Source organism: Erwinia sp. GW821-FHT03D09 (assembly GCF_059420805.1).
Genome location: NZ_JBWKUK010000003.1, coordinates 115,344 through 230,686, shown reverse-complemented (window position 1 = coordinate 230,686; position 115,343 = coordinate 115,344). Strand labels below are relative to the sequence as shown.

The 115,343-nt window shown below is 54.5% G+C and carries 99 protein-coding genes, 1 tRNA gene and 2 pseudogenes (2 of these 102 cut by a window edge); 50 read left to right on the top strand and 52 right to left on the bottom strand.

All coding sequences use genetic code 11. The features are described 5' to 3' along the window. From AC07U6_RS04270 to AC07U6_RS04250, 5 genes are all read right to left on the bottom strand, one after another. On the bottom strand, nt 1-650 hold the 5' portion of the coding sequence (locus AC07U6_RS04270; RefSeq protein ID WP_494763126.1) for a glycosyltransferase family 2 protein. Its footprint begins 316 nt before the window's first position; the window shows 650 of its 966 coding nt (coding positions 1-650); the start codon lies at nt 648-650; its stop codon lies beyond the left edge, outside the window. Nucleotides 651-704: 54 nt separating this feature from the next. Continuing rightward, nucleotides 705-1,700 (bottom strand): glycosyltransferase family 4 protein, encoded by a 996-nt coding sequence (locus tag AC07U6_RS04265; RefSeq protein ID WP_494763127.1) that lies wholly within the window; start codon nt 1,698-1,700, stop codon nt 705-707. A gap of 135 nt (nt 1,701-1,835) precedes the next feature. Further along, on the bottom strand, nt 1,836-4,004 hold the full coding sequence (locus tag AC07U6_RS04260; RefSeq protein ID WP_494763128.1) for a polysaccharide biosynthesis tyrosine autokinase: 2,169 nt from the start codon (nt 4,002-4,004) through the stop codon (nt 1,836-1,838). A 17-nt stretch (nt 4,005-4,021) separates the two neighbouring features. After that, nucleotides 4,022-4,456 carry an arsenate reductase/protein-tyrosine-phosphatase family protein gene (locus AC07U6_RS04255; RefSeq protein ID WP_494763129.1) on the bottom strand — a complete coding sequence of 145 codons (435 nt, stop codon included), beginning with the start codon at nt 4,454-4,456 and terminating at the stop codon, nt 4,022-4,024. A gap of 2 nt (nt 4,457-4,458) precedes the next feature. Further along, complete coding sequence (locus AC07U6_RS04250; protein ID WP_200545963.1) at nt 4,459-5,595, bottom strand: polysaccharide export protein; 1,137 nt, start codon at nt 5,593-5,595, stop codon at nt 4,459-4,461. 1,702 nt (nt 5,596-7,297) lie between these two features. Here AC07U6_RS04250 and AC07U6_RS04245 point away from each other — a divergent pair. From AC07U6_RS04245 to AC07U6_RS04230, 4 genes are all read left to right on the top strand, one after another. After that, nucleotides 7,298-7,705, top strand: coding sequence for a GNAT family N-acetyltransferase (locus tag AC07U6_RS04245; protein WP_494763130.1), 408 nt, complete (start codon nt 7,298-7,300; stop codon nt 7,703-7,705). A 222-nt stretch (nt 7,706-7,927) separates the two neighbouring features. Then, nucleotides 7,928-8,191, top strand: coding sequence for a trimeric intracellular cation channel family protein (locus AC07U6_RS04240; RefSeq protein WP_494763131.1), 264 nt, complete (start codon nt 7,928-7,930; stop codon nt 8,189-8,191). 96 nt (nt 8,192-8,287) lie between these two features. Then, the gene (locus tag AC07U6_RS04235) at nt 8,288-8,458 is read left to right on the top strand and encodes a TRIC cation channel family protein (RefSeq protein WP_494764519.1); all 171 of its coding nucleotides are present in this window, start codon (nt 8,288-8,290) and stop codon (nt 8,456-8,458) included. Nucleotides 8,459-8,581: 123 nt separating this feature from the next. Continuing rightward, nucleotides 8,582-8,830, top strand: a complete 249-nt coding sequence (locus tag AC07U6_RS04230) for a hypothetical protein (RefSeq protein WP_494763132.1) — start codon at nt 8,582-8,584, stop codon at nt 8,828-8,830. Between the two features lie 40 nt (nt 8,831-8,870). On the opposite strand, the gene apbC is transcribed toward AC07U6_RS04230, so the two are convergent. Beyond that, the gene (gene apbC / locus AC07U6_RS04225) at nt 8,871-9,971 is read right to left on the bottom strand and encodes an iron-sulfur cluster carrier protein ApbC (protein WP_494763133.1); all 1,101 of its coding nucleotides are present in this window, start codon (nt 9,969-9,971) and stop codon (nt 8,871-8,873) included. Nucleotides 9,972-10,154: 183 nt separating this feature from the next. Here apbC and metG point away from each other — a divergent pair, with 183 nt between their 5' ends. From metG to AC07U6_RS04190, 7 genes and pseudogenes are all read left to right on the top strand, one after another. Then, nucleotides 10,155-12,188, top strand: coding sequence for a methionine--tRNA ligase (gene metG / locus AC07U6_RS04220; RefSeq protein WP_494763134.1), 2,034 nt, complete (start codon nt 10,155-10,157; stop codon nt 12,186-12,188). A gap of 124 nt (nt 12,189-12,312) precedes the next feature. Then, a complete protein-coding gene (locus AC07U6_RS04215) occupies nt 12,313-12,708 on the top strand; it encodes a CidA/LrgA family protein (protein ID WP_494763135.1) in 396 nt (131 codons plus the stop codon). Then, nucleotides 12,701-13,393 (top strand): CidB/LrgB family autolysis modulator, encoded by a 693-nt coding sequence (locus AC07U6_RS04210; protein WP_494763136.1) that lies wholly within the window; start codon nt 12,701-12,703, stop codon nt 13,391-13,393. Before AC07U6_RS04215 ends, AC07U6_RS04210 begins: the two co-directional genes overlap by 8 nt. A gap of 127 nt (nt 13,394-13,520) precedes the next feature. Continuing rightward, nucleotides 13,521-14,411, top strand: coding sequence for a cytidine deaminase (cdd, locus tag AC07U6_RS04205; protein ID WP_494763137.1), 891 nt, complete (start codon nt 13,521-13,523; stop codon nt 14,409-14,411). 127 nt (nt 14,412-14,538) lie between these two features. Next, complete coding sequence (locus tag AC07U6_RS04200; RefSeq protein WP_494763138.1) at nt 14,539-16,236, top strand: NAD-dependent malic enzyme; 1,698 nt, start codon at nt 14,539-14,541, stop codon at nt 16,234-16,236. A 138-nt stretch (nt 16,237-16,374) separates the two neighbouring features. Continuing rightward, nucleotides 16,375-17,091 (top strand): outer membrane permeability protein SanA, encoded by a 717-nt coding sequence (gene sanA, locus AC07U6_RS04195; RefSeq protein ID WP_105591356.1) that lies wholly within the window; start codon nt 16,375-16,377, stop codon nt 17,089-17,091. A gap of 11 nt (nt 17,092-17,102) precedes the next feature. Next, a pseudogene (locus AC07U6_RS04190) lies at nt 17,103-17,738 on the top strand (DMT family transporter). Between the two features lie 130 nt (nt 17,739-17,868). On the opposite strand, the gene mglC reads toward AC07U6_RS04190, so the two are convergent. From mglC to AC07U6_RS04155, 7 genes are all read right to left on the bottom strand, one after another. Then, nucleotides 17,869-18,879, bottom strand: coding sequence for a galactose/methyl galactoside ABC transporter permease MglC (mglC, locus tag AC07U6_RS04185; protein WP_494763139.1), 1,011 nt, complete (start codon nt 18,877-18,879; stop codon nt 17,869-17,871). A 19-nt stretch (nt 18,880-18,898) separates the two neighbouring features. Next, the gene (gene mglA / locus AC07U6_RS04180) at nt 18,899-20,419 is read right to left on the bottom strand and encodes a galactose/methyl galactoside ABC transporter ATP-binding protein MglA (RefSeq protein ID WP_494763140.1); all 1,521 of its coding nucleotides are present in this window, start codon (nt 20,417-20,419) and stop codon (nt 18,899-18,901) included. A gap of 73 nt (nt 20,420-20,492) precedes the next feature. Then, nucleotides 20,493-21,488 carry a galactose/glucose ABC transporter substrate-binding protein MglB gene (gene mglB, locus AC07U6_RS04175; protein WP_494763141.1) on the bottom strand — a complete coding sequence of 332 codons (996 nt, stop codon included), beginning with the start codon at nt 21,486-21,488 and terminating at the stop codon, nt 20,493-20,495. A 304-nt stretch (nt 21,489-21,792) separates the two neighbouring features. After that, nucleotides 21,793-22,833, bottom strand: a complete 1,041-nt coding sequence (gene galS / locus AC07U6_RS04170) for an HTH-type transcriptional regulator GalS (RefSeq protein WP_494763142.1) — start codon at nt 22,831-22,833, stop codon at nt 21,793-21,795. Nucleotides 22,834-22,969: 136 nt separating this feature from the next. Continuing rightward, nucleotides 22,970-24,148 carry a DUF418 domain-containing protein YeiB gene (yeiB, locus tag AC07U6_RS04165; RefSeq protein WP_494763143.1) on the bottom strand — a complete coding sequence of 393 codons (1,179 nt, stop codon included), beginning with the start codon at nt 24,146-24,148 and terminating at the stop codon, nt 22,970-22,972. A 104-nt stretch (nt 24,149-24,252) separates the two neighbouring features. After that, on the bottom strand, nt 24,253-24,918 hold the full coding sequence (folE, locus tag AC07U6_RS04160) for a GTP cyclohydrolase I FolE (protein ID WP_314420644.1): 666 nt from the start codon (nt 24,916-24,918) through the stop codon (nt 24,253-24,255). A 125-nt stretch (nt 24,919-25,043) separates the two neighbouring features. Next, on the bottom strand, nt 25,044-26,180 hold the full coding sequence (locus AC07U6_RS04155) for a YbfB/YjiJ family MFS transporter (protein WP_494763144.1): 1,137 nt from the start codon (nt 26,178-26,180) through the stop codon (nt 25,044-25,046). A 100-nt stretch (nt 26,181-26,280) separates the two neighbouring features. Between AC07U6_RS04155 and ptrR the strand changes: the two genes are divergently transcribed. From ptrR to fghA, 3 genes are all read left to right on the top strand, one after another. After that, the gene (gene ptrR / locus AC07U6_RS04150; RefSeq protein ID WP_494763145.1) at nt 26,281-27,159 is read left to right on the top strand and encodes a putrescine utilization regulator PtrR; all 879 of its coding nucleotides are present in this window, start codon (nt 26,281-26,283) and stop codon (nt 27,157-27,159) included. 84 nt (nt 27,160-27,243) lie between these two features. Beyond that, nucleotides 27,244-28,368, top strand: a complete 1,125-nt coding sequence (locus AC07U6_RS04145) for an S-(hydroxymethyl)glutathione dehydrogenase/class III alcohol dehydrogenase (protein ID WP_494763146.1) — start codon at nt 27,244-27,246, stop codon at nt 28,366-28,368. A gap of 88 nt (nt 28,369-28,456) precedes the next feature. After that, on the top strand, nt 28,457-29,299 hold the full coding sequence (gene fghA, locus AC07U6_RS04140; RefSeq protein ID WP_494763147.1) for an S-formylglutathione hydrolase: 843 nt from the start codon (nt 28,457-28,459) through the stop codon (nt 29,297-29,299). A gap of 46 nt (nt 29,300-29,345) precedes the next feature. On the opposite strand, the gene cirA is transcribed toward fghA, so the two are convergent. The 5 genes from cirA to yieE all read right to left on the bottom strand — a co-directional run bounded on the left by cirA (nt 29,346) and on the right by yieE (nt 36,063). Then, nucleotides 29,346-31,328, bottom strand: coding sequence for a catecholate siderophore receptor CirA (gene cirA, locus AC07U6_RS04135; RefSeq protein ID WP_494763148.1), 1,983 nt, complete (start codon nt 31,326-31,328; stop codon nt 29,346-29,348). Between the two features lie 176 nt (nt 31,329-31,504). Beyond that, nucleotides 31,505-32,290 carry an ABC transporter ATP-binding protein gene (locus tag AC07U6_RS04130; protein WP_494763149.1) on the bottom strand — a complete coding sequence of 262 codons (786 nt, stop codon included), beginning with the start codon at nt 32,288-32,290 and terminating at the stop codon, nt 31,505-31,507. Then, nucleotides 32,290-33,372: a FecCD family ABC transporter permease gene (locus AC07U6_RS04125; protein ID WP_494763150.1), complete on the bottom strand. Its 1,083-nt coding sequence runs from the start codon at nt 33,370-33,372 to the stop codon at nt 32,290-32,292. Before AC07U6_RS04125 ends, AC07U6_RS04130 begins: the two co-directional genes overlap by 1 nt. A 176-nt stretch (nt 33,373-33,548) precedes the next feature. Further along, nucleotides 33,549-35,015, bottom strand: coding sequence for an amino acid permease (locus AC07U6_RS04120; RefSeq protein ID WP_494763151.1), 1,467 nt, complete (start codon nt 35,013-35,015; stop codon nt 33,549-33,551). A 181-nt stretch (nt 35,016-35,196) separates the two neighbouring features. Continuing rightward, entirely contained in the window at nt 35,197-36,063 is an 867-nt protein-coding gene (gene yieE, locus AC07U6_RS04115) for a DNA-binding transcriptional regulator YeiE (RefSeq protein WP_494763152.1), read from the bottom strand. A 164-nt stretch (nt 36,064-36,227) separates the two neighbouring features. Here yieE and AC07U6_RS04110 point away from each other — a divergent pair, with 164 nt between their 5' ends. After that, nucleotides 36,228-37,283, top strand: a complete 1,056-nt coding sequence (locus AC07U6_RS04110) for a YeiH family putative sulfate export transporter (protein ID WP_494763153.1) — start codon at nt 36,228-36,230, stop codon at nt 37,281-37,283. Between the two features lie 61 nt (nt 37,284-37,344). Then, complete coding sequence (gene nfo / locus AC07U6_RS04105) at nt 37,345-38,187, top strand: deoxyribonuclease IV (protein WP_494763154.1); 843 nt, start codon at nt 37,345-37,347, stop codon at nt 38,185-38,187. An 86-nt stretch (nt 38,188-38,273) separates the two neighbouring features. Here the strand turns inward: nfo and fruA are convergent, their stop codons facing one another. The 4 genes from fruA to AC07U6_RS04085 form a co-directional block, all read right to left on the bottom strand. Continuing rightward, entirely contained in the window at nt 38,274-39,962 is a 1,689-nt protein-coding gene (gene fruA / locus AC07U6_RS04100; protein ID WP_494763155.1) for a PTS fructose transporter subunit IIBC, read from the bottom strand. Between the two features lie 16 nt (nt 39,963-39,978). Beyond that, nucleotides 39,979-40,920 (bottom strand): 1-phosphofructokinase, encoded by a 942-nt coding sequence (gene fruK / locus AC07U6_RS04095; RefSeq protein ID WP_494763156.1) that lies wholly within the window; start codon nt 40,918-40,920, stop codon nt 39,979-39,981. Beyond that, nucleotides 40,917-42,050: a fused PTS fructose transporter subunit IIA/HPr protein gene (gene fruB, locus AC07U6_RS04090; RefSeq protein WP_494763157.1), complete on the bottom strand. Its 1,134-nt coding sequence runs from the start codon at nt 42,048-42,050 to the stop codon at nt 40,917-40,919. Before fruB ends, fruK begins: the two co-directional genes overlap by 4 nt. 374 nt (nt 42,051-42,424) lie before the next feature. Continuing rightward, nucleotides 42,425-42,679, bottom strand: coding sequence for a YkgJ family cysteine cluster protein (locus AC07U6_RS04085; RefSeq protein ID WP_200546206.1), 255 nt, complete (start codon nt 42,677-42,679; stop codon nt 42,425-42,427). Between the two features lie 532 nt (nt 42,680-43,211). Here AC07U6_RS04085 and AC07U6_RS04080 point away from each other — a divergent pair. The 11 genes and pseudogenes from AC07U6_RS04080 (at nt 43,212) to yejF (ending at nt 55,328) form a co-directional block, all read left to right on the top strand. After that, nucleotides 43,212-43,861, top strand: a pseudogene (locus AC07U6_RS04080) (hypothetical protein). Between the two features lie 2 nt (nt 43,862-43,863). After that, nucleotides 43,864-44,265, top strand: coding sequence for a DUF1240 domain-containing protein (locus tag AC07U6_RS04075; protein WP_494764787.1), 402 nt, complete (start codon nt 43,864-43,866; stop codon nt 44,263-44,265). Between the two features lie 145 nt (nt 44,266-44,410). Continuing rightward, complete coding sequence (gene yeiP, locus AC07U6_RS04070) at nt 44,411-44,983, top strand: elongation factor P-like protein YeiP (RefSeq protein ID WP_105591333.1); 573 nt, start codon at nt 44,411-44,413, stop codon at nt 44,981-44,983. An 83-nt stretch (nt 44,984-45,066) separates the two neighbouring features. Continuing rightward, complete coding sequence (locus tag AC07U6_RS04065) at nt 45,067-46,050, top strand: CobW family GTP-binding protein (protein ID WP_494764521.1); 984 nt, start codon at nt 45,067-45,069, stop codon at nt 46,048-46,050. A 37-nt stretch (nt 46,051-46,087) separates the two neighbouring features. Next, on the top strand, nt 46,088-46,795 hold the full coding sequence (locus tag AC07U6_RS04060) for a phosphatase PAP2 family protein (protein ID WP_494763158.1): 708 nt from the start codon (nt 46,088-46,090) through the stop codon (nt 46,793-46,795). A 522-nt stretch (nt 46,796-47,317) separates the two neighbouring features. Further along, on the top strand, nt 47,318-47,890 hold the full coding sequence (mepS, locus tag AC07U6_RS04055; RefSeq protein WP_494763159.1) for a bifunctional murein DD-endopeptidase/murein LD-carboxypeptidase: 573 nt from the start codon (nt 47,318-47,320) through the stop codon (nt 47,888-47,890). A 212-nt stretch (nt 47,891-48,102) separates the two neighbouring features. Continuing rightward, nucleotides 48,103-49,695 carry a cyclic di-GMP phosphodiesterase gene (locus tag AC07U6_RS04050; RefSeq protein ID WP_494763160.1) on the top strand — a complete coding sequence of 531 codons (1,593 nt, stop codon included), beginning with the start codon at nt 48,103-48,105 and terminating at the stop codon, nt 49,693-49,695. Nucleotides 49,696-49,806: 111 nt separating this feature from the next. Then, nucleotides 49,807-51,615, top strand: a complete 1,809-nt coding sequence (locus tag AC07U6_RS04045) for an extracellular solute-binding protein (protein ID WP_494763161.1) — start codon at nt 49,807-49,809, stop codon at nt 51,613-51,615. Nucleotides 51,616-51,626: 11 nt separating this feature from the next. Continuing rightward, nucleotides 51,627-52,718 carry a microcin C ABC transporter permease YejB gene (locus AC07U6_RS04040; RefSeq protein ID WP_494763162.1) on the top strand — a complete coding sequence of 364 codons (1,092 nt, stop codon included), beginning with the start codon at nt 51,627-51,629 and terminating at the stop codon, nt 52,716-52,718. Further along, a complete protein-coding gene (locus AC07U6_RS04035) occupies nt 52,718-53,743 on the top strand; it encodes a microcin C ABC transporter permease (protein ID WP_494763163.1) in 1,026 nt (341 codons plus the stop codon). Before AC07U6_RS04040 ends, AC07U6_RS04035 begins: the two co-directional genes overlap by 1 nt. Nucleotide 53,744: 1 nt before the next feature. Beyond that, the gene (gene yejF, locus AC07U6_RS04030) at nt 53,745-55,328 is read left to right on the top strand and encodes a microcin C ABC transporter ATP-binding protein YejF (RefSeq protein ID WP_494763164.1); all 1,584 of its coding nucleotides are present in this window, start codon (nt 53,745-53,747) and stop codon (nt 55,326-55,328) included. 151 nt (nt 55,329-55,479) lie between these two features. Here the strand turns inward: yejF and AC07U6_RS04025 are convergent, their stop codons facing one another. From AC07U6_RS04025 to rsuA, 3 genes are all read right to left on the bottom strand, one after another. Continuing rightward, nucleotides 55,480-55,827 (bottom strand): YejG family protein, encoded by a 348-nt coding sequence (locus AC07U6_RS04025; protein WP_494763165.1) that lies wholly within the window; start codon nt 55,825-55,827, stop codon nt 55,480-55,482. A gap of 482 nt (nt 55,828-56,309) precedes the next feature. Beyond that, a complete protein-coding gene (locus tag AC07U6_RS04020) occupies nt 56,310-57,509 on the bottom strand; it encodes a Bcr/CflA family multidrug efflux MFS transporter (RefSeq protein WP_494763166.1) in 1,200 nt (399 codons plus the stop codon). Between the two features lie 27 nt (nt 57,510-57,536). Next, the gene (gene rsuA, locus AC07U6_RS04015; RefSeq protein WP_494763167.1) at nt 57,537-58,241 is read right to left on the bottom strand and encodes a 16S rRNA pseudouridine(516) synthase RsuA; all 705 of its coding nucleotides are present in this window, start codon (nt 58,239-58,241) and stop codon (nt 57,537-57,539) included. A gap of 186 nt (nt 58,242-58,427) precedes the next feature. Between rsuA and radD the strand changes: the two genes are divergently transcribed. Beyond that, a complete protein-coding gene (gene radD, locus AC07U6_RS04010; RefSeq protein WP_494763168.1) occupies nt 58,428-60,182 on the top strand; it encodes a DNA repair helicase RadD in 1,755 nt (584 codons plus the stop codon). A gap of 126 nt (nt 60,183-60,308) precedes the next feature. After that, nucleotides 60,309-60,593, top strand: coding sequence for a 50S ribosomal protein L25 (gene rplY / locus AC07U6_RS04005; protein WP_494763169.1), 285 nt, complete (start codon nt 60,309-60,311; stop codon nt 60,591-60,593). A gap of 97 nt (nt 60,594-60,690) precedes the next feature. Here rplY and yejK read toward each other — a convergent pair whose 3' ends face one another. Continuing rightward, nucleotides 60,691-61,695, bottom strand: coding sequence for a nucleoid-associated protein YejK (gene yejK, locus AC07U6_RS04000; protein ID WP_494763170.1), 1,005 nt, complete (start codon nt 61,693-61,695; stop codon nt 60,691-60,693). A 160-nt stretch (nt 61,696-61,855) separates the two neighbouring features. On the opposite strand from yejK, the gene AC07U6_RS03995 reads away from it, so the two are divergent. From AC07U6_RS03995 to AC07U6_RS03985, 3 genes are all read left to right on the top strand, one after another. After that, the gene (locus AC07U6_RS03995) at nt 61,856-62,083 is read left to right on the top strand and encodes a YejL family protein (protein ID WP_200561271.1); all 228 of its coding nucleotides are present in this window, start codon (nt 61,856-61,858) and stop codon (nt 62,081-62,083) included. 21 nt (nt 62,084-62,104) lie between these two features. Further along, on the top strand, nt 62,105-63,865 hold the full coding sequence (gene yejM, locus AC07U6_RS03990; protein ID WP_494763171.1) for an LPS biosynthesis-modulating metalloenzyme YejM: 1,761 nt from the start codon (nt 62,105-62,107) through the stop codon (nt 63,863-63,865). A 76-nt stretch (nt 63,866-63,941) separates the two neighbouring features. Then, nucleotides 63,942-64,018, top strand: a tRNA-Pro gene (locus tag AC07U6_RS03985). Nucleotides 64,019-64,571: 553 nt separating this feature from the next. Here AC07U6_RS03985 and AC07U6_RS03980 read toward each other — a convergent pair. Continuing rightward, a complete protein-coding gene (locus AC07U6_RS03980) occupies nt 64,572-64,988 on the bottom strand; it encodes a hypothetical protein (protein ID WP_494763172.1) in 417 nt (138 codons plus the stop codon). 316 nt (nt 64,989-65,304) lie between these two features. Further along, nucleotides 65,305-66,336 carry a Mal regulon transcriptional regulator MalI gene (gene malI / locus AC07U6_RS03975; protein WP_494763173.1) on the bottom strand — a complete coding sequence of 344 codons (1,032 nt, stop codon included), beginning with the start codon at nt 66,334-66,336 and terminating at the stop codon, nt 65,305-65,307. A 259-nt stretch (nt 66,337-66,595) separates the two neighbouring features. Here malI and malX point away from each other — a divergent pair, with 259 nt between their 5' ends. From malX to AC07U6_RS03955, 4 genes are all read left to right on the top strand, one after another. Beyond that, complete coding sequence (malX, locus tag AC07U6_RS03970; RefSeq protein WP_494763174.1) at nt 66,596-68,212, top strand: maltose/glucose-specific PTS transporter subunit IIBC; 1,617 nt, start codon at nt 66,596-66,598, stop codon at nt 68,210-68,212. Between the two features lie 57 nt (nt 68,213-68,269). Beyond that, on the top strand, nt 68,270-69,496 hold the full coding sequence (locus tag AC07U6_RS03965) for a MalY/PatB family protein (protein ID WP_494763175.1): 1,227 nt from the start codon (nt 68,270-68,272) through the stop codon (nt 69,494-69,496). A 190-nt stretch (nt 69,497-69,686) separates the two neighbouring features. Next, on the top strand, nt 69,687-69,893 hold the full coding sequence (locus tag AC07U6_RS03960) for a hypothetical protein (RefSeq protein ID WP_494763176.1): 207 nt from the start codon (nt 69,687-69,689) through the stop codon (nt 69,891-69,893). A 75-nt stretch (nt 69,894-69,968) separates the two neighbouring features. After that, on the top strand, nt 69,969-70,700 hold the full coding sequence (locus AC07U6_RS03955) for a 4'-phosphopantetheinyl transferase family protein (protein ID WP_494763177.1): 732 nt from the start codon (nt 69,969-69,971) through the stop codon (nt 70,698-70,700). Between the two features lies 1 nt (nt 70,701). Here AC07U6_RS03955 and AC07U6_RS03950 read toward each other — a convergent pair whose 3' ends face one another. Beyond that, complete coding sequence (locus tag AC07U6_RS03950) at nt 70,702-70,872, bottom strand: hypothetical protein (protein ID WP_494763178.1); 171 nt, start codon at nt 70,870-70,872, stop codon at nt 70,702-70,704. 202 nt (nt 70,873-71,074) lie between these two features. Between AC07U6_RS03950 and AC07U6_RS03945 the strand changes: the two genes are divergently transcribed. The 6 genes from AC07U6_RS03945 to AC07U6_RS03920 all read left to right on the top strand — a co-directional run bounded on the left by AC07U6_RS03945 (nt 71,075) and on the right by AC07U6_RS03920 (nt 76,465). Further along, complete coding sequence (locus AC07U6_RS03945) at nt 71,075-72,076, top strand: MsnO8 family LLM class oxidoreductase (protein ID WP_494763179.1); 1,002 nt, start codon at nt 71,075-71,077, stop codon at nt 72,074-72,076. 13 nt (nt 72,077-72,089) lie between these two features. Beyond that, the gene (locus tag AC07U6_RS03940; RefSeq protein WP_494763180.1) at nt 72,090-73,220 is read left to right on the top strand and encodes an amidohydrolase; all 1,131 of its coding nucleotides are present in this window, start codon (nt 72,090-72,092) and stop codon (nt 73,218-73,220) included. Between the two features lie 70 nt (nt 73,221-73,290). Beyond that, complete coding sequence (locus AC07U6_RS03935) at nt 73,291-74,232, top strand: ABC transporter substrate-binding protein (protein WP_494763181.1); 942 nt, start codon at nt 73,291-73,293, stop codon at nt 74,230-74,232. Nucleotides 74,233-74,242: 10 nt separating this feature from the next. Beyond that, a complete protein-coding gene (locus AC07U6_RS03930; protein WP_494763182.1) occupies nt 74,243-74,767 on the top strand; it encodes a GNAT family N-acetyltransferase in 525 nt (174 codons plus the stop codon). After that, on the top strand, nt 74,754-75,668 hold the full coding sequence (locus AC07U6_RS03925; RefSeq protein WP_494763183.1) for an amino acid ABC transporter permease: 915 nt from the start codon (nt 74,754-74,756) through the stop codon (nt 75,666-75,668). Before AC07U6_RS03930 ends, AC07U6_RS03925 begins: the two co-directional genes overlap by 14 nt. A 2-nt stretch (nt 75,669-75,670) precedes the next feature. After that, on the top strand, nt 75,671-76,465 hold the full coding sequence (locus AC07U6_RS03920) for an amino acid ABC transporter ATP-binding protein (RefSeq protein WP_205066245.1): 795 nt from the start codon (nt 75,671-75,673) through the stop codon (nt 76,463-76,465). 193 nt (nt 76,466-76,658) lie between these two features. Here the strand turns inward: AC07U6_RS03920 and AC07U6_RS03915 are convergent, their stop codons facing one another. The 4 genes from AC07U6_RS03915 to ompC form a co-directional block, all read right to left on the bottom strand. Beyond that, nucleotides 76,659-78,311, bottom strand: coding sequence for a multidrug ABC transporter permease/ATP-binding protein (locus tag AC07U6_RS03915; RefSeq protein ID WP_494763184.1), 1,653 nt, complete (start codon nt 78,309-78,311; stop codon nt 76,659-76,661). A gap of 106 nt (nt 78,312-78,417) precedes the next feature. Then, nucleotides 78,418-79,059, bottom strand: coding sequence for a DNA oxidative demethylase AlkB (gene alkB / locus AC07U6_RS03910; protein WP_494763185.1), 642 nt, complete (start codon nt 79,057-79,059; stop codon nt 78,418-78,420). A gap of 9 nt (nt 79,060-79,068) precedes the next feature. After that, the gene (apbE, locus tag AC07U6_RS03905) at nt 79,069-80,127 is read right to left on the bottom strand and encodes an FAD:protein FMN transferase ApbE (protein ID WP_494763186.1); all 1,059 of its coding nucleotides are present in this window, start codon (nt 80,125-80,127) and stop codon (nt 79,069-79,071) included. 945 nt (nt 80,128-81,072) lie between these two features. Continuing rightward, entirely contained in the window at nt 81,073-82,176 is a 1,104-nt protein-coding gene (ompC, locus tag AC07U6_RS03900; RefSeq protein ID WP_494763187.1) for a porin OmpC, read from the bottom strand. An 853-nt stretch (nt 82,177-83,029) separates the two neighbouring features. Here ompC and AC07U6_RS03895 point away from each other — a divergent pair. Genes AC07U6_RS03895 through rcsB form a run of 3 tightly spaced genes read left to right on the top strand, consistent with a single transcriptional unit; the run spans nt 83,030 to nt 87,513 of the window. Further along, entirely contained in the window at nt 83,030-84,184 is a 1,155-nt protein-coding gene (locus AC07U6_RS03895; protein ID WP_494763188.1) for an MFS transporter, read from the top strand. A 13-nt stretch (nt 84,185-84,197) separates the two neighbouring features. Then, nucleotides 84,198-86,861 carry a phosphotransferase RcsD gene (gene rcsD / locus AC07U6_RS03890; protein WP_494763189.1) on the top strand — a complete coding sequence of 888 codons (2,664 nt, stop codon included), beginning with the start codon at nt 84,198-84,200 and terminating at the stop codon, nt 86,859-86,861. 1 nt (nt 86,862) lies between these two features. Then, complete coding sequence (gene rcsB / locus AC07U6_RS03885; RefSeq protein WP_494763190.1) at nt 86,863-87,513, top strand: response regulator transcription factor RcsB; 651 nt, start codon at nt 86,863-86,865, stop codon at nt 87,511-87,513. Between the two features lie 39 nt (nt 87,514-87,552). On the opposite strand, the gene rcsC is transcribed toward rcsB, so the two are convergent. The 5 genes from rcsC to gyrA form a co-directional block, all read right to left on the bottom strand. Then, nucleotides 87,553-90,402: a two-component system sensor histidine kinase RcsC gene (gene rcsC / locus AC07U6_RS03880; protein ID WP_494763191.1), complete on the bottom strand. Its 2,850-nt coding sequence runs from the start codon at nt 90,400-90,402 to the stop codon at nt 87,553-87,555. Nucleotides 90,403-90,496: 94 nt separating this feature from the next. Further along, a complete protein-coding gene (locus AC07U6_RS03875) occupies nt 90,497-90,697 on the bottom strand; it encodes a helix-turn-helix domain-containing protein (RefSeq protein WP_494763192.1) in 201 nt (66 codons plus the stop codon). Then, nucleotides 90,682-91,134 carry a hypothetical protein gene (locus AC07U6_RS03870; protein WP_494763193.1) on the bottom strand — a complete coding sequence of 151 codons (453 nt, stop codon included), beginning with the start codon at nt 91,132-91,134 and terminating at the stop codon, nt 90,682-90,684. The genes AC07U6_RS03875 and AC07U6_RS03870 overlap by 16 nt, the downstream gene beginning before the upstream one ends. Before the next feature lie 3 nt (nt 91,135-91,137). Beyond that, nucleotides 91,138-91,284 (bottom strand): hypothetical protein, encoded by a 147-nt coding sequence (locus AC07U6_RS03865; protein WP_494763194.1) that lies wholly within the window; start codon nt 91,282-91,284, stop codon nt 91,138-91,140. A 113-nt stretch (nt 91,285-91,397) separates the two neighbouring features. Beyond that, entirely contained in the window at nt 91,398-94,034 is a 2,637-nt protein-coding gene (gene gyrA, locus AC07U6_RS03860) for a DNA topoisomerase (ATP-hydrolyzing) subunit A (protein WP_494763195.1), read from the bottom strand. Between the two features lie 192 nt (nt 94,035-94,226). On the opposite strand from gyrA, the gene ubiG reads away from it, so the two are divergent. The 4 genes from ubiG to yfaE all read left to right on the top strand — a co-directional run bounded on the left by ubiG (nt 94,227) and on the right by yfaE (nt 99,105). Then, on the top strand, nt 94,227-94,952 hold the full coding sequence (gene ubiG / locus AC07U6_RS03855; protein ID WP_494763196.1) for a bifunctional 2-polyprenyl-6-hydroxyphenol methylase/3-demethylubiquinol 3-O-methyltransferase UbiG: 726 nt from the start codon (nt 94,227-94,229) through the stop codon (nt 94,950-94,952). A 398-nt stretch (nt 94,953-95,350) separates the two neighbouring features. Beyond that, entirely contained in the window at nt 95,351-97,636 is a 2,286-nt protein-coding gene (nrdA, locus tag AC07U6_RS03850) for a class 1a ribonucleoside-diphosphate reductase subunit alpha (protein WP_494763197.1), read from the top strand. 76 nt (nt 97,637-97,712) lie between these two features. Then, nucleotides 97,713-98,843: a class Ia ribonucleoside-diphosphate reductase subunit beta gene (gene nrdB, locus AC07U6_RS03845; protein WP_494763198.1), complete on the top strand. Its 1,131-nt coding sequence runs from the start codon at nt 97,713-97,715 to the stop codon at nt 98,841-98,843. A 1-nt stretch (nt 98,844) separates the two neighbouring features. Continuing rightward, complete coding sequence (yfaE, locus tag AC07U6_RS03840) at nt 98,845-99,105, top strand: class I ribonucleotide reductase maintenance protein YfaE (RefSeq protein ID WP_494763199.1); 261 nt, start codon at nt 98,845-98,847, stop codon at nt 99,103-99,105. Between the two features lie 81 nt (nt 99,106-99,186). Here yfaE and AC07U6_RS03835 read toward each other — a convergent pair whose 3' ends face one another. The 7 genes from AC07U6_RS03835 to elaB all read right to left on the bottom strand — a co-directional run bounded on the left by AC07U6_RS03835 (nt 99,187) and on the right by elaB (nt 106,549). After that, nucleotides 99,187-100,377, bottom strand: a complete 1,191-nt coding sequence (locus tag AC07U6_RS03835) for a nicotinamide mononucleotide deamidase-related protein YfaY (RefSeq protein ID WP_494763200.1) — start codon at nt 100,375-100,377, stop codon at nt 99,187-99,189. Nucleotides 100,378-100,449: 72 nt separating this feature from the next. Continuing rightward, complete coding sequence (gene menE / locus AC07U6_RS03830) at nt 100,450-101,811, bottom strand: o-succinylbenzoate--CoA ligase (protein ID WP_494763201.1); 1,362 nt, start codon at nt 101,809-101,811, stop codon at nt 100,450-100,452. Next, nucleotides 101,793-102,761, bottom strand: coding sequence for an o-succinylbenzoate synthase (gene menC, locus AC07U6_RS03825; protein ID WP_494764522.1), 969 nt, complete (start codon nt 102,759-102,761; stop codon nt 101,793-101,795). Before menC ends, menE begins: the two co-directional genes overlap by 19 nt. Next, nucleotides 102,761-103,618 carry a 1,4-dihydroxy-2-naphthoyl-CoA synthase gene (menB, locus tag AC07U6_RS03820; protein WP_494763202.1) on the bottom strand — a complete coding sequence of 286 codons (858 nt, stop codon included), beginning with the start codon at nt 103,616-103,618 and terminating at the stop codon, nt 102,761-102,763. Before menB ends, menC begins: the two co-directional genes overlap by 1 nt. 11 nt (nt 103,619-103,629) lie before the next feature. Next, a complete protein-coding gene (menH, locus tag AC07U6_RS03815) occupies nt 103,630-104,397 on the bottom strand; it encodes a 2-succinyl-6-hydroxy-2,4-cyclohexadiene-1-carboxylate synthase (RefSeq protein ID WP_494763203.1) in 768 nt (255 codons plus the stop codon). Next, entirely contained in the window at nt 104,394-106,061 is a 1,668-nt protein-coding gene (gene menD / locus AC07U6_RS03810) for a 2-succinyl-5-enolpyruvyl-6-hydroxy-3-cyclohexene-1-carboxylic-acid synthase (RefSeq protein ID WP_494763204.1), read from the bottom strand. Before menD ends, menH begins: the two co-directional genes overlap by 4 nt. 176 nt (nt 106,062-106,237) lie before the next feature. Next, the gene (gene elaB, locus AC07U6_RS03805) at nt 106,238-106,549 is read right to left on the bottom strand and encodes a stress response protein ElaB (RefSeq protein ID WP_123335182.1); all 312 of its coding nucleotides are present in this window, start codon (nt 106,547-106,549) and stop codon (nt 106,238-106,240) included. Between the two features lie 338 nt (nt 106,550-106,887). Between elaB and AC07U6_RS03800 the strand changes: the two genes are divergently transcribed. Beyond that, complete coding sequence (locus AC07U6_RS03800) at nt 106,888-108,546, top strand: glucan biosynthesis protein D (RefSeq protein WP_494763205.1); 1,659 nt, start codon at nt 106,888-106,890, stop codon at nt 108,544-108,546. A 178-nt stretch (nt 108,547-108,724) separates the two neighbouring features. On the opposite strand, the gene AC07U6_RS03795 is transcribed toward AC07U6_RS03800, so the two are convergent. The 7 genes from AC07U6_RS03795 to nuoI all read right to left on the bottom strand — a co-directional run. Next, a complete protein-coding gene (locus AC07U6_RS03795) occupies nt 108,725-109,180 on the bottom strand; it encodes a GNAT family N-acetyltransferase (protein ID WP_494763206.1) in 456 nt (151 codons plus the stop codon). 64 nt (nt 109,181-109,244) lie between these two features. Further along, nucleotides 109,245-110,702 (bottom strand): NADH-quinone oxidoreductase subunit NuoN, encoded by a 1,458-nt coding sequence (gene nuoN / locus AC07U6_RS03790; protein WP_494763207.1) that lies wholly within the window; start codon nt 110,700-110,702, stop codon nt 109,245-109,247. Between the two features lie 6 nt (nt 110,703-110,708). Then, nucleotides 110,709-112,229, bottom strand: coding sequence for an NADH-quinone oxidoreductase subunit M (gene nuoM, locus AC07U6_RS03785; protein WP_494763208.1), 1,521 nt, complete (start codon nt 112,227-112,229; stop codon nt 110,709-110,711). A gap of 71 nt (nt 112,230-112,300) precedes the next feature. Then, nucleotides 112,301-114,139 carry an NADH-quinone oxidoreductase subunit L gene (gene nuoL, locus AC07U6_RS03780; RefSeq protein ID WP_494763209.1) on the bottom strand — a complete coding sequence of 613 codons (1,839 nt, stop codon included), beginning with the start codon at nt 114,137-114,139 and terminating at the stop codon, nt 112,301-112,303. Next, on the bottom strand, nt 114,136-114,438 hold the full coding sequence (gene nuoK / locus AC07U6_RS03775) for an NADH-quinone oxidoreductase subunit NuoK (RefSeq protein ID WP_105591279.1): 303 nt from the start codon (nt 114,436-114,438) through the stop codon (nt 114,136-114,138). The genes nuoL and nuoK overlap by 4 nt, the downstream gene beginning before the upstream one ends. Beyond that, nucleotides 114,435-114,989: an NADH-quinone oxidoreductase subunit J gene (gene nuoJ, locus AC07U6_RS03770; RefSeq protein WP_205066268.1), complete on the bottom strand. Its 555-nt coding sequence runs from the start codon at nt 114,987-114,989 to the stop codon at nt 114,435-114,437. The genes nuoK and nuoJ overlap by 4 nt, the downstream gene beginning before the upstream one ends. 10 nt (nt 114,990-114,999) lie before the next feature. Continuing rightward, nucleotides 115,000-115,343 carry the 3' portion of an NADH-quinone oxidoreductase subunit NuoI gene (gene nuoI, locus AC07U6_RS03765; RefSeq protein ID WP_494763210.1) on the bottom strand. The gene runs 199 nt beyond the window's last position, so the window shows 344 of its 543 coding nt (coding positions 200-543); its start codon lies off the right edge, out of view; it ends in the stop codon at nt 115,000-115,002.

The following is a 115,343-nucleotide window of genomic DNA, read 5'->3' as shown; positions in this document are numbered from 1 at the left end:
TCTTCATATATTATATGGTTGTAAATAGCCATATCGCTAACGTAGCATTGCCCTTGATTTGAAAATATGTTTAAGTTGAACATCCTATCTTCAGCATTCGATAGCTTGACATCAAAGTTGTGGCCCTCAAGAACATTTCTACTATATATCTTATTCCACAACGTACTAATTCCATTGTTTTTACCGAAGTAATCGTGCTCTAATAAATAATCTCTAAAATCATATTTTTTATTTACCTTCCCTATGTCGCGGAAAATCCTTTTTTTTCCTTGCTTACTTTCCTCATATGAAAACACATATAAGTCTGCATTTTCTCTCTCTAACAATTGAGTTATTGAATCTCCATTAGCAATAACTTCATCATCAGGGTCACAAAACCAAATGTATTTAGCGGTTGCTAACCTCAACCCCATATTTCTGGCAGATGACACCCCTCCGTTCTCTTTATTAAAGATTTTTATATTTTTGTTTTTATATTTTGAAACAACTTCTTCTATATTATCGGTTGAACCATCATTAATCAAAATAAGATTAAAATTTCTATCGGGTAAGTTTTTCAAAAACGAGCGAATAAATAAATCTATAAGATGCGCTTTGTTATAGACAGGGCAAATAATATCGACCAAATAGCTTTGTGAGATTTTATTCATTTAGATACCATTTTCAATTGTATTAAATTACTTATATATTCTATTATAACTTATTTAACACATCAGTTTTTTTAGATAGGTATCAACATGCCTGGCAGTTACATCCCAATTGAATCTTCTACTATTTATTATACCATTCACTACTAATGAATCTCTCAAAGAGATATTATTACAAATTTCAGATATACCTTTTGCTATTTCATCAGTACTATTGGGATCAACCAAACAAGCAGCATCTCCAGCAATCTCCTCTAGCGAAGAGCCGTATGATGTTACAACTGGTACTCCACTCGCCTGAGCCTCTGCAACTGGCAATCCGAATCCTTCATAAAAAGAAACAAATACAACACCTAAAGCTGAACGGTATAATTTAGGTAAATACTCTTCATCCAAATAGCCAGTAAATACTACTCTTTCTTGAAGATCAAGTTCAGCTATTTTATTTTTAATGAAACCATCGGGATTCCCAGTAAAAACAATTTTTATTGCAGGATCAATTTTAGCTTTTTTAAATCCTAGCAAAGTTCCTAATTCGTTTTTATGTCCTTTCCTATTACTAACACAGAGAAGATATTTAAAACCCAAATCCACCCTTTCACCATTAGGGAAAAATAATGGAGATACACCATTACCGACATTTATCACTTTGTCGGCATCAACACCCGACCATTCTACAATACGAGTTTTAGAGAAGTCAGAAACTGTGAAAATATAACCAGCTCGAGAGCATCCTTTTTTTATAACTGTATTGTAAAATATTTTTTTCGAGATACTTGAGTTTTCCTTCCTATCCAAATGATTTAAATCATGTATCGTGAAAACAAATGGAACTTTGGAGTATAATGGAGGTATATATCCAGGAAAAAAAACAACACCATCATTAATTTTCATTAATGCTTTTGTGGAATTCCAACAATCAATTGGATTAAATGGCTGCCCGACTATATTAATTTTCTTATATTCATTAATACGATTTATATTATTATAAAACGTGCCTATTCCACCGGCTCCATCCCAACGAGGATCAATATATATTTTTCCTAAGTTCACTTCAAATCCCTATATTAGATTAATAATATCTTAGCCAAAAATTAATTAAATATCGCACTATAGTAAACCAGAATAGAAATCTATTATTCAAATGTAATCAACTGGCCCTGATTTTTAGGGCCAGTTAGAAAATTACTACTTATCTTCTTTATCAGAGTAAGAGTAACCATAATAATTATAACCATAGCCATAATGACTACTGGCTTTTCTCACAACACCATTAAGAATGCATCCTTTTACATTCACGCCACTTTGTTCAAATCTTTTGACACTAAATTCGATCTCTTTAACTGTATTTTCTTCAAAACGGGCGACCAGCAAGCTTGTACCAGCATAGCCACCTATAATTGCGGCATCAGTTACGGCCAAGATTGGAGGTGTATCAATGATGACAATATCATAGTGCTCTTGGCCCCATTTTAATAAATTCTCGAAACGTGGATGCATCAGCAATTCAGCAGGATTCGGGGGAGCAGTTCCTCGGCCAATGTAGTCAAATCCAGCATCTTTTACTTTTTCAATTACCGTTTCGGCCGCAATTTGTCCCGACAAAATCTCGGAGAGTCCTTTATCTTGTTGTCCTCCCAACATCTTATGGACATAGCCTTTGCGCAAGTCAGCATCAATGAATAATATTTTTTTTCCGGTCAAAGCAAGTGTTGCCGCCAAGTTGCTACTTATGAATGTTTTCCCTGCATTAGGGCTTGCTCCTGAAATCATGAGCACATTATTTTTAGCTTCCATCATTGCAAAATGAAGACTAGTGCGCAGGCTTCGTATAGCTTCAATTGCCAAGTCAGTTGGATTCTCCAATGCTAACAATATTTCCGATTTATTTTTGCGCAATTGATTTGATTTTCTATTATTCTTTGCGAGCCATTCAGAGATCGGCACACTAGCATAAACATTAATCCCGATTTCTTGCAGTTGTTCTGGTGACTCAATGCCGCGACGGAGAAATACTCGTAATAAAACCAGACCAATCGAAATAAACAAACCTAAAATTAAACCGATTGCGACCACCAATATCTTCCTTGGTTTCACCGGTTTAGTCTCAGTGACTGCATCATCGATGATTCTAACATTACCAATTGCACTGGACTTCGCAATACTTAGTTCCTGTTGTCGATTCAGCAATTGTAGATATACTGTACGACCGGATTCAACATCTCTACTCAAACGCAGAACTTCTTGCTGCGTTGATGGCATCCCGCTAACTCGTTTATTGAGTTTGGATTTTTCGTCCTGGAGAATATGTCTTTTTTCCATCAATGCTTTGTAGGTTGGGTGTTCTACAGTATATAACTGCGATATTTCTGCTTCACGAAAAGTCAATTCATTAAGTTGATTATCAACATTAACAATCTGATCGAGAACTGATTTAGCTTCCATGTTAAGATCAACAGAATCTTTCTGTTTACGATAAGCATTTAACTTATCTTCAGCTATATCAAGATCGCTACGAACTTTTGGTAATTGCTCATTCAAAAACTCTAAGCTCTTAGCATCTTGGGCTGCCTGGCGATCGATATTTTGTGCCAAATAATTTTGAGTAATACTATCTAGAATGCGAGAAATCAGCTCTGGATTTTCACCTGTCAACGTTAAACTCAACATTCCAGAATCCTTTCCTTGATCTGAAACGTTAAAGATTTTTTGAAGATCACTAATTGCTTTGATTCGGGTTAGTTGTTTAATTGTAAATTTGTCACCGGGTTTAGCATCGATAGAATTAACTAACAGAGAAATACCATTTTCAGCAACTAAAGTCCCCACTGTACCATCAATACTAAAAGTTGCGCCCTCAACTGAGTAGTGTTTATCGTCTTTTACCGTAAGAGTTATTGTATTATTATCAGTATCATCATCCACATTAGGCTGATACAGACGACTAATCGTAATGCTTCCTGATTTGTCTCCCATAAGTTGAGCGATTCTACGGCCAAAAAGTGGAAAATACTTTTGTTTTACCTGTATTTGTAAATTTAGATCATCAACTGTTTTACCAAGTACCATACGAGATTGCAGTAAAGCAATTTCTGGCGCAGACTGAGGTTGACTATTTGGCAGCATTTGGCTCAAGCTGCTCAAGATTGCATTCCCCTGTTTTTGCTCTACTTGGACTAATGCGTCAGCTTGATATATAGGAGTTGCTAATAAAGCATAAAGTACCGCTAATACTGCAAAACCAGTAGTAACGGCGATGATTAATTTTCTATGATCTATTAATTCACCAATCAAGCGACCCAAATCAATCTCATTGATATCCTGCGAAGCCGATGTTTTTTTCGTGACTGAAGTCATGCCTTATTCCCTGAAAATTATCCACCTAACTTGGCAATCCAATGTTGGCTGGCCAAATCAATTAACTGATAAACTGAATCAAACGCCTCTTCGCTTTTGCGATATGGGTCTGGGATCTCTTTACCCCCAAGCCAGTGGCCAAACAACATTGTTTTACCTCGCACTTCTGGCGCAATCCTACTTACCTGCTCCAAATGGCTATTATCCATTACAAGCACCAAACTATATTGACTTCCTAGACTAGAAGTAAACTGTCTTCCTTTATGACCTTCAAGAGAAAGACCATATTTCTCTGCAATTTTAACGGCAGAAGCATCTGCTGTATGGTTAACTAATGCACCTACTCCAGCAGAGTCAATTTTTTTATCAGGAAAAACTCTTCGCAACATTCTCTCTCCTATTGGAGATCGACATATGTTTCCAGTGCAAACAACAAGAATAGAATCAAACATAATTAATTCCAGTTACGAATATAGCGAACGTTTTCTGTCATATCATGTACGCCAGTGATGGTCGGAACCAGCTGGGAAATTACACGATTCCAACGAACGATCGGTGCGGTAGTAACGTAAACAATATCGTAAGGCTGCAGCTGGAACTCAGTCCCCAGCACCATGGCCGACGCGTCTTTGGCATTCAGCTGATAGATATTGGCAATCTTACCGTTTTTATCACCCTTCAGCTGACGCACCACGAAGACACCCTGAGCATCGCCCATCGCCTGCGAAATTCCTTCGGAATTTCCCAGCGCCTCGGCCAGCGTCATACCGCTGCGGTCCATTTTCAGGGTTGACTGTTTGCCCACTTCACCCATTACGAACACTTTCAGATCGTCATTGCGCGGCACGTAAAGAATATCGCCAGGGAACAGCATCTTGTTCTGGGTCAGGTCACCCTTCTGCATCAGCGCATACAGGGAAAGTTTTGATTCCTGACCGTTGTGGGTCAGCACCACGTTGCGCCAGTCGGCATCCGGGGCAAGGCCACCAGCGGCATTGATTGCATCCATCACCGTTAACGGGATATTGGTAATCGCCTGCTGGCCAGATTTAATCACTTCACCGGTCACGTAGGCTTTCTGCGAACGGAACGCCGCAATACTCACGTCAACCTGTGGGCTTTCAATATAAGTCGTCAGGCGGTTGCTGATTTCCTGACGAATCTGCGCCAGAGTTTTGCCGGCAACCTGCACTTTACCTATATAAGGATAGAAGATGGTGCCGTCGGCGTTAACCCAGTTACCGGTGTCGCTGGCGCTGCGGTACTGGCCTGCCGGGGTGGTCAGTTCCGGGTGATCCCACACGGTCACCATCAGCACGTCGCCCACGCCGATGCGGTATTCATAGTTGCTCAGTAAAGCATCAAGCTGAGGATTAGGGCGAGAGATAACCGGTGCAGGACGTAACTGATCGATCAGATTTGGCGTCATCGGGAACACGTTAACCATTTTGCTAACGTCAAAATCGCTATCCTGGGACTTAATCACATCCTTATCAGAAGTGCTCAAACCCTGGCCAGGTATCACGGTACAACCACTTAATAACCCAATTGCTGCTGCAACCACCGAAAGTTTCAAATATTTCTTCGTCATAAGTTCATATCATCAATGAATAAGAGAGTTATCTGCCAGTATTCGTTTTGGGTGAAATCACTAACAGTCGTCATTTTTATCTGCTGCATTCAGCAGTAATAAATAGCCTGAGCTTTGAAGGTGAATGCTCTATCGGGTCTCTTTACCAACCATAGCCAAAACGTTATGAAAGGTTACCGTGATTCTGGGAGCCCATCCTGCTATCACATCGCGACCGCAACCACAGTCACGAAAGGGGTGTATTGCTTCGGGTAGAGTTCTACCGGCTAAAAGTGGAACAGGCGGCGCTGCTGTTGCTCTCATATGCTTAGATTTCCCCCTATGCATCCCCCCAGGATGCTGTGTTACGTGTGCGCACTCTAAAAAGCGTGTTATCGATGCTGATAATTCCGGCCTTGCAGAAGCATCAAAACGTGCTGTTTTAACCTGCACAATACTACTTCAGGCCTGCTAATGAGGCCACTTATAACCATAATTTTTCGCTAAAAATTATCTTTGGTTTCGAGCTGCAAGAGCAATAACTCTGAAAACATCTCAGACAGGCCGTTAATATTTCACGTACTACGTTTTTTGCGGTCAGGAATGAAGTCATTCCCGGATTAAAGCGAGGAGTTTAATTAAACTTTTGTAGGGTAAAACGCGCTGGATTATCCTTAATCCTTACATGAGATTAGCCATTTTTCTGAGATGTAAAATGTACAGCACTGAAGCAACCGAAAACAAAAATCTTTACCATCAGACAGATACAGAAATTTTACGGCTATATCAGTCCTTTAGCTGGCAACGAAGCGAATTCAGATTCCAAAAAAAGAAATATAGCAAGTGTTAACAGCTGGAATAAATCTGAATATTTTTTGCGCGTTTTCTGATTATCAACTATAAATTTTCAGGTATACAAGAATTAGATGATACTATGATTAAATTTGTTGTAGCGGTGTAAAAACGAGTGAGCAGTTTGATTAAAAAATATCACTCGTCCAGGCAAGGCAGGCTACCGCCCCTGGCTCAACAGCTACCAGTGCACTGTGCTACTCGGCGATAATCATTAACCACATTCAATGCCCGGTCAGGTCAGGTCGCGATCGGATAAACCCTCCGAACGCGTTCAAGACTGGTGTGGTTGTACTAGTGAATTTGAATTATTCTAAGGTAAATATCTGTCAATTGGGAGTCCTATATACTGATTCAGGCGTTTTCCAGACAGCTCTGAGTGGTCGGAAATTTATGGTATAAACCCTAATACGCATCAGGAAACAAATTACAACAAATTGATTTTTAAGTAATTTTATTTTTATAGATATATTAATACCCGAAAAAGGAATTATTAGCAGAAAAAATAATAGGAATTTTCTCATTAGACCTAATCTCGTAAAACGTACACCCCAGCGCATATAAATTAATCAGCCAGGGTTATTTTTCGCGATATTTAACTGCTTTATCGTAGTATTTAAATTCAAAGCTTCGTCATCCGGGTCCATCCTCACTTCAATCCCACCTTCAGAACCCTATTAAACAGATTAATATATGGCATTTACTGCATCTAAGGCGGATACAATACTGGTAGAAACGAAATTTTCAGCATCTACATCAACTTACTCCCGGCACCCTGCTAGCCGTTGTTTTCCCAGAGTATTCTCCACCGATTTTGCTATACACTCTGCCGATTGCCATCCGGCGCGTTCATTTCAGGAGTCAGTAGATTATGATTATCCGTCCCTACACTGAGGCCGATCGTCCTTTCCTGCGCGCGCTGTTTCTGGCTGCTCGCAGGCAAAGCTGGACCTGGCTGGACGATAGCGACTGGCGTTTAGAGGATTTTGACCGTGCAACACCAGGCGAACGTATACTGGTGGCGGAACTGGATGGTCATCGAGTGGGTTTTGCCGCAGTTCTGGAGCAGGATAACTCCCTGCACAGCCTGTTTGTAGACCCGGAGTGGCAGGGAAGCGGTGCGGGAAGCGCGCTTTTACAGGCGGTACAACGTTCGTTTACTTCGACCGGTGCGTTAAAGTGTCTGGCTGAGAATCTGCAGGCGCAAAGCTTCTATAAGAAACATGGATGGCGAACCGTGGCGCAGGGCGAGTATCTTTTAATGCACTTTGTGCTTTAACTGTTGATACCGCAACTTATGACACAGGAATGGCATAATGTTCCACGCATCATTTTACCACTCATCAATCCCCGGCTTATCACTCCATACTGGTTAGATTCATTCTGATACCAGCGGCAGCGGCGAGAATGGAAGCAACGATCGTTGCCGTAATGACCTGGTTTTAGTATTGGCACGGCCACGTTCATCCGTGGCTTTTGATGCAGACAAAGGATGTGTGGCATGCTGAATATTTTTCACACTGTCGATCTGATTGGGACTTTTGCTTTTGCGCTGAGCGGGGTTACCGCTGGGGTAAAAGAGGACTTCGATATTTTTGGCGTATGCGTACTGACTGCTGTCACTGCCGTAGGAGGCGGCGCCATGCACGATCTCTGCATCTCCACGCTGCCCCCGGCCGGTCTGATCAGCCTCAACTATCTGCTGGCGATCGTGGTGGCCATGATCTGCGTGGCGTTTTTTCAGCGTCTTAATTCTGTCATTTGAACGCGCCACGCTGTTTTTTGGTGCGCTGGGGCTGGGATTTTTTGCCGCGTTTGGTGCCAATAAACGTGGCTACACACGCAAAATGTTGAGCTTTCCATACTTTTCGGCTGCGTCAGCGCCGTGGGTGGAGGGTGTTTGCGTGACCTGATGATCGGTAAGCCGCCAACTATCTTCAGCCAGGATATCTACGCCAGCACAGCGTTAATCGGTGCAGCAATAGAAATAGGCGATTCGGCCGGGTATGTCCCGCATATCTATAGCACCTGAGCGGCGATTATCATCTGCACACTGCTGCGACTGCTGGAGCTGAAATATAAAATCGGCTTGCCGTCCATAAAGCATAACGGAGTATAATATCTCTTTCGTAACAAGATCACGCCAGTACAGACAATGACCAGCAGACCCCTTCACGAACAGACCGGCATCAGTAAAAATGCCTATAGAATGCTGCAGTATTTGCAGCGTATCGCCCGTGGCGACCGGAATTTTATCATGCAGGATACTCTGCTCAATCATCGCTGCAACGTGTCCCCCGACAACGATTTCACGTTGATCCTTGAGCTGTTTGACGCCGGAAAAATCGACTTTGATTACTCGATGGTGGACGGTTTCCAGCAGCGGCACGTGCGCCTGGCGTAACGGGCGGGATGATGCTACCCGCCCGTTAACGGCGCTCTGTTTAAACCGCGCGGAAGGAAATATCTTCCGGAATCACCTCACCCTGCCAGTAAAGACGTGCAGCAACGCTACCTGCCAGCTGGCGATAGAGCGTGGTGAATTCACTGTCCGGCCTGCGCACCACCGTCGGTTCGCCGTCGTCGAGGTCTTCCCGCAGGCTGATATGCAGCGGAAGCTGGCCAAGTAATCGGGTGTGATACTGCTCCGCCAGACGCTCTGCCCCACCGGTGCCGAAGATAGGTTCATGGTGACCGCACTGGCTGCAGATATGAATGCTCATGTTCTCAACGATACCCAGCACCGGCACGTCAACCTTTTCGAACATCACTATCCCTTTACGGGCATCAATCAGCGCAATGTCCTGAGGCGTGGTGACCACCACCGCCCCGGTCACCGGCACGTTTTGCGCCAGCGTCAGCTGAATGTCACCGGTTCCCGGCGGCATATCCAGCACCAGGTAGTCCAGATCCGGCCACAGCGTTTCGTTCAGCAGCTGCATCAGCGCTTTGCTGGCCATCGGTCCGCGCCACACCATGGCATTATCGTCGGTCACCAGATAGCCGATAGAGTTTGTCGCCAGTCCGTGCGCGATAATCGGTGCCATATGTTTGCCGTCCGGCGAGCTGGGGCGCTGCGCTGCGGTGCCCAGCATATCCGGGATCGACGGACCGTAGATATCCGCATCCAGCAGGCCCACCCTCGCGCCTTCGGCGGCCAGCGCCAGCGCCAGGTTAACCGCTGTGGTGGACTTCCCTACCCCGCCCTTGCCGGAGCTGACGGCGATGATGTTTTTCACACCGTTCACCCCGGGGCGGTTTTTCACCCGCTGCAGGGTGGCGACATTAAGCGACAGCCGCCAGCTGATGGCTGAGGCACCGCTGAGGCGCAGCAGTTCGGCGCTAACGGTGGATTTCAGCGTTTCAAATGCGCTCTGCCACGCAAAAGGCAGAGTCAGTTCAATATGCAGGGTGTTATCTATTAATGCGCAGTGTCGAAGCGCCTTCAGCACGGTGAGATTGTGCTGCAGGGTTGGATGCTCAAAGGTGGCCAGCACCCCCATGACGATAGCGCGCAGCGCCTCGGGCTTCGCTTGTGACGTCATCCCGGCTCCTTGTTCTGATCTGTGATAAAGAAAGTAATATAATGCTAATCATATCAGATCCCGCCCTGCCCCGGTGAACCCACGCCGTAAAAATCCCCCAGTGGATGAACCCCTTGTTTACGCAGGGACTGGCTTTCGGTTACCATCTAAACCCCTTTTTCAACAGGTAAAGCAAGTCTCACTATGACTCAAGTCGCGAAAAAAATTATGGTAACGTGCGCCCTGCCGTACGCCAACGGTTCCATTCATCTCGGACACATGCTCGAGCATATCCAGGCAGATATTTGGGTCCGTTACCAGCGAATGCGCGGCAACCAGGTTTACTTCATCTGCGCCGATGACGCACACGGTACGCCGATTATGCTGAAAGCCCAGCAGCTGGGTATCGCGCCGGAGCAGATGATTGCCGAAATGAGTCAGGAACATCAGACCGACTTTGCCGGTTTCGATATCAGCTACGACAACTATCACTCAACGCACAGCGAAGAGAACCGCGAGCTGTCCGAGCTGATCTACACGCGCCTGAAAGAGAACGGTTTTATCAAAAACCGGACCATTTCCCAGCTTTACGATCCGGAAAAGGGCATGTTCCTGCCGGATCGCTTTGTTAAAGGCACCTGCCCGAAATGTAAGGCACCGGATCAGTATGGGGACAACTGCGAAGTGTGCAGCGCCACCTACAGCCCAACCGAGCTGATCGATCCGAAGTCGGTGGTTTCCGGCGCTACGCCGGTGCTGCGCGATTCCGAGCACTTCTTCTTCGATCTGCCGGAGTTCAGCGCCATGCTGCAGGCCTGGACCCGTTCCGGCGCGCTGCAGGAGCAGGTTGCCAATAAAATGCAGGAGTGGTTCGAGTCGGGTCTGCAGCAGTGGGATATCTCCCGCGATGCACCTTACTTCGGCTTTGAAATTCCTGACGCGCCGGGCAAATATTTCTATGTCTGGCTGGATGCGCCTATCGGCTACATGGGTGCGTTTAAGAACCTGTGCGATAAACGCGGCGATATTGACTTCGATGCGTTCTGGAAGACCGACTCCGACGCGGATCTCTACCACTTTATCGGTAAAGACATCGTTTATTTCCATAGCCTGTTCTGGCCGGCGATGCTGGAAGGCAGCAACTTCCGTAAGCCGACCAACCTGTTCGTGCACGGCTATGTGACGGTCAACGGCGCGAAGATGTCCAAATCGCGCGGCACCTTTATTAAAGCCAGCACCTGGCTGCAGCATCTGGATTCGGACAGCCTGCGCTACTACTACGCAGCGAAACTCTCTTCCCGCATCGACGATATCGACCTGAATCTGGAAGATTACGTCCAGCGCGTGAATGCGGATATCGTTAATAAAGTGGTTAACCTGGCGTCACGCAACGCTGGCTTTATCAATAAGCGTTTTGGTGGCCAGCTGTCTGCGGAACTGGCGGACCCGGCGCTGTATAAAACCTTTACCGATGCGTCAGAAAGCATTGGCGAAGCCTGGGCCAGCCGCGAATTTGGCCGTGCGATCCGTGAGATTATGGCACTGGCCGACGTGGCTAACCGCTACGTTGATGAACAGGCTCCGTGGGTAGTGGCGAAGCAGGAAGGCCGCGATGCCGATCTGCAGGCGATCTGTTCCATGGGGATTAACCTGTTCCGCGTACTGATGACCTGGCTGAAGCCGGTACTGCCGCAGCTGAGCGATCGCGTGGAAGCGTTCCTTAATCAGGAACTGAGCTGGGAAGGCATCCACCAGCCGCTGCTGAGCCACAATATCGCCGCTTTCAAGGCGCTGTATAACCGCGTTGAAATGGATAAAGTTAACGGCCTGATTGAAGCCTCGAAAGAGGAAGCCGCTGCTGCCGCGAAACCGGCCGTAACCGGTCCACTGGCCGATGACCCGATTCAGGACACCATCACCTTTGACGACTTCGCCAAAGTGGATATGCGTATTGCGCTGATCCAGAATGCGGAATTCGTTGACGGCTCCGACAAGCTGCTGCGCCTGTCGCTGGATCTGGGTGGTGAAAGCCGCCAGGTGTTCTCCGGCATTCGTGCAGCCTATCCGGACCCGGCGGTGCTGGTCGGTCGTCTGACGGTGATGGTGGCAAACCTCGCTCCGCGTAAAATGCGCTTCGGCGTTTCCGAAGGGATGGTGATGGCCGCAGGCCCTGGCGGTAAGGATATCTTCCTGCTCAGCCCGGACAGCGGCGCGCAGCCTGGTCAACAGGTGAAGTAAGCCGTTCTTAACAGGGGCGAGCGGGTAACTGTTCGCCCCTTTGTTATTTCTGTGCTTGCCCGCCCGGGTAGCGCATCAAGTCATTTAATCGTATGATTAACGTTCTGAAATTCAGGAGGTTATCATGCGCCGCGCCCCGCTGATTCTGTGGCAGTTTATCCGCGCTTTTTTCATTATCTACCTCTGCCTGTATGTGGGTATCGGCATTTCCAGCCTGCTTCCCGTCACCATTCCCGGCAGTATTATCGGCATGCTGGTGCTGTTCGCCCTGCTGGCTACGCAAATCCTTCCCGTTGAGTGGGTCAGGCCCGGCTGTAGCCTGTTTATTCGCTATATGGCGCTGCTGTTCGTGCCGATTAGCGTCGGCGTGATGAATGACATGGATATTCTCACCGCACAGTTTGGCCCTATTGTGGTTTCCTGCCTGGTCAGCACGCTGATTGTGCTGGTGACCGTTGGCGTTCTTTCACAGCGTATGCACCGCCAGCCGCTGGCTCCGCAGGGAGAACGTGATGAGTGATATGTGGTGGTCCATTCCGTTAACGGTCGTGGTGTTTCTGGCGGCGCGTCAGCTTGCCGCTCGGGTCAAAATCTCCATTGTGAATCCCCTGCTGATCGCCATGGCGGTGATCATTCCGCTGCTGCTGCTGTTGCAGATCCCCTACACCCGCTATTTCCAGGGTAGCGCCATCCTTAACGGCCTGCTGCAGCCCGCCGTGGTCGCCCTTGCGCTGCCGCTGTATCAGCAGATGCATCAGATCCGCGCCCGCTGGAAGTCGATTATCAGCGTCTGCTTTATCGGCAGTATCACCGCGATGGTCTCCGGGACTGCAATTGCCCTGTGGCTCGGTGCCACGCCCGAGATCGCCGCGACCCTGTTGCCGAAATCAGTCACCACGCCGATCGCCATGGCGGTGTCCGGTTCACTGGGCGGAATACCGGCGATCAGCGCAATCTGCGTGCTGATGGCCGGGGTACTCGGCGCGGTATTTGGCCATATGCTGCTGAACCTGTTGCAGGTTCGTGCCGCCTCCGCTCGTGGGCTGGCGATTGGCAACGCCTCGCACGCTATTGGTACCGCCCGTGCGGTAGAGATGGATGCGCAGGAAGGGGCGTTCAGTTCGCTGGCGCTGGTGCTGTGCGCCATTATTACCTCACTGCTGGCACCGTTTATTTTTCCCGTTCTGCTGCACTGGCTGGGGTAAAACTTGCGATAGATCTCGCATTTTGTTTATCAATTTCATTTATTACACTGACAGAGAGATGCAGATCACATATAACTGGCTACCGGCTCGTTAACATGAGCCAGCATTCAGCATAAAGAGGCCTAAAATGCATCCAAGATTCCTGGCAGCCTTCGCCACGCTTCCCGAAACATTACAGCATGCCATTCGGCCGATGATCTCTTCTGCGGATTTTTCTGCCCGCATCAGCGCCGATGAAGCGGCAACACTGAAAAAGCAGTGCGGCTATAACGACAGCGAACTGGCTTTTGCCCTGCTGCCGCTGGCCGCAGCCTGCGCACAGGCCGCACTGTCCGATTTTAAAGTGGGTGCGATTGCACGCGGTGCCAGCGGCACGCTGTGGTTTGGTGCCAATATGGAATTCAGCGGCACCACCATGCAGCAAACGGTGCATGCCGAGCAGAGCGCCGTTACCCACGCCTGGCTCCGGGGCGAACGCGCGCTTGAAGCGATCACCGTCAACTACACTCCCTGCGGCCACTGCCGCCAGTTTATGAACGAGCTGAACAGCGGTACGGCGCTGACTATCGAACTGCCGGGCCGTGCGGCGGCCACGCTTGGGGATTATCTGCCGGATGCGTTTGGTCCGCGCGATCTGGAAATTACCACCCTGCTGATGGATAACGTCGATCACGGGATGACGATCCGTGGCGATGCGCTGGAGCAGGCGGCACTGGCGGCAGCCAATGGCAGTCATGCGCCGTACAGCCAGGCATGGAGCGGCGTGGCGCTGGAAACCAGCGACGGTACGATCTTTGCCGGGCGCTATGCGGAAAACGCCGCCTTTAACCCAACTCTGCCGCCGCTTCAGGGTGCGCTGAATCTGTTAAACCTTGCCGGATATGTCCTTAGCGATATTTCCCGTGCGGTACTGGCCGAAGCCCCGGAAGCGAAGCTCAGCCAGCAGTCCGCCACCGCCGCCACCCTCAGTGCGCTGGGCTGTACCCGCTTTAGCACAATTCCTCTGATTCAATCGTAAAAATCCGCCAGTGCTTCGAGAAAGATCCCAGCTTTTGTTATTACTTTTTAACAAAAGCTGCTTTTTCAGATAATTTATTTTAGGATTGGCCCCACATCATCACGATAGCAACCAGAGTACGAATTGCATGGAACTCGAATACGAAAGTAAACGATCGCTTTATATCCCTTACGCCGGTCCGATCCTGTTGGAATTCCCCCTGCTGAACAAAGGCAGCGCCTTCTCGATTGAAGAGCGTAATGACTTTAACCTTAACGGTCTGCTGCCGGAAACGGTTGAAACCATTGAGGAACAGGCCGAACGCGCCTGGCGGCAGTTCCAGGATTTTAAAAATAATAACGATAAGCACGTCTATCTGCGTAATATCCAGGACACCAACGAAACCCTGTTCTATCGCCTGCTGGACAACCACCTCGAAGAGATGATGCCCATCATCTACACGCCAACGGTGGGTGCGGCCTGCGAGCACTTCTCTGAGATCTACCGCCGCGCACGCGGCCTGTTTATCTCCTACCCGAATCGCGCCAGCATTGAAGACATGCTGCAGAACGCCACCAAACAGAATGTAAAAGTGATCGTCGTTACCGACGGTGAGCGCATTCTCGGCCTGGGCGACCAGGGCATCGGCGGTATGGGCATTCCAATCGGTAAGCTGTCGCTTTATACCGCCTGTGGCGGCATCAGCCCGGCCTACACCCTGCCGGTGGTGCTGGACGTCGGCACCAACAACCAGCAGCTGCTGAACGATCCGCTGTATATGGGCTGGCGCCACCCGCGCATTACCGGCGAAGAGTACGATAACTTCGTCAACGAGTTTATTTCCGCAGTGAAAAGCCGCTGGCCGAACGTGCTGCTGCAGTTTGAAGACTTCGCGCAGAAAAACGCCATGCCGCTGCTTGAGCGCTATCGCAACGAAGTCTGCTGCTTTAACGATGATATCCAGGGAACGGCCGCCGTGACGCTGGGTACTCTGCTGGCCGCCAGCCGTGCAGCGGGCAGCAAGCTGAGCGAACAGAATGTGGTGTTCCTCGGTGCAGGTTCCGCCGGCTGCGGTATCGCCGAGCAAATTATCGCCCAAATGAAATCCGAAGGACTGAGCGAAGACGAAGCGCGCGCCCGCGTATTTATGGTCGATCGCTTCGGCCTGCTGACAGACAAGCTGCCAAATCTGCTCAATTTCCAGAGCAAGCTGGTACAGAAAAGCGAGCGCCTGGCAAACTGGGACAGTAGCAACGACGCCCTCTCCCTGCTGGATGTGGTTCGCAATGCGCGCCCGAGCATTATGATCGGCGTTTCCGGCCAGCCGGGGCTGTTCAGCGAAGAGATCGTACGTGAAATGCATAAACACTGCCCGCGTCCGATTATCATGCCGCTGTCTAACCCGACTTCCCGCGTGGAAGCCACTCCGCAGGATATTATGGCCTGGACCGATGGCAACGCGCTGGTCGCGACCGGAAGTCCATTTGCACCGGCGATCTGGAAGGATAAAACCTACCCGATTGCCCAGTGCAATAACTCCTATATCTTCCCGGGTATTGGCCTGGGTGTGATTGCCTCCGGTGCCAGTCGCGTGACCGACAGCATGCTGATGGCCGCCAGCCGCGCGCTGGCCGAATGCTCACCGCTGGCTAACGAAGGCTCCGGACCGGTGCTACCAGAAGTGAAGGATATCCAGGGTGTGTCAAAAGTGATTGCGATGGCCGTGGGCAAAGCCGCACAGCTGGCGGGCGTGGCGGTTGTCACCTCGGAAGACGTGCTTTCCAAAGCCATCGTCGCCAACTTCTGGCTACCGCAGTACCGTAACTATCGCCGTACCTCTATCTAAGAAGAATCTGCCGGGCGTCACACTACGCCCGGCTATTTGTGTGAAAAACCGCCATACAGCGTGCAGTAGCTTGCTTCCCCCCTCTCCCTACAGTAGCCTTGAACCACCTTTTCTTCGCAATTTCGAGCGCCGTTCAGTATGTTGAAACGCCTGGCTTATGGTCTGATTATCATCATCGTTCTGATGGTATTGACCGCGCTTGGCCTGGATCGCTGGATGAGCTGGAAAACGGCCCCCTATATTTACGACGATTTGAAATCCCTGCCCCACCGTCAGGTAGGCGTGGTGCTGGGTACCGCCAAGTATTACCGCACCGGGGTGATCAATCAGTATTACCTGTATCGTATTCAGGGCGCGATGAATGCCTATAACAGCGGCAAGGTAAACTATCTGCTGCTGAGCGGCGATAACGCCCAGCAAAGCTATAACGAACCGATGACCATGCGTCGCGACCTGATTGCCGCTGGCGTTGAGCCGTCCGATATCGTGCTGGACTACGCCGGTTTCCGTACCCTCGATTCCATCGTGCGTACCCGCAAGGTGTTCGATACCAACGATTTCATTATTATTACTCAGCGCTTCCACTGCGAGCGCGCGCTGTTTATCGCCCTGCATATGGGCATTCAGGCGCAGTGCTATGCGGTCCCCTCGCCGAAGAACATGCTTAGCGTGCGGCTACGTGAAGTGGGGGCTCGCCTTGGCGCACTGGCCGATCTGTACCTGATGAAGCGCGAGCCGCGATTCCTCGGGCCGCTGGTGCCGATCCCGGCAGTGCATGAAGTCCCTGAAGACGCGCAGAGCTACCCGGCAGTCACCCCGGAGCAGCTGCTGGAAATCCAGCAGAAAGGAAAGTAAACGCCACTCGCATTAGCCAGACATGGACCGGGAGCTGTCGAACGAATGAAGTCACCACACGCAAACGCTGGATAGCGGAACTGCTGCTGGTTTGCGTTGCCGCCGGTTGGGGAAATGGCTTCCCGGTGATGAAGCAGGCGGTCGCCCTGCATCCGGTCCTGATGGTGCCGGGTCTTCGCTTTCTGCTCTCCACGCTGGTGATGCTGCCCTTCAGCGCCAAAAGCCTGGCGGGTATCGGTGGCCGGACGTACCTTGCGGGAATTTCTCTGGGTCTGCTGCTGGGTGCAGCATTCGTCTTTCTTATCCTCGGGCTGCAAACCACCACCGCATTGAATACCGGGTTTCTGGCCGGGCTGGCGGTGGTCTGAGTCCTGCTGGTGACGGCGCTGTTTTCTACGGTGATAGCCTTCTGGGTGCAGACCCACTATCAGCGCTATACCTCACCGACACGCGCGGTGCTGATCTACAATCTTGAGCCGGTGTTCTCCGCGCTGTTCGCCGTCTGGCTGCTGTATGAAAGCCTGTCGGTCAACGTTCTGCTTGGTGGCGCACTGATTTTAACGGGGATGTGTATGACGGGGCTGATTTCTGTTCTTGCGCAGCGTCCCGGGAAGGGAAAGGTGCTGGCAGCTGGCGCCATAGACTAAGGCATTAATGGAGTCGGAGTGACGGATGTGAACCATTGCGTAACAGCCTTAATCACTGAATGACTGAATGATTTTACCCTTCGGCTTAATGTGAAAAGGGCTGTATTATGCAGCCCTTTTCCTGTGAAGATTACTTCTTACGCGCGTACTTCAGTGAATCCAGCGCCACCGCGAAGATGATAATGCCGCCCTTGATGATGTACTGCCAGTAAGGGTTGACGCCGATATAGGTCAGGCCATAGTTGATCACCGTAAAGATGATCACCCCGGTTACCACGCCCGCCACCGTACCCACGCCGCCGGCAAACGATACGCCGCCCACCACGCAGGCCGCAATCGCATCCAGCTCGTACATAAAGCCCAGGTTATTGGTGGCTGAGCCGATACGGCCCGCTTCCAGCATCCCGCCGAAGGCATAGAACACGCCGGAAAGAGCGTAGACCAGAATCAGGTTGAACGGGACGTTTACGCCAGAAACTTTCGCCGCTTCCGGGTTACCACCGATAGCAAAGATGTTTTTACCGAAGCGGGTTTTATTCCACAGTATCCACACCAGGAAGATAGCGATAATCGCGTAGAAGGTGATGTACGAAAGCTTAAAGTCACCCATGCGGATAAAGCCCTGCGCAAAGATAGAGAACTTCTCGTCAAAACCGGCCACGGGCGAGGCACCCACATAGTCGTAGTACAGCGAGTTAATGCCGTAAACGATGATCATCGTACCCAGGGTGGTGATAAACGGCGTCACCTTGAGGTAAGCGATAATAAGGCCGTTCACCAGGCCAATCAGCGCACCCACCGCGCAGACAATCAGGATCACCAGCGCAATCGGCATGGTTTCCATATGTGGAAACACCTTGTTGGCGTTATCCATCGACTGCAGCAGCGTTGCCGCCACCACTGCCGCCAGGCCAACCTGACGACCGGCAGACAGGTCGGTACCCTGGGTAACAATCAGCCCCGCCACGCCCAGTGCAATAATGATGCGCACGGAGGACTGGGTAAGAATATTACTCAGGTTCATTAAACTTAAAAACGTTGGGTCCTGGATAATGATGACTGCCAGCAGAACCAGCAGCACCACGTAAATTCCACCCTCTTTTAACCAGGTGAGCGCATTCTTCTTATTCACTGCATTCATAGTAACAGCCCTTACATCATTAAAGGTGCAACGATGCCAAACGCAATATTTCGTTTTGCGTGGTGTTTTTCGTTTCGACAATGCCTGCAACCAGGCCATTACTCATTACCAGTATCCGATCGGTGATGCCTAATAACTCCGGCATTTCCGAGGAGATAATAATGATTCCCTTATCTTTCTTCGCCAGCTCGGCAATCAGCTGATAAATTTCAAACTTCGCCCCAACGTCAATACCGCGCGTCGGTTCATCCAGCATTAATATTTCCGGCTGAGTCAGCAACCAGCGGCCAATAATCACTTTCTGCTGGTTACCGCCGGAAAGTGAACCGATGGAGGTTTTATGTCCCGGCGTTTTTACCCGCATGGAGTCAATGACCCACTGAGTATCGCTTTTCATCCGGCTGTTATCTAACAGACCAATATTATTCTTATACTTACGGATATTTGAAATCAGCGAGTTAAAGCCGATATCCAGATAGGCGTAAATACCGGTTGAACGGCGCTCTTCGGTGACCAGTGCAAAGCCGTGGTTGATGGCTTCATTGGCGCTGTTATTTTTAATCGGTTTGCCGTGCAGTTTAATCGTACCCGCTGATTTTTCGCGGATGCCGAACAGCGTCTCGACGATATCGGTGCGTTTAGCCCCCACCAGCCCGGCAATACCAAGGATTTCCCCTTTGCGCAGGTCGAAGGAAACGTCGCGAATCGACGGCTGACGCAGCGAGGTCAGATTGCGCACCTCCAGAATGGTTTCCCCCGGTACGTTGTGCTTATCCGGGAAACGCTGGTTAAGCGAACGACCGACCATCATGGAAATAATCTTATCCATATCCAGCCCTTCCAGCGACTGAGTGGCAATCCACTGGCCGTCACGCAGAATGGTGATTTCATCGCACAGCTGGAAGATTTCTTCCATTTTGTGCGAGATATAGATAATGCCGCAGCCGCGATCCTTCAGCTTACGAATAATAGTAAACAGGTGGTTGACTTCTTTTTCGGTCAGCGATGACGTTGGCTCATCCATAATAACGATTTTGGCGTTATAGGAAAAAGCCTTGGCGATTTCGATCATCTGCATCTGCGAAACGGAAAGTGACACCACCTTATCACGCGGATCGATGTCAATATCCAGCTCGTCGAAGATCGCTTTCGTATCGCGATACATTTTATCCTGATCGACGAAGAAGCCTTTTTTTGGATAGCGGCCAAGCCACATATTATCCATGACGGTACGTTGCAGAACGAGGTTCAATTCCTGATGCACCATCGACACGCCGTTTTCCAGCGCCTCTTTAGAGCTTTTGAAATTAACTTCCTCCCCCTGAAAAATAATGCTCCCCGAGTCTTTACTGTAAATACCAAACAGGCATTTTAATAAGGTCGATTTACCGGCACCATTCTCCCCCATCAAGGCGTGAATTGAATGCGGACGGACTTTTAGATTCACATTATCAAGCGCTTTAACTCCCGGGAATGACTTATTTACATTCGTCATCTCGAGCAAAAATTCGCGCTGCGTTTGCACGTTATCACTGCCCATAATTCTACCTGGCTGAAAGGGTGACCTGATTCAACGCCTGGTGCGGAGCAGGACGCTCCGCACCAGGTGATACTTATTTCGCGAACTGTGACAGATTGTCTTTATCTACCGGAACGTAAGCGACGCGAACCACTTTACCGTCCAGTTTGTAGTTGGTGCCTTCAGTGGCTGGTTTACCCGCCGCCAGGTTTTTCGCCATATCGAAGGTGGCTTTCGCCTGGTTATCCGCATCGTTCAGCACGGTACCGGCCATCGCACCGGATTTCACCAGCGCCAGCGCTTCCGGCAGAGCATCCACGCCGAACACCGGTACGGAAGACTTGTTGTGGGCCTTCAGTGCTTCAACGGCACCCATTGCCATGGCGTCGTTGTTAGCAATCACCACTTCGATTTTGTTGCCGTTCGGGCCGGAGAGCCACGCATCCATCTTATCTTTCGCCTGAGCGGTATCCCACATCGCGGTATCCAGATGCAGCTGCTGCGTTTTCAGGCCGTCTTTGTTCAGGGTGTCGATCACGTATTTGGTACGCGCTTCGGCATCCGGGTGGCCCGGCTCGCCTTTCAGCAGCACGAACTGGATCTGGCCATCTTTGTTCAGATCCCAAGCCGGATTCGCCTTCCAGTGTTTTTCAATCAGCTCGCCCTGCTTAACGCCGGACTCTTTGGAGTCGGTACCAACGTAATAAGCTTTGTCATAGCTGGCCAGCGCTTTTGCCGAAGGCTCTTTGTTAAAGAACACCACTGGAATATCGTTGGATTTTGCTTTGCTGATAATCACATCAGCCGCCGCCGGGTCAACCAGGTTGATGGCTAGCGCCTTCACGCCTTTCGCTACCATGACGTCAACCTGGTCGTTCTGGGTTGACTGGCTGTTCTGGGAGTCATTCATCAACAGCTGAACGTCTGAGCTGTTTTTGGCTTCTTTCTCAATGGCCTTACGCACCACCGACATAAAGTTGTCGTCATACTTGTAAATGGTCACGCCGATACGGGTATCAGCAGCGTGAGCAGCAGCGCCAAACATCATGCTGGCGACCAGGGCGGTGAAAGTGAAAACCTTCTTATTCATGGTATCTCCGGTTTTTTTATAGGGTAGTACTCAACGCGATGCGGGCACAGCGTGCTCGCGTGGCGATCGATTCGTGGGCGGCGAAACAGAGTTGTTGCGCGGGCCGACTATGGCTAACACCAAACCCGACGTCCGTGTGCAGAAAGGCTTCCTGAATGCTGTGTGTAAACACATTTAGCAGTGCTGATAACGACAGCGAGAAAGCCAGCCCTGTCGTTACATCATGTTTCAGCCCCTGTAAACGCTGCCATCATAGAGAAGGCCATGTTAATTAACTGTGAAATTACTCACAGATTGAAAACGGTTACACCAGCAAATCACCTGAGTTAGTGACGGCCGACACACTTTGGCGCAGCGCCACCGAGTGACGGCGCACCAGCGTCGGCATAAAGCAGTGCTGGGCGCTGTGGTCCAGCTGACCCGCTGCGCCTTTCAGCGCCAGCTCGGTGGAAAGTTTCGCCATAGAAACAATAGGATAGCGAACGGTACTCAACTGAGGATCGGTATAGCGCGAAATCGGAATATCATCAAAGCCGACGACGGAAAGCTGTAACGGCACGGCAATGCCGTTGTCTTTCAGCGCCGCCAGCGCACCGGCGGCCATGCTGTCGTTGTAGGCAAACACGGCGCTCAGCTGCAGATTGCGCCCCAGCAGCTCAACCATCGCCGCTTCTCCGCCCTGTAAATCCGGCTCGCCGCAGGCAGACCAGCTCTCGGCGGGGGTAATCCCCTGCTCGTTCATCGCCTGCATCCAGCCGTGGCGGCGCTGATCGTCATCTTCAATCGGATGCGCAGAGCCGAGATAGCCGATGCGCTGATGCCCGTGCTGTAACAGCATACGCGTCGCCATCAACGCGCCGCTGACGTTGTCCAGGCACACGCAGCGATGGGCAAATCCGGGCACGATACGGTTGATTAACACCATGCCCGGCACCTGCTGCATCAGCGACGACAGCTCGTCATCGCCTAATGCTTTTGCATGCACAATCAAGGCGTTGCAGCGCTGCCGAATCAGCACTTCAATAGCGTGGCGCTCTTTATCCGCCTGATGATAGGAGTTGTTGATTAATACGTGTTTGTGCAGTCGCTGGGCAACGGTATCCACCGCTTTCACCAGCGCACCGAAGAAGGGATCGGACACGTCCATCACCACCACGCCAATGGTATCACTGACCTGGCTGGCCAGCGCCTGCGCGTTGGCGTTGGGGCGATAGCCCAGCTGTTCAACGATTTTTAACACGACATCGCGGGTTTCACCGGTGACGGCCGCGCTATTGTTCAACACGCGGGAGACGGTTGCCACGGAGACGCCCGCCTCACGGGCCACATCACGAATGGTAATCATGACCGATTACCGCAGAAGATTAAATTTTGCATAGCCCTTCCTGACCTTGACGCGTTTCTGCCGTTTATTTTGTCAGTCAGACCGTTCCATCTTCGTGAATTGCGTCACACGCATGAAAACGGTTACATACAAACTTTTAACCTTTGTGATGCCTGTCATCTTCTGCCTGCGGCGGCAGCCCCAGCGACGTCAGCCTGCGCCACAGCCACTCCAGCGGCCCCTGGCGGAACAGCCGCAGCCAGCAGAGTGAAAACAGCAGGTTAACCAGCCAGATAGTAGGGACAATCGCCAGCAGCTGCAGGCGGCTGAACTGATTAAACAACGCGAAATGGTTGAACAACGTGGTACAGATCAGCGTCTGTAACAGATAGTTGCTTAATGCCATCCGCCCTACCGCACTGACCGCCACGGTGATAAACCGCTGCTGTAGCTGTGGCCAGTAACCGAAACAGAGCGCAGCATAGCCCAGCGCCTGCAGAGGTGCGCTGACTTCGCGCGGCACCTGTAAGAAAAAGCCCGACCAGCGAAAGCTCCAGCCGGTCATCCACTGCAGGGCAATTGACGGGATTTCAATCGCCACGCCGATCAGTACCAGCAACCAGCCGGTACGGCGATAGTGCCGCACGCTGAAGGTGCCGCGCAGCCAGCCGCTGCGCATCAGCGCCGCGCCGCACATCATCAGGCCCGCCAGCTGCCAGCCGTACTGCGCGGCCAGTGCCATCAGCGCCGATCCCAGCATATCCAGCCGGTTGCGCAACGCTTCCCAGCCGCCGTGGGTGCGCCAGAACGTTTCATACTGGATGTCGGCCGCACCGGGCAGCCACGAGCTGTTGGGATTCGGGCCCGAGGCCATTCCCAGCACCACCAGAATGGCGCTGCCGACCACATACAGCATCAGGCCAGTGTTAAACAGCTGCCGCGTGCCGGGGACATCGCGGATCATTCGCCACACCACCAGTCCCACCAGGCCGTACGCCAGCAGGATATCCCCTTCCCACAGCAGCACTCCATGCAGCAGCCCGAAGATCACCAGCCACGACAGCCGCGACTGCAGCCAGCGTTTGCCGCGCGGCAGTAGCATCTGTAATCCGGCGCCGAACAGGATGGCGAACAGGGTCAGGAATTTCGCCTGCGCCAGCAGATCCATCGCCGACCAGACCCACAGCTCCGAAGCGGCGGGCATACCGTACCAGGCGGGATTAAGGTAGGCGGCTTTCGGTAAGGCAAAGGAGGTGATATTCAAAAGCAGGATGCCGAGAATGGCGACCCCGCGGATAAAATCCAGGGTGGCAATACGGGTTACGGGTGCATTCATCCAGGTGGGCCATCTCTTCCGGTCGCCCGGGCGTGGATCGACAACGGGCAGACCGGAAAAACCGGCCTGCCCCTACAGTGCAGGATGCCGCCCCAGGCTGTCAATCAGCTGTGGCGTACCGCACGCAGGAATTCCTGCCGGGTATTCTGGCTGGACTTGAACAGCCCGCCCAGGGAGGTGGTTGTGGTGGCGCTGGTGGCATCGCGAATGCCGCGCGCCTTCACGCAGTAGTGCACTGCGTCAATGGACACCGCTACGTTCGTGGTGCCGAGCAGGGTTTGCAGCGCTACCAGAATCTGCTGCGTCAGTCGTTCCTGCACCTGCGGGCGCGAGGAGAAGAACTGCACGATGCGGTTGATCTTCGACAGGCCAATGACTTTATCTTTCGGGATATAAGCCACGGTTGCCTTACCGTCGATAATCACGAAGTGATGCTCGCAGGTGCTGGTCAGCGTGATATCACGTACCGTCACCATTTCATCAACCTTCATTTTATTTTCGATCACGGTAATTTTTGGGAAGTTGGCGTAATCCAGGCCGGAGAACACTTCATTCACGTACATTTTGGCAATTCGCTGCGGGGTTTCGCGCAGGCTGTCATCTTCCAGATCGAGGTTCAGCAGCTGCATAATTTCGGTCATATGGCCGGCAATCAGCTGTCTGCGGGTTTCGTCATCCATTTCACGCACGGGTGCGCGTAGCGGGGTTTCCAGCCCACGAGCAAGCAGTGCTTCATGAACAAGTGCGGCTTCCTGACTCAACGTCGCCATGTGATTTTCTTCTCCAGCAGGTGACCAGCCGGGCGCAACGGACCCGGCGAAATTTCTGAGGCGGTATTTTGTAATACATTCGGCGCGCGATCCAGTGAATCAATTTAATTGTCGATGAAACTGTTTCATTCAGCCGCCGCATCGCGCCGCCAGACCAGCGCGGCGGCCACCAGCAGGGCCACACCTGCCACATACAGCGCCGGCTCCAGCCGCTGGGTTAAAGCGGTGGATATCGCCGATAGCAGCGGCCCTGCCAGCTGGCCGAGGGCATAGCCGGTGGTCAGCAGACCGGCCAGGTAGCGCGTGTGCAGCGGTGCCAGTTCGCGACCGTACTGCAGTGAAAGCTGAACCACGCAGAGGAATCCGCCGCCGACCAGCACCGCGCCCAGCACCAGCCCGCCAATGCCCGGCAGCAGATCGGACGCGAATACGCCGATAGCCTGCAACACCAGCACGAACGCCAGCCGTCGGTTGCTGTGGCCATAGCGGCGGGTCAGGATGCCAGCCAGAATGCCAATCACCGCCGCCCCGCCAAACACCGGCCAGGCAAACTGCGCAAAGGCGCTGCCCGGGAAACGCGCCGCCGCCATCTGCGACAGGAAGGTGGCCGGCAGAATGTAGCCGAACCCGGCCAGGCTGTAGCTCCATGCCAGCTTTTTCAGGCCGGCGGTCAGCTTTAGCGGCTCCGGCGCGGTTTCCGGGCGGTGCAGCTGACCGCTGCGCGGCAGGTTACGGGCGATCAATAGCACCAGTACCAGCGCCATTACCCCGTAGGCCAGCCATGCCATGGCGGCACCGATCTGCCAGTGATGCAGCACCACCGCCATCATACCGCTGAGGAAAATCCCGGTGCCCGGCCCGGCAAACACGGCGGCACTGAGGCCCGGTCGTCCATAGTGGTGCAGCTGTTCATTACTCCAGGCGGCGATCAGTACCATCGCCCAGCCGCTGGCCCAACCGATAAGAAAACGCACCACGCCGTGCCACCAGGGGCCGGAAACGCAGGCGGAAAGCAGCGTCAGCGCTACCGCGCCCCAAATTCCCGACTGCAAACGCCACTCTACCCGACGGCTGGCGCGCATCGCATCATAGGACCCAAACAGATAGCCGAGGTAGTTTAAGGCCGCAACGACCGCGGCGCTGGTCAGCGTCAGCTGGCGATCGTCTATCATTAAAGGAACCTGCGGTGTAAAGGCAAAGCGCCCAATCCCCATTGCCACTACCAGCGCCAGAAACGCGCTGAATGCCACACGCACTGCCATTTTGATCTCCCGTACCCGATTTTCATTGCCAGTAGTCTATGCGATCGGTAAACTCTCAAAAAGTGAATAATTCACATCAAGTTACTTACGAAAAAAGAATATGGACCTGACCCAGCTTAAAATGTTCTGTGCCGTTGCCGACAGCGGCTCCGTTGTCCGCGCGGCGGAACAGCTTAACCGCGTACCTTCAAATCTCACCACTCGCCTGCGCCAGCTGGAAGAGGAGCTGGGCACGGATCTGTTTATACGCGAAAAGCAGCGCCTGCGCCTGTCGCCGATGGGCCATAACTTTCTCTGCTACGCGCAGCGCATTCTGGCACTCAGTGCTGAGGCGATGGCGATGGCCCACAGCGGCGAACCCGCCGGGCACTTTGCGTTAGGTTCGATGGAAAGTACCGCCGCCAGCCGCCTGCCCTCCCTGCTGGCTGAATTTCATCACCGTTACCAAAATGTCACGCTGTCGCTGACCACCGGCACCTCTGGCGAAATTCTGGAACAGGTGCGCGCGGGCACGCTGGCCGCCGCGCTCGCAGACGGGCCGGTCAATATGGACGAACTGAACAGCTGCGTAGCCTTTTCCGAACGGATGATACTGATCTCCAGCCTTGAACATCCGCCCATTACCGGCCCGGCAGATGCGGCCGGTGCCACGCTGTTTACGTTTCGCCCCAGCTGCTCTTACCGCCAGCGCTTTGAAAACTGGTTTCTTGCCGACGGCGTGCAGCACGGGCCGGTGATGGATATCCCCTCTTACCACACGATGCTGGCCTGCGTTGCCAGCGGCGGCGGCATCGCCATGCTGCCGGAAGGCGTGCTGACACTGCTGCCAAGCAATGAACGCGTGCGCCAGCATCCGCTGCCGGCGGAATTCCGCGATACCGACACGCGGCTGGTGTGGCGGCGAGATGCCTTCACGCCGAATGTTGAAGCGCTGAAGTACCTGATTATTGAACAGTTTGATAATAAGTCCAGCAACTGATTGAGCTTACTCCTTCCCGTTAACCTTAAACACCCTGCTCACGACCGGAAACCACCGGATCGGAGTAACAGACAGGAGCATAAAATGCAGATGATTAAAACACGTGCCGCCGTAGCCTGGGCCGCCGGTGAGCCGCTGAAGATCGAAGAACTGGATCTGATGCCCCCGCAGAAAGGCGAAGTGCTGGTGCGCATCACCGCCACCGGCGTTTGCCATACCGATGCCTATACCCTGTCGGGTAAAGATCCTGAAGGCGTGTTCCCGGCGGTACTGGGCCACGAAGGCGGCGGTATTGTTGAAGCCGTGGGCGAAGGTGTCACCAGCGTGGCCGTTGGCGATCACGTGATCCCGCTGTACACCCCGGAATGTGGCAAATGTAAATTCTGTCTGTCCGGCAAGACCAACCTCTGTCAGGCGATCCGCGCCACCCAGGGTAAAGGTCTGATGCCGGATGGTACCACCCGCTTCTTTAAAGACGGTCAGCCTGTCTTCCACTATATGGGCACCTCTACCTTCTCCGAGTACACCGTAGTGCCGGAAATCTCGCTGGCCAAAATCAGCAAAGAAGCCCCGCTGGAAGAAGTCTGCCTGCTGGGCTGCGGCGTGACCACCGGCATGGGTGCCGTGCTGAACACCGCGAAAGTGAAAGAAGGCGACACCGTGGCGATCTTCGGTCTGGGCGGTATCGGTCTGTCGGCGATTATCGGCGCGAAAATGGCGAAAGCCGGGCGCATCATCGGCGTGGATATCAACACCAGCAAGTTTGATCTGGCCAGCAAACTGGGCGCCACCGATCTGATTAACCCGAAAGATTTCGACAAACCGATTCAGGACGTGATCGTTGAGATGACCGACGGCGGCGTGGACTTCTCCTTCGAGTGCATCGGCAACGTTAACGTGATGCGTTCCGCGCTGGAGTGCTGCCACAAGGGCTGGGGCGAATCGGTGATTATCGGCGTGGCCGGCGCGGGCGAAGAGATCGCCACCCGTCCGTTCCAGCTGGTCACCGGCCGTGTGTGGCGCGGTTCCGCATTCGGCGGCGTGAAGGGTCGCTCGCAGCTGCCGGGCATCGTCGATCGCTATATGAACGGCGAGTTCCAGCTGAATGACTTCATTACCCACACCATGCCGCTGGAAGACATCAACGAAGCGTTCGAGCTGATGCACTCCGGCAAGTCAATCCGTACCGTGGTGCACTTCAATAACTAATAAGCCGGGCACCGGTAAGCTATAGTCAGAGACAGGCTCGTTTTGCGGGCCTGACTCTGGACGACGACAGAACCCATCAGGAGGATACATGCCATCCACTCTGGAGCTACTTGAAGAACACCGGCTGTACGGCGGCTGGCAGCAGCGCTACCGCCATCAGTCAAGCAGCCTGAACTGCACCATGACCTTCAGCATCTTTTTACCCGGCCCAAAAGACGGCACGCCGCCGCCGGTGGTCTGGTGCCTTGCCGGTTTAACCTGCACCGATGAAAACTTCAGCGTGAAGTCCGGCGCGCAGCGCGTGGCGGCGGAACTCGGCCTGGTACTGGTGATGCCGGATACCAGCCCGCGCGGAGAAGGCGTGGCCAACGATGACGGTTACGATCTCGGCCAGGGGGCCGGTTTCTACCTTAACGCCACTGAGGCTCCGTGGTCGGCGAATTTTAAGATGTACGACTACATCAACAGCGAGCTGCCCGCGCTGATCGCCGGCAATTTCAGCGTCAGCGACCGTCAGGCGATTATGGGTCACTCGATGGGCGGCCACGGTGCGCTGACCATCGCGCTGCGCAACCCGGGCCGCTTCAGCTCGGCGTCGGCTTTTGCACCGATCGTCAATCCGCTGGAAGTTCCGTGGGGGCAGAAAGCGTTCCGCGCCTATCTGGGCGATGATGTGGAGAGCTGGAAGGAATATGACAGCTGCTGGCTGATGCGCAACAGCGCTAACCAGCTGCCGGTGCTGATCGATCAGGGTGACAGCGACCAGTTCCTCGCCGATCAGCTACAACCAGAACGTCTGGAAGAGGTTGCCCGCGAAGTGGATTTCCCGCTGACCGTGCGCGTGCAGCCGGGCTACGACCACAGCTACTTCTTTATCAGCAGCTTTGTTGAGGACCATTTGCGCTTCCACGCAAAGTATTTGCTGGTGTAGTGGACAGTTCGGGGCCAGCGGCTTGCACCACTGGCCCCGGCGGGGATTAGAAGGTGTAATCTACCGCGGCGAAGTAGCGACGGCCATCTTCGTTAAAGGTGTAATCGTCGCGGTTCAGGTCTTTGTCACCCAGGTTCATCACCCCGGCACGCAGTTTCACCGCTTTGGTCGCCTGCCAGGCTCCACCGGCATTCCACAGCACATAACCGCCCGGTGTCGCAGCGGTGGCGGTCAATGCACGGCGCTGGCCCGTATAGTTAGCCTGCACGTAGAAAGACCAGTCCTGTAGCGGTTTCCAGTCCAGTGTACCGTTGGCGGTGTGCAGCGGCAGTTCCTGCAGCGGTTTGTTGCCGCCACCGCTCAGGTTACGCCCGTCGGTGTAGGTGTAGTTCAGCGTCAGCTTCCACTGGTCGTTAAACGGCACGGCCATTTCCGTTTCCACACCGGTGATGCGCGCTTTGTTCACGTTGTAGTAGCGGAACACCGGCTTACCATCGACGATGTCGACAAAGTTCGGATAGCTCGGTGCCAGGCCAACGTCAGGGGTACGGGCAATATCAATCATATCGTCAACATTGTTCTGGAAGGCGGTCACGCTACCGGTCACCCCATCCAGCAGCCCTTCTTCCCCGGCGTAATACAGGCCCAGCTCAAAGCTTTCGCTGGTTTCCGGCTTCAGCTCTTTGCTGCCGACAATGGTACAGCTGCCGCGGCAGGAAGGGCTTTGCCAGTCCGGGCTGAGCTGTAGTAGTGAAGGGGCTTTAAAGGCATTGGCCCAGCCGCCCTTCACGGTAATGGTATCGGTGGCGTTATACACCAGGTAGGCGCGCGGGCTCCAGTGATCGCCGAAAGTCTGGTGATCGTCCATACGCACGCCGGTGGTCAGCGCCAGTGACTCAATAATCCGCCATTCGTCTTCCAGAAACAGCGCATACTGGCTGGCGGAGGTTTTGCCGCTGCCTTTCAGGGTGCCGCTGTCTTCTAACTTATCGTGGCGCACTTCACCGCCGAAGGTCACTATCTGGTTGATGTCAGCCAGCGGCAGAACCAGCTTACCGTCCAGCGAGTTATTCCTCGCTACGGCGTTGCCGGCGCTGCTGTTGTAGTTTTCTACGCGATCGCCGTAGAAGCGCAGTTCGGTATTGCCCCAGTCCCAGCGGCCGTTATGACCGAGGGAATAGTTCTGGCGTTCAATGCGGTTTTTATCCAGCGAATCGGAGTCACGGTCCTGACGGTCAAAGCCGTAGCCCAGGCTGATATCCTGCTCTTTGGTCGGAGTCAGCGCGAATTCCACGTTGGTGTTGCGGTTGGTGTAACCTTCGATACGCGGCGACAGGCCGGTCTTTGAAGTATCTGAATGTTGTTGCTGATCTTTTTCACGCTTGCCAAGATTGCCGTAAACTTTCATCCCCAGCAGGTCGTCAATCAGCGGGCCGCTGGTGAAGAAGCTGCCGTTGTAGCTGTCACCGCGATCGCGATGTTCCTGCACGGTCGTATCCGCGCTCAGGGTTCCGTGCCAGGCTTTGCCGACTTTACGGGTAATAATGTTCACCACGCCACCCAGCGCATCTGAACCGTACAGCGAGGACATCGGCCCGCGAACCACTTCGATACGCTCAATGGCATCAGCCGGTATCCAGTTAAGGTCGAAGTCATTGTGGCGGAAGGCGGCATTACGCGAGTTAACGCGCTTGCCGTCAACCAGAATCAGCGTATAGCTGCTGTTGAGGCCGCGCAGACTGACGCCCTTACGGTTATCGCCCTCGTTGGTCAGCTGTACGCCGGGAACATCACGCAGCACATCGCGCAGATTCTGTATTGGACGACGCTGGATGTCTTCGGCGGTGATCACGCTGATACTGGCCGGTGCATCTTTCAGATTCACTTCGGTTGCCGAAGCGGTGACCACCATCTGCTGTTCACGTTGTTTTGCTTCTTCAACTTCAACGTCTTCAGCCAGCAGCGGGAAGGATAAAATAATAGCAGACGCGCAGAGGCCCCCGCGCATAACAGGGTTCAACCTAAACATAACTTTCTCCATGAATGCAAAGCAGTAACAACAAAAATGATTACGGCAAATACCGTAATTGTCTTAATCGGCGGAGTTTATCCGCTCGGTTTTCCGGTTATATTCCGGTTAATTGACGCTTGTCCTGCGCGGTAAATTGCCGGAGCTGGACGGGCCCCGGCGCGCACTTGCCAGAACTAAAAAGAGGGTGCTTCAACTAATCCATCGATTAATACCTGCGGCGTTCCCAACGTACAGCGTTCAATTCGGCCACGAACGCCGTACACGCGCGCAAGACTCTCCGGAGTAATCACATCTTCCGGTAAACCATCGGCAATCAGTTCACCGTTTTGCAGCATTAATACATGCTGGCCGTGGCGCAGGGCGATATTGATATCGTGTACCACCACCACGGTGACGATATCTCGCTTCTCCGTTTCACGGCGCACCAGCTCCATGACGTGGAACTGATAATTTAAATCCAGCGCGCTGAGCGGTTCATCAAGCAGCAGCAGGCCCGGACGGCGGATCAGCGATTGTGCCAGGCCAACCAGCTGCTTCTGCCCGCCGGAAAGCTGATCGAGATAGCTCATTGCCAGATGCGCAATGCCCAGCTGCTCCAGCAGCTCCATCACTTCGGCTTCGCTGGCCGCGCTGCTGCGCCCGCCGGATGCCCGCTGGGCAACGATAATCGACTCCAGTACGTGCAGATGTACCCCGGCAGGTAGCGACTGCGGCAGATACACCACGCGGCTGGCGCGTTGGGCAAACGGCAGCGTCATCAGCTCTTCACCGTTAAGCCACATTTCACCTTTCGCACGGTTCAGGCCCGCCAGCGAGCGCAGCAGCGTTGACTTACCGCAGCCGTTCGGCCCCAGCAGCACGGTAATTTTTCCGCGCGGCAGCAGAGGCACATTGAGGTTGGTAATGATCTGGCGCTTTGAATAGCCGGCGTTGAAGCCGCTGATTTTCAGTCCCTGCATCAGATATTCCCCCGATGGCGCAGAATAATACTCAGGAAGAACGGCACGCCGACCAGTGAGGTGACGATGCCAACCGGAATGATCACGCCTGGGATAATGTTCTTCGAGACGACGGAGGCCATCGACAGAACCAGCGCACCGGTCAGCGCACTGGCGGGCAGATAGAAGCGGTGATCTTCACCGAAAATCATGCGCGCGATATGCGGTGCCACCAGGCCGATAAAACCGATCGGCCCGACGAACGCCACCGACAGCGCGGAGAGAATACTGATGCGCAGCAGGGTTGCCAGGCGCAGGCGGCGCACGTCAATGCCGAAGCTGACCGCGCGATCTTCACCGAGGCGCAGCGCCGTCAGCTTCCACGAACTGAGCAGCGACAGCGGCACCAGAATCAGCAGCGCCAGGCACAGCACGCCCAGTTTGTCCCACGAGGCGCGCGCCAGGCTGCCCATCGTCCAGAAAACCAGTCCCTGTAGGGTGTCTTCGCTGGCGATAAACTGCATCATTGATACCAACGCGTTAAAGGTAAACACCAGCGCGATGCCGAACAGCACCACGCCAGAGGTGGCGACTTTGGTCCAGCGAGTGACCGCATCCAGCATCAGTGCGGCAAACAGAGCGAAGACAAAGGCATTGGCGGAGATAAACCACTGATCGGGAATGCCGGGAATGCCGATACCAAGAACAATGGCCAGCGCGGCACCGAAGGCGGCGGCGGAAGAGACGCCAAGGGTAAACGGACTGGCCAGCGGGTTATTCAGGATGGTCTGCATTTCGGCACCGGCCAGCCCCAGCGCGAGGCCCACCACCACCGCCATCAGCGCATACGGCAGGCGGATATCCCAGACGATGACTCTGGTACCGGCATCAACGGATTCAGGAGAAAGCAGGGTTTGCCACAGCGCGTGCAGCGTCAGGCCGGACGGGCCAAGGGTGAAATCAAGGATCAATGAGGCAACGATCGCCAGAAACAGCACTCCCATCATCAGGTAACGGTGCTTCAGTACCCGGTGGTAGCGCCCCATTGCACTGTCGGGTAGCGTTACTTCGGATAGCTTTACGGGCTCGTGGGTCACACTCATCTTCAATACCTGTTCGGGGGAAAGCTGGATCGTTCCCTGGCCGGGAGAAAGGCAAGATTGTAGAAAGTATGGAGGGAAAAATAAAGCGAATGATAATACTTATCAATAATATTTATCCTGCTGCCCGCGGATAAAAAAAGGCGCGAAAATCGCGCCTTTCAAATTATTCAGCAGTATTACTTATCTAATTTGGGAAATTCCATCTCGCTGTATTTCACAAAGCGCGTCTTGCGCGTCAGCTTAAAGCCGAACCAGATAATCAGGAACAGCGGAATGCCAATATAGGTTGCCGCCGCGCCGTACCAGTCAATGGTATCGGCGAGGAACGCCTGATAGTTCTGGCCCAGGGTGATGATCAGGCACAGCACAAAGGCAAAAATCGGCCCCAGCGGGAAGAAACCGGAACGGTAAGGCAGATCGGCCACATCGCGCCCCTGGGCAACGTAGCCCTTACGGAAGCGATAGTGGCTGATGGCAATACCCAGCCAGGCGATAAACCCGGTCATGCCTGATGTATTCAGCAGCCACAGATACACGGTCTGGTTGCCAAATATTGAGGTCAGGAAACACAGTCCGGCAATTACGGTTGTGGCGTACAGCGCATTGCGCGGCACCCCGCCTTTCGACAGCTTGCTGAAAATGCGCGGCGCTTTGCCTTCACAGGCCAGGGCATAGAGCATGCGGGTAGAAGCGTACATGCCGGAGTTACCCGCCGACAGCACCGCCGTCAGGATCACCGCGTTCATCACCGCTGCCGCCGACAGCAGGCCCGCGTGCTGGAAGACCAGGGTGAACGGACTGACGCTGATATCTTTAACGTCATTGCGCAGCAGGCTTGGATCGGTGTACGGAATGATCAGACTGATCACCAGAATCGCAAACACGTAGAACAGCAGAATACGCCAGAACACCTGACGCACCGCGCGCGGGATATTTTTACCCGGGTCTTCAGACTCACCCGCAGCAATACCGATCAGCTCGGTCCCCTGGAAGGAGAAACCGACAATCATCGCCACGCCGATCATCGCCGCAAAACCACCGGCGAACGGCGCATCGCCAATCTGCCAGTTATGCCAGCCGGCGCTTTCGCCACCGCGCAGGATGCCAACGATCATCGCCACGCCGACAATAATAAAGATAATCACGGTAGCGACTTTAATCAGCGAGAACCAGTATTCCGCCTCACCGAAGCCTTTCACCGAAATATAGTTAAGCAGGAAGATCACGCAGAGGAATAACGCACTCCAGATCCAGCCCGGAGTGTCCGGGAACCACCAGCTCATTACCAGCTGCGAGGCCACGAGGTCAACGGCGATGGTCACCGCCCAGTTGTACCAGTAGTTCCAGCCGAGAGCGAAACCGAAGCCTTCTTCTACGTATTTTGCACCGTAGGTGGAGAATGAGCCGGATACCGGCATATACGCGGCAAGCTCACCAAGGCTGGTCATCAGGAAGTAGACCATCAGGCCAATCAGCGCGTAGGAGAGCAGCGCTCCGCCAGGTCCCGCCTGAGAAATGGTCGCACCTGAGGCGACGAAGAGACCGGTACCAATTGAACCGCCAATGGCGATCATCGTTAAGTGACGAGCTTTAAGTTCACGCCTTAACCCAGGCTGTTGTGTTGTTTTTATGTCATGATCCATGTTTAATCGCTGTGCTTTTCTAAAATGAGGCGCGATTGTAACAAACTACCGGGGAGCGTATAGCGATAACGCGACGTTATAAGTTAGCTTCATGATCGTCCGGCGATCATTAGAATAAGACGTGATGATGACGGCAGCGCTGCGACGGTTTTCCCGCCGCACCAGCAATGACCACGACTCTTTACTCTTTGCAGTAGCTGAGAAAACGGCTCAGGGCTTTTGATACGTGCTTCTGCCGGTGGCAGATACGATACAGCGTGCGTTTTAATTTTGGCAACGGTACAGGCACTTCGACCAGCGTGCCCAGCTCCAGCTGCTCGGCGATGGTTCGGCGCGACAGGCAACTTATCCCCATCCCATGACGCACCGCGTTTTTTATTGCTTCGGAGTTGCCCAGTTCGAGTGCCAGATCGAACTGCGGCAGGTGTGAAAGCAGCAGATAGTCAACGATTTCACGGGTCCCTGAGCCCTGTTCGCGCAAGATCCACGGTGCCGCAGCTAGGCTTTGCAGCGTCACCGGATGGCTCAGAATGTCCGCACCCGGCGCAGCAAACACCACCAGCTCATCCTCCATCCACGGTTCGGTAATCAACTCGGGCATGTGGCATGGCCCCTCAATCAGGCCGATATCAACACGGAAATCAGCGACGTCATTAATCACCTCCTGGCTGTTCCCGACGCTCAGCTCCAGCGGCAACAGTGGAAAATCACGACGATAGTGGGCGATCATGCCAGGCAGCAGGTAGTTGCCGATGGTGCTGCTGGCGGCTATACGCAGGGAACCGTTACCTTCACGAAACAGCTGTTCGATCTCCTGCGCCTGTTCCAGCAGACCAACAGCACGTGGATACAGCAGGCGACCGTGCTCATTGATCACCAGCCGCTTGCCAACGCGATCGAACAGCTTAACGTCAAGCTGGCCTTCCAGATCGGCCAGTGCGGCACTAACCGCTGACTGGGAAAGGGCCAACACCAGAGAGGCCTGGGTCGTTGACCCGCTTTTGAGTACCTCGGTAAAGACTTCCAGCTGGCGTAAAGTAATGTGCATAATGCTTCCTTAGTCTAAAGATACTACCTTACATATCGTGCTGCGATTCCAGCCCTCCGCCGACGCCGCTTAACACTAATAGTGGTTTATAATAAATATATTATCAATTTCTCTTTTAAGCCGGATTCTTACATGATCTCTATGGCTTTTTAGGAGAAACCGATATGACCTACCATAAACCGCTACCTGTTGCCGCTAAGTTTATACCTGGACTGGCGCTGGCAGCAGGGATTGCTGCTCTGGCGACCGCCGCAGGAAGTATCCCCCAGCTTTCAAGTCTGGGTCTGGGCGCGCTGACGCTGGCTATCGTCTTCGGTATCCTTATCGGTAACACGGTTTATCCCTATATTACCCGGCCCAGCAACGATGGGGTGGGTTTCGCCAAACAAAAACTTTTGCGCACGGGGATCGTCCTTTACGGTTTTCGCCTGACCTTCCAGCAAATTGCCGATGTCGGCGTCAGCGGTATTGTGATTGATCTGCTGGTTCTCGGTTCAACGTTTTGCCTTGCCTGCTGGCTGGGGCGTAAAGTTTTTGATCTCGATCGCGAAACCGTCTGGCTTATCGGTGCGGGAAGCAGTATCTGTGGTGCGGCGGCTATTCTGGCAACCGAGCCGATAATAAAGGCCGATCCGGCCAAAGTTACCGTCGCCGTTGCCACAGTAGTACTGTTCGGCACACTGGCTATCTTTGTTTATCCTTTATTGTATCCGCTGGCGGCAGCACTGTTCCCCTCGGTGACCGCAGAAAACTACGGCATTTATATCGGCTCCACCCTGCATGAAGTGGCACAGGTTGTTGCCACCGGACATACCCTCGGTACCCTGACGGAAAATACGGCCGTGATTGCTAAAATGCTGCGGGTCATGATGCTGGCTCCCTTCCTGGTGCTCATCAGCTGGCAGATCGGACGCCTGCGCCCCGCTGCCGCCCACGATGCGCAGAAGTCAGCAGTCAGCTTCCCCTGGTTTGCCCTGCTGTTTATCGCTGTTGCCCTGTTCAACTCTTTCCATCTGCTGCCGGAAGAGATGGTCAGCGCGATCGGCCAACTGGATAACGTGCTGCTGGCCATGGCGATGGCCGCGCCTGGCCTCACCACCCGCTTTGATCATTTGAAACGTGCCGGGCTGCGGCCGCTGCTGTTGGGTCTGGTGCTGTTTATCTGGCTGATTGTGGGTGGCGGTGCGATTAACCTGCTGGCCGACCATTTGATGGCATAATCTGGCAGCGTTTCCGGTTATCATAGCCGGAGATGACCCAGGCCATTAACAGGAGAACGGCATGAAATTTATCGGTGCCCACGTCAGCGCAGCAGGCGGCGTGGATCAGGCGGTTAAACGCGCCTTTGAGCTGGAAGCAACTGCCTTTGCGCTGTTCACAAAAAATCAGCGCCAGTGGCGCGCAGCACCGCTGACGGACGAGGTGATTTCCGCCTTTCGCAGCGCCTGTGAGCAGTATAACTATGGCCCCGGCCAGATCCTGCCCCACGACAGCTATCTGATTAACCTTGGCCATCCGGTTGAGGAAGCCCTTGAAAAGTCACGCGCCGCCTTCCTTGATGAGGTCACCCGCTGCCAGCAGCTGGGTCTGACACTGCTGAACTTTCACCCAGGCAGCCATCTGCAGCAGATTAGCGAAGAAGCGTGCCTGAAGCGCATTGCGGAATCGATCAACATCGTGCTGGATCAGACTGAAGGCGTTACTGCAGTGATCGAAAACACCGCTGGCCAGGGCAGCAACCTCGGTTTCCGCTTTGAGCACCTGGCGGCGATTATCGACGGCGTGGAGGATAAATCCCGCGTCGGCGTCTGCATCGATACCTGCCACGCGTTTGCCGGCGGTTACGATCTGCGCACCGAAGAAGAGTGTGTGAAAACCTTCGAGGAGTTTGAGCGTATTGTTGACTTCCGCTACCTGCGCGGGATGCACCTGAACGATGCGAAGAGCGAATTTAACAGTCGCGTTGACCGGCATCACAGCCTCGGCGAGGGCAATATCGGCAAGACGGTATTCAGCTGGCTGATGAAGGATGCGCGATTTGACGGTATTCCGATGATTCTGGAAACCATCGATCCGGAGATCTGGAAAGATGAGATCGCCTGGCTGAAGTCAGAGCAGAAGTAAAAAGCAGAAGTAAAAAAACGGCCCCGTCATCACGAGGCCGTTTTTGCTATCTGGGCCAGCGGCTTTCACCCTGGCCCGACTTAAGATTACGCTTTTGCCATTTCTACTTCCGGGCGCTTCAGCATCGCGTAAGTCAGACCCGCCACCAGCGTACCGACGATAATCGCCATCAGGTAACCCAGTACCGGAGTGATCGCACCCGGGATCAGCAGAACAAACAGGCCGCCGTGCGGTGCCATCAGTTTAGCGCCAATCGCCATGGAGATGGCGCCGGTTACCGCGCCGCCAACGATACAGCATGGCAGTACACGCATTGGGTCGCGGGCCGCAAACGGAATTGCACCTTCAGAGATAAAGCACAGCCCCAGAACCAGCGCCGCTTTGCCGCCTTCCTGCTGACCCTTGTTGAACTTTTTACGTGCAACAATCGTCGCCAGACCCATTGCCAGCGGTGGCACCATACCGGCCGCCATAATCGCCGCCATCGGTCCGTAGGTTGAGGAGCTGAGCAACCCAACACCAAAGGCATAGGCCACTTTGTTCACCGGGCCACCCATGTCGGTACACATCATACCGCCAAGAACCGCACCCAGCAGTACCGCGTTCGCCGTACCCATGTTAGCCAGCCAGGAGGTCAGACCTGACATGATACCGGCAACCGGTTTGCCCACCACGTAGATCATCAGCAGACCGGTGATCAGGCTGGCGACCAGCGGAATAATCAGAATCGGCTTCAGCGCTTCCATACTGGTTGGCAGCTTCACTTTCTGACTGAGGAACTTCGCCGCATAACCGGCAATGAAACCGGCAATAATACCGCCGAGGAAACCGGCGTTGATGCTGGTGGCGATCATACCGCCAATCAGGCCCGGGGTCAGACCCGGACGGTCAGCGATCGAGAAGGCGATAAAGCCAGCCAGTACCGGCACCATCAGCGCAAACGCACTGCCGCCACCAATCTGCATCAGTGCCGCAGCCAGCGTGCCCTGCTCTTTAAACGCGGTGATACCGAACGCGAACGACAACGCGATACTCAGCCCCCCCGCAACCACCATCGGCAGCATGTAAGACACGCCGGTCAGCAGGTGACGGTAAGCGCCGGTTTTCTCTTTCTTGTCTTCACTCTGTGCGGAAGACTGGCCGCCCTGCGGCTGATAAGGCTTGGCTTCCGCCACGGCTTTATCCAGCTCCTGCGCGGTTTTCTTCAGCGCCAGTCCGGTAGAGGTACGATACATCGGCTTACCGGCAAACTTCGCCAGGTCCACTTCGATATCCGCCGCGACGATAACCAGATCGGCCGCCGCGACTTCTTCCGGGGTGATGGCGTTGCCCGCACCGACGGAACCACGCGTTTCAACCTTCACCCACCAGCCGCGCTTTTTCGCTTCGGTATCGATGGCTTCTGCCGCCATAAAGGTGTGCGCCACGCCGGTCGGGCAGGCGGTCACCGCAACAATACGTTTCGGGCCAGCGGCAGGCGCAGCCGCTTTCGCTACGGAAACCGGTGCCTGGTAAGGCTGGGCGTCGGTCTGCGCTTTCGCCAGCACGTCGGCAGGCTGGCGCAGCAGCTGTTCGATATCCGCCAGATAAATGGCTTTACCGTTCAGGGTGCTGTCGGCGGGAATGTTTTTACCGGCAACAATCACCTGGTCTGCTTCTGCCGGATTATCGGTCAGCGTCAGTCCGGCACTTGCCGCAGCGGCGGTAGTGATATTTTTTGCCAGATAGCCCGTTGCCAGCCCCAGCGAAGAATCTATGATCAGCAGCGTTTTCATTATGCGTCTCCTGCTGTTAATGATGGAAAGGTTGTAGGTCGACTCGCGCCATCATTGCGGCCAACTGGGTACGATCGGTAACGCCCACATTGCTCTGGCTGACGGCCATTGCCGCCACGGCGGTTGCAAGACGCAGGGTGTACTCGCTGGATTCACGCATCAGCAGGCCGTAGATCAGCCCGCCAACCATCGAATCACCGGCACCCACGGTGCTGACAACTTCACAGGCAGGTGGTTTTGCAATCCATTCGCCTGAAGCATTCACCCACAGGGCGCCTTCAGCACCGAGTGAGATCACCACGTGAGCAATACCCTGCTCACGCAGCAAATGTGCTGCTTCAATCACATCTTGTAGTGCCGGTAACTTGCGGCCAGCCCAGATTTCCAGCTCGCGGCGGTTTGGTTTCACCAGCCACGGCGCGGCTTTCAGACCGGCAACCAGCGCCTCGCGGCTGCTGTCGAAGATGATGCATGGGCAGTGAGTGCGTAACGTGGTCATCCACTTGGTAAAGGCTTCCGGATCGACGCCCGCTGGCAGGCTACCGCTGACGCAGACCATATCGAACTGGCCGAGCCAGGTCAGGGAATCGGCGGTAAAGCGGTCCCAGTCCTGCCCGGTCACTTCAAAGCCGGAGAAGTTCAGGTCGGTGACGTCGCCGCCCTTCTCGGTCAGCTTAACGTTAATACGGGTACGGCCTTCAACCACCTGGAAGCGGTTGGCAATGCCTAAGTCGCTGAACAGATGCTGGAAGCCATCCTGGTTTTCTTTACCGAGGAAACCGCCGACGGTCACATCAATGCCCAGATCTTTCAGCACTTTAGCAACGTTAATGCCTTTACCGGCCGCGTGCAGCCCGGTAGTTTTCACAAGGTTAACTTCACCGCGTTCGATTTCTGGGGTGTAACCCACCAGGTCGTAAGCCGGGTTCAGGGTAATGGTGGCAACGCGTCTGCTCATGCTGCCCCCTCGCCCAGACCCGAGGCGATGGCTTCACCAATCGCATCCAGTGCCGTGCGGGCATCTTCACCGCTGGCGGTAAAGCGCAGGCGATGGCCTTTTTTCACGCCGAGCGCCACGACTTTCATCAGGCTGCGGCCGTTTGCCGGTTTACCGCTGCCGTCAAGGTTAGTCACGGTTACGTCGCAGTTAAACTGTTTAATCACGCTGACCAGCGCGGTGCCCGGGCGGGCATGCAGGCCATGTTCGTTACGAATGGTGAACTCTTCGGTCAGCACGTCGGCCTGCTCGGACACTTCGCTGGTCAGCAGGGCAAGAATGCCCGCCGCGTCGGCTTTCAGCAGACGTTCAGCTTTCTGCGCAATCAGCAGATCGCTCAGGTAGTTCAGCACGGTTAGCGGCTGGCCGTCGGCAACAGCTACGGTGATCAGCAGTGACGCGCTTTCACCATTGACGTCGATCGGCGCGGCGGCACGGCTGACGGCCACGCCGCTGCCCAGATTGCCGGTAGTGCTGTCACTCAGCCAGATGCCCTGCCCCAGGTTCAGCGGTTTAACACCGATGACGCTGCTGACGAAGGACGCATCAACCGCACCAGCCTGCTGCAAACGACCGGCGTTCAGCGCCTGAAGCGTCATCAAATCGCTGGCGGCCACGTCGGTGGCAATCAGCGAGGTATCGAATTTGAACTCAGCGCCCTGCTTTTCACCCATCAGCAGGCTGCGCAGCATTTCCGCTGAATCGGTGGTTTTCAGCTGTTCAGCCACGCTGTCATCGCTCAGGACGTGAGTCAGTTGACGCAGTAGCGCCAGGTGCTCATCTGATTTCGCAGCGATGCCGATGACCACGTAGGCAGTCTGATCTTCGCCCCAGGCGATGCCCTGAGGGAACTGGAACACCTGCACGCCGGTTTTCAGAACCAAATCGCGGGTGTCAGTGGTGCCATGAGGAATGGCAATACCGTTACCCAGGTAGGTAGAGGTCTGCTGCTCGCGGGCCAGCATACCGTTAACATAACCTTCGCCCACGTTACCGGCGGCGGTCAGCGCGGCGGCAACCTGACGAATGGCATCTTGTTTGTCGGACGCCTGCGCGCCGGGCTTAATGGCGTTGAGTTCTAACTGGAACATGGTTCTCCTCGCTGCTGAATTTGAATCGTTTCAGCTAATTTGAGAAAAAAAGCGCTATCCCTGAGCAAACAACCTGCGGAGACAACGCTGAAACGTTTCAAGGATTGTGGTCGTTAATGAGGTGTTGTGGCAAGTTTTACTGTAAACGGCATAGCAGATTTTTGACGGTCCGCACATTTTGTTGAGATTTGTCACAGAAAACCCCCGGCGTTAAAGCTTTAGCTGAAGGGGTGCTGAAAGCAGGGTGATTTATCGGGAAAAGTGCTGAAGAGAAGTTAAGCAAGGGGCTTGATGGCCAGATAAATCGATCAGGGAGCGCGGGCTAAAAGACGATGTCTTTGCGCAATTAAGTAAAAGAATGAGACGAACCTTAATTAAGGTGCCGTTGCGGCTTCCAGATTCACCAGATAGGTCATCGCGTCAAGACTGTTTGTGCCACACATATCCCGCGAAGGCTGTAATCCACCGCACACCTTCGGTCGCAGCGGCGAGCCAAAAATATTGCACAAATTACGATCGTTAAGCTGAATACAGCGGGTGTTGGCCGGTTTGCCGTTGGGCATGCCCGGGATCGGGCTGGAGATGGAAGGCGCAATACAACAGGCTCCACAATCAATACGGCATTCCATAAGAAAATTCTCAGGCTGATCAGAGTGCGCAACAATAGCAGAACGTACGCCTTAACGATACCGGCTTAACGTTCCCCTACGCATTATGCAATGGTCACTATCAACGAAATACGATTTAGCCCCCCGCCCTTCTCGTGCTAGTAATGTCGCCGCGTCTGGTGTGCTGCGCGCACGACACAAACAAACGCCTTTATTCAAAACATCATGGAGTGATGAGATGGCAGGCAACCGCAATGACCCAGGCTGGCAGGACTATATGGGTGATTTCCTCCGCGGCGACATTGGGATCAATCAGCTGAAGCCACAGCATGCCTTTTTTGATGCGCTCGGGCTGGAGAAAGCGCTGAGCGATAATAGTTATTATCATGCGGTACTCACCCTGAGCGAAGCGAAAAGCGTGCTTGAAGACCTCGGTTACCGCCACCGCCGTCCCGCCGATCCGGAAAAGTCCAGGAGCTATCTGTTCTCGCGCAATCTGACACCCTCAGCGGGGCGGATATCCCCCGGAGAAGCGTTTGCCAGAGGTATTAACCTGAAGAATACAACCTCATCCGTATTTACTGTTACCGACTCTCTCTCCACCTATGCCGGTAATTTCCACGATGTATGGGGTTTATATGAGGTTATCCAGGAATTTAAAATTTTTGGCATTACCGCTAAAGAGTTCACCGCCGACAACGGGAAAAAATTCATCCATATCTCCGGCTATGCCGGGCTGCGCAGAATTATTACCGGCACGCGGTACGGAGCCAGTCACCCGCAAATACTGGCGATGGGGATCGGGCAGCAGGGCCTGGCCGCATCGTTGGTCAAAGGCGCGAAGTCCTGCATCTACTTTGCGGCTGGCTACCGGATTATCGAAAGCATCTTTAAAAGCGATTACACCCTGTCCAATTTCCTCGGCAATATCACGATGGATATGGCCAAGGTGGCGATAAGTGCTGCGGCCTCATTTGCAGTAGGGACTTTTCTTACTGCTGTGGGATTTGCGGGGGAAGTATTATAGGCGTCGCCTTGTTAGTGGTGGGCATAGGCATAGCAGCTACATTCTTTCTTAGTGTAGTTGACGAAAAGTACCAGATAAGTAACAAATTAATAGCATTACTCAGAGAAGAGTTCAGAAAAAAAACCAGAACGCCTGAGCAAAACCTTCAGCCATCTTTTAACACTCTTTTTAAATAAAAATGAAGAATAACTATCTGAAAGCATTAACATCAGCCATATTTTTATTGATTTTTACTGGACTCTTCATCTACGTATCAAACAACTTACTTAAAATCATAAAAATGGAGGAAAAAATAGATTTTTCGTTTAAAATGCTCCTCGTCGAATCTTTATCTCCAATAATTATTTATGCTCTCTACTATTGTGTACACTTCTTCATTTTTAACAAAAAACCAAAATATGGTGATGCAATATCGAAATTTTTAATGGTTGCAGGCGTAGCACTCGCCATCCTCAGCATTCCGGGCTGGTTTTACATCGACTATCACCTTGAACATTCGGGATACTATATTTGCAAGCAGACCAACTACAGTTTCCCTGCAACCTACGTGACTGATTTATCGCTCTGCGATCTGCAGTAGTGCCTGCCCTCCACGGGTACTGCCGCTTTATTAGCAATGCTGCCCGCTTTTTTCATCTGAAGCTACGGACGCCTCTTGCCTGAAAGCCCGGGCGCGAGTACCTTGTCGCGATAAATTTTCCTCTCTTCCATGTGAGATCCGTTTTATGCCAAGAGCGAACGAAATCAAAAAAGGTATGGCCATCAGCTACAACGGCAAACTGCTGTTGGTAAAAGATATTGATGTGCAAAGCCCAAGCGCACGCGGTGCGTCCACGCTGTACAAAATGCGCTTCACGGATGTACGCACCGGGCTGAAGGTTGAAGAGCGCTTCAAAGGTGATGACATCCTCGATACCATTTCCCTCAGCCGCCGCCAGGTCACCTTCTCTTATATAGACGGTGATGAATACGTCTTTATGGATGACGAAGATTACACCCCGTACAACTTCAAGCAGGATCAGATCGAAGACGAACTGCTGTTCCTGCCGGAAGGCGGCATTCCCGGTATTCAGGTGCTGACGATGGATGGCCAGATCCTGGCACTTGAGCTGCCGCAGACCGTGGATATGGAAATTGTTGAAACCACGCCGGGTATTAAAGGAGCCTCTGCCAGCGCCCGTACTAAGCCGGCAACGATGAGTACCGGTCTGGTTATCCAGGTACCGGAATATCTCAGCAACGGTGACAAGATCCGCATTCATATTCCCGAGCGTCGTTATATGAGCCGCGCAGACTAGTTCTGTCGGACAGGGGCAATGTGCAATGACATCGCCCTTTTTGTTATGTTATAACAAGAAAAAACGCATCAACTGGAGCAATGATGACCCGGGTAAACCTGATCACCGGCTTTCTTGGCAGTGGAAAAACAACGACGCTGCGCCATTTACTGGCCAATAAACCCGACGGTGAAAAGTGGGCGGTGCTGGTCAACGAGTTTGGCGAAGTGGGCATTGACGGAGCGCTGCTGGCAGAAACCGGTGCCGTGCTGAAAGAGATCCCCGGCGGCTGCATGTGCTGCGTTAACGGTCTGCCGATGCAGGTCGGACTGAATATGCTGCTAAAACAGGCGAAGCCGGACCGGCTGCTGATTGAACCGACCGGCCTGGGTCATCCTAAACAAATCCTCGATATGCTGTCGGCCAGCGTGTACGAACCCTGGATCGATCTGCGCGCCACGCTCTGCCTGCTCGATCCGCGCCAGCTGCTGGATGAACGGGTGGTGGATAATGAAAACTTCCGTGACCAGCTGGCCGCTGCCGACATCATTATTGCCAATAAACAGGATCGCTGGGACGACGCCAGCCGCCAGGCGCTGCTGAACTTCCAGCAGCAGTCAGCCTCCGGCCGCACGCTAGTTACCACCCAGCACGGCGAGATTGATGCGGCGCTGCTGGACACCCCTCGCCGCAATCTCCGCGAGTTACCTCACCCGGCACATCACCACCACAGCACGGCACCGTCGCGGCTGGCGGCACTCAAGTCTGACGACAACATGCCGTGGCGGAGAGCGCTGAATGAGGGCCAGGGATACTATGCCTGCGGCTGGGTTTTCAACGGTGATACGGTGTTTGATACCATCGGCCTGCTTGAATGGGCGCGCCTGGCGCCGGTGTCACGAGTGAAAGGCGTTATGCGCATTGCAGAAGGTATGGTCAGCATTAATCGTCAGGGGGCCGACTTCCATATTGAGACCCGCAGCGCCGAGCCGCCGGACAGTCGTATTGAACTGATCGACGATGCGCGCGCGGATTGGAACAGTTTGCAAACTTCTTTGTTGAAACTTCGTTTACACTATCAGGGATAATCTACGCCGCGACTTAGCTAATGACATTCTGGGATTTATGACGACTAAACGCTTACTGACCATCCTTTTACTCAATGCGCTGGGGTTAATCCTTTTTTTCTCCTGGTATCTACCCGCAGGCCACGGCCAGTGGTTTGCCATCGATAAAGGGATCTTCTACTGGTTTAATGACCGTATGGTGACCAGTAAACTTCTGCTGTGGCTGGTAGCCATCACCAACTTCCGCGCGTTTGACGGCGTCTCCCTGCTGGCGATGGGTGGCCTGTATCTGCACTTCTGGCTCCGCGAAACCCCTCAGGGCCGCCGCAGAATGCTGGCAATCGGCATCACCATGCTGATTACCGCCGTGGGCCTGAACCAGCTCGGCCACCTGATCCCGGTTTCACATGCCAGCCCAACGAAATTCTTCCCGGACGTGCATCACGTCTCGCAGCTGACCGGTATTCCGACCAAAGACTCCTCGGCGGACAGTTTCCCCGGCGACCACGGCATGATGCTGATTATTTTCGCCTGCTTTATGCTGCGCTATTTCAGCCGCCGCGCGTTTGCCCTGGCGGTGCTGATCGTACTGGTGTTTGCAATGCCGCGCGTGATGATTGGCGCGCACTGGTTTACCGACATTGCCGTGGGCTCTCTTTCCGTGGTGCTGGTTGGCATGAGCTGGTGGCTAATGACGCCGGCCAGCGACTATCTGGTGAACTGGCTCTATCGTCATTTACCGGGTAAATATAAACCGGCCAGGTAATTCCCCTTATAAACCCGCTGTAAATTCCGCATTAAGGATAAAAATTTTTCTTATCTTTAATGCGGATGAGAAATCAATTAGCACGCTAACGTTGTAAATCACTCAGAACATTTCATTATGTCCAGGCAGGCAAGCTCAACAAGGTAACCGACTGTCATTCTTTGAGATTATTCCTAATCTCACAGCCGCTATGCCTGCTGCCACAAAGCTGTGCTGTCTGCAACGCTAGAACCGCCAATATTGTCCGATCTCTAACCAAATGCGTATCTGGTTATTTCACATCAAAAAAACCTATAAAAAAGTACTTAAAACCCCTCGCCATGTGCGTTGTAATGGGGTAACCTCGTTTCCGGTTAGGCAAAATGGGTAAAATATTTCGGTCTGTTACATTTTAAAACGTGCTCGCTAACACATTTTAAAGATTCCGAAATTGTCATCTTGTGATGCGCTAATTAATCTCGTTTCGTTTCGCATTTTAACTAACGACTCTGTCGTTAAGGACTTCAAGGGATTACAAACATAATGGTCAAGTCTCAACCTATTCTGAGATATATCCTGCGGGCAATCCCCGCCGTCGCATTTGCGGCACTTTTGTCAGCATGTAGTTCGAACAGCGGGCACAATGTACAAACTGATACTCATGCAGTTAAAGACCAGAATGGTTTTTTACTTCAAGCGTCTCAGGATGAATTCGAACGGATGGTTCAGAACGTGGATATTAAATCCCGTTTAATGGATCAGTACGCAGACTGGAAAGGCGTGCGTTATCGTTTAGGCGGTACCAGCAAACGTGGCATTGACTGCTCGGCCTTTGTTCAGACTACGTTTCGTGAACAGTTTGGTTTAGATCTTCCTCGTTCAACTTATGAACAGGAAGACAGCGGAAAGAGTATCCAGCGCGCGAAACTGCGCCCGGGTGATTTAGTTCTGTTCCGCGCAGGCTCTACGGGGCGTCATATCGGTATTTACATCGGTAATGACAACTTCGTACATGCATCGACCAGCAACGGCGTGATGATTTCTAATCTCAACGAGTCGTACTGGAAAAATCGCTACCGCGATGCACGCCGGGTTCTGAGCCGAACTCAAAGCTGATTTCATCCGTTGAAGTCTGCGAAACACGAGAGAAAAAGACGCTGCGACGGCAGCGTCTTTTTTCGCCTGTTTTTCAGCAAAAAAACTATTGATAATAAAAAGAATATGAAGACAGAAACTCGCCGCCGTTATATCCTGCATTGCTTACACCAGAGAAGCTGTTTGTTACTAATAAATAATATAAAACCGGCTATAACGGGAGATATCACCCCATGCCACTGCCAACAAACGTCACGCGACTGGTCCCCCAGCAGCGCAAGATAGTCTGTCTGAGTGCCGCCATTGGTTTTATTTTTTTTCTGTTGTTTATCGTTATTACCCTGAGTATCACCTGGAACCGCTATTCCGAAAGCCACAACCGGCTGGCTGACTACACGCAAAGCTATATCATTAACCTTTTCGGTGAACTTCAGCAAACCCTACAACCTTTACAGGCCGCCGCCAGTATTGCCAGCTGCGACCAGGTTCGTAATGACCTGGTCCAGCGTGCCGCATTCGCTCCTAATATTCGTGCCATTTTGCTGGTCAAAAACGGCGTGGCTTTCTGCTCCTCCGCCACCGGACCAATGTCGCTGGCGGTAAAAAGGATTTCCCCATTAACCGATATCGCTAAACCGCTGGATATTCGCCTGATCCCGGACACGCCAATGGTTTCGGGCAAACCCACAATTGCCATTTGGCTGTCCGATGCCAATCACCCATCCTACGGCGTATTTGTAACGCTGGACGTCAATCTGACGCCGTATCTGCTGCTGACGTCTCGTCATCTGGAGATTGCCGGCATAGCTATCGCCACGAAAGATAACGCGCTAACCACCTGGAATGACGGAGTGGTCAAGCCTGCGGATTTGCCGCAGCATCCGCTGCGTACGATTGCCATTTCCGGATACCCCCTGACGCTTTATTTCTATGGGGAAACGCTTCCTGCTCGCGATGTTCATGTCATTCTTCTCACCGGACTGTTACTCAGCATCATCACCGCCTTTATCTGTTTCCTGGCGCTTTTGCTGCGCCAGCGCCAGGGAAAAGAGATCCAGCTGGGCATGAAGCGGGGTGAATTTCACGTAGAGTATCAGCCGGTCATAGAAGCCAGTACCGGGCGAGCTTACGGGCTTGAAGCCCTGTTGCGCTGGACGCATCCCACCGAGGGCCGAATACCGCCTGACTCGTTTATCAGCGACGCCGAAGGACAAAACCTGATCGTTCCGCTGACCCGGCATTTATTTCAGCTCGTTGCACGGGATGCACACCAACTGTGCAAAACGATCCCTGCCGGCACGCGTCTGGGGATTAATCTTTCCCCGCTGCATTTAAGCTATCCGACTTTTCGTCAGGATGTGCTCGATTGGCTGGAAGCCATGCCGCAAAATCATTTCGACTATATTTTTGAAATCACCGAACGCGCTATGGTGGACGACAGCAGCGCGGATGAAATCTTCAACTGGATTCGCCAGCAAAATATTAAAATTGCCATTGATGATTTTGGCACCGGCCACAGCGCGCTAATCTATCTGGAAAAGTTTAAATTTGATTACCTGAAGATCGATCGGGGTTTTGTTCTCAGTATTGGTACGGAAACCGTTAATTCCCCGGTGCTGGGCGCCGTGCTGAATCTGGCGCAAAAACTGAATCTGAATACGGTGGCCGAAGGCGTGGAAACCACCGAGCAGGCGCTGTGGCTAATTAATGGCGGTATCAGCCATATGCAGGGTTATTTATTCAGCCGACCGCGCACGGTACCACAGCTGGTGGACTATTTTATCGACCAGGCTGCGCCAAACGATCGCACCGTACTGGCCGGTTAGCATCAACTGTCAAAACGGGTAAAAAGGCTTAACTATCATTGCGCCCGGTTAGCTTTACTGTCAGTCTGACTTGCCTGTCTTTTTCAATTACCTTCGGGAGCCTGTTAAACCATGATTGTGCGCATTGTTGCCCTTGCTTTATTCAGCCTGACCGCAGCCTGCGCGCAGGCTGAAAATATTAATGAGAGCTACAGTTTTGCCCAGCTTGGTACCGCAAAATACGCCACAGGCTTCACGCATTTTGATTACACCAACCCCGCCGCGCCAAAAGGCGGCAGTATTACGCTCTCTGCGATTGGCACCTACGATAACTTTAACCGCTATGCCATGCGCGGCAGTCCCGGCGCGCGCACAGAAGCACTGTACGACAGCCTGTTCACCTCGTCCGAAGATGAGGTCGGCAGTCTCTACCCGCTTATTGCCGAATATGCCCGCTACCCCGACAATTATCGCTGGGTTGAGGTGGAGATTAATCCACTGGCACGATTCCAGGACGGCTCGCCGATTACCGCCGCCGATGTCGCCTTCACCTTCAATATGTTTATGACTCAGGGCGTGCCGCAGTATCGCGTGTATTATAAAGGCGTCACCGCTAAGGCGATTTCCCGTCTGACGGTGCGTTTTGAACAGCCGCAGCCCGACCGCGACAAAATGCTGTCGCTGCTGTCATCACCGGTGTTCCCTGAGAAATTCTGGAAAAATCGCAATCTGGGTGAGCCACTCCCCTACCCACCGCCGTCCAGCGGACCCTATCGTATTACCGCCTATAAAGTCGGCCAGTCAATCACCTACTCGCGGGTTAAAGACTACTGGGCGGCGAATCTGCCGGTGAATAAAGGGCGTTTTAACTTCGATAAAATCCGCTACGACTATTATCTCGATGATAACGTGGCCTTCGAGGCATTTAAGGCCGGTGCGTTTGATTTCCGGGCGGAAGGTTCGGCAAAAAAATGGGCCACGCAGTACAGCGGTAACAATTTTGAACGCGGCTATATCGTCAAAGACCCGGTTCCGAACACCGTTGCTACCGACACCAACTGGCTGGCCTTTAATATTCAGCGCCCGCAGTTTACCGATCCGAAAGTGCGTGAGGCGCTGTCGCTGGTATTTGATTTCGACTGGATGAACAAAGCGCTGTTTTATAACGCCTATAAACGGGTCGATAGTTATTTCCAGAATACAGAATACGCCGCCCGCAACTATCCAGATGCCAGCGAACTGGAAATACTTGCTCCGCTAAAGGGGCAATATCCCTCTGAAGTCATTGATAAAATTTATCAACCACCCACAACTGACGGCAGCGGCTACGACCGGGGTAAACTCTTACAGGCACTCGATCTGCTCAAACAGGCTGGCTGGGAGCTGAAAAACCAACAGCTGGTTAATGTTAAAACCGGTAAACCGATGCGTTTTGAGCTGCTGCTGCGCAGCGGCGGCAACGACCAGTGGGTGCTACCATTCCAGCATAATCTGGCACGTATCGGCATTAACATGGATATACGCCGGGTGGACAGTTCGCAGTATCTGTCCCGCCTGCGCAGCCGCGATTTCGATATGCTGCCCTCTCGCTATGCGGCTTTCGCTACCCCCGATACCGGCCTGCAATTTTACTGGGCCAGCAGCTATATCAACTCCAGCTATAACTCACCGGGCGTCAACAGCCCGCTGATTGATAATCTGATTGAACAGATCAATCAGCATCAGGGCGACAAACCAGCGTTGATCGCCCTTGGGCGTGTACTGGACCGGGTGCTGCTGTGGAACTACTACATGATCCCGATGTGGTACAGCGCCAGCGATCATTATGCTTACTGGAATAAATTCTCGATGCCGACCACTCGCCCAATCTATTCGCTGGGCTTTGACAGCTGGTGGTACGATGTCAACAAAGCCGCACAGCTGCCGGCGCAGCGTCGTTAAGGAGCCTGACTGTGGGTGCGTATATTCTTCGTCGCTTACTGCTGATCATTCCCACTCTGTGGGCGATTATCACCATTAACTTTTTTATCGTGCAGATTGCACCCGGTGGTCCGGTCGATCAGGCCATTGCCAATATTGAGTTTGGCCAGACCACCGGTTTGCCCGGTGCCGCCGGGGATAACGCCTCCCACGCGCGCAGTTCGCTGAATGCCTCCCCCGGTGACGGTCAGTATCGCGGTTCCCGCGGCCTGGACCCCGAAGTCATTGCGGAAATTACTAAACGCTACGGCTTTGATAAACCGCTGCATGAACGTTATTTCACTATGCTGTGGAACTATCTGCGCTTTGATTTCGGCGACAGCCTGTTCCGCAGTAGTTCAGTCATACAGTTGATCAAAGAGAGCCTGCCGGTGTCGGTGACGCTGGGACTGTGGAGCACGCTGATTATCTATCTGGTTTCGATTCCGCTGGGTATCAAGAAAGCGGTGCGTAACGGCAGCGCGTTTGATATCTGGAGCAGCACGGCGATTATCATCGGCTACGCCGTTCCCTCTTTCCTGTTCGGTATCATGCTGATTGTGCTGTTTGCCGGGGGCAGCTACCTCGACTGGTTCCCACTGCGTGGGCTGGTCTCACCGCAGTTCGACAGTCTGCCGTGGTATGGAAAAATCACCGACTATCTCTGGCATATCACCCTGCCGGTGCTGGCGACGGTGATCGGTGGCTTTGCGACATTGACCATGCTGACTAAAAACTCGTTTCTTGATGAGATCCGCAAGCAGTACGTCGTTACCGCACGAGCCAAAGGGCTGGACGAGGAGAAAATTCTTTACCGCCACGTTTTCCGGAACGCCATGCTGTTAGTGATCGCCGGCTTCCCCGCCACCTTTATCAGCATGTTCTTTACCGGCTCGCTGCTGATTGAGGTGATGTTCTCGCTTAACGGCCTGGGGCTGCTGGGCTACGATGCCACTATCCAGCGCGATTACCCGGTAATGTTCGGCACGCTGTACATTTTCACGCTGATCGGGCTACTGCTGAATATCATCAGTGATATCACCTACACGCTGGTCGATCCACGTATTGATTTCGAGGGGCGCTGATGAGCCATTTAAATCCGATTAATCAGGCTCGATGGACGCGGTTTAAAAATAACCGTCGCGGCTACTGGTCGCTGTGGATCTTCCTGGTGTTTTTCGTGCTTTGCCTCGGCTCCGAACTGCTGGCGAACGATAAGCCGCTGGTGGTGCACTATCAGGATCGCACCTACTTCCCGGTGGTGGTGAACTATACCGAAAGCGATTTTGGCGGGCCGCTGGCCACCCCGACAGACTATCAGGACCCATGGCTGAAGCAGCGGCTGGACAGCGCGGGCTGGGCTATCTGGGCTCCAATCCGCTTCGGCGACAACACGATTAACTTCGCCAGCACCCGCCCCTTCCCTTCCCCACCTTCGCTGGAAAACTGGCTGGGTACCGATGCTAACGGTGGTGACGTGCTGGCGCGCATTCTTTACGGCACGCGAATTTCCCTGCTGTTTGGCCTGATGCTGACGCTATTTTCCAGCGTGATTGGCATTATCGTCGGCGCAACCCAGGGCTATTTTGGCGGTAAAGTCGATCTGTGGGGACAGCGTATTATTGAGGTGTGGTCGGGCATGCCGACGCTGTTCCTGATTATCCTGCTCTCCAGCGTAGTGCAGCCCGGCTTCTGGTGGCTGCTGGCGATCACCGTGATTTTCGGCTGGATGAGCCTGGTCGGCGTGGTTCGCGCAGAGTTTCTGCGCACGCGTAACTTCGACTACATCCGCGCCGCGCAGGCGATGGGGGTCAGCGACTGGCGCATTATGTCGCGCCATATGCTGCCGAATGCGATGGTCGCCACGCTGACCTACCTGCCGTTTATTCTTTGCGGATCGATCACCACGCTGACCTCGCTGGACTTCCTCGGCTTTGGCCTGCCGATGGGTTCGCCATCACTGGGTGAACTGCTTCTACAGGGTAAAAATAACCTGCAGGCGCCGTGGCTGGGGCTGACCGCCTTCTTCTCCCTCGCGATCCTGCTATCGCTGTTAATCTTTATTGGTGAAGCCGTGCGCGACGCCTTCGACCCGAGCAAGGTACACTGATATGGCGCTACTTTCGATTCAGGATCTGAGCATTGCTTTTCGCCAGGGTGGCGTGGAGCGGCGCGTGGTGGACGGGCTTTCGCTGTCGGTAGATGCGGGTGAAACCGTAGCGCTGGTCGGCGAGTCAGGCTCCGGTAAGAGCGTCACTGCGCTGTCGGTAATGCGGCTGCTGCCAACCCCGCCGGTCGTGTATCAGCAGGGCGATATCCAGTTTGCCGGCCAGAGCATGCTACACGCCGACGAGCGCACCCTGCGAGCCCTGCGCGGCAACCGTATGGCGATAATATTCCAGGAACCGATGGTCTCGCTGAATCCGCTGCACAACATAGAAAAGCAGCTGTATGAAGTGCTGTCGCTGCATCGCGGGATGCGCCGAGAAGCCGCACGCGCCGAGATGCTCAGCTGCCTGGATCGCGTCGGCATCCGCAATGCCGCCCGGCGATTAAATGATTTTCCCCACCAGCTTTCCGGCGGCGAGCGCCAGCGCGTGATGATTGCCATGGCGCTGCTGACTCAGCCGGAGCTGTTGATTGCCGACGAACCGACTACCGCGCTCGACGTGACGGTACAGGCGCAGATCCTCGTCCTGCTGAAAGAACTGAAGCAGGAGCTGAATATGGGCCTGCTGTTTATCACCCATAACCTGAATATTGTGCGCCAGCTTGCGGACAGCGTAACCGTGATGCGCAACGGCCAGGCGGTGGAACACAACAGCACACAACAGCTGTTCCGCGCGCCGCAGCACCCTTATACCCGCCAGCTTCTGGACTCCGAACCGGAAGGCCGCCCCGATGCCGCTGATGTCAACAGTCCACCGCTGCTGAAGGTTGAGAATTTACAGGTGGCGTTCCCGATTAAAAAGGGGCTAATGCGCCGCACGGTGGACTTCAATCACGCGCTGAGGTCGCTGAGTTTTACCCTGCATCCGGGTGAAACACTCGGTCTGGTTGGGGAATCCGGCTCCGGCAAAAGCACTACCGGGCTGGCGCTGCTGCGGCTGATCGCCTCAGGCGGCGAAATCTGGTTTAACAACCAGCCGCTGCACCAGTGGAACCGCAAACAGATGCTGCCGGTGCGGCCACAAATCCAAGTGGTGTTTCAGGACCCTAACTCGGCGCTGAATCCGCGGCTAAACGTGCTACAGATTATCGCCGAAGGACTACAGGTTCATCATCCCGAACTCGATGCCGGGCAGCGGGAGGCAAAGGTGATTACCGCCATGCAGGAAGTCGGGCTGGACCCCGAAACGCGCCAGCGCTACCCGGCAGAGTTTTCCGGCGGCCAGCGCCAGCGCATCGCCATCGCCCGCGCGCTGATCCTGCAACCACAGCTGATCATTTTGGATGAACCGACCTCGTCACTCGATCGTTCGGTGCAGAAACAGATCCTCGCCCTGCTGAAAAAGCTACAGCAACAGCACCGGCTGGCCTACATCTTTATCAGCCACGATTTGCAGGTGGTGCGTTCGCTTTGTCATCAGGTGGTGGTGTTGCAGCAGGGAGAAGTGGTCGAACAGGGGGAATGTGAGAAAATCTTTAATACTCCACAGCAGGAATACACTCGCCAGCTGCTGATGCTGGCCTGATTACGATATTGACGGATGAATACTGGCTTTATCACGACGTTGACGTGCTGATACTGGCTTAATTATGACGTTCAGCGACTAAGGCAGGCTGAATCAAAACGTCTGGCAATGGAGACAATCTTGATCGCGGCATTGTGCAATTTAACCTGACCTAATCGCGGCATTCACCGGCAAAGGTTTCAGCGATGCCGACGCCGAAATTTTTCAGCCGACAGGTGGTGGTACTCTCATCCTGTCGATGAACAAACAGGCACGGCTCGCCTTCCAGTTCCAGCACGGAACACTCCAGCTGCATATCAGCCAGTGCCAGTTTGATGTTCTGCATGATTTCCCATGCAGAATCGCCGTTGTGGCTCAGCAGGCGCAGTCCGATCAAATCGTCATCGCTGTTTAACACATTGGCAGCCTGAGGTTCTACGGTGAAGCCGACAGGCCCACCGCAGCGTCGATAACTGGCTGGCAAACGATGTACCACTGAATGTTGTAATGTATTCAACATTGTCCCCCCAGAGTTACTTTTAAACAATTTTTTCACAATTATTTTACAAGGTAAATCATCAATTGTGGAAATAACTTTAACGTACTGATAAACAGCATAATTTATCTTTTTCAGGCGTACTCACCTGACTTATCCACATTTTTATAGTCTTTTTTTGAGAGGTAACTCTCATTTATTCGCTATATTTACCGCGTTACCCTCGGGGTAACAACCGTTTTCGTAGTAATATTGTTACTTTTTCAGGGTTGGTATTTCACAAATAATCAACAGAACGGTGCTGGTGTCCGGTGCCTGACAAGAAGTATCACTGCCCGGCTGCAGTAAGGCGTGTCGGGTACGGAAGGGAAACAGCCCGCGCACAGGCTCGATGAACGATTCCAAAATCGATGTCTGAAGCGGATTTATGTATTGCAGCAGGTGCCCCGTACCTGAGCACCGGGCACCGGGAATACCACCGGGCCAAAAGCGGCCCGGCAGCAGAATCAGGCGGACTGAGCGTGACGCGGGCGCGCCGCATAGAGGAACAGGACAACCGACAGCGTAGCGCAAATAAAGATTGCTGTGACCATCGGCCACGCGCTGTTAAACGTCATGGTGGACAACAGCGCCCCGGCCAGCGCGCCGACGCCAAAGCGCAGCGTACCCGCCAGGGAAGAAGCGGTTCCTGCCATATGGGGAAACTCATCCAGAATCACCGCCATCGCATTCGATGACACCATCGCCACACAGCCGATAAACATCGCCACGCCGAAGACCAGCGGCAGGAAGCCCAGATCCAGCGCGCTGACCAGCAGCAGCCAGACCGCCATGGTGAACTGGACCAGTAAACCGAAACGGAACATCGCCAGCGGACCAAAGCGGCGCACGCAGCGGCTGTTCAGCAACGTCATCAGGAACAGGAACACCACGTTCAGCGCAAAGTAATAGCCAAAGTCCTGCGGCGAAATATGGTTCAGCTCGATGTAAACGAACGGCCCGGCGTTCAGGAAGGAGAACAGCCCGGCAAAAGAGCAGCCGCTGGCCAGCATATAGCTGAACACACGCTTATGGCGAAACAGTGAAAGGAAATTACCCAGCGTGGTACGCAAATTAAACCGCTGGCGCTTTTCCTTCGGCAACGTCTCCTTTATCTGGGTTACCACCAGCAGCGTAGTAATAATCGCCGCCACGGAAATCGTCCAGAAAATGGCGTGCCAGCTCCAAATCAGCAGCAGCCAGCCTCCGACGATCGGTGCCAGCAGTGGCGCAACGGTCGTGACCAGCATGACAAACGACATCATGCGCGAGAACTCCTCTTTCGAGTAGCTGTCACGCATCAGGGCGCTGATCACCACGCTTCCCGCCGCCGCCGACAGACCGTGCAGAAAGCGCATATTGATCAACTGCTCAATGCTCTGCGAAAGTGCGCAGGCGGCGGCAGCTACCGCAAAGATCAGCGTGCCTGCCGCAATCACCGGCTTGCGGCCAAAGCTGTCCGCCAGTGGTCCATAGATAAGCTGGCCAAGTGCAAAGCCAAGAATATAGGCGTTGAGCGTCATCTGTACGCTGCCCGCCGACACGCCAAACTCGCGAGCAATCTGCGGCAGCGCAGGCAGATACATATCTATCGACAGCGGCATCAGCATCGCCAACAGACCGAGGATCACCACCAATCCTACGGAAGAATTCTTATCCTTTGACACTCACTGCCCCTTTGCAATTATTGTCCGCTAGCGCGCCAGCCCAACGCTGGCCACTTCTTCCTCGGTCAGCGCGCGATACTCACCCGGCTCCAGATCGGCATCCAGGCTGATATCGCCAATGCGCTCACGGTGCAGTTCCACCACGCGGTTCCCCACCGCGGCGAACATCCGTTTCACCTGATGGTAACGACCTTCGCTGATGGTCAGGCGCACGTGATGTTCGTCGAGCGCTTCCAGCACCGCCGGTTTGGTCAACGTTTTCTCATTGTGCAACTGCACGCCTTCGGCAAACTGCTGCGCCGTGTCATCACTCAGCGGCTGCTCAAGAGTAACCAGATAGGTTTTCTCGCAGTGGTGGCGAGGAGAAGTAATACGGTGCGACCACTGGCCGTCATCGGTCATCAGGACCAGGCCGGTAGTATCAATATCCAGGCGTCCGGCGGCATGCAGCTTATAGGCGGCCGGTTCGGCAAGGAAATACAGCACGGTAGGATGATCGGGATCGTCGGTAGAACACACATAACCCACCGGCTTATTCAGCATGAAATAGCGCGGCCCCAGCTGCTGCTGCAGCGGATTACCGTCAAACTCCACCAGACTTTCCGGGGTCAGTTTAAATGAGCCATCGCGCACGACTTCGCCGTCAACGGTCACTCTTTTTGCTCGCAGCTCACGTGCGGCGATGGCGCGGCTGACTTCCAGCTGCTGGGATAAAAACTTATCAAGTCGCATTAACTCTGCACTGCCTGTATTTGGGAATGAAAACTGACGATTAACGTCTTGTGATGTGGCGCGGAGCGCTCATCCAGAATGGAACCCACAGTATAGCGGGAGAAGTCCTGGCATCACAGGGGGAATAGCCCTCATAACGCCCTTTCATGGCATAATAGCCAAATATTTTTCAGGCTGTGAGTATTCATGTCTTTTACCCTACGCCCCTATCAACAGGAAGCGGTGGATGCCACCGTTAGCTACTTTCGCCACTCCGCCGAGCCTGCGGTCATCGTACTACCAACCGGCGCGGGAAAAAGCCTGGTGATTGCTGAACTGGCCCGCGTTGCGCGTGGCCGGGTGCTGGTGCTGGCTCATGTCAAAGAGCTGGTCGCGCAGAATCATTCTAAATATCAGGCATATGGATTGCAGGCGGATATCTTTGCCGCCGGACTACAGCGAAAAGAGAGCCAGGCAAAGGTGGTGTTTGGCAGCGTGCAGTCGGTGGCGCGCAACCTCACGCAGTTTGACGATCGATTTTCTTTACTGATTGTGGATGAGTGCCATCGCATCAGCGATGCCGACGACAGCCAGTATCAGCAGATTATCAACCAGCTGCGCCAGCGCAATCCGCAGCTGCGCCTGCTCGGCCTCACCGCCACGCCCTACCGGCTGGGCAAGGGGTGGATCTATCAGTTCCACTATCACGGCATGGTGCGCGGCAGCGAGCAGACGATGTTTCGCGACTGTATCTATGAGCTGCCGCTGCGCTATATGATCAAGCACGGCTTTCTGGTACCGCCCGAGCGGCTGGACATGCCGGTAGTGCAGTATGATTTCAGCCGCCTGCAGGCGCAGGAAAATGGCCTGTTCAGCGAGGCCGATCTCAATCGCGAGCTAAAGCAGCAACAGCGCATCACGCCGCATATCATTCAGCAGATCGTCGAATTTGCTCAAGAACGCCAGGGCGTGATGATCTTCGCCGCTACCGTTGAGCATGCCAGAGAAATTCTCGGCCTGCTGCCGGACAGTAAAGCCTTAATCAGCGCCGGAACGCCCGCCACCGAACGCGACGCGTTGATTACCGCCTTCAAGGCGCGTGAGCTGCGGTATATGGTCAACGTCGCGGTACTGACCACCGGCTTTGATGCGCCCCACGTCGATCTGATTGCTATTCTGCGCCCCACCGAATCGGTCAGCCTTTACCAGCAGATTGTCGGCCGCGGACTGCGCCTCAGCCCGGGGAAAAGCGACTGCCTGATCCTCGACTACGCCGGTAATCCCCACGATTTATTCACACCGGAAGTGGGGACGCCAAAAGGGAAAAGTGACAATAAACCGGTGCAGGTTTTCTGCCCCGGCTGCGGTTTCGCCAACACTTTCTGGGGGAAAACCACCGCCGACGGGACGATTATTGAGCACTTTGGCCGCCGCTGCCAGGGCGTGCTGGAGAATGATGAAGGCAACCGCGAGCAGTGTGACTATCGCTTCCGCTTCAAGAACTGCCCGCAGTGCAACGCCGAAAATGATATTGCCGCCCGTCGCTGCCGGGAATGTGACACTATTTTGGTCGATCCCGACGACATGCTGAAAGCCGCACTGAAGCTGAAGGATGCCCTGGTGCTGCGCTGCGCGGCGATGGTGCTGGAGGCTGGCAGTGATGAGCACGGAGAATGGCTGAAGGCCCGCTACTTTGATGAAGAGGCTACCGAGGTGAGCGAGCGTTTCCGGCTGAAAAGCCCGGCGCAGCGCACTGCCTTTGAACAGCTGTTTTTGCGCCCCCACCAGTGCGCGCCGGGCGTGCCGCTGAGATGGAAAACAGCCCAGGATATCGTCACTCTCCAGCCGCTGCTGCGCCATCCCGATTTTGTTGTCGCCCGCAAACAGCGCCATTTCTGGCAGGTGCGGGAAAAAGTCTTTGATTACCAGGGACGTTTTCGCCGGGCTAATGAGCTGTGCTGAGTTTATTACGTTGCCCGCAGCGGCAAACAGGGCTATAATGCCGCCCGCTTTTGCTATGCAAAAGCTGAACAATCCTCCTGCTGCTGGGTCGCCTGTAGCAGGGACAAAAACTGAAGAGACTTTAAAATGTTCACTATCAATGCAGAAGTACGTAAAGAGCAGGGTAAGGGTGCGAGCCGCCGCCTGCGTGTAGCTAACAAATTCCCAGCTATCGTTTACGGTGGCAAAGAAGAAGCTATCGCTATCGAACTGGACCACGACCCCGTAATGAACATGCAGGCTAAGCCTGGTTTTTACGAAGAAGTGCTGACTCTGGTTGTAGATGGCAAAGAAATCAAAGTTAAAGTGCAGGCTGTTCAGCGTCACCCGTTCAAGCCAAAACTGCACCACATCGACTTCGTTCGCGCTTAATCGCTCGTTCGTTACAGATGTAAAAGAAACGCCGCATATGCGGCGTTTTTTTTATGCAGAATTCAGGCAGACCTGAAATCAGATCCACCCTATGCGGCTACTTACCGCTGGTGCGGCGCTGCAATTGATCGCGCAGATTGGGCGGCGTGCCCTTAATGGTCAGCGTATCGGTAGTCGGGTCCCAGAAGATACGCTCGCCTAACAGCATCGCATCAAAGTTCAGGGTTAAGCCACCGCCGCTGCCGGCAAATTTAGTCAGCTGGCGCAGAGTGCTGCGATCCGCCGGGAAGCTCTCTTCCAGCTCGTAGCCCTGCTCGGCGGTAAATGCCTGGAAGGTTTTTTCACCCAACGGTGCCAGTTCTTCAGATAAGCCCTGAAGTTCGATCTCTTCGCCTGCCTGCAGCTGCTCATTACAATAACTGTAAACCTGCTGACGGTAGTTCTGGCGTTCGTTTTTATCGAGGCTGGCTTCCGCGCAGTAATCATCCACCGCCTGCAACAGCCCACGGTTTTGCGCTTTGGTGTCCAGACCGACGCTGGCCCCCAGGAAATCCATAAAGAAGTCGGCGACTTTGCGCCCTACCCGCCCGCGCAGGAAGGTCAGATAGCGGGTCGATTCCGGGTTAGCTTCCCACTCGGTCAAATCGACACGCGCCACGATATCAGCATGATTAATATCCAGGAACTGCGTGCTGCTGATATCCAGCTCTTCGTTTACGCGCATACTGTTCTGGCTGCTCAGCACGGCAATCAACAGATAGTTCACCGCCAGGTAGCGGTACTGACCAAACAGCACCACGCCACTTTCCGCAAAGGGGTATTTACCCAGCTCATCGCGCAGACGACCGGTGGCGGCACGGCTGAAAGCCAGAAAATCATCCTCGCCTTTGCGGCAGTTGCGCAGCGCATCAGCCAGTTCGCTCTCTTCATTGAACAGGCCATAAGCTTTACTTTTGGCGCTGTAAACGCGATGCAGCTCTTCCATCATGGCGGTGACCGCCGGGGTGGACGGCAGCAGCGAATCACGCAAAACCAGATCCAGTGTCTGTTCGTCACGTTTGATCAGCTGGTGAAGGGCAATCTGGTCGATATCCAGACTCATGGTAGACTCTCCTTTTGGCACAGGCGCGTATTCAATCACCGAGTGCTATTTCGATCAACCAATGGCAATAACATTAACCGATTGCTGACGATAAAAATGCAGAAAAAAACGCGCTGTTACGTTAAAATGACGCCTTTTAAATCTCAGTAAAATAGACGCTATGGCACAATCATCCCGTTACAGTAACGAACGCGTGGAAAAAATCCTCGCAGAACTGGTCCAGGTGCTGGAGAAAAACCAGACCCCTACCGATCTTTCCCTGATGGTTTTGGGAAATATGGTGACCAACCTGCTTAATACCAGCGTTGCGCCTGCGCAGCGCCAGACCATGGCTCGTTCGTTTGCCGAAGCGCTTCAGGCGTCGGTACGCGAAGATAAAGCCCACTGATGAGACGACCCTGATTCCGTTATGGTAACAAATCGGCAGCGCTACCGTGAAAAAGTCTCCCAGATGATAAGCTGGGGGCACTGGTTCGCCCTGTTTAACATCATTTTTGCGTTCATTCTGGGTAGCCGCTATCTGTTTGTTTCCGACTGGCCAACCTCGCTGGCCGGTCGGATTTATGCGTTTAGCAGTTGGATCGGGCACTTTAGTTTTCTCGTTTTTGCCGCCTATCTGCTGATCGTTTTCCCGTTGACCTTCGTGGTGATGTCGCAGCGGCTGTTACGCTTCCTGTCGGCGATCATTGCCACCGCGGGACTGACGTTAATTCTGGTGGACGGTGCGGTTTTTGAACGCTTCCACCTGCACCTGAATCCTGTTGTCTGGGAACTGGTGATTAACCCCGATCAAAGCGAGCTGGCGCGCGACTGGCAGCTGATGTTTATCAGCGTGCCGGTGATATTCCTCGTGGAGATGCTGTTTGCCACCTGGAGCTGGCAGAAGCTGCGCAGCCTTAACCGGCGCAGCTTCGGCAAACCGCTGGCGGCGCTGTTTATCAGCGCTTTCTTTGCCAGCCACCTTTTATATATCTGGGCGGATGCGAACTTCTATCGCCCGATCACTATGCAGCGTTCGAATCTGCCGCTTTCCTATCCAATGACGGCGCGACGCTTCCTGGAAAAATACGGCCTGCTGGATGCGCAGGAGTATCAGCGCCGCCTGGTGCAGCAGGGTAATCCTGAGGCGCTGTCGGTCGCCTACCCGCTGAGCGATATCACCGTCAGCGATCGGGGCACACGCAACAACCTGCTGGTTATCACCGTCGATGGGCTGAATGAGGCCAGCATGCCTAAAATGCTGCCGAACCTGACGCGCTTCGCCGAAAGCAATGTGCGCTTCAGCCAGCACTTCAGCTCCGGCGGCACCGATGACACCGGTCTGTTTGGGCTGTTTTATGGTATTTCGCCGAGCTATATGGACGGTGTGCTGTCATCTCGTATCGCCTCAACGCTGATTGGCACGCTGGGCCAGCAGGGATACCAGTTTGGCCTGTTTGCCAGCGACGGCTTTAATTCACCGCTGTATCGCCAGGCGCTGTTGTCTGATTTCTCTCTGCCGGAAGCACGCGAACAGAGCAACGATCAGACAACCACCCAGTGGCAAAACTGGCTGAACGGTCACAGGAACGATAGCAGTCCGTGGTTCTCCTATCTGTCGTTAACCACCGTGGATAACAGCGGCGGGGATAATTCCGATAAGCAACGCCTTCGCCGTTACACCCGGGCCGCTGCCAATGTCGATCGACAGATACAAAACGTGCTGGCAACGCTGGAACAAAAAGGGTTGTTAGACAGTACCGTGGTGGTGATTACCGCTCAGCACGGTGTGGTGCTGGAAGGCGATAATAATCCGGGCAATCGCGCGGCTCTGCAGGTGCCAATGATCGTTCACTGGCCGCAAACTCCCGCACAGACGGTGAATAAACTAACCGATCATCAGGACATTATGGCAACTCTGATGCAGCGTCTTCTGCACGTGAATACGCCGCTTGCTGACTATTCGCAGGGGGAAGACTTGTTTTCTGCGAAGCGTCGCCATAACTGGGTGGCAAGCAGTATCAGCAACCATCGCCTGGTGATTACTACCGCCGATGAAACATTGCTGCTGGATAACAATGGTAGCTACACGGCATGGAATTCGCAGGGTGAAAAGCTGAAAAACCACAAGCCGCAGCTCGCGCTGCTGCTTCAGGTGCTGACCGATGAAAAACGATTTATCGCGAACTAGCTGTATAAATATAACGCAGTCAAGATGTTAGCTACTTGCATTCGAAGGCCAGTTCAGTAAACTATGCTGCAAATATCGGCACGTAGCGCAGCTTGGTAGCGCACGGTCATGGGGTGTCCGGGGTCGGAGGTTCAAATCCTCTCGTGCCGACCAAATACCTTAGAAAAACCAGCCTCTTACGGCTGGTTTTTTTGTGCCTGAATTTTGTACGGGGAGTTAATGGGGAGAAATGGGGGGAGAAACCCGGTAAAATCTTCATGTGGTGACCGCCCGAACGTTGGCTGATTATTGTCGTTAACAAATAAAACTATCAGAGTCACCTAACCCATCACAATCACGCCCTGCATCCACAGGCTAAAGACTAAGATTATTTAGCCTGTGCAATCGTTCAGTTTGATTGAAATCCACTCTACTTGTGAATGTAAAAGGCCTCGGCTTAAAAGAGGCCTTATATGGTACAGGCCAGCACAATTCACTGACGCAGTCATCTTCTGGAAAAGAACACAAATATCCCATCGGTGATCTTAACCATACCAAACATGCTCAGAACGGTTATCACCAGATTAGAAAGCTCGCGTGGGGCTGCATAAAAGGTATTTTCAAATACCCCCGCCCCATTCAGCAAGGCCGCCACAATCAGGATGGATAGAAATAATATTATGCCCCTGAATATTTTTCGTTTCATTTTCAAGCCTTTAAAGGATCATCACCATGAACAACCACCATTATTATTGCCGCAGTTTGAATTTGAGTTACTCCCGTTATTATTGTTTGAGCCGGAACCGCTCTCAAAACATCCGCCAGCCAGCGCACCACCAGCTAACCCTAAAGCCAAACCGCCTAGTCCACCGATGGATCCAGCAATCATGCCACCGATGATTCCATTGTTACAATCCGTGACGTAGTTACTATTCCCGTTCTGATTTCCTCCTCCAGACCCTGATTGGCTACCTCCCTTTCCAGCTCTGCCCGCAGCACTGTAATTATCATTTCTACCACCAGAACCGGTAACAGATTCCATTTTTAAAATATTTAGCGCCATCATATTTATATATCTTTTATAAGGAACTAGTATTAAATTCAAACTGCAACCAAAGAATACATTCATATTATTTAAAATCACAAGATATTTAACTGGAAACAATCAATGAAAAAAACAATTAAATATCAAAAAGATAAATTCATGACAGTCTCATAAAAATCAATTACACATAAAAATAAGCTATTTTTTACAAAAATAATTGAACACTATCACAATTACCAAACCCTAATACATTCGACCTTTAAATCGAATAACTAATAAATCAATGCGGTACGGGATATTATCGCATCCAGAATCATAACGAGGGATATTTATAGAAAATAAAAGTCAGACTCTTCACATGCCTACCCAATAATTGATAAAGTCCGCCCGTTAAGGCGGATTTTATCAACTCGAATCACGCCGACGCCCTCTCCACCAGCGCAGGCGGCACGATGATGTTCTGCACTTCCAGATTCTGCCCGCCGATACGCAGCAGCAGACGCCGCGCCGTAGCGTGGCCGATTTCACGCGCGGAGTTGGCAATTGAGGTTAATGGGGGTTCGGTCAGCTCGGACTCGGGAGCGTCTTCCATGCCAATCAGGGCGATTTTTTGCTGGAAGAAACTGTCAACTGCCCCGCCGCCAACTTCAGCGCCGGTGCGCAGCACGCCAAAATAAGCCCCCAGCGCCACGGAAGATTTATGGCAGACGATGGCGCTGATTTTTGGATAGTGGGAGAGCAGCCGTTCCGTCGCATCCGCCGCACACTTTTGCTGATAATCGCATTCGATAATCCATTCCGTGCGGAACGGCAGACCGTATTGCAGAAGCGTGGCGCAAAAACCGCCGAGCCGTTCGGCGCGGGTCAGTGAGTTGCTGAGCCCTCCGAGATAGGCGATCTGCTTGTGCCCCTGCCTTATCAGGTATTCCGTCGCCATTTTTGCCGCCAGCATATTGTCGGGGCGGACCACGTCAACGCCGTCAATGCCGCCGGAACGGGTGGCGCAAATCAGCGGCACGCCCTGCTCTTCGGCCTTTTCCTTCAGGCCGCTCATTGTCCCTTCACCGCCGGCAATCACAATGCCGTCCACGCCGTGCGTCAGCAGCGTATCGAAGCAGCGCATCAGACCTTTTCCCGACACTCCGCTTTGCAGCAGGAACAAAACCTTGCCCTGCGCTTCAAACATTTCGCTGAGGCCAGCAGTCATTTCGGCGTAAAACGGCTCGCAGATGTCGCGGACAATCAGCCCGACCACGCCGGATTCCCCACCGCGCAGCGTACTTGCCTGACGATTACGCACAAAACCCAGTTCATCCACGGCGCGGTTAACCCGCTCAGCCGTTGCCTGAGAGATACGCCCCTTGCCGCCCAGCACCAGTGAAACTGTGGTGACAGACACACCGGCGTGGCGGGCCACATCGATAATCGTGATCTTTTTATGGTTCATCGGACTTTATCGTTCATACCGGACTCCACGAAACGGCATCGCTCCTGGCCGCCATTATACGTACCCGGAAGCAAAAAATTAGTCTGGTCAGAGAGTTATATATGATTAAGCAATTTTAGTAAAACGTTAAACCGTTTTTTAAATCCCATTATGACTGGAATGATCAGATAGTGTGAGCTTGAACACACATTATTTTGGTAAAACGTTTTATCTTAACCGCAAGCAACACAGGGCCTAACAACACCATTGGGGAGCGGGTATGCCTGCACATAAAAAACAACGTTTCACACTCTGGGAGTTCTTCCAAAGCCTGGGTAAAACTTTCATGCTGCCGGTCGCGCTGCTGTCGTTTTGCGGCATTATGCTGGGCATTGGCAGTTCGCTGAGCAGCCGCGATGTCATCACCCTGCTACCGGTGCTGGGCAATCCCGTTCTTCAGCTGATTTTCGTCTGGATGAGCAAGGTTGGCTCTTTCGCCTTCAGCTTCCTCCCGGTGATGTTCGCTATTGCGATTCCGTTGGGGATGGCGCGCGAGAATAAAGGCGTTGCCGCCTTCTCCGGCTTCGTTGGTTTCACCGTGCTGAATCTGGCCGTTAACTTTTATCTGACCGCCAACGGTACGCTGCCCACTACCGATCCGGCAGTGCTGAAAGCCAATAATATCCAGATGATTTTGGGCATTCAGTCCATCGATACCGGGATTCTGGGCGCGGTGATCGTGGGTATCATCGTCTACCGCCTGCACGAGCGTTTCAATACCATTCGCCTGCCGGACGCGCTGGCCTTCTTTGGCGGTACCCGCTTCGTGCCGATTGTCACTACAGTAGTACTAGGTCTGGTCGGTTTGTTGATCCCACTGATCTGGCCGTTCTTCGCCGCCGGGATTACCGGCCTTGGCCGTCTGATTCAGGGTGCCGGTGTATTTGGCCCGATGATTTTCGGTTCCGGCGAACGCTTCCTGCTGCCGTTCGGGCTGCAGCACATTCTGGTGGCGCTGATCCGCTTTACCGAAGCGGGCGGAACATTAGATGTGTGCGGTCGCGAAGTCAGCGGCGCGTTGACCATCTTCCAGGCGCAGCTATCCTGCCCAACCACGCACGGCTTCTCTGAAAGCGCCACGCAGTTCCTGTCGCAGGGCAAGATGCCGGCCTTCCTCGGTGGCCTGCCGGGTGCAGCACTGGCGATGTACCACTGCGCGAAACCGGAAAACCGTCATAAAATTAAAGGCTTGCTAATTTCCGGTGTGGTTGCCTGCGTGGTCGGTGGTACCACTGAACCGATTGAATTCCTGTTCCTGTTCGTGGCACCGGCGCTGTACGTGATCCACGCATTTTTGACCGGGCTGGGCTTCACCATTATGTCGGTACTGGGCGTGACCATCGGCAATACGGACGGTAATATCATTGATTTCGTGGTCTTCGGCATCCTGCACGGTACCGCCACCAAGTGGTATCTGGTGCCGGTTGTTGCGGCCATCTGGTTCGCGGGTTACTACGCCATCTTCCGCTTCTCGATTACCCACTTCAATATTAAAACCCCGGGCCGCGAATCGGACAGCCTGCCAGCTGCCGCTGCCGTGCCGTCCTCCAGCAAATCGGGCTACAACGTGCCGGCTATCCTTAATGCGCTGGGTGGAGCAGGTAATATCGTGTCACTGGATAACTGCATTACCCGCCTGCGCCTGTCGGTGGCGGATATGACGCTGGTGGACGATGCCACGCTGAAGGCTAACCGGGCGATTGGCGTGGTGCATCTGAATGAACACAACCTGCAGGTGGTGATTGGCCCGCAGGTGCAGTCGGTGAAAGACGAGCTGGATGCAATGATCCGCGCGGCGGCCCGCCCTGCGGCAGCGGAACCCCTCGCCGTATCATAAAACCTTCAACGGGCGGCTGCGGTCGCCCTTTTCTGCTTTATTCAGGGAGTGAAGCGCATGCCTTTTGATTTCTCCACCGTCACCGACCGCCGCGGCAGCTGGTGCACCCAGTGGGATTACGTCGCCGATCGCTTCGGCAGCGCCGATCTGCTGCCGTTCACCATCTCGGATATGGATTTCCCCACCGCGCCGTGCATTCTTGAAGCGCTGCAGCAGCGCCTGCAGCATGGCGTGCTGGGCTACAGCCGCTGGCAGCATGCCGACTTTCTCGGCGCGATTGCCCACTGGTTTCAGCAGCGCTTTCACAGCCGTATCGATCCCGAAACGGTGGTCTACGGCCCTTCGGTGATCTACATGGTGGCCCAGCTGATCCGCCAGTGGAGCCAGCCCGGCGACGGTGTGGTGACCTTCACCCCGGCCTATGATGCGTTTCATAAAACGGTGAACGGCAATCAGCGCCGCCTGCTGCCCTGCCCGCTGATCAAACAGGGCAACGACTGGATCATGGATGCCCCCCTGCTGGAAAGTCTGCTGAAACAGCCCACCTGCTCGGTGCTGCTGCTGTGCAGCCCGCACAATCCGACCGGCAAAGTCTGGACGCGGCCGGAGCTTGCGCTGGTGGCTGAACTTTGCAAACGTCACAACGTCCGGGTGATAAGCGATGAAATCCATATGGATATGGTCTGGGGTGACAACCGGCATACACCGTGGAACGAGGTGGCACACAGCGACTGGGCGCTAATGACTTCCGGTTCCAAGAGCTTCAATATTCCCGCTTTGACCGGGGCTTACGGCCTGATCGCCAGTAAAACGTCTCGCGATGCCTATCTGCATCAGCTAAAAGCCTGCGACGGACTCTCTTCCCCGGCGGTACTGGCCGTTCATGCCCATGTGGCAGCCTATCGCGCCGGCGGGCCCTGGCTGGATGCCCTGCGCGACTATCTGCAGGATAATCTGCGCTACGTGGCCGATCGGCTGAATCATGCCTTCCCGCAGCTTGACTGGCAGCCACCGCAGTCAACCTATCTGGCGTGGATCGATCTGCGCCCGCTGGGCATTGACGATCGCCTGCTGCAAAACGAACTGATCGAGCATCAGAAGGTCGCGATTATGCCCGGCTATACCTATGGTTCAGAGGGCAACGGTTTCCTGCGGTTGAATGTCGGCTGCCCGAGGTCGAAAGTCGAAGCGGGGGTGGAAAAATTAATCGCTGGCCTTGAGGCGCTAATCCGGCACCGTTCGGGAAACCCGCCCGGGCTGAGCGGGGGGATTACGGACGCCTGAGAGCTAAGGTGAAAGAGCGATGCCAGACGTCATCAGCCACGCCCGCCGGCTGAATTACAGCACGTTGCAAAATTTTGCAGGTTACATCGCATATTGTCAGCAACCCGTTTGAGTGAAACAAAACTGTCACACAAATATCATACGCTGTGGATACACTTTTCATCGCACTGTGTACAACAGGATGACTAACATGCCGACAGTAAAAGCGACAAATTTCAAAGATGCAGAAGAACTGCTTCATTCGGGGATCCGCAAAGTAGAACTGGCCTACGACATCGGTAGCGATGACTTTTTCCGTCTCGCCAGCCACTGGTGCACCCGTGGTGCCAAAATATCCAGGGGTAACGAGCATTTTGTGGTGTCGATTAAAAATCTCGCCATCCCACCGAACCACTGAGTCTGACCGCACGACTTTGATATCTGGCCACTAACCTGTTTAAATTGCGTATCATCTTTCAACCGGTTAGTGGCTATGTTTTCAGTAAACCTGCCCGCTCTGCCTCCGTTTATTACCCGTGCGGTTCTCAGCCCACTCGCCGATTATCCCGATATCCTGCTGCTTGATGTCCATTTTGACGACGCGCATTTCAATAACTCCCTGTTCAACACGCTGAGCATCCCTGTCCCCGTCAGACTGCAAAATGCGGTGAACAAGCGCCGGGCGGAATATCTCGCCAGCCGCTACTGTCTGCAGCAGGCGCTGAGCACGCTGGGCGTTGAGCAATTTGTTTTACACAACGATGAACAACGCGCCCCGCTGTGGCCTGCCGGAGTACGCGGTTCGCTCTCCCATACGCGCCAGCGCATCTGCGCACTGCTGACTCGCCGCCACGACGTGTTGCCGGGCATCGACTGCGAACAGAGGATGACGGAAGAACACGCGTCAGAAATGGCCCATATGATCGTAAATCCCACGGAGAAAAGGCTGTTAGAACAGCTTGAACTGCCTTTGGCCTGCGCGCTGACGGTGGTTTTTTCGGCGAAGGAGAGCCTGTATAAGGCGATATGGCCCGAAGTGCGGCGTTTTATGGATTTCAGCGCGGCGGAGGTGGTCGGCTGGGATACAAACAACAGGCTAACGCTGCAGCTGGCCGGGACCTTTTCTGCGGAGTTTTATGCCGGAAGAGAGTTTACTGCCGAAGTTAAGCTACAGCCCGATACGGTTTTAACCTGGGTTATCGGGCTGCAGGCGTCATCTGCATAGCTTAGTTTCCGTCACGCGGGCTGCGGTCGTTCAGCTGCGGCAGATTGTGCAGGTCCACCCCATACAGTTCCACCATCGGGATCATCGCTTCAACTACCCGGCAGCTGTCCAGCGTTGCCATTCCGGCTGGTACCTGGAAAAAACGGGTAAAATGCAGCCATATACCTTTCATAAATCGCTCCTCTGCGTTGTGAAAGGTTAGTAAACCTGACTTTATCCCCGCCGCAAAATATCCATTTCGCACAGCCTTTGCCAGCCGCTGGTAATAGCCGCTTATCCCATTTGATAAATGATATATGCCAGATTTGTTGTTTTACTCTCTCCGCAGCTCCCTTCAATAATTGCCGGCAACTGAAGCGCATTAAGGATTAATTATGGCTTATCAATTGAGCCTGCTGGATAAAAGTCCGGTAGCAGAAGGTGAAACGCCTGCCCAGGCACTGGCAAGGACATTACTGCTGGCGCAAAAAGCCGAAGAGTGGGGCTTTCACCGCTTCTGGCTGGCTGAACACCACAATACGCAGGCTCTGGCCAGCCCGTCACCGGAAGTGCTGATCGCCTGGATTCTGGCCCACACCCGCTATCTGCGCGTCGGTTCCGGCGGCGTAATGTTGCAGCACTACAGCCCTTATAAAGTGGCGGAAAACTTTAACCTGCTGGCCTCTCTGGCCCCGGACCGCGTCGATCTTGGCGTGGGCAAAGCGCCAGGTGGCCTGCCGCTGTCTACCCGCGCATTGCAGCAAGGTATTAACGCCGAAGCGAAAGGCGATTTTTCCAGCCAGCTCCGCGCGCTGGAAGGCTGGCTGAGCGCCAGTGCCAGCGACAGCCAAACCGAAGACCAGCTGCTGGCGACCCCGGTTCCTGCTCGCCCGGCTCAGCGTTTTCTGCTGGGTGCCAGCGAAGGCAGCGCGCAGCTGGCCGCCGAGCTGAACTGGCAGTTTGTTTTCGCCGCGCATCTTAACGGTAACCGCCAGGAGCTGGAGCAGACGCTGGCAACCTATCGTCGTCTGAGCGGCGGACAGTCGGCGCTGGTAGCGGTACAGGTGATTGTGGCTGAGTCAGCGGCAGATGCCGACCTGCTTGCCGCCGATCTTCAGCACTACCGTGTTCATGTGGAAAACGGCCAGAGCGTGACCGTTGGAACCATTGCGCAGGCGGAAGCCTTTATTCGCCAGGCGAACGCCACGGATTACCGCATTGAACCGCGCGAAGCCGCAGTCATTAAAGGCACAGCCGAACAGGTTCATAACGAGCTGGAAGCGCTGCATCAGCAGTACGGCATTGAAGAGTTTGTTATTGATACGCCGGTCAGCAGCGGCGCGGCGCGGGTGAAATCGCTGGAACTACTGGCCAGCCATCGCCTGGTCGCCGCCTGAGGAGCACAGCACAATGAGTCAGAATCTTGGACAACAGTTAATCGCATGGCGACGTGAACTGCATCAGTTCCCCGAGCTGTCCAATCAGGAATTTGCCACCACTGAACGCATTCAGGGCTGGTTACGCGGTGCAGGCATCGAGCCGCAGCCGTACGGGCTGAGTACCGGCGTGGTCGCCGAGATTGGCAAGGGCGATGCGCTGATTGCGCTGCGTGCCGACATCGATGCTCTGCCGATCGAAGAGATCGTGCCGGTTGAATTTCGGTCACAAAACCCTGGTGTCATGCACGCCTGCGGCCACGATGTACATACCTCGGTAATGCTGGGCGCCGCCCTGCTGCTGAAAGCCCGTGAGAAAACACTGCCTGGCCGGGTACGCCTGTTGTTTCAGCCAGCGGAAGAACGCTTTGGCGGGGCGAAAACGCTGATCAAAGCCGGTGCGCTGGAAGGCGTAAGCGCCATTTTCGGCATGCACAACGCGCCAGAACTGCCGGTTGGTACTTTTGCCACGCGCGGCGGGCCGTTTTATGCCAACGTCGATCGCTTTGACTTCGAAGTCACCGGTAAAGGCGCCCACGCCGCCCGTCCGCAGGAGGGCATTGATGCGATTGTGATTGCCAGCCAGATCGTCAGCGCGCTGCAAACGCTGGTCAGCCGCAGTTACAGTCCGCTGGAATCGGTGGTGGTGAGCGTAACCCGCATTGAGGGTGGCAATACCTGGAACGTGCTGCCGCAGACCGTGGTGCTGGAAGGCACGGTGCGCACCCACAACAGCGCCATTCGCGAGTCGTTACCTCAGCGCTTTCAGCAGCTGATTAGCGGCATCGCCGAAGGGTTCGGTGCAACTGCGAAGCTCAACTGGCATGCCGGTCCCCCGGCGCTGGTCAATACCGCACACTGGGCAGAATTTAGTAAAGGGGTCGCGGCCGAAGCCGGTTATACCGTACAGCACGCCGACCTGCAAATGGGCGGGGAGGATTTTGCCTTCTACCTGCACAACACTCTCGGCACTTTCGTCAGTATCGGCAGCGCCAGTGAATTCGGCCTGCATCATCCCGGATTTAAACCGGATGAAAGCCTGATTGAACCGGCCGCCCGTTATTTCAGCCAGCTGGCGGAAGCCGCGCTGCGTGAAATTAGTTAGCCACAGCGAATTTCGTTTCCACCTGCACATTCAAATACACCTGCACATTCAAATAATAAGAGTAAACATTATGCTTAAAACCTCATTATTGTCAGGACTGTTCGTCGCTACCGCCCTGTTGACCAGCGGAGCCTGGGCTGAAACCGTTACCGTTAACGGCACCGGTATCAGCGTTGAAGCCAACGCCGCACCGATTCATGCGCCGGTAAACCCTGAAGCCGTGGCGCAAATCCCCGAAGATCACCGCTTCGCCGTGCCGGGTAAATTTACCGTTGCCGTTGCAGCACTGAACTCACCGCCGCTGACGTTATTCTCCGACGACAATAAAACCCTGCAGGGCAGCGAAGTGGATATTGCCCGCCTGGTGGCCGACAGCCTGGGACTTGAGCTGAACGTGGTACCAACCTCCTGGGAAGACTGGCCGCTGGGGGTCAGCTCCGGCAAATACGACGCGGCGATCACCAACGTCACGGTCACTAAAGAACGTAAAGAGAAGTTTGACTTCGCCACTTACCGTCAGGATTCACTGGGCTTTTACGTGAAGTCCACCAGCAAAATCATCTCACTGAAAAAAGCGGAAGATATTGCCGGTCTGCGCATTATCGTTGGCTCCGGCACCAACCAGGAAGCGATCCTGCTGGCCTGGGATGAAGCCAACCAGAAAAAAGGCCTGAAGCCGTTTACCCCAATCTACGTCAAAGATGATGCCGCGCAGACGCTGTCTCTCCAATCCGGTCGTGCGGATGCCTACTTCGGTCCAAACGTGATCGGCGCATGGAAAGCCGCACTGACCGGCCAGACTAAGCTGGTGGGCAGCGTAGACGGCGGCTGGCCGAAGGCGGCACACATCGCGGTGACGCTGAAGAAAGGCAATAGCCTGGTCACACCGGTCAACACCGCGCTGAACGGCGTGATTAAAAGCGGCGAGTACGACAAAGTGCTGAACCGCTGGGGCGAAGGCATTGAACGCCTGGATCGCTCCGAGATCAACCCGCCGGGTCTGGGTGACTAAGGAGTTTGCTATGAGTCAGGCACAGTTCCGCCAGCTGTCACCGGAAGCCCCGGAGCTGGCACCAATTATCGACGGTCTGTTCGGCGAATACAGCGCCCGCTACGGCGATTATTTCGCCCACGACGCGGAAGTCGAGCTGACCGAGTGGTATCTGCCACCGCGGGGCACATTTGTGGTGCTGGAACGCGACGGTGAGATTATTGCCATGGGCGCCTACAAGGCGCTCGATGCGGAAACCGCCGAGCTGAAACGCATCTGGACGCGCAGCGATCTGCGCCGCCAGGGGCTGGCACTGCAGGTGCTGGTTGAACTGGAACGTCACGCCGAGCTGGCGGGTTACAAGGGGGTGTTTCTCACCACCGGTTTCCGCCAGCCGGAAGCGGTGAGGCTCTATCTTTCCCACGGCTATCAGCCGCAGTTTGATATCACCCGCGATCCGGAAGAGTACAGCCTTCCTCCCCATGATGGCCGCCTGCGTTTCCATAAGCTACTGAATCAACACGTTACCGCAGGAGCCACTCATGAAACTGAATGAAACGGAAACCCTGCGGGTCATCCGCGCGCGCTATCCGTTCAGAATACTGGGCGGATTTATCGCCCTGTTTGTGCTGGCGGTAGTGATTCAGTCTGTCGCTTTTAATCCGCGCTGGGAATGGTCGGTGTTCGCCCACTGGTTCTTCCATCCGGCCATCCTAAGCGGACTGGGCCAAACCCTGCTGCTGACGCTGATCGCCACGGTGCTCAGCATTGTCTTTGGCGGCCTGCTGGCGCTGGCCCGCCTTTCGCCCTCATGGCTGCTTTCCGGGCTGGCCTTCAGCTATATCTGGCTGTTTCGCTCGCTGCCACTGATTGTGGTGTTGATTATTCTCTACAACTTTTCCTATCTGTACGACACGCTGTCGATCGGGATTCCGTTTACCCCGCTAACCTTCGCTGAATACCAGACCATTGACGTACTCGGCCAGTTCAGCACCGCCGTGATTGGCCTGACGCTGGTACAGTCTGCTTATACCGCTGAGATTATTCGCGGTGGCATTCTCGGCGTCGATCAGGGGCAGTTTGAGGCCGCCGCCGCGCTGGGCCTGCCGGGTTCGCGCCGCACGCTGCGCATTATCCTGCCGCAGGCGCTGCGATCGATTATTCCGACCGGCTTTAACGAAATTATCAGCCTCGCCAAAGGCACCGCGATGGTTTACGTGCTGGCGATGCCGGAGCTGTTTTACACCATTCAGATGGTCTACAACCGCACGCAGCAGGTTATTCCTCTGCTGATGGTGGCCGCCGTGTGGTATCTGCTGATCACCACCGTGCTGTCGATTCTGCAGCATTACGTTGAGCGCTGGCTGGCCCGCAGTGCAACCCGCGAATCTTCCAGTCCGCGTCCACGCTGGCGCTTACGACGCCAAACTGCGGCGATCACCCCGCTAAGGAGCTAACGATGTCAGAAGCCCTCGATCTGCACAGCCACGCGGTGCGCGGCCATATTTCGATTACTCACGTCAGCAAAAGCTTTGGCCGCTTCAAGGCGCTGGACAATGTGTCGCTGGAACTGCCGCCGGGTTCGGTGACGGTGATCCTCGGCCCCTCAGGCTCAGGTAAATCCACCCTGCTGCGGGCCATTAACCACCTGGAGCGCGTAGACGAAGGTTTTATTCGCATTGACGGCGATTACATTGGCTATCGACGCAAAGGGGATAAGCTGTACGAGCTGAAGGAGAAGGCGATTCTCAAACAGCGTACCGAGGTGGGCTACGTCTTCCAGAACTTTAATCTGTTCCCACATCTGACGGTGCTGGAAAACATTATTGAAGCGCCGATCGTGCATAAACGATTAACCCGGCAGCAGGCAATTGAACGCGCCGGGGAACTGCTGGATGCGGTGGGACTTCGCCACAAAGCGGACGCCTGGCCACGCCATCTTTCGGGCGGCCAGCAGCAGCGCATTGCCATCGCCCGCGCGCTGGCGCTCGATCCTCGGGTGATCCTGTTTGACGAACCCACCTCCGCTCTGGACCCGGAACTGGTCGGTGAGGTGCTGGACACCATTAAGAAACTCGCCCGTTCCGGTACCACACTAGTGGTGGTCACCCATGAAATCGGCTTCGCCCGCGAGGTAGCTGACAATGTGGTGTTTATGGTGGACGGCAAAATCGTTGAACAGGGCAGCGCTCACCAGGTGCTGAATAATCCGCAGCATCCGCGCACCAGCCGCTTCCTCGCCAAAGTTCTCTAACCGCCCTCCCCCTTCTCTGATGCATAAAAAAACGGCTTATCATAATGATAAGCCGTTGCAACCATTTGGTAAGACGACGAGAAAGTTCAGGGAAGTTAACGGCGGTACTCAACCGTTACAATCAGCTTACCCCTGTACTAACCCGTTGACTAATAACAATAGTAGCTGAACTTATGCAAAATCCTTTTGCCCTTCAGCCTGCGGTATCGGTACGCTTTACTGCATCCAGCGTGGCCATATCACGATCTGCCCCGGTCAGCTCACTGAGATGCCCCTGACGCATTTCCAGCAGGCGGTCGGCGTGCAGGAAATAGTGGTCATCATGGCTGATAGCAAACACCGTTTTGCCCAGTCCCTGTAACCACGGCAGCAGTTCGCGATAGAAGATACGACGAAAATGCGGGTCCTGATCCGCCGCCCACTCGTCAAGTAGCAGGATGTCGCGCTGTTCGGCGGTGGCCAGCAGCAGCGCCAGACGCTTGCTCTGCCCTTTTGATAGTTTCAGATTCAGTATACGGTTGCCGTCGAGCTGGATTTTATCCTGCATCTGTAGCCGCTCCAGCCATGCCTGCACCCGCTCAGGATCGGCCGGCTGGCCGCTGTTGTCGATCAGACGGTCGAACAGATGTACATCGGTAAATACCGCCGAGAACAGCTGCCGGTAATCGTCCATCGATTCAGACTGAATCACTTTGCCGTCGAGCAGGATCTCGCCGGAGACCGGCTGATATAGCCCGGTCAGCAGCATCGCCAGCGTGGATTTTCCGCTGCCGTTACCGCCAATCAGAAACACCAGCTCGCCGCGGTTAAGGACCATGTTGATCGGCCCGACGCTGAATCCGTTATCGCCGTAGTGGAATACCAGGTTGCGCAGCTCCAGCGTCTGCCACGCCTGCTTACCGCTCTGCGCCGGGAACTCGGCCTGATAGTCGGCCAGCTTGAAGGTGTTGAGCTTATTAAACGCCACCTGCGCGGTCAGCAGCGTTGGCAGCGCGCCCACGGCAGACAGCATCGGCGTCCTCAGGAACAGCAGCGTCAGCGAATAGGTAGCGGCCACGGCGGTATCGGCCCAGCCCAGGCTGTTTGCCAGATAGAATGCCAGCCCGATGGCGCCGAGCATCATGATATTCGACCAGTTAACGGCGCTGAGATGATAGGTATCGGCGCGCACAATATGATGGCGATAGGTGCGGGCATCCTCGCCGTATACGTGATCAAAAATCTGCTGCGCGCGCTGGCGGTTCAGCGCCAGTTCTTTGCGGCCTTCGATAATGGTCTGGAAGTCGGCATACAGGCGTTCTTCGGTATTGCGCAGCACTTCCAGATGACGATAAACCCGCGATACCAGCAGCCAGCCGCCGAAAATCGTAATGGCGACCCAGACAGCAGTGACCACCAGCATTTTCGGTGACAGCCAGCCCAGATAGGCCGCCGACCCCACGGTTAAAATAATCCCCTGGATCAGTTCCGGCAGGCGTACGAAGGCGATGGTGATATTGCGCACGTCGCTGGTCAGCGCCGCCAGCAGCTGGGCGTTACCAATCTGCTCGATGCGCTCAATGCGGGTATCCAGAATACGGCGGATAAATTCACCGCGCAGGCGATAGACAAAGTGGTGACCCAACAGGGTCAGTGCCAGCTGGGACCCCAGCGTAACCGCCATCAGCAACAGCAGCAGGCCGAGGAACTGCGGCAGCACTATCAGTGAGGAGTTGAGGGTAACGATCAGTTCGCGGTTAATAAAGGCGATAAGGCCAATACCCAGCACCGCGCTGAGCAGGCTAAGCAGGATCACGCCGATAAACGGCCAGCGATACTGCTTATAAACAACGTGCAGCAACTCCATGAAAACATCCCGGCTGGTAAAAAAGCAGCTAGCAGTTTAATGAGATGACGGGCGATATCAATACTAATTCTCATTATCACAGTATCGGCTGCGTGCTGCTTCAGGATCAGTGTGCGCGGCGAAAAGTCAGATTAAAGCGGAACGCACCGGCCTGAGGATGGATGCCGGGTTTCAGCGGGAGAATTCCGTGATAGCGAAGTCGTGACGACCCGCCCCACACCACCACATCGCCATGCTCCAACAGCACCCGCGTGGTGGCATCACTTCGCTCAAAACCCCCAAACTGGAAGACCGCAGGCAGCCCGAGCGAGACAGAAACGATCGGCTGGCGCAGATCGCGCTCATCTTTATCCTGATGCAGAGTCAGCTTTGCTCCAGGCTCATAGCGGTTAAGCAGGCAGGCATCGGGATTGAAATCAGGGAAGCCGGCTTCCGCCGCGCAGCTAACGGCAAGCTGCCGAAACAACGCCGGCATGGGCGGCCAGCGAGATCCCCCGGCGTTATCCTGTTCGCTGTACTGATAGCCGCGCGAATCGGTGGTCCAACCCAAATCCCCGCAGTTGGTCATCGCCACCGACATGCGGTGGCCACCTGGCGTGATGCGGTGATGAAAAGGATTCTGTGCCGCAATCTGCGCCACCAGTTCAAGCAACGCATCGGCCTTACCGAGCGCGCGGCGGCGCAGGATCACCGCGCCGTCGGCCAGCGGTTCGCTCCAGGGTTCCTCGTCGGCAAACAGGTCCAGCATATTGGCTCCTCAGGGTTTATCACTGCCGGCATCAGACTGTATAAAGGCCTTAAACTGTGGCGACATCCAGCTGGCAAAGTCGTCGCCCTGTTTATAGATCAGATAGACCGCCAGCTTATCACGCAGCGCCAGCGCTTTGGCTTTCTCTTCGCCCAGCACCATCAGACCGGTATCCCAGCCGTCGGCCTCCAGTGCCGTGGTGGCGATCACAGTAGCGGACACCAGACGATGCTGGATCGGCTGGCCGGTAACCGGATCGATCACGTGAGAAATACGCTTGCCATCCAGCTCATAGTAGTTGCGATAGCTGCCGGAGGTGCTGATGCCGTGCCCCTGTAAATCGACAATGGCCTGCACCGCATTTTCACGATCGGTCGGTTTCTGAATCGCCACCTGCCAGGCTTTTCCCTGCGCATTTTGCCCACGGGTTAGCACTGCACCGCCCACCGAGACCAGATAGTTGTTGATGCCCTCTTTTTCCATCAGCCGTGCCAGATGATCGGTGGCAAAGCCTTCGCCTACGGTTGAGAGGTCTACATACAGTCCGGGAAGATCTTTTTGCAGATATGCCTGCCCGGCGCGGTTAATCACCTGCAGATGCTGCAATCCGGTCAGCGCGCGGGCGGCATCGATCTGCTGAATACCCGGGGTGCTGACAGGCTGTTTGTACGGGCCAAAGCCCCACAGATTGACCAGTGGCCCAATGGTGATATCCATCGCGCCGCCGGTCTGATGGCCAATTCGCAGCGCCAGGGTGACAATATCAGCCATATTGTCGCTGACCGGCTGCGGGTCGCTGCCGCGATACTGGTTAAAACGGGAAAGGACAGAATCGTTTTTCCAGGTTGAAAGCTCATGGTCGTCGTTGTTGAGCTGTTGCTGGATGGCGTTTTGCAACGCCTCGCGGCGCGAGTTATCCACGCCTGCCAGGCTGACGCGCCACACGGTGCCCATCGTTTTCCCTTCCAGTACCATTGCGTCCTGCTGCGCGCTGGTTTTTGGGTTGTCGCAGGCGACCAGCAGAAATACTGCCGCCAGGCTGATGAGGTGTCGCCAGTTCGCTTTCATTTTCTTTCTAACCTTTATGCTGCTATTACGGACGGTGCCTGAGCTGTGGCAGTGCTGTCTTAAACTGCTTCAGGAAATTTGTAGCAATGATTATCTTTTCCGACTGCCGGAATGACAAGCGAAGCCGGTGTGGCGATTCAGGGGCGGTTTAGGAATATAGTGCATTCACTCTCTTTGTCAGCCGGACGGACCGGCACAGACGGGAATTTTCGCCGAGTCGTTTGCAAAGTCAGATGGTGGTGCCGGCGGGTTGTGCCCCGGGCGGACTGGTCCTCGCGCCGCTTTGCGGTTCCTTCACTTCGTTCGTCAGCCACACGGACCGGTACAGACGCGCGTCCTGCGCGGCTATACCTTTCGCCTGCGTCCATGCAGGCGAATCCTGGCTTCCTCTCTGCGTTCAGCGCTGTGGATTGCCCGCTCGGGGCACAACCCGCCTGCTTTCTGACTTCTGCGTTTCCTGATAAGTGAATCCGGGTTTCCTCTCCGTCAGCGCTGTGGATGGCCCCTGGTCGGGATCACCCCGTTCGCTCAACAAAGTTATGTCACCTTTTAACAAAGGCACAGGTGTATGTGGGTGAAAGCGACGACCAGGGTTAGGAAGGCCCGACCTCTGCGGCTGCCGGGCAATCCACAGCGCTGAGGTGGAGGATTCTGGGCCGGAGAGACCCGCATGGACGCGGGTATCAGGCGCGGCGTGGGCAGGACGCCCACTCCGTGCCGGTCCGCAAGACCAGAAGCCGGAAACGAAGGCATCATGCGCAGCATGACGCGAGGACCGCCCGGCAGCCGCAGAGGTCGGGCCTGGCTCGCTCAAGCCACAGCCACAGCCACAGCCACAAACGATTAGCCGCACATAAAAAAGCCGCCATCTTGAAAAGATAGCGGCTCCGTTACTTTCAACTTACAGGCATCAGAATATCTTCAGCCCGCCTACAGCATTAAGGCTTAGAACTGGTAAACCAGGCCCACAGCCACTACGTTGTCGGTGTTAATACCGGCTGCGTCTGTGAATTCGTTGCTGTCCAACAGGTTGATCTGGTAATCAACATAGGTGGACATGTTTTTGTTGAAGTAGTAGCTGGTGCCGACATCAATGTAGCGTTTCAGATTCTGAGAACCGTAACCTTCGATTTGTTTGCCGCGTGAGCTAACAAATGCCAGAGATGGACGCAGACCGAAATCGAACTGGTACTGCGCAACCAGTTCCCAGTTATCCGCCTGGTTAGCGTAACCGTAAGCAGTCGAGTCAATGCTACCGAAACGCGTGGCGTTATAAGAACGGGTATACATCGCCGCCAGGTAGATGTTGTTAGCATCGTATTTCAGACCACCTGAGTAGGCGGTCGCGCGGTCACCGTGGCCCAGCACGGTGCTGCTGTTCTGATCGTCAGTACGATCGGAAGAGAACATGGCCGCACCGATACCGAAGCCTTCACCGATATCATAGGTGGTTGAGAGACCCCAGCCATCACCGTTTTGGCCCAGAACATCACGGCCATTGTTGGTTTCTTTAGAGTTACCGTTTTTGCCCTGATACTGAATAGCGAAGTTCAGACCGTCAACCAGGCCAAAGAAATCGTTATTACGATAGGTTGCCAGACCGCTGGAACGCTGGAACAGGAAGTTATCCGCGCCATAGGTATCGCCACCGAACTCAGGCAGGACGTCGGTCCATGCGCCGATGTCGTACATCACGCCGTAGTTACGACCATAATCCAGTGAACCAACATCGCCAAATTTCAAACCGGCAAAACCAACGCGGGTGTAGCTGTCTTTAGTCCCCTGAGATTCTGCATTGTTCAGGGCAACCTGATATTCCCACTGACCGTAACCAACCAGTTCATCAGAAATCTGAGTTTCGCCTTTGAAGCCGAAACGCATGTAGGATTGATCGCCATCGGTACCGTTGTCATCGGAAAAATAGTGCAAACCGTCAACTTTACCGTAAAGATCCAATTTGTTGCCGTCTTTGTTGTAGATTTCAGCTGCGCCAGCGGTACCGGCTACCAGCAGAGCTGGAATCATCAGCGAAAGAACGCGAAGTTTCATGTAATTATCCTCTCATTTTATTTATCTTATTTTCCACTGCGTGCTGAATGTATTAATTCAGCGCTGAAGGTCATATTAAGGAACTGAAGGCAATAATCCATGAAGAAAATGATACCAAATACAATAATATGTTTCAGAACTTATTACATACATTTCAAAAAGTAAATTCAAGGGAACTTTTAAACGGCATTAAATAATAAATAATATAGCATCAATAATCAAAAAATAAATTAAGCCAATAAAAACATTAAGTTAAACTATTTGATTTGCGCACTGAATGATAAATATCGTCATCAGGAAAAAGCTATAATAATTACGCTATCATCATTTAATCTCATTATTACCTTCATTCACCCCGAATGATTTGTGTCACACTAAATATTTCCACCGGGCCTGGTTGCCCGGTTTTTTTTGCTTTTAATCTATACGCCCCCTCCCGCAGCGTTAATGCCCCCTACAAGGTAAAAACCTTTTCCCGATCAATTCATTCGTTAAAATAATAGTGACTCCCGATCAACTTTCGAGTAAGTGCCAGATAGCGCAGATTCGCACGAGAAATTTCATCTTCCACTTCCTGAGAATTTAGGACGTTACGGAGGTTGTAATCGGGAGTTTTCGCCATCCCCAACACCGGTTTAGATTATTGCCAGGACCAGGACTCCTCTGGAAAATCGCTACGACACGACGATTCCGATTCACAGAGGTTTTCTTTCAGGATATTTACTCTGCCTTCCCGATTAGAAAATTCCAGGCATCGGTATGAACAGCTCCCCCCACGCAGCGTTGCTGCTTCTTTACTATCGGCAATTGTGGTAAAAAACGGAGTTAACTTTGCACGGGCTGAATGAATAAAATGACAACACTGGAAACGCAGATCTCAGCAAATGTCGCGCGACTAAATCAACGGGCAACTCGCGTCGTTTTTTTGATCGCCGGGATTGGTATGGCAGTCTGGGCACCGCTGGTACCTTACGCCAAAGAACGTGCCACCCTGAGCGATGCCTCCTTAGGTACACTGCTGCTGTTTCTCGGACTGGGATCGCTGATTGCGATGCCGCTGACCGGTGTTCTGGTGGGGCGATACGGCTGTAAGCGTATCATTACCTGCGGCAGTTTGTTCCTGCTGGTGCTGCTTCCTCTTCTGGCCGTACTTTCCTCCCCTTTCTCTCTGGCACTGGCGCTGATGGCCTTCGGTGCGTCTATTGGCATGATTGACGTGGCGATGAACATCCAGGCAGTAGAGGTGGAAAAGAGTTCGGGCAAAGCGATGATGTCCGGATTCCACGGTTTCTTTAGTATGGGCGGTATCGTTGGAGCCGGGCTGATGAGCCTGATTCTGGCTCTGGGCATGACTCCGGTGCATGCTGTACTGGTGGTTAATTTGCTTCTGATCGCGCTGTATCTGTTTTGTCAGCGTCATATCCTGAACGAACGCCTGCATAAGCCCGATACGCCGATGTTCGTTCTGCCGCGCGGCTGGGTGCTGTTCCTCGGTGTACTGTGCTTTATTCTGTTTCTTGCCGAAGGTGCCATTCTCGACTGGGGCGCACTGTTTTTGACTCATAGCCGCGATATGCCGGCCGCGCTGGCCGGAATGGGCTATGCGGTGTTTTCCGTCGCCATGACCATTGGCAGATTATGCGGCGATTGGGTTGTGTTAAAAGTGGGCCGCACGGCAACGCTGTTCTTCGGCTCACTGTGCGCTGCGGCAGGGCTGGTACTGGCGGTAACCATCAACGACTCAACGATGACGCTGATAGGCTTTTTACTGGTCGGTTTCGGTGCATCGAATACCGTGCCAATTATGTTCAGCGCCGCCGGGAACCAAAAAACCATGCCGGTAAACCTGGCCATCTCAGCGATGACAACGATTGGTTATGCAGGCATTCTTGCCGGCCCGGCACTGATCGGTTTTATTGCTCAGTGGTCAAGTCTGTCGGTCGCCTTCAGTGCCGTTGCTGCACTGCTATTAGTCGTTGCCTCCAGCGCGAAATTGATCACCCGATGATCGGTGCCAGCATATGACGACTTATAAATTCCCGCTCACATCCGCTAACGTCACGCGATTTTTTGTGCTGTTTATCTTGCTGCTGCTGCTGGCATCCGGTTTTATGATTCAGAACGCGGTTAGCGCCTGGCTTACGGCCAGGCACTACGTGATGAATGATATTACTCACGCCATGCAGAAACGCATCGACAGTTATCGTTTTGCGACCTGGCAAATTTATGAAAATCTGGCGGCGACCGCGGCGGGTACAACACCTTCCGAAAGCTTACAGGAAACTCGCCTGCGCCCTGACGTCTATGCGCTGGAAAAGAACCGGCGCAAAACGGAGGCGCTAATTTTCGGTTCGCACGACAGCAGCACGCTGGATATGTCGCAGCGCATGTCCACCTATCTGGATACCCTGTGGGGAGCTGAAAACAGCACCTGGTCAATGTATTTCCTGAATGGTCAGGACAACAGCCTGACTTTGGTTTCAACTCTGCCACTGAAGGATATGGCAACGCGCTACAAAGATAGCGCCATCAGTAATATCGTTGAGGCGCGCCGGGCAGAGATGCTCCAGCAGGCGAATGCACTGGATGAGCGCGAAAGCTTCTCTCCACTGCGGCGGTTAAGCTGGCAGAATGACCACTACTTTACTATGCGCACCACTTTCAATCAGCCCGGCCATCTGGCAACGATAGTGGCGTTCGATCTGCCGGTGAACGACATCATTCCTGAAGCCATGCCGCTGGAAAACTTCCAGCTGCGGCAGGATACCGCTCCGGTAGCTGAAGGTAGCGACAGCGAGGATAACAGCAGTAAAGCACGCATCAACTGGGTGAATCCCAATATTGAAATAGCGACATCGCTCTCCGGTACCCCTTTACAGCTGGTGTATCGCGTGCCGGTCACCGAGTTAGCGCAGGATACGCTGCACAATTTACTCTGGCCGCTGCTGGCTAATCTCAGCCTGCTGCTGCTGTCGCTCGCCGGCCTGTTCCTGCTCCGCCAGCAGTCGCTGCGGCCGAGTGAAAATCAAAGTGCCGAACTGGAATCACTGCGTCAGCTTAACGAGGAAATTGTCGCCACGCTGCCGGTCGGTCTGCTGGTTTACGACTTCGCTAATAACCGTACTCTGCTCTGTAACAAGATTGCGGAGCACCTGTTGCCGCATCTGAACCTGCAAAAAATTATCAATATGTCCGATCAGCATCAGGGCGTTTTGCAGGCGACGGTCAACAATGAAGTCTATGAAATTCGCCACGCGCGCAGTGCAATCTCTCCGCATACGCAGCTGTTTATGATGCGCGATCAGGACCGCGAACTGCTGGTTAATAAAAAACTGCAGAAGGCGCAACAGGTTCTGGATAAGAATCATCAGTCACGGCAGCAGCTGTTGCAAAATCTGGGTCATGCCCTCCAGCGGCCGCTCAGCGATCTGATCCAGCGCCTGCTGACCCTGGGCACCGATTACGATGTGGAATCGCTTAACCACTCCCTGGAATCGGCACTGTCTCTGGAACGTCTGATCGACGATATCGTACTGCTGAATCAGCTTGAGACGCTGGACTGGGCGCCGGAAGTGAGCCTGTTTAGCATACAAACGCTGCTGGATGAACTGGCTCAGAACGTTCTGCCGGTAATGCGGCGTAAAGGCTTAACGTTGATGATTGCGAATCATCTGAGCAGCGATGAACTGCGGCTGGGCGATCGTCGCGCTATGGCAAAACTCCTCTCCACGCTGATGTACTATGCTATTACCACGACGACGTGGGGGCGAGTCAGTCTGACGGTTAATACCGTTGTGGATAATCGGGATCGGCTGATGATTGATATTGTCGATACCGGCTCCGGCCTGTCGGCTGACGAAATGGCTAACACCGATTTTCCGTTCCTCGGTGAAACGCAGAAAGATCGCTTTGGGCAGGCGTCCGGCATAGCCTTCTTCCTCTGTAAACAGCTTTGCAAACAGCTTGGCGGTCAGCTGGAGATCCACGCGACGCCGGAAATTGGCTCCCGATACAGCATTCAGCTACCGTTGCCATCAGAGCCACAGCAGGAACAGGAAGAGAAGCTGCTGGAGGGGGTGAATGCCCTGATTGATATTACTGTTGATGACGTGCGTAAAATTGTGGTGCATCAACTTGGAGACTGGGGCGCCAACTGCATCACGCCAGATGAACGCTTCTCCGGCCAGCAGCATGATGTGCTGGTCACTGACGATCCGTCACGACTGACGCCGTGGTCATTACTGCTTGCAGACGACGAGCCCGGCTTTACGCTGCTGGCTCCCGGCCAGTATCGGGTTAATTTCAATATCAGTAGCACAATGCAGGATGCACTGTTGCAGCTGATCGAACAACAGCTGGCACAGGAAGAGTCGGCTGAAGAAAGCACGGAACCGCAGGATTTGGCACAGCTATTTGCCAGCGGTTATTTCCAGCTATTTGTGGACACAGTTCCGGATGATGTCAGGAGGTTGTATAATGAGGCAGCAAACAGGGAATACAGTGCGCTTGCTCAGACAGCACACCGGCTTAAAGGTGTGTTTGCCATGCTCAACCTGCTCCCCGGCAAGCAGCTCTGCGAAACGTTAGAGCAGCACATCCGCGAATGTAACGATTCAAACATTAAAAATACCACCAGTGAAATTGACCATTACGTCAACGAGCTGCTGCAGCAAGGTAACCCATAAAATGAATAACCTGAATGTAATCATTGCCGACGACCATCCCATTGTCCTGTTTGGTATTCGTAAATCTCTCGAACAAATTGAATGGGTCAACGTTGTAGGAGAATTTGAAGACTCCACAAGTTTGATCAACAGCCTGTCTAAGCTTGAGCCCAACGTACTGATCACCGACCTGTCTATGCCAGGAGATAAATACGGCGACGGTATTACGCTGATCAAATATATCAAACGCCACTATCCTGACCTGTCGATTATCGTTCTGACCATGAACAATAACCCGGCAATTCTGAGCGCCGTGCTGGATCTGGATATCGAAGGTATTGTGCTGAAACAGGGCGCGCCGACCGACCTGCCTAAGGCACTTGCTGCGTTGCAGAAAGGCAAAAAATATACGCCAGAGAGCGTAGCGAAGCTGCTGGAGAAAATCAGCGCGGGCGGCTACGGCGACAAACGTCTGTCACCGAAAGAGAGCGAAGTGCTGCGCCTGTTTGCTGAAGGCTTCCTGGTGACTGAAATTGCCAAGAAACTGAACCGCAGTATCAAAACTATCAGTAGCCAGAAGAAGTCGGCGATGATGAAACTGGGCGTGGAAAACGACATTGCCCTGCTGAATTATCTTTCATCCGTCAACATGTCATCGATTGATAAAGAGTAAATCCTCGATGGGGCGACATATTTGGGTCGCCCCATGTATTTAATCCGCCCTGCCCTTTCTCACCCGCTCGGCATAAAACGCCAGCGCCTGCTGTAAAACATCCATCGTCACCGGCTTCGACAGGCAGTTATCCATCCCCGCTTCCATACAGCGCTGCTTCTCTTCTGCCAGTGCATTAGCAGTAACGCCGACCACCGGGAAGGTTTGCCCCAGCTGGCGTAACCGCTGGGTCAGGCGATAACCATCCATATTCGGCATGTTAACGTCGGTCAGCACGATGTCGATGTCGCTGCGGCTGATAACATTCAGCGCATCGACGCCGTCCTGAGCAGTTTTCACCCGATAGCCCAACGATCCCAGTTGATCCGACAGCAGCATGCGGTTGATAGGGTGATCGTCCACCACCAGAATCAAAATATCGTCATTGCTCGCCGCCTGCGGACCGGCAGCAACCGCCTGCGGCAGTTCGGCAGGGAGTTCCACCTCAACGCGGTAGATGCGACCCAGCAGGGCCACCAGTTCGTGAGGTGCAATGGTGCTATAGATCCAGCGCCCGGCAATCAGCTCCTGTGGCGCCCCGTTGTGGCTGGCATCAAAGCGAACCACCGCGCGAACATCACTGTCCGGCTGGAAGTCATGGTCGGCGATCACCACATCATTCGCTCCATATTCGCCTTCATAACGATGCACCTGAATACCCTGCGGCTGTAGCGAACGGCAGAGGAAATCCGCCAGCGTATCGTTACGTATTGCCAGCCAACAGTGTTTGTCCTGTAGTCCGTCATGCAGGACCGGTGCAACAACCCTGCTGTTATAAAGAGGAATACGAATAGTAAACTGGCTTCCCATACCCGGCTCGGAATCCACCTCAATATCGCCGTCCATCATATTGATTAGCTTTTCACAGATCGCCAGCCCAAGCCCGGTTCCCTGGAAATTGCGCTGCACGCCACTGCCGACCTGGAAGAACGGATCGAACAGTTTGATGGCTTCTTTGGCCGGTATCCCCACACCGGTATCCCGCACCCGAAACGCCAGATAGCCGTCGCGCACGTACACAGACAGGATGATACCGCCGGTATGGGTGAACTTGATGGCGTTATTTAACAGGTTAGAGAGCACCTGCTGCAAACGCATCGGATCGCCGTTTAGCGTTACCGGTACTTCACTGTCGATAAAGCACCACAGCGTCAGGCGTTTCTTAATCACCATTGCCAGATAATTAGAGGTGATGTGCGTGACCACTTCGCGCGGGGAAAACTCACGCGGTTCAATTTTCAGCTGCTCCGATTCGATTTTGGAGAAGTCGAGGATATCGCTGATGATCTTCAGCAGCAGGCTGGAAGAGTTGTTCATCGCGGTGACCAGCGACTCCACGCCCTGCGGCAGGCTTTTGGTTTGTAGCAGATCGAGGTTGCCGATAATGCCATACAGCGGCGTACGCAGTTCGTGGCTCACAGTAGCCAGGAACATCGACTTGGACTGGCTGGCCTGCTCCGCCGCCTGCGCCATCTCCTGCAGCGACTCCTCCATTTTCACGCGTGCGCTGACGTCCACCAGCACGCAGATGGCGACGTTCTCGTTACGGTAGCGAGAGTGAACGAAGCTGATCTGCAGGTTGGTATTGCTGCCTGTGAGCACATCAACCAGATTGGCCTGCTGACCGCAGATAATTTCGGTCAGCCGCTGGCGATCTTCCTGGGTCAGGATAGTGAGGTAGTTATGCGCCAGCTCGTTACTCAGGATGTTTGTGCCGTCGCTGGTACGCAGGATACAAATCCCTACCGGGGCGGAAGCCACGATTTTACGGTTAAACTGCTCGTGTTCTTCCAACCGATGAGCGTTATCTTCCGCCGGTGAAAACATTCGCCGCTCCAGCAGCCAGGCCAGAGTAAACAGCAGCAGCGCGCTAATCAAATTCAGCAGCACGGCATTAACGATCAGAATTTTAAGCTGTTCCACCATCACATCGGTGGGAACGGAATACACCACGCTCAGAGAGGAAGGCGGCAGGCTTTTTTTCATGATCAGCTGCTTATAGCCCTGAACATAGCTGAACAGTGCATCGTCGTCCGGTAAATCATCGGACGAAAACGACGGGCCGCCTCGGGCGGATGAGAGCACCCGTTGATTATCTTCATCGACCAGGGTGACTGTCACCGGCAGGCTTCCCGGCGTGATAAAGTCTTCCATGCGAATAGACTGCTCAATGCCAAGCAGCGCAGCAACTTTGTTCGCGACGTAAACCGGGGTAATCATGTAGTAATAGCCCACGCCGGGCTGAGCCGTAGGATCCACCCAGAAGATGCTGCTTTTCCGTTCATCTTCATTACCATTGCGGTACTTGAGAATACGTTCATTCAGCAGCTTTAATGCTCTTTCGCGGTCTACCGAGGCGTTGCCAACGCCAAAGTCCGCCAGGCACTGGCTTTCGCCACCCACGAAGAATACCCGGTTCAGATCGTAGGCTGTGGCAAAGTTATCCTTCCAGTAGTGCAGGAAATAGCTGAGGGATTCAAGCGAACTGCGCCATGTGTTGCTCATGGCACTACAGTCGAAGTCGGCATACAGCGGATAAAATTGCGGCGTGGCGGTTTTACCAGGAAACATGCCACTCAACAGATCAAGCCCGTTGTTGGCGGCATTCAGCCGGTTCTCAGCAATAAACTTCAGCTCGCGGGTGACATCGGCGGAGTGCCGGACATACCACTTTGTTTTATCGTAGCTGGTATTAAACTCCTGACGGACCTGCGATTCTTTTTCATGCAATACGTTGATAATGTAAAACGCGGTCAGCAGCGCGCCGAGCGTCCACAGCATCAACGCCAGCGCGCGGAACAGATAGCGGGAAATTCGTAACGTGGTGCGGAAAGAGACGAGATATTTCAAATGGAACCCACTGACGTCCAAAACAGGCTGATGATAGCAAACGTGCCGATACAGTAGCGCCAGCCTGCTAAAAAAGCCAGTTTGCACCGCAGGCTCAGCGCGTTAATTCAGTCTGTTCCGAGGGAGATTTGCGCCATTCCGATGATGTTGTGCCACAGACGCGGCGAAATTCACGATTAAAGTTGGATTTTGTCAGAAACCCGACCTCTTCCATAATCTCAATCACGGTTCCGTCTTCCCGGCGCAGGCGCTCGCAGGCCTCCCCAATCCGCCAACCGTTCACATATTGCGACACGCTTTGCTGGCGTAGCGCATTAATCGCTGCCGCAACGCGCCGCGCCGGGATGCCAGCCAACGGCGGAGAAGATTCTGGCTGAAGAGGGAGAAGCTTTTATCTGCGATACTCCCGCCGTAGAGCGGGAGCAGATTCACCAGCAGATAATCACCGCAATCACGAAGTTTCTGCAGCAGGCGGGGATTGAGAGAGGCTGATGCCTGTTCACGGAGAAAAGAGCCTATTGCCAGCCCAATCCCCTCAACCAGAAATTTCTCCGGTTCACGGTGAGAGAAAAACCTACGCTTATCCGGATTAAACCGTCCGGATGACCCAGGAGAGAATAACGCTTCAAGAGTATAAAAACTAACCATCCAGCAGCAATTTCGTAAATACTCTTCTGACCGGACGTCATCAAATACGCAATACATCGATTCATCCAGCCGGACGATTTCCACTACCTATTCATTATTCTTACCATCGCGCTTATCCACGCTGACCAGATAACTCACCCCATCACCCAGCGAATGAGCTGAAAACCTTTTGACGGTAATATGCACAGCCACCTTTTCTTTTGTGTGCTGTGCATCTTTATCAGCTTTAGTCATCGCAGTCAGACAGCAGTGGTATTTCTGCGTAACCTCTTCCAGCCTTAAATTTTTAGCAATAAAAAAAGCCGGTTCATCTGAACCGGCTTCTCGGATAACTAAAGCATCAGCGATTACTCGTCATCTACCTCGGTTGCATCATCGTCAGTATCCACTTCCGGGGCGATCTCGTCATCCCCTTCCGCGACGCTGCCGTCAATGGCATCCAGCTCTTCTTCCGCAACCGGTTCGGCTACGCGCTGCAGACCCACCACGTTTTCTTCTTCCGCAGTACGGATCAGAATAACGCCCTGGGTGTTACGTCCAACCACGCTGACTTCCGAAACACGCGTACGCACCAGCGTACCGGCATCGGTAATCATCATGATCTGATCGCTGTCAACGACCTGTACCGCACCGACCACCGGTCCGTTACGTTCGGTCACTTTGATCGAAATAACACCCTGCGTTGCACGCGACTTGGTTGGGTATTCTGTGTTAGCCGTACGCTTACCGTAACCGTTCTGGGTCACTGTCAGAATCGCACCGTCATCGCGAGGAACGATCAGTGATACTACACGATCGCCTTCGGCCAGCTTGATGCCGCGCACACCGGAAGCGGTACGTCCCATGGCACGCACGGCGCTTTCCGCGAAGCGCACCACTTTACCGGCGGCGGAGAACAGCATCGCTTCATCGCTGCCGTTAGTCAGCGACACGCCGATCAGTTCATCGTCGTCACGCAGGTTGACGGCAATAATACCGGCGCTACGTGGACGGCTGAACTCGGTCAGGGCGGTTTTCTTCACGGTACCGCTGGCGGTGGCCATAAAGATATTCCAGCCTTCGGCGTATTCACGTACCGGCAGAATAGCGGTAATACGCTCATTGGCCTCAAGCGGCAGCAGGTTGACGATTGGACGCCCACGCGCACCGCGGCTGGCTTCCGGCAGCTGATACACCTTCATCCAGTAGAGGCGGCCACGGCTGGAGAAGCACAGAATGGTATCGTGAGTGTTGGCCACCAGCAGGCGGTCAATAAAGTCTTCTTCTTTGATGCGCGCGGCCGATTTACCTTTACCACCACGGCGCTGAGCTTCGTAGTCGCTCAGCGGCTGATACTTGACGTAACCCTGGTGCGACAGCGTGACCACCACATCTTCCTGAGTGATCAGGTCTTCGATGTTGATGTCGGCGCTGTTGGCAGTGATTTCGGTGCGCCGCTTATCGCCGAACTGATCGCGGATCAGCTCCAGCTCTTCGCGGATCACTTCCATCAGGCGCTCAGCGCTTTCCAGAATGCGCAGCAGCTCAGCGATTTGCATCAGCAGTTCTTTGTACTCGTCCAGCAGTTTTTCATGCTCAAGGCCGGTCAGTTTCTGCAGACGCAGATCCAGAATCGCCTGAGCCTGCTGCTCGGTGAGGTAATACTGGCCGTCGCGAATACCGTACTGCTCTTCCAGCCATTCCGGACGCGCGGCGTTGTCACCGGCGCGTTCAAGCATGGCGGAAACATTGCCCAGCTCCCACGAACGTGCAATCAGCCCTGCTTTTGCTTCAGCAGGCGATGCCGCACGACGGATCAGTTCAATGATCGGGTCGATGTTGGCCAGCGCCACGGCCAGCGCTTCAAGGATGTGCGCGCGATCGCGCGCCTTGCGCAGCTCAAAGATGGTACGGCGGGTAATCACTTCACGGCGGTGACGCACGAAGGCTTCAAGAATATCCTTCAGCGGCATAATTTTAGGCTGGCCCTGATGCAGCGCCACCATGTTGATGCCGAAGGAGGTTTGCAGCTGGGTCAGCGAATAGAGGTTGTTCAGAACTACTTCGCCAACCGCATCGCGCTTCACTTCGATCACGATGCGCATGCCGTCTTTATCGGACTCATCGCGCAGCGCACTGATGCCTTCAAGACGCTTTTCTTTCACCAGTTCGGCAATTTTCTCGATCAGGCGCGCTTTGTTCACCTGATACGGAATTTCATGCACGATAATGGTTTCGCGACCGGTTTTGGCATCGGCTTCGACGTCAGCGCGCGCGCGGATGTAGATCTTGCCACGACCGGTACGATAGGCCTCTTCAATGCCGCGACGGCCATTGATGATTGCCGCCGTTGGGAAATCCGGCCCCGGGATGTGCTCCATCAGGCCTTCGACGCTGATGCTTTCATCTTCAATAAACGCCAGACAGGCATTGATAACTTCGGTCAGGTTGTGCGGAGGAATATTCGTCGCCATCCCCACGGCAATACCGGAAGAACCGTTTACCAGCAGGTTTGGCACCCGCGTTGGCATCACTTCCGGGATCTGCTCGGTGCCATCATAGTTTGGCACAAAATCGACGGTCTCTTTTTCCAGATCCGCCAGCAGCTCGTGGGCGATTTTAGACATGCGCACTTCGGTGTAACGCATCGCAGCAGCGGAATCGCCATCGACGGAACCGAAGTTACCCTGACCATCAACCAGCATATAGCGCAGGGAGAACGGCTGTGCCATACGCACAATAGTGTCATACACGGCAGTATCGCCATGCGGGTGATATTTACCGATAACGTCGCCGACTACACGGGCGGATTTTTTATACGGTTTATTCCAGTCGTTACCGAGAACGTTCATGGCGTAAAGCACGCGGCGGTGAACCGGCTTTAGACCATCACGAACGTCTGGTAATGCGCGGCCAACGATGACCGACATGGCATAATCCAGGTAAGAGTTCTTTAACTCTTCCTCGATATTAACCGGTGTGATTTCTCTGGCTAGGTCGCTCATGGAGCCGCTATCCCTCTAGATTATTCCCGGATTCAAAGGTACGAAAGTATATCACACTGCGCCCTGGTGTGAACGGAAAGAGTCAGTTTGGCCGCTTTATTGCATTCTTAGCCTCCCCCTTACCCGCAGCATTGCCCACAGGCGCGGTGAAACATGTATACTGCAGCAAACTTTGGCTGGAGTAATAACCCAATGAATAAAGAACAAAACGGGGCCGCGCAGAACGTTGATAGCGGTGAAATTGCTAAATTTGAAGCCGTTGCTTCGCGCTGGTGGGATCTGGAAGGCGAGTTCAAACCGCTGCACCGCATCAACCCGCTGCGCCTGGGCTATATTGCGCAGCATGCCGGTGGCCTGTTCGGTAAAAAGATCCTCGACGTCGGCTGCGGCGGCGGCATTCTTGCGGAAAGCATGGCGCGTGAAGGCGCTCACGTTACCGGGCTGGATATGGGGGCCGAGCCGCTACAGGTTGCTCGCCTGCACGCGCTGGAAAGCGGCGTAAAAATTGATTATATCCAGCAGCTGGTAGAAGAGCATGCCGAACAGTTTGCCGGCCAGTACGACGTAGTGACCTGCATGGAGATGCTGGAACACGTCCCCGATCCGCGTTCGGTGGTTCACGCCTGCGCTAAGCTGGTGAAGCCCGGTGGCGAAGTCTTCTTCTCAACGATTAATCGCAACAGCAAAGCCTGGCTGATGGCCATTGTCGGGGCGGAATACATCCTTCGCATGGTACCGCGCGGCACGCATGATATTAAGAAGCTGATTCGCCCGGCCGAATTGCTGAGCTGGGTGGATGAAACCCCGCTGCGTGAACGTCATATGATTGGTCTGCACTACAATCCGCTGACCAACCACTTCAAGCTGGCTCCGGGTGTGGATGTCAACTATATGGTTCATACGCACCGCGCAGAGTAAAATTTCTACCCCGGTTGACCGACCGGGGCTTTTTTACCTTTAATGACCTGGCTGAATTCCCTTACCATCACCACCACTTTAGAGTCAGAAAAATCTGGAAATTTCAACGCTGCACATTATTTCTGCGCTCGATCATATTTCTAAAAAAAATCTTTCCCCATTGACATGGACCCAGGGCCTTGAGAAACGCGGACTTAGCCAAAACGGCCCGGCTTAAACAGCAAATTTTCGTGAAAATCAAGCCTTGTTAACCACACGAAATTTACTAAAATACTCACCATATTGTTATCCAGTCTTCTCTCACCCCCTATATGTAGTGTTTATCCACAGAGTTACTCACAACGAGCAAGCTGTGCATAAACGTGGGGATTATTTGTTTAAAACAGGTAAAACGCGACATGAATCAGAGTCTGCTTGTCACTAAGCGCGATGGCCGTACCGAACGCATCGATCTAGATAAAATCCACCGTGTGCTCGATTGGGCTGCCGAAGGGCTGCAAAATGTCTCCGTCTCTCAGGTTGAACTGCGTTCGCATATCCAGTTCTACGAAGGTATTCGCACTTCTGATATCCATGAGACGATTATCAAGTCTGCCGCCGACCTGATCTCCCGCGATGCGCCTGATTACCAGTATATGGCTGCCCGCCTGGCAATTTTCCACCTGCGTAAAAAAGCCTACGGCCAGTTTGAGCCACCGAAGCTGATCGACCAGGTGACGCGTATGGTGGAGATGGGCAAATATGACCGCCACCTGCTGGAGGACTACAGCCGCGAAGAGTTCGAACAGATGAACGGTTTTATCGACCACTGGCGTGATATGAACTTCTCCTACGCCGCGGTTAAGCAGCTGGAAGGCAAGTATCTGGTGCAGAACCGTGTGAGCGGTGAAATCTATGAAAGCGCCCAGTTCCTGTACATTCTGGTTGCTGCCTGTCTGTTCTCCGGCTATCCGCGCGAAACGCGTCTGGACTACGTTAAGCGTTTCTACGATGCGATCTCTACCTTCAAGATCTCGCTGCCAACGCCAATCATGTCCGGTGTGCGTACCCCAACCCGCCAGTTCAGCTCCTGTGTGCTGATCGAGTGCGGTGACAGCCTGGATTCGATTAACGCCACCTCCAGCGCTATCGTGAAATACGTTTCTCAGCGTGCCGGCATCGGCATCAACGCGGGCCGCATCCGCGCACTGGGCAGCCCGATTCGCGGCGGTGAAGCCTTCCACACCGGCTGTATTCCGTTCTACAAGCACTTCCAGACCGCCGTGAAGTCCTGTTCTCAGGGCGGCGTGCGCGGCGGTGCGGCAACGTTGTTCTACCCGATGTGGCACCTGGAAGTGGAAAGCCTGCTGGTGTTGAAAAACAACCGCGGCGTAGAAGGCAACCGCGTGCGCCATATGGACTACGGCGTGCAGCTCAACAAGCTGATGTATCAGCGCCTGCTGAAGGGTGAAGAAATTACCCTGTTCAGCCCGTCCGACGTCCCGGGCCTGTACGATGCTTTCTTTGCCGATCAGGATGAGTTTGAGCGTCTGTACACCAAATATGAGAAAGACGACAGCATTCGCAAACAGCGGGTGAAAGCGGTCGATCTGTTCTCGCTGATGATGCAGGAACGCGCCTCTACCGGCCGTATCTACATTCAGAACGTTGACCACTGCAACACCCACAGCCCGTTCGACCCGGCTATCGCGCCCGTTCGTCAGTCTAACCTGTGCCTGGAAATCGCGCTGCCGACCAAACCGCTGCTGGACGTTAACGACGAAAACGGTGAGATTGCGCTGTGTACGCTTTCCGCGTTTAACCTGGGTGCGATTGAAAGCCTCGACGACCTGCGCGAGCTGGCAACCCTCGCGGTACGCGCGCTGGATGCTCTGCTGGATTATCAGGATTATCCAATCCCGGCCGCTAAACGCGGTGCCATGGGTCGTCGTACCCTCGGTATTGGTGTGATCAACTTCGCCTACTACCTGGCGAAGAATGGCGTGCGCTACTCCGACGGCAGCGCAAATAACCTGACACACCAGACCTTTGAAGCCATTCAGTACTGGCTGCTGAAAGCCTCTAACGATCTGGCGATCGAACAGGGTGCCTGCCCGTGGTTTAATGAAACCACCTATGCTCAGGGTATTCTGCCGATTGATACCTATAAGAAAGATCTGGATGCGATCAGCAACGAACCGCTGCATCTGGATTGGGAAGTGCTGCGCGAGTCGATCAAAACTCACGGCCTGCGTAACTCCACGCTGTCTGCCCTGATGCCGTCTGAAACCTCTTCGCAGATTTCTAACGCCACCAACGGGATTGAACCGCCGCGCGGCCATATCAGCATCAAAGCGTCTAAAGACGGTATTTTGCGCCAGGTGGTACCGGAGTATGAGCGTCTGAAAGACAACTATGAACTGCTGTGGGAAATGCCGAACAACGACGGCTATCTGCAGCTGGTGGGACTGATGCAGAAGTTTATCGATCAGGCGATTTCATCCAATACCAACTATGACCCGACGCGTTTCACCAACGGTAAAGTACCGATGAAGCAGCTGCTGAAAGATCTGCTGACCGCCTATAAGTTCGGCGTGAAAACGCTGTACTACCAGAACACCCGTGATGGTGCGGAAGATGCGCAGGATGACCTGGCACCTTCAATTCAGGATGACGGCTGCGAAAGCGGCGCCTGCAAAATCTAATCTTCAGGGGGCCACCTGCCGGCCCCCTCCCTGATTTCCTGTAGCATGACTCGGCTACCACAACGGATTATTATTTATGGCTTACACCACGTTTTCGCAGAACAAAAATGACCAGCTGCTGGAGCCGATGTTTTTTGGCCAGTCGGTCAACGTTGCCCGTTACGATCAGCAAAAATACGATATCTTTGAAAAGCTGATTGAAAAGCAGCTCTCCTTCTTCTGGCGCCCGGAAGAAGTGGATGTTTCACGCGATCGCATCGACTATCAGGCGCTGCCGGATCACGAAAAGCATATTTTTATCAGTAACCTGAAGTACCAGACGCTGCTGGATTCGATCCAGGGACGCAGCCCGAACGTGGCGCTGCTGCCGCTGATCTCGATCCCAGAACTGGAAACATGGGTAGAAACCTGGGCGTTCTCAGAGACCATCCACTCGCGTTCCTACACTCATATTATCCGCAATATCGTTAACGATCCGGCCGTGGTCTTTGACGACATCGTCGCTAACGAGCAGATCCTCTCCCGCGCGAAGGATATTTCCGGCTACTACGACGATTTGATCGAGATGACCAGCTACTGGCACCTGCTGGGCGAAGGCACTCACGATGTTGCCGGTAAAACTATCACCGTCAATCTGCGCACGCTGAAAAAGCAGCTGTATATCTGTCTGATGAGCGTCAACGCGCTGGAAGCGATTCGCTTCTACGTTAGCTTCGCCTGTTCGTTTGCCTTTGCCGAGCGCGAGTTGATGGAAGGTAACGCCAAAATCATCAAGCTGATCGCCCGTGATGAAGCGCTGCATCTGACCGGTACCCAGCATATGCTGAACCTGCTGCGCAGCGGTGAAGACGATCCGGAAATGGCCGAGATTGCCGAAGAGTGCCGCCAGGAGTGCTACGATCTGTTCGTACTGGCAGCCGAGCAGGAAAAAGAGTGGGCGGAATACCTGTTCAGCGGCGGATCGATGATCGGCATGAACAAAGATATCCTGTGGCAGTACATCGAATACATTACCAATATTCGTATGAACGCCGTGGGTCTGGATCTGCCATTTAAAACCCGCTCCAACCCAATCCCATGGATTAACTCCTGGCTGGTGTCGGACAACGTGCAGGTGGCACCGCAGGAAGTTGAAGTCAGTTCCTATCTGGTTGGCCAGATTGATGCGGAAGTGAATACCGACGATCTTAGCGACTTCGAGCTGTAAAATGCCCTGTTCGATTATTACTCTGCGTGCTTCCGGCACGCAGCTGGAGTGCGGGGAGCATCATCCCTCCCTGCTCGCTGCGCTTGAGGCGAACAAAGTCTGCATTGAGTACCAGTGTCGGGAAGGCTACTGCGGTTCGTGCCGCACCCGCCTGCTGAAAGGCGAGGTCAGCTATGCGAGTAAGCCGCTGGCGTTTATTCAGCAGGGCGAGATCCTGCCCTGCTGCTGCCAGGCTCAGGGCGATATTGAGATCGAGCTGTAATACAGCGGTTTTACTGCAGAAAATACCCCTCCGGACTTCCGGGCAGCCACGGTGCCGGCCGCCCATTTTCCCCGTCGGATTTTACAGCGTTTCCACCACATCAATCCAGCCGTGGCCGGTAGTGACAGTCTGACCATTCAGCCAGCGGCGCAGCATGTTAAGCGCCAGCATGGCGACCATATCCTGCCGGGCTTTCAGACCGTGGCGGCTGACGTTAAACTTCACCCGCTGCGCAAAGATGCCGTCCGGCGTGTTCAGCGCAAACCCCAGCTTATCGTCTTCAATGCCGCCCACAATCAGCACCACCTGCGCATCATTTTCCTGCGCCAGTATGAAGCTGCGTTCCGCCAGCTGCTTGAGGGACTCCGGTCGATTCGGTAAAACGTTACCCGCGTTGAGTCTGGCACCAGCAGAAGCCAGCTGCCACTGCAGCAGACCGGCGGTGAACTGTTCACTCACGCTTAGCGACAGCTCGCGCTCGCCCAGGCGCCGCGCCAGCTGCTCCGGCAGCCCTTCCAGACCCTCGAAAATCACGCTGTCACCGGCGATTTCACGCACCTGCTGCCAGAACTGCTCCATCTCGGCCAGCTTGTCCGCCGGACCGTTCAGCTTCAGTTCAATAATCGGCATCGACGCGCGATAGCCCACCACCACGCCTTCCGGCAGCGGCAACGGTTCAATCGCAGAAGCCAGCTCGCTTTCGCCGCGGCCAAAGGTAGTCATTCGCAGACACAGCGGCGGTTCTGGCAGCTGATAGCGGGATTTGAGACGTGGCAGGATCTCGCCGTGGACCATAGTTTTAAACTCTGACGGCACACCGGGCGTAAAGAAGATCCAGCAGCGATTCAGCTCAATAGCGAAACCGCAGGCGGTACCCACCGGGTTATCCAGCATTTCAGCACCGACCGGGATTTCTGCCTGCTTGCGGTTGCTGGGTGCCATCGGTTTACCACGGCTGGCAAAAAACGCTTCCATTTTGGTCAGCCACTCCGGGTGGATCTGTAAGCCAACGCCGGCAGCGGTTGCGGCAGCCAGCGAGCTGAGATCGTCGCTGGTCGGGCCAAGGCCGCCGTTGACGATCAGCACATCGGCGGTTTTACTGCGCTCGGTCAGGACATTGACCAGCTCCGGGAGGCTGTCGCCCACCGTCTGGCGACTGGTCATCGGTAAACCGTTTTCAAACAGCACCCCCGCCAGCCATGCGGCATTGGTATCAACAATTTGACCGTGCAGCACTTCATCACCAGTGGCGAGCATTTCCACTCTTATCATTTTTATCTCCGGGTCTCTCAGATCTTAACACTGTAAGAAGCCCGCCCGATAAAAACAATGTGATTTTCCCTTCTATTTCCGATCGCGGAGCCAGGCCAGAAGGCGGTGCCGCGATGGTTTAATCCCCTCTCCCGCAAGCTGAGGCAACGGATACCAGCCGACCGGATGCTGGTAGTCCGCCAACTGAGGTGCCGCCCAGTCGGCAAGCTTATCTAAGTCAATTTCCCCCGCCACCAGCGCCACCGGCCGGTGACCATATTCGCTATCCACCTGTGGTACCACAACCGCCTGCGTCACTGCCGGATGGCCCAACAGCACCCTTTCAATCAGCTCAGGCTGCACCGCCTCACCGCCGCTGAAAAACAGGTTATCGCGACGCCCGTCGATGCACAGTTCACCCTGCTGCCAGTGGCCGAGATCGCCCGTATGCAGCCAGCCGTTATCGTCGGTCAGCGACTGCAATGCGCCATCAAGCCAGTAGCCCTGCGCCAGCGTAGGCGAGCGTAGCCAGATCTCGCTTTCAACCAGTTTGACCTCCTGTCCGGGGAGCGGTTTACCTGTGCTGCCGGAACCGTCCACACGGCCGGCGCACACCGTTGACGCGCTTTCCGTCAGGCCGTAGCCGCACCAGCAGCGGATTCCCGCTGCTTCGGCCCGGGTGGTCAGCTCAGACGGGATCGCCGCGCCGCCAAGCAGTACGGCCCGCAGACCCGTTGGAAGTACGGGCTGATTCAGCAAACGCCATAGCTGCGTCGGCACCAGCGAGGCAAAGCTACTGCGCGCCAGCGCCGCCGACAGATCCTGTGATTGATCGATGACCAGCGTTGCCCCGGCAGACAGCCATCGCCAGATAATGCCCAAACCGGAAACGTGATACAGAGGTAACGACAGCAGCCAGCGATCCCGCGGAGTGAAATCCATCAGACCGATTACCGCCGCCGCACTGTGCAGGTGGGCGTCAAAGGTATGTGCTGCTGCTTTCGCCAGCCCGGTCGTCCCCGACGTCAGGGTCAGCGTAGCTAACGCATTTCGCTGCCAGGGATGGTTGGCGCGGCCGGCGGCCGTTGTCAGGTTTAGCGGAAGAGCCTGCGGAACAGGGGGGGCATCGATACTGAGCGCAAACGCCACGCCCAGACCGGGCAGTAACTGATTCAGCTGGGCGTCGGGCAGCTGCGGATTAAGCATCAGCACCCGCGCGCCACAGGCCAGCAGGCTCATCCATGCCAGCACCGCCGACAAACTATTACGGCTGCGTAGCGCCACTCTCATTTCGGGCATCACGCCCTGTTGACGAAAGCCGTTTGCCTGCCCGGCAATGCGCTCGGCCAGTTGCTGCCAGCTCAGCGTTTCATCACCAGTGTCGATGGCCGTCGCCTGCGGGTAACACTGCTGCCAGTACAGCCAGGGCCAGTCATTTATTGCTGCCACAGACATTGCAGTTCCTCTCTCCGTGAAAGGGGTAATGCGCTGCCCGGCCACTGGCGCAGCAGCTGTTGCTGCATGAGCAACAGGGTATCCAGCCCGGGCACGATGCCCGGCGTGAGTTGCTGCGCCAGCCGCGCCAGCTGCGTCAGGCCCAGGCTGGACTCCAGCGCGGAGCTGATAACCGGGGTTAACCCCAGCCGCTGCGCCGCTGCAACCTGTTGCTGTACTTTCTGAATACTACCGGTCAGCGTGGGCTTGATCACTACCGCCCTGACGCCCTGCTGCGCGCTTAGCAGCGTGGCATCCTCACGCAGGCTTTCATCCCACGCGATAGCAATCCCGGTCTGCCGGGCAAAGGCCATGCTTTCCGCCACCGTTCGGCACGGCTCTTCAATAAAGGTAATGCGCTCGCGCAGCTCGGTGGAAATATAGCGGGCAAACTGTAATGCCCGCTCCAGCGTCCAGCTGCGGTTTGCATCCAGCCGCAGTGTAAGATTCGGCAGCGCTTCCAGCAGCAGATTGACCTGCATCCCGTCACGCACTGCTTCATACAGCCCCACTTTCATTTTTGCCAGCGGTGCAGGCTGATTCTGTAAACGCCCGAACAGCGCGTCAGGATCGCCGCTGCACAATATCGCGCTCTGCCAGCAGCCTTCCGCGGGCAGTTGCCCCTCCAGTTCAGCCAGCGCGCAGCTAATACCGAAGGCGACCGAAGGCAGCGGGCTTTCCGGTGGCTGTTCTCCATCACACCAGCGCTCCAGCCACTTCACGGCCTGCTGCCGGGCATGTTCAGGCGTCTCCACGCTGAACTGTGGCAGCGGAGCGATCTCCCCCCAACCTTCCCCTCTCTCATCGACCAGTTTCACCAGCATTCCCAAACGGCTTTTCAGCCGCTGCTCGCGCAGCACGACACCTGCGTCCAGAGCAAGCTGATAGCCAAACAGCGTTGCGCTGCGCATCATGGATTACGCCTGAAGGAAGAGAAATCTGGCTGACGCTTCTGGTTAAAAGCGTTGCGTCCCTCCTGTCCCTCTTCGGTCATGTAGAACAGCATGGTGGCGTTGCCGGCCAGCTCCTGTAAACCAGCCTGGCCGTCGCAGTCGGCGTTCAGCGCGGCTTTCAAACAGCGCAGCGCCATCGGGCTGTTTTGCAGCATCTCGCGGCACCAGCGCACGGTTTCCTGCTCAAGCTGCGCCAGCGGTACGACCGTATTGACCAGCCCCATATCCAGCGCCTGCTGCGCGTTGTACATGCGGCAGAGGAACCAAATCTCGCGCGCTTTTTTCTGCCCGACGATACGCGCCATATAGGCGGCCCCCCAGCCGCCGTCGAAGGAACCCACCTTTGGCCCGGTCTGACCAAACTGTGCATTATCCGCCGCAATGGTCAGATCGCACATCATATGCAGCACGTGGCCGCCGCCGACCGCATAGCCTGCTACCATCGCCACTACGGGTTTCGGGCAGGTGCGGATCTGGCGCTGAAGATCCAACACATTCAGGTGATGCACTCCCGCATCGTCCTGATAGCCGCCATAGTCGCCGCGAACTTTCTGATCGCCACCGGAACAGAAAGCCAGATCGCCCTCACCGGTGAGGATAATCACTCCGACCGCCGGATCGCGACGGGCATCGTCCAGCGCCTGCTGGATTTCCGTCACCGTCAGAGGACGAAACGCATTCCGCACCTGCGGGCGGTTAATAGTGATCTTTGCGATGCCATCCGCCGTTTTGTGATAGCGGATATCGCTGAATTCCAGCGGTACCGGCAGCCACTGCGCCGGGGCGGTTAGCATGGATTCGTCGGGAGAAATCATCGAAGCTCCTGTTAATAGTTATTAAGCAACAGCGAAAGCTGATGGGAAAATGCCATCGGATTGGCCAGGTGAGTGTTGTGGCCGGCATCGCGGATCACCAACGGTGTCAGACCCGACTGCTGCGCCAGCTGTAGGAATTTGAGATCCCATTCACCGCACAGATAATGGAAGGGAATCGTCTTCTGCCGTAGCTCCGCCAGCAGGTCGGGCTGTACGGAAAGGGAAGTGGCTTCCAGCATGGTCGCCAGCCCCTCTGCGCGATTGTTTAGCCGACGGGCAATCATCGCCTGTCGCTGCGGGTTGGTAAGCTCAGCAAAAACCGGCTGTTGATACCACTGGCTGAGCACCAGCGGCAATGGCTGCTGGCGAAAGCGCTGCGCCCAGCAAAAATCGTGCTCGCGGCGCGTTTCGCGCTCGCTTTGACGAGTTAAGCCAAAGTGACCGGCTTCAGCCAGCAGACCACAAAGCCTGCCGTCATCGTGGCGGCAGGCGTGATAAAACGCCAGCCGCGCACCGAGGGAGTAACCAATCAGCCAGTAGCGTTCGACCTGATGGTAGTTCAGCGTTGCACTCAGCCGCTGTGAGAATTCGTCAAAGCCGCTGACGATTTGCGCCTGTGAACCGCCGTGCCCCGGCAGGTCAATGCTGAGCAGCGGCCAGTGCCGAAAATAGTGCTGCACCGGCTGCCAGTCATCCGCGCTGCCCAGAAAGCCGTGCAGCCAGACCAGCACCGGTCTGATGCTGCGATGGTGCCCCTGCCAGCGCGCATGTAAAATCACAGCGTCATCACCTCTTTGAGTAAACCAGCCAGGGCCTGCGCCCCCGCATCGCCGTCACAAACCACTTCCACCAACGTAACGCCGCGTGTGAATCCCTCCCTCACCGCGTCGGCCAGTGCAGACCAGTTTTCCGCCCGTCGATACTGCAGGCCAAAAGCCGCCGCCGCGTGGCTGAAATTAACCCTGGGCGGCATGGCAAAGAAACGCTCGCGTTCGCTTTGCGGCGTCGGCAGCAGAGAGAAAATTTGCCCACCCTGGTTGTTAACCACCAGCACCACGACCGGTGCGGATGCCTGCTGCAGCAGTGCCAGGCTGTTGATATCGTAAAGGGCGGAGAGATCCCCCAGCAGCAGCAATAACGGCTGCCCGAGCCCGCGCTGAACGCCTGCAGCCGACGCGATCAGTCCGTCGATGCCGCTGGCACCGCGGTTACTGTATACCGGATATCCCACAGGCAGGCGTGCCAGCGCATCCACCAACCGGATGGCGAGGCTGTTGCCGACAAACAGCACGCCTTTCTCTGCCAGCAGCTCCGGCAGCAGGCGCGCCAGCTGCGCCTCGCCAAAGCCGGTAAGATGCTGCGCCAGGTAGCGGCTGGTTTTTTCTGCCAGTTCCTGAAGCTGCGGGCACCAGGGCTGGCGCGGCATTGCCGGATGTTTTGCCAGCCACTCGCCCGCGCGAGCCTGTACCCGAATCCCCTGATGAAAGGCGGGATCGCGCTGGCCGGGGAGCGGATCGATTAACCACCATTTTGCCGATTGGCACTGCTGCTGGAACTGTAAAAGGTTGCGGCTGGTCAGGCTGCTACCAAACTGCACGACTAACTGTGCGTCATTCAGCGCCTGCCGGGCCTGAGGATGTGCCAGCCAGAGCGCGGAATGCGGTAGCGGCTGGCCGCTTTGCGACAGGACATCACCCAGCAGCGGCCAGCCAAGCTGCTCAGCCCACTCGGCAATCTGCTGCCCCTCAGCGGCACTGACTCTACCAACGATCACTACGCCCCGCTGCTGGCGGGCAAAAAACCAGTCCGGCATTATGGGAACAGCCGCAATTGCGAAATAACTGAGCCAGGGATTCGGGCTGCGCCACCAGCCGCCCAGCTCATTAATCCATGCCAGGTATTCCCCGTCATCCTCACCGTAAAGCGGTTCTGCAAACGGGCAGTTGATATGTACCGCGCCGCTTTTCTGCGCGGCCAGCAGGGTATCCAGCGCGGATACCTGCCAGCGCGCCGGAATATCGGGAGTCGGCCGGGGAAGATTCAGTGCGGCAGTGACGTGGCTGGCAAAAATACCCTGCTGGTCGATGGCCTGATTGGCTCCGCAGCCGATCAGTTCTGTCGGCCGGTCCGCGGTAACCACCACCAGTTTTTCACCGCCCTGGCGGGCCTCCACCAGGGCCGGATAAAGGTTGGCTACCGCCGTGCCTGAAGTAACAATAATGGCCACCCGCTGCCCGCTGCTTTTTGCCAGCCCCAGCGCTAAAAAACCTAGACCGCGTTCATCAAAATGCGTGTGGCAAACCAGTTTTTCATTGTCGGCAGCGGCCAGCGCCAATGGTGCCGAGCGCGATCCGGGCGCAATACAAACATGCCGGATATCGTGCCGGGTAAGTGCTTCAACAAGAACGGTAGCCCAGCGGCGATTGAACGTTGCGTACGACATAGCCACTCCAGATCAAATTGACTGAAGTCATTATAAGCAGGCACTTTTTCGATCTTTTTGATTTGAACCAGCATTATGCCGGTTTTAGTCAGGGTAAATAACAGGGAGTTTATGGCGGGGAATGTTGCAAAAATCCGGTGCCCGTAAAAGGGCACCAGGCATGGTACAGCGTTGCATTAACGACGAGCCAGCAGCAGTCCGATCACCAGACCGAGCGTGGCACCGACACCAATGCCCTGCCATGGCTTATCGTGAACGTAATCATCGGCGCGGGAAACGGCCTGACGAGCACGGTAGTAATAGGTATCAGACGCATTACTGATGCGCGATTTCACTTCATGAAGTGAATTTTCTGCTCTGGCCTTTAGTTCAACATACTTCTGGTCAGCCGGATCGCCAGATGACTTCAACACTTCTTCCAGCGTTTTGGTCAGCAAAGCCAGATCGTCATCCAGTCGAGTCTCATGCGGTTCAGTCTGTGTAGCCATTGTCATCCTCCGTGGGCGAATTACACATTGCTTGCCGAGTAACTATAGACCCTATTTTCGGCGGTACATGGCAAAAAGGGCCAGTTATCCCTCATAGCCCCGTTAACGAGCGCTGCCGTTCGTCGGCAAAGATGCTGTTTATTGCAGCTTCCGCGCAGGTTCGCAGTAGAAATCACTGCGGTTTTTGGATTTATCTGATAAATTTTTCCTGAACTGAATTAGTCACCAGGCAAGCTGTCGTAACTCCCTGTAGTCGGGCCAAATCCGGCGACGCGAATGCGTGAAGTACGCGCGACAGTCAACACAAGCTCCGTTCAGCAAAGGATATGATTTCTGGCATGAATCGAAGAATGTTTATGAAAGCGTCAATGGCATTCGCAACCTTAAGTGGAATGTCTGGTATCTCCACCCTGTTCTCCCAGGCCGCCTGGGCAGACAGTGAGATTGCCGACGGCACTGCAGTGCGATTTGATTTTGACGTGCTCAAAAAATTAGCCGCCGATCTGGCGAAAAAACCTTACGGTGGCGCGCCGGCTCCGCTGCCGCAAACCCTGGCCGCCCTAACGCCACAGGCCTATAACGAAATCCAGTACGATGCCAATCACTCGCTGTGGAACGGCATCGATAACCGTCAGCTTGACGTTCAGTTCTTCCACGTGGGGATGGGATTTAAACGCCGCATCCGCATGTTCTCCGTGGACAGCAGCAGCCGGGAAGCGCGTGAGATTCATTTCCGCCCCGAGCTGTTCAACTACAACAATGCGCACGTTGATACCGCCCAGCTGGAAGGCAAAACCGATCTCGGCTTTGCCGGGTTCCGCGCCTTTAAAAAGCCCGAACTGGCTCGCCGCGATATCGTCTCCTTCCTCGGCGCCAGCTACTTCCGCGCGGTGGATGAAACCTATCAGTACGGCCTTTCCGCTCGCGGCGTGGCGATTGATACCTTCAGCAACGGTAAAGAAGAGTTCCCTGACTTCACCGCCTTCTGGTTCGAAACGCCAAAAGCCGATGACACCACCTTCACCGTCTACACTCTGCTGGATGGCGCAAGCTGCACCGGCGCGTTTAAGTTCATCATCCACTGCGAGGAAAAGCGCGTGGTGATGGAGGTGGAAAACCACATCTTTGCGCGCAAGGATATCTGGCAGCTGGGTATCGCGCCGATGACCACCATGTTCAGCTGCGGCAACAACGAGCGCCGCATGTGCGACACCATCCATCCGCAGATCCACGATTCCGATCGTCTGGCCATGTGGACCGGTGTCGGTGAGTGGATCTGCCGCCCGCTGAACAACCCGCAACGCCTGACCTTTAACGCCTACAAGGATGAAAACCCGCGCGGCTTTGGCATGTTACAACTCAATCATGATTTCCAGAACTATCAGGACGTGATCGGCTGGTACAACAAGCGTCCGAGTCTGTGGGTGGAACCGGTTGGAAAATGGGGCAAAGGCGCGGTCAATCTGATGGAGATCCCGACCACGGGAGAAACACTGGATAATATCGTCTGCTTCTGGCAGCCAGCCGAGCCGATCAAGGCCGGCAGCGAGCACAGCTTCCAGTACAAGCTTTACTGGAGCGGCCTGCCGCCAGTTCGTAGCGGTCTGGCTCGGGTTAACGCTACCCGCACCGGCATGGGTGGCTTCCCGGAAGGCTGGGCACCGGGTGAACACTATCCGGACGTCTGGGCGCGTCGTTTTGCCGTTGACTTCGTCGGTGGCGATCTGAAAGCCGCCGCGCCGAAGGGCATCGAACCGGTAATCGAAGTCACCTCAGGTACGCTCAAACAGGTTGAAATCCTCTACGTTGAGCCAATCAACGGCTATCGTATTCTGTTTGACTGGTATCCGAACAGCGATTCAACCGCGCCGGTGAACATGCGTATGTTCCTGCGAACCAAAGACGAAACGTTGAGTGAAACCTGGCTGTATCAGTACTTCCCGCCGCCGCCGGATAAGCGTAAGTACGTCGATGACCGGATTATGACTGCCGGCTAACGTCGCTTTCGCTTCCTGCCGGGTCGGGAAAACGATGCAAGGCGGCCTGCAACGGGCCGCCTTTCTGCGAAATCCGCGATGTATTTCACCGGGCACTCTTCTGCCAAAACGGCTAAAACCCGTCGCTAATCCGGTGGTTAAGCCAGCCCACCGATCCCTGCTTTTCTACCCAGCCTGATTAGCCTGAACGCAGCATATCGACATGCGGAATATCATCTTCAAGGTATTCATCACTAACCGCCACAAATCCCAGACGCCCATAAAACCGTTGCAGATGTGCCTGCGCCGACAGGAAAATTGGCCGCTGCGGACAGTGACGTTCACAGCTGTCTATTGCCTGCTCCATCAGCCTGCTGCCCAGATTCAGGCCCCGCGCCTCGCCGGAAATAATGACCCGCCCGATTCTCACCGGCTGCCCGGCTTCCTGTGGCACCAGAATTCGCGCATAGGCCACCATACGTTCATCAATAATCCCCAAAAGATGCCGGTTATCCCCGGACAGGTCTGCGCCGTCGATATCCAGGTAAGGACATTGCTGCTCCACAATAAAGACCGCATTACGCAGCGCCAGCAGCTGATAAAGCTGGCTGGTACTGAGTTCGCTATGGTGTAAATCGTGCCAGTTCAGATCCATACAATTCCTCTGAGCAAAAAAAATCGGGCCACAAGGGCCCGATTATTACCTGGATTGCCGTAACTTACATTAACGGCTGTGCCAGATTGACCAGCGAAATCAGCGGCTGAGGATAGATACCCAGCAGCAGTACCAGAATCGCAGAGATCAGCACCACGATACCGCCAGCGGTAAACGCCCAGTTAGACGGCGCATCGCGCATTGCCATTTCAGGCGGTGTCAGATACAGACTGACGGTGACGCGCAGGTAGTAGTACAGACCGATGGCGCTACCGAGCACCACCGCACCGGTCAGCCACCACAGTTCGGCGCTGACGCCCACTGCCAGCACGTAGAATTTACCGATAAAGCCCAGCGTCATCGGAATACCTGCCAGCGACAGCATCACCACTGTCATCACAGCAGACAGTATCGGACGATGCCAGAACAGACCGCGGTACGAGTAAAGTGAATCCGCATCCGGTCCGCTATACGGGCTGGACATCATGCTGACCACACCGAAGGCGCCCAGGCTGCTGAACAGATAACCAGCCAGGTAAACACCGACGGTTTCCAGCGACAGCTGATGAGTCTGAACGGCAACCAGCGCAACCAGCAGGTAACCCATATGCGCAATCGAGGAGTAACCCAGCATACGCTTGATATTGCTCTGCGAAATCGCCATCAGGTTCCCGAACAGCATCGAGGCAACGGCAATAATACCCAGTACCGTGCGCACGCCTTCGCTGTCGGTCATCGGCGCGTACATAAACAAGCGCATCAGCACGGCGAAGATAGCGATTTTACTGGCGGTTGCCAGGAACGTTGTCACAGGAGCTGGTGCACCCTGATAAACATCCGGCGTCCACAGATGGAACGGAACCAGCGACAGCTTAAAGCCAAAGCCAACGATCATCAGGCCAAGACCTGCCAGCAGCAGAGGCTGATGAATCAGACCGTCGTTCAGGCTTTTGCCCAGCGCCACAAAGCCAAGGTTACCGGAATCGGCATACACCAGCGCCATACCGAACAGCAGGAAGGACGATGCTGCGGCAGAGAGGATGGTGTACTTGATGGCGGCTTCCAGCGAGCGTTTCTGCTGGAAGGCGTAGCCCACCAGACCAAACAGCGGCAGGGAGATCAGCTCAATACCAATAAACAGCGACGCCAGGTGGTTGGCACCGGCCAGCACGATGCCGCCCAGTGCGGCAATCAGCACCAGCAGATAGAACTCTTCACGGTTATCCGGGTAGGTAGCCAGCCACGGATAGGCAAAAGTACAGGTCGCCAGGCTGGCCAGGATCACCAGGCCGGTATAGAGAATGGCATAGCCGTCCACCCGCAGCAGCGGGGTCACATCCATTGGCCCTGCCTGGCCGACAAAGTAAAGAGAAAACAGCGCCAGGTTCAGGCCAATCACCGCCAGTGTTGCATTGACGAAATGGTTGCGTCGCCACGCAATGGACAGCATCACAACTACCACCGTCAATCCGACGATCAGCAGCGGCAGAAGTGCGATCAGTTGTTGAGGAGTTATTGTCATGGCGAATTACGGCCTTGTAGTTGAAATTGAAGCGGTAAACCACTGCTGGATGTTACTCATCGCAGCGTGGGAGGTATCCAGAATCGGCTGCGGATAAACGCCCAGCAGCACCAACAGGACAACCAGCACCATGATCATCAGGAACTCACGCGCTGACATGCCGCGCAGTGGCGTATCCGACTTTGGCGCACCGTAGTAAGCGCGCTGCATCATGATCAGTGAGTAAACCGACGCAAACACCAGTCCAAACGTCGCGATCAGAATGATCGTCGGCACGCTCTGGAAGCTGCCGGTCAGGATCATAAACTCACCAACGAAGTTACCGGTACCCGGCATACCCAGGTTTGCCACCGCGAAGAACAGCGACAGGCCGGGCAGCCATTTGATGCGCGACCACAGGCCCCCCATCTGGCGCATATCACGGGTATGCAGACGCTCATACAGCTGACCACACAGAATAAACAGCGCAGCCGTAGACAGGCCGTGCGTAATCATCAGAATCACAGCGCCCTGGTAAGCCAGCTGGCTGCCGGTGTAGATGGCAATCAGGACAAAGCCCATATGAGAGATCGAGGAGTAAGCAATCAGACGTTTGATATCGTACTGAGAGAATGCCATCCATGCGCCGTAGAAGATACCGATAACTCCCAGCCACATCGCAATCGGGGCAAACTCTGCGGAGGCATTCGGGAATAGCGGTAGAGCAAAGCGCAGCAGACCATAGGCCGCGGTTTTCAGCAGAATACCCGCCAGATCAACGGAGCCTGCGGTCGGCGCCTGGCTATGTGCATCAGGCAGCCACCCGTGCAGCGGCACCACCGGCATTTTTACCGCAAAGGCGATAAAGAAGCCGAGCATCAGCACATATTCAACCGTATGCGACATCGGCGTTTTCAGCAGATCTTCGTAGTTGAAGGTCCACACGCCGGTGGCATTGTAGTGAACAAATACCAGCGCCAGAATGGCGATCAGCATGATCAGGCCGCTTGCCTGGGTATAAATGAAGAACTTGGTAGCTGCCGTAATACGCGTCTTCCCGTCAGAGGCTTTATGGCCCCAGAGCGCGATCAGGAAGTACATCGGCACCAGCATCATTTCCCAGAAGAAGAAGAACAGGAACAGGTCAACGGCAAGGAATACGCCGATAACGCCACCCAGAATCCACAGCAGATTCAGGTGGAAAAAGCCCTGCCACTTCTCGATTTCATTCCATGAGCAGAGAATGGCCATCAGACCGAGCAGACCGGTCAGCACCACCATCAGCAGTGACAAACCGTCCAGCGCCAGATGGAAATGAATGCCAAAGCGCGGAATCCACGGCACGTTGAATTCAGATTGCCACTGCGGCAATCCGGAAGCCTGGGTCAGTGAGTAACCACCCTGCAGCCACAGCTGCAGTGACAGCACCAGCGTCAGCCCCATCGCGATCAATGCAATCCAGCGCGGCACTTTGGGACCAAAGCGTTCGAGCTGCCAGCACAACAGACCACCGACGAAGGGGAGGATTATAAGCCAAGGTAATAACATGGCGGTTTGTTCCCTTTATTTCGAATTTTTCTACTGGGGCGAAGCTCAGCTCCACCCCAACTCACTAACCTTTACAGCACCATCAGCAGATACAGGACGACAACGGCACCGATGCTCGTTGCGGCAAGATACCAGCGCAGATAGCCGTTTTCGCTGATTACCAGGCCTTTGTTGCCTACACGCGCGAAAATCGCCGGAATATTCATCACTGAATTGAGCGGGTCGCGCCGCAGCAGCCGGGCAATGCCGAGGTAAGGCTTAACGAAGACTTTGTCATACAGCCAGTCGAAGCCCCAGGCGGCAAACCACCAGGTTGAGAAGAATCGGCCCGGCGCGCTGTTGGCAACCGCGGTCACCAGCGTACGTTTGCCCAGCCACAGTGCGGCGGCCAGCAGAATACCGACAATCGCTACCACGCCGGAGGCAATTTCCAGCACCATCACGCTGCCGTGCGCCAGTTCAGTGGTCTCCGGCAGTACGCCTTCCAGCGGTGGTACGATCATCGCACCGATAAAGGTTGAGAGAACTAACAGCACAATCAGCGGCAGATGGTGAGTGATCCCCTTCCCTGCATGAGCATGAATTTTCTCTTCACCGTGGAAGGTGATAAAGATCATCCGGAAGGTATAGAGAGACGTCATAAAGGCGCCCGCCAGGCCAGCAACCATCAGATTGATATGGCCGTTCGCCAGCGCACCCGCCAGAATTTCATCCTTACTGAAGAAGCCTGCGGTAATCAGCGGCAGCGCCGACAGCGCCGCACCGCCCACCAGGAAGCAGACATACACCAGCGGAATGCTCTTACGCAGGCCACCCATTTTGAAGATGTTCTGCTCGTGGTGGCAGGCAAGGATCACCGAACCAGACGAGAGGAACAGCAGCGCTTTGAAGAACGCGTGAGTCATCAGGTGGAAAATGGCCGCATCCCACGCCTGAACGCCCAGCGCAAGGAACATGTAGCCAATCTGGCTCATCGTTGAATAAGCCAGCACGCGTTTGATGTCGGTCTGAACCAGCGCGGCAAAACCTGCCAGAACCAGCGTAATCGCACCGATAATGCCGACCAGATGCAGCACTTCAGGCGTCAACAGGAACAGGCCGTGGGTACGTGCAATCAGGTAAACACCGGCGGTGACCATCGTCGCGGCGTGGATCAGTGCGGATACCGGGGTTGGACCCGCCATCGCATCGGCCAGCCAGGTCTGCAACGGCAGCTGAGCGGATTTACCAACCGCACCGCCTAACAGCATCAGCGTGGCCCACTGCAGCATATGGTTATCAGCCGCAAAGTGTGCCGGTGCCAGCTCGACCATTTCGCGGAAGTTCAGCGTGCCCAGCTCGTTGTAGAGAATAAACAACGCAAATGCCAGGAACACGTCACCGACGCGAGTAATGATAAACGCCTTCATCGCCGCCGCGCCGTTTTTCGACTCGGTGTAATAGAAGCCGATCAGCAGGTAGGAGCACAGACCCACACCTTCCCAACCGAGATACATCAGCATCAGGTTGTCGGCCAGCACCAGGACCACCATGCTGGCGATAAACAGGTTGGTGTAGGCGAAGAAGCGCGAGTAGCCCTCCTCTCCACGCATGTACCAGGAGGCAAACATGTGGATGAAGAAGCCAACGCCAGTGACCACCGACAGCATGGTCAGCGACAGGCCGTCCAGCGTCAGGTTAACGTCGATTTTGAAGTTGCCAACGTGCATCCAGGTCCACAGCGCCTGGTTAAACACCTGCTGTCCATTATTGAAAAAGTCGATCCCGGCATAAGCCGTGACCAGCGCCGCCAGTCCGACGGAACCTATTCCCACGGTAGCTGACAGATTTTCCGACCAGCGCCCACGAGAGAACGCCAACAGAAGGAAGCCGATCAGCGGAAACAGAATTGTTAAATAGAGAAGGTTCATCCGCGCATCTCGCTCACTTTGTCAATGTTGAGGTTCTGGCTGCGGCGATGTAACTGCAGCAGCAGCGCCAGGCCGATACTTGCCTCGGCAGCCGCCAGGCTGATCGCCAGGATAAACATCACCTGACCGTCTGCCTGACCCCAGTAGCTCCCCGCAACCACAAACGCCAGTGCCGCAGCGTTAATCATAATTTCGAGGCCGATCAACATAAACAGCATATTGCGACGGATAGTGACGGCGGTCAGCCCAAGAACAAACAGCACGGCCGCCAGAATCAGTCCATGTTGCAGAGGGATCATACTCTCTCCTCCTTCTTACTTTTTAACGCGTCGTCCGGACGGTTGCTCAGCAATTCACCTGCACGCTGCTCGCGACCGATATGGAATGCCACGACCAGACCTGCCAGCAGCAGCATAGACGCCAGTTCTACCGCCAGTACGTAAGGCCCGAACAGGCTGATACCGACCTGCTTGGCATCGATCATCGTGCCGTCAATACCCTGGTCATTCACGGTACGGATGGCGTAAATCAGCACCACCAGCAGCACCAGCGACAGCAGTCCTGGACCTACCCACGCACCCGGTTTCAGCCATTCACGCTCCTGCTGTACTTCCGCACCGCCGAGGTTAAGCATCATCACGACGAAGACGAAGAGCACCATGATCGCGCCGGCATAAACGATGATTTCTAACGCACCGGCGAAGTAAGCCCCGAGCGAGAAAAACACACCGGACACCGCCAGCAACGAGACGATCAGGTACAGCAACGCATGTACCGGGTTGGTATGGGTGATAACGCGCAACGTCGCCAGCACCGCCACCAGTCCGCAAAGATAAAACGCAAATTCCATGCCTGGCTCCTTAAGGTAACAAGCCCTTGACGTCGATAGGTTTAGCTTCGTTTTCAGCAAAGCCTTTGTCTTTACCTTCGATCGCCATACCCGCCATCCGGTAGAAGTTATATTCCGGATATTTGCCCGGACCGGAGATCAACAGGTCGTCTTTTTCATACACCAGATCCTGACGCTTAAACTCGCCCAGCTCGAAGTCTGGGGTAAGCTGAATCGCAGTGGTCGGGCAAGCCTCTTCACACAGGCCACAGAAAATGCAGCGCGAGAAGTTAATACGGAAAAATTCCGGGTACCAGCGGCCATCCTGCATCTCGGCTTTTTGCAGCGAGATACAGCCTACCGGACAGGCAACCG

Bases quoted from the DNA above. Each gene is read 5' to 3' on its own strand.
- AC07U6_RS04260 (WP_494763128.1), bottom strand. From the start codon at position 4,004: ATGACTTCAGTCACGAAAAAAACATCGGCTTCGCAGGATATCAATGAG.
- AC07U6_RS04255 (WP_494763129.1), bottom strand. From the start codon at position 4,456: ATGTTTGATTCTATTCTTGTTGTTTGCACTGGAAACATATGTCGATCT.
- AC07U6_RS04250 (WP_200545963.1), bottom strand. From the start codon at position 5,595: ATGACGAAGAAATATTTGAAACTTTCGGTGGTTGCAGCAGCAATTGGG.
- AC07U6_RS04245 (WP_494763130.1), top strand. From the start codon at position 7,298: ATGATTATCCGTCCCTACACTGAGGCCGATCGTCCTTTCCTGCGCGCG.
- AC07U6_RS04240 (WP_494763131.1), top strand. From the start codon at position 7,928: ATGCTGAATATTTTTCACACTGTCGATCTGATTGGGACTTTTGCTTTT.
- AC07U6_RS04230 (WP_494763132.1), top strand. From the start codon at position 8,582: ATGACCAGCAGACCCCTTCACGAACAGACCGGCATCAGTAAAAATGCC.
- apbC (WP_494763133.1), bottom strand. From the start codon at position 9,971: ATGACGTCACAAGCGAAGCCCGAGGCGCTGCGCGCTATCGTCATGGGG.
- metG (WP_494763134.1), top strand. From the start codon at position 10,155: ATGACTCAAGTCGCGAAAAAAATTATGGTAACGTGCGCCCTGCCGTAC.
- AC07U6_RS04215 (WP_494763135.1), top strand. From the start codon at position 12,313: ATGCGCCGCGCCCCGCTGATTCTGTGGCAGTTTATCCGCGCTTTTTTC.
- AC07U6_RS04210 (WP_494763136.1), top strand. From the start codon at position 12,701: ATGAGTGATATGTGGTGGTCCATTCCGTTAACGGTCGTGGTGTTTCTG.
- cdd (WP_494763137.1), top strand. From the start codon at position 13,521: ATGCATCCAAGATTCCTGGCAGCCTTCGCCACGCTTCCCGAAACATTA.
- AC07U6_RS04200 (WP_494763138.1), top strand. From the start codon at position 14,539: ATGGAACTCGAATACGAAAGTAAACGATCGCTTTATATCCCTTACGCC.
- sanA (WP_105591356.1), top strand. From the start codon at position 16,375: ATGTTGAAACGCCTGGCTTATGGTCTGATTATCATCATCGTTCTGATG.
- mglC (WP_494763139.1), bottom strand. From the start codon at position 18,879: ATGAATGCAGTGAATAAGAAGAATGCGCTCACCTGGTTAAAAGAGGGT.
- mglA (WP_494763140.1), bottom strand. From the start codon at position 20,419: ATGGGCAGTGATAACGTGCAAACGCAGCGCGAATTTTTGCTCGAGATG.
- mglB (WP_494763141.1), bottom strand. From the start codon at position 21,488: ATGAATAAGAAGGTTTTCACTTTCACCGCCCTGGTCGCCAGCATGATG.
- galS (WP_494763142.1), bottom strand. From the start codon at position 22,833: ATGATTACCATTCGTGATGTGGCCCGTGAGGCGGGCGTCTCCGTGGCA.
- yeiB (WP_494763143.1), bottom strand. From the start codon at position 24,148: ATGAATGCACCCGTAACCCGTATTGCCACCCTGGATTTTATCCGCGGG.
- folE (WP_314420644.1), bottom strand. From the start codon at position 24,918: ATGGCGACGTTGAGTCAGGAAGCCGCACTTGTTCATGAAGCACTGCTT.
- AC07U6_RS04155 (WP_494763144.1), bottom strand. From the start codon at position 26,180: ATGGCAGTGCGTGTGGCATTCAGCGCGTTTCTGGCGCTGGTAGTGGCA.
- ptrR (WP_494763145.1), top strand. From the start codon at position 26,281: ATGGACCTGACCCAGCTTAAAATGTTCTGTGCCGTTGCCGACAGCGGC.
- AC07U6_RS04145 (WP_494763146.1), top strand. From the start codon at position 27,244: ATGCAGATGATTAAAACACGTGCCGCCGTAGCCTGGGCCGCCGGTGAG.
- fghA (WP_494763147.1), top strand. From the start codon at position 28,457: ATGCCATCCACTCTGGAGCTACTTGAAGAACACCGGCTGTACGGCGGC.
- cirA (WP_494763148.1), bottom strand. From the start codon at position 31,328: ATGTTTAGGTTGAACCCTGTTATGCGCGGGGGCCTCTGCGCGTCTGCT.
- AC07U6_RS04130 (WP_494763149.1), bottom strand. From the start codon at position 32,290: ATGCAGGGACTGAAAATCAGCGGCTTCAACGCCGGCTATTCAAAGCGC.
- AC07U6_RS04125 (WP_494763150.1), bottom strand. From the start codon at position 33,372: ATGAGTGTGACCCACGAGCCCGTAAAGCTATCCGAAGTAACGCTACCC.
- AC07U6_RS04120 (WP_494763151.1), bottom strand. From the start codon at position 35,015: ATGGATCATGACATAAAAACAACACAACAGCCTGGGTTAAGGCGTGAA.
- yieE (WP_494763152.1), bottom strand. From the start codon at position 36,063: ATGCACATTACTTTACGCCAGCTGGAAGTCTTTACCGAGGTACTCAAA.
- AC07U6_RS04110 (WP_494763153.1), top strand. From the start codon at position 36,228: ATGACCTACCATAAACCGCTACCTGTTGCCGCTAAGTTTATACCTGGA.
- nfo (WP_494763154.1), top strand. From the start codon at position 37,345: ATGAAATTTATCGGTGCCCACGTCAGCGCAGCAGGCGGCGTGGATCAG.
- fruA (WP_494763155.1), bottom strand. From the start codon at position 39,962: ATGAAAACGCTGCTGATCATAGATTCTTCGCTGGGGCTGGCAACGGGC.
- fruK (WP_494763156.1), bottom strand. From the start codon at position 40,920: ATGAGCAGACGCGTTGCCACCATTACCCTGAACCCGGCTTACGACCTG.
- fruB (WP_494763157.1), bottom strand. From the start codon at position 42,050: ATGTTCCAGTTAGAACTCAACGCCATTAAGCCCGGCGCGCAGGCGTCC.
- AC07U6_RS04085 (WP_200546206.1), bottom strand. From the start codon at position 42,679: ATGGAATGCCGTATTGATTGTGGAGCCTGTTGTATTGCGCCTTCCATC.
- AC07U6_RS04075 (WP_494764787.1), top strand. From the start codon at position 43,864: ATGAAGAATAACTATCTGAAAGCATTAACATCAGCCATATTTTTATTG.
- yeiP (WP_105591333.1), top strand. From the start codon at position 44,411: ATGCCAAGAGCGAACGAAATCAAAAAAGGTATGGCCATCAGCTACAAC.
- AC07U6_RS04065 (WP_494764521.1), top strand. From the start codon at position 45,067: ATGACCCGGGTAAACCTGATCACCGGCTTTCTTGGCAGTGGAAAAACA.
- AC07U6_RS04060 (WP_494763158.1), top strand. From the start codon at position 46,088: ATGACGACTAAACGCTTACTGACCATCCTTTTACTCAATGCGCTGGGG.
- mepS (WP_494763159.1), top strand. From the start codon at position 47,318: ATGGTCAAGTCTCAACCTATTCTGAGATATATCCTGCGGGCAATCCCC.
- AC07U6_RS04050 (WP_494763160.1), top strand. From the start codon at position 48,103: ATGCCACTGCCAACAAACGTCACGCGACTGGTCCCCCAGCAGCGCAAG.
- AC07U6_RS04045 (WP_494763161.1), top strand. From the start codon at position 49,807: ATGATTGTGCGCATTGTTGCCCTTGCTTTATTCAGCCTGACCGCAGCC.
- AC07U6_RS04035 (WP_494763163.1), top strand. From the start codon at position 52,718: ATGAGCCATTTAAATCCGATTAATCAGGCTCGATGGACGCGGTTTAAA.
- yejF (WP_494763164.1), top strand. From the start codon at position 53,745: ATGGCGCTACTTTCGATTCAGGATCTGAGCATTGCTTTTCGCCAGGGT.
- AC07U6_RS04025 (WP_494763165.1), bottom strand. From the start codon at position 55,827: ATGTTGAATACATTACAACATTCAGTGGTACATCGTTTGCCAGCCAGT.
- rsuA (WP_494763167.1), bottom strand. From the start codon at position 58,241: ATGCGACTTGATAAGTTTTTATCCCAGCAGCTGGAAGTCAGCCGCGCC.
- radD (WP_494763168.1), top strand. From the start codon at position 58,428: ATGTCTTTTACCCTACGCCCCTATCAACAGGAAGCGGTGGATGCCACC.
- rplY (WP_494763169.1), top strand. From the start codon at position 60,309: ATGTTCACTATCAATGCAGAAGTACGTAAAGAGCAGGGTAAGGGTGCG.
- yejK (WP_494763170.1), bottom strand. From the start codon at position 61,695: ATGAGTCTGGATATCGACCAGATTGCCCTTCACCAGCTGATCAAACGT.
- AC07U6_RS03995 (WP_200561271.1), top strand. From the start codon at position 61,856: ATGGCACAATCATCCCGTTACAGTAACGAACGCGTGGAAAAAATCCTC.
- yejM (WP_494763171.1), top strand. From the start codon at position 62,105: ATGGTAACAAATCGGCAGCGCTACCGTGAAAAAGTCTCCCAGATGATA.
- malI (WP_494763173.1), bottom strand. From the start codon at position 66,336: ATGAACCATAAAAAGATCACGATTATCGATGTGGCCCGCCACGCCGGT.
- malX (WP_494763174.1), top strand. From the start codon at position 66,596: ATGCCTGCACATAAAAAACAACGTTTCACACTCTGGGAGTTCTTCCAA.
- AC07U6_RS03965 (WP_494763175.1), top strand. From the start codon at position 68,270: ATGCCTTTTGATTTCTCCACCGTCACCGACCGCCGCGGCAGCTGGTGC.
- AC07U6_RS03960 (WP_494763176.1), top strand. From the start codon at position 69,687: ATGCCGACAGTAAAAGCGACAAATTTCAAAGATGCAGAAGAACTGCTT.
- AC07U6_RS03955 (WP_494763177.1), top strand. From the start codon at position 69,969: ATGTTTTCAGTAAACCTGCCCGCTCTGCCTCCGTTTATTACCCGTGCG.
- AC07U6_RS03950 (WP_494763178.1), bottom strand. From the start codon at position 70,872: ATGAAAGGTATATGGCTGCATTTTACCCGTTTTTTCCAGGTACCAGCC.
- AC07U6_RS03945 (WP_494763179.1), top strand. From the start codon at position 71,075: ATGGCTTATCAATTGAGCCTGCTGGATAAAAGTCCGGTAGCAGAAGGT.
- AC07U6_RS03940 (WP_494763180.1), top strand. From the start codon at position 72,090: ATGAGTCAGAATCTTGGACAACAGTTAATCGCATGGCGACGTGAACTG.
- AC07U6_RS03935 (WP_494763181.1), top strand. From the start codon at position 73,291: ATGCTTAAAACCTCATTATTGTCAGGACTGTTCGTCGCTACCGCCCTG.
- AC07U6_RS03930 (WP_494763182.1), top strand. From the start codon at position 74,243: ATGAGTCAGGCACAGTTCCGCCAGCTGTCACCGGAAGCCCCGGAGCTG.
- AC07U6_RS03925 (WP_494763183.1), top strand. From the start codon at position 74,754: ATGAAACTGAATGAAACGGAAACCCTGCGGGTCATCCGCGCGCGCTAT.
- AC07U6_RS03920 (WP_205066245.1), top strand. From the start codon at position 75,671: ATGTCAGAAGCCCTCGATCTGCACAGCCACGCGGTGCGCGGCCATATT.
- AC07U6_RS03915 (WP_494763184.1), bottom strand. From the start codon at position 78,311: ATGGAGTTGCTGCACGTTGTTTATAAGCAGTATCGCTGGCCGTTTATC.
- alkB (WP_494763185.1), bottom strand. From the start codon at position 79,059: ATGCTGGACCTGTTTGCCGACGAGGAACCCTGGAGCGAACCGCTGGCC.
- apbE (WP_494763186.1), bottom strand. From the start codon at position 80,127: ATGAAAGCGAACTGGCGACACCTCATCAGCCTGGCGGCAGTATTTCTG.
- ompC (WP_494763187.1), bottom strand. From the start codon at position 82,176: ATGAAACTTCGCGTTCTTTCGCTGATGATTCCAGCTCTGCTGGTAGCC.
- AC07U6_RS03895 (WP_494763188.1), top strand. From the start codon at position 83,030: ATGACAACACTGGAAACGCAGATCTCAGCAAATGTCGCGCGACTAAAT.
- rcsD (WP_494763189.1), top strand. From the start codon at position 84,198: ATGACGACTTATAAATTCCCGCTCACATCCGCTAACGTCACGCGATTT.
- rcsB (WP_494763190.1), top strand. From the start codon at position 86,863: ATGAATAACCTGAATGTAATCATTGCCGACGACCATCCCATTGTCCTG.
- AC07U6_RS03865 (WP_494763194.1), bottom strand. From the start codon at position 91,284: ATGACTAAAGCTGATAAAGATGCACAGCACACAAAAGAAAAGGTGGCT.
- gyrA (WP_494763195.1), bottom strand. From the start codon at position 94,034: ATGAGCGACCTAGCCAGAGAAATCACACCGGTTAATATCGAGGAAGAG.
- ubiG (WP_494763196.1), top strand. From the start codon at position 94,227: ATGAATAAAGAACAAAACGGGGCCGCGCAGAACGTTGATAGCGGTGAA.
- nrdA (WP_494763197.1), top strand. From the start codon at position 95,351: ATGAATCAGAGTCTGCTTGTCACTAAGCGCGATGGCCGTACCGAACGC.
- nrdB (WP_494763198.1), top strand. From the start codon at position 97,713: ATGGCTTACACCACGTTTTCGCAGAACAAAAATGACCAGCTGCTGGAG.
- yfaE (WP_494763199.1), top strand. From the start codon at position 98,845: ATGCCCTGTTCGATTATTACTCTGCGTGCTTCCGGCACGCAGCTGGAG.
- AC07U6_RS03835 (WP_494763200.1), bottom strand. From the start codon at position 100,377: ATGATAAGAGTGGAAATGCTCGCCACTGGTGATGAAGTGCTGCACGGT.
- menE (WP_494763201.1), bottom strand. From the start codon at position 101,811: ATGTCTGTGGCAGCAATAAATGACTGGCCCTGGCTGTACTGGCAGCAG.
- menC (WP_494764522.1), bottom strand. From the start codon at position 102,761: ATGCGCAGCGCAACGCTGTTTGGCTATCAGCTTGCTCTGGACGCAGGT.
- menB (WP_494763202.1), bottom strand. From the start codon at position 103,618: ATGATTTCTCCCGACGAATCCATGCTAACCGCCCCGGCGCAGTGGCTG.
- menD (WP_494763204.1), bottom strand. From the start codon at position 106,061: ATGTCGTACGCAACGTTCAATCGCCGCTGGGCTACCGTTCTTGTTGAA.
- elaB (WP_123335182.1), bottom strand. From the start codon at position 106,549: ATGGCTACACAGACTGAACCGCATGAGACTCGACTGGATGACGATCTG.
- AC07U6_RS03800 (WP_494763205.1), top strand. From the start codon at position 106,888: ATGAATCGAAGAATGTTTATGAAAGCGTCAATGGCATTCGCAACCTTA.
- AC07U6_RS03795 (WP_494763206.1), bottom strand. From the start codon at position 109,180: ATGGATCTGAACTGGCACGATTTACACCATAGCGAACTCAGTACCAGC.
- nuoN (WP_494763207.1), bottom strand. From the start codon at position 110,702: ATGACAATAACTCCTCAACAACTGATCGCACTTCTGCCGCTGCTGATC.
- nuoM (WP_494763208.1), bottom strand. From the start codon at position 112,229: ATGTTATTACCTTGGCTTATAATCCTCCCCTTCGTCGGTGGTCTGTTG.
- nuoL (WP_494763209.1), bottom strand. From the start codon at position 114,139: ATGAACCTTCTCTATTTAACAATTCTGTTTCCGCTGATCGGCTTCCTT.
- nuoK (WP_105591279.1), bottom strand. From the start codon at position 114,438: ATGATCCCTCTGCAACATGGACTGATTCTGGCGGCCGTGCTGTTTGTT.
- nuoJ (WP_205066268.1), bottom strand. From the start codon at position 114,989: ATGGAATTTGCGTTTTATCTTTGCGGACTGGTGGCGGTGCTGGCGACG.